This is a genomic window from Parablautia muri (assembly GCF_009917485.1).
Classification (GTDB): Bacteria; Bacillota; Clostridia; order Lachnospirales; family Lachnospiraceae; genus Suilimivivens; species Suilimivivens muri.
In genome coordinates this window covers 1-82,646 of sequence record NZ_QZDT01000020.1, presented here as the reverse complement: position 1 = coordinate 82,646, position 82,646 = coordinate 1, and the positions used below count along the sequence as shown (strand labels likewise).

The following is an 82,646-nucleotide window of genomic DNA, read 5'->3' as shown; positions in this document are numbered from 1 at the left end:
TGACAGGAAAATGAGCAGATTTGTGACAGCGGATAAGATTGAATCTGTGACAGCTCATGAAGTTATTAACAGAAATAGACGGGCAGGATGTACTGTTCAAGGCATCGGCGGCGATACCGCGCATCTACAGGCTGAAATTTCAGAGGGACATTTATAAGGATTTACGGATTCTGGAAAATAGCATAGGCGAGGGAGATGAGGAGAGTTCCAACTTGGATTTATTCTCTTTGGAGATGTTCGAGAATATCGCCTATACGATGGCGAAGCACGCCGACCCTCAGATACCAAATGATGTGGACGAATGGCTGGACGGTTTCAACACATTTTCCATCTACCAGGTATTGCCGCAGCTTATAGAACTGTGGGGGCTGAACGTGAAGACGGATGTGGAGGCTAAAAAAAACTTCGCCCAACTGAGCGGGAAATGACCACGCCGCTGTTCCTGCTTCGGTGTGTACAACTTGGGCTTTCGATGGCGGACTTGGAACTGCTGTCCATCGGGCTGATTAATGACATGTATGCTGAGAGCATGAATGATTCCTGTACCTACGCGGTGCTTGGGACGCAGGAGGATATGGACAGATTCTAAAAGGGAATCCATAAATAGGATTCCCTTTGTCTCAGTACAAATATGAATTGGGTTTGCACCTTACAATATTGACTGTGCCAGAGCGCACCAGCCATGAAATATTGCCAGCCACGACCTGTTTTGGAACGTTAAAGCGGGTGGAAAGGTTATCGATAGCGGTCCGTGTGCGGCAGCTGGTATAGGCGGATATATGTTGAATGATGAGGTTCCTGATTTGCGCATTTATTTGTATTCTTGACATTTTTCCTCCTTAAACGATTTCATAGATGGCGTGTTTTTTGGGATTGAAATTTCCGGTGAAGCGAATCTTGGAACTGTATTCCGCTGTAACTAAATTATAAAATTTTCGACCAAATTGACCCGCTGTCCCATTAGGGAGATTCCAATCATCACCAAACAATTCTGGGACTGTAAACTGCTCGCCGGGAGAGTAGTTAGTGATGGCACGATTGATGGCATCAAGGGGTGTAAAACTAATCTGGCCTGGGAAAAGTTGGATCCGAATGAAATCTTGAAGCGACAGCTTCGCATTCATTGCAGCGTTACTGATGGATTCATAGTTCTCATCAGAAACGGTAAATTTGATAGTTCTTGACATTTGCAATCCTCCTTATCAGCAAAAAGTTGCGAACCACGCAAAAGGCGTGTCCATGCCTATATAATAAGGCATGGACACGCCTTTGTCAATAGGAAAATAAAAAATTTTGCTTAAGGAGGTGGGGAGCCTTGGGAGTAAGTAGAATACAAGGAATCACAGTTGAAATCGGTGGCGATACAACAAAGCTGACAGCCGCATTAAAAGGGGTAAACGGGGAGATTCGCACCACGCAGTCACAGCTTCGGGATGTGGAGAGATTATTAAAGCTGGACCCCGGCAACACGGAACTGCTGGCACAGAAACATCGGCTCCTTGCGGAAGCGGTGCGGGAGACGAAGGAGAAGATGGAAACCCTGAAAACCGCTGCAGAACAGGCAAACGAGGCGCTGGCAAAAGGGGAGATCACCCAGGAGCAGTACGATGGCTTACAAAGGGAGATCATAGAGACCGAGGAGCGGCTGCGGGGGCTTGAAGAACAGGCGAACCAGTCGGCAGTGGCGGTGCAGAAGATTGCCGCCGTGGGCGAAGATTTAAAGAACCTTGGGGATAAGATTTCCGGTGTTGGCACCACCCTCACCAAGACCGTGACCACGCCCATCGTGGGGCTTGGCACGATGGCGGTAAAGACTGCCGCCGATTTCGATACCGCCATGAGCCAGGTCGGGGCGGTGTCCGGGGCAACGGGAAAAGACCTTGATGCCCTGCGGGATAAAGCCCGTGAGATGGGGAGCAAGACCAAGTTCTCCGCATCGGAGGCAGCCGAGGCAATGAATTACATGGCGATGGCCGGCTGGAAAACTTCTGATATGCTCTCCGGCATAGAGGGCATCATGAACCTTGCCGCCGCTTCCGGGGAGGATCTGGCAACTACCTCTGATATCGTGACGGACGCATTGACGGCTTTCGGTTTGACGGCGGCAGACTCCGGGCATTTCGCGGATATCCTTGCGGCGGCAAGCAGTAATGCCAATACCAACGTCTCCATGATGGGCGAGACCTTTAAATACTGTGCGCCCATTGCCGGGGCGCTTGGTTTCTCCGCAGAGGATACCGCAGAGGCAATCGGGCTGATGGGAAATGCGGGCATCAAGTCCACCCAGGCCGGAACTGCGCTCCGCACCATCATGAGCAACCTTTCCGGGGAAGTGAAGATTTGCGGAAACAGCATCGGGGAAGTGACCATTGCTACCACCAATGCGGACGGGAGCATGAGGGATTTGAGTGCTATCCTCGCAGACTGCCGGACGGCTTTCGGCGGATTGTCCGAGTCCGAAAAGGCAGCGGCGGCAGAGGCGCTTGTGGGGAAGAATGCCATGTCGGGATTCCTCGCATTGATGAACGCCGCCCCTGCGGACATTGAGAAGGTGAGCAGCGCCATAGCGAACTGTGACGGGAAGTCTGCGGAGATGGCGGCCACCATGCAGGATAACCTTGCCGGGCAGCTTACCATCCTAAAGAGCCAGTTGCAGGAGCTTGCCATTTCCTTTGGTGAAATCCTCATGCCCGCCATCCGCCAGATCGTCACATGGGTGCAGGGCTTTGTTGATAAGCTGAACGGCATGGATGAAGGCACCAAGAATACCATTGTCACTATCGGGTTACTCGCTGCAGCAATCGGCCCCGTGCTTATTGTTATCGGGAAAGTTGTGTCAGCAGTGGGCAGTATTATGACCTTCATCCCCACGCTGGTCGGCGGCATTTCCAGTATCGGCGGAGGGCTTAGTGCGTTGTGGGGAATACTTGCCGCAAACCCGGTCACGTTGGTCATTGCGGCAATCGCGGCACTGATAGCCATCTTCGTGGCACTGTGGAATAACTGCGAGGGCTTCCGTGAGTTCTGGATCAACTTATGGAATGTCATCAAGGAAGCGGCTATTGCGGTGTGGAATGGATTAAAAGACTTCTTCTCCAATATCTGGAACGCCATCACCGGGGCGGCGCAGGCCATATGGAACGGTCTGAAAGATTTCTTTAGCGGATTGTGGGAAGGGATAAAAAATATCTTCCAAACCGTCCTTGATGTGATAAAGACGCTCATCGTGGCGCGGTTCGAGTTCTATAAGACCATCATCACCACGGTCTTAAATGTGATACAGACTGTGGTATCCACGGTATGGAATGCGATAAAAAATGTGATCGAGATCGTGACAAATGCCATCGGCTCTTTCCTTTCCTCCGCATGGGAGGCAATCAGGAATACCGTCACCACGGTAATGGAGGCAATCAGAAACGTCATTACCACGGTATGGGAAGCCATCAAGTCAGCGGTGACGGCGGTGCTTTCCGCCATTAAGGACGTGGTGGTTTCTGCGTGGGAGACGATAAAGAGCGCCATTTCCACAGCGATGGAGGCGATACGCTCTGCGGTCATTGCCGCATGGGAAGCGATAAAGAGCGCGGTTTCCTCTGCGATTGAAGCGATAAAAAATGTGGCTGTGGCGGCATGGGAGGCCATCAAGTCAGCGGTCATTTCCATTATGGAGGCGATAAAATCTGCCATTACCGCAGCGTGGGAAGCCATCAAGTCCGCAGTCAGTTCCGTGGTCAATGCGATAAAGGAGGTCATTACTTCCGTCTGGAACGCCATCAAGTCTACGGTGACCAGTATCGTGGGAGGCATCAAGGACGCGGTGGTGAATGTATTTAACAGCCTGCTCTCCGGCATCAGGAACGCCATGAGCGGCATTGCCGGGGCAGTGAAGAGCGGATTCGATGCGGCAATCAACTTCATCAAGAGCCTGCCCTCACAGGCATTGCAGTGGGGCAAAGACATCATTGGCGGGCTGATAGACGGCATCAAGTCAAAGATCAGCCATCTGGTAGACAGCGTGAAGGACATCGCGGGGACGATTGCGTCCTTCCTGCATTTCTCCGAGCCGGACGAGGGGCCGCTTTCCAACTTCCACACCTTTATGCCGGACATGATCGATTTACTCGGAAAAGGCATCAAAGGCAACCTCGGAAAGCTGACCGGCCCCATGAAGGAACTGGCAGGCACACTTATCCCTGCCACGGATTCCATGACGGCAGGGGCGCAGGCGGCGGGCGGTTCCGGCGGAAGTTCCTCACTGGCGGCAAGGCTGGATGCCATGTATGAGGTGGTGACAAAGTATCTGCCCAGGCTGGCAAACAGCCAGGTGGTATTGGATTCCGGGGTGCTGGTCGGGGAATTATCTGACGGGCTGAACCGGGAGCTGGGAAAGGCGTATTCATGATAAGGAAATTCAGGCTTATAAACGGGGAAGGGATGTCTTGGGATTTGAACGCCCGGACATCCTTTTTCCATTCCATTGGCGGCTTCGGCTATAAGGACGGGACGCAGTATGAACAGATCGGCACGGACTTCATCCCCCTGGAGGAATTATTCTCACAGGGCGTGATGACCGGGCGCATCTTCTTTGGCGGGATAAGCGCATACAAAAACTACCGGGCATTTTCAAGATTTGTCCGGGCGGTGCCGCTGACCCTTGTGTATGAGATGGAGGAGGCATTCCGCATCCCGGTGCGGATGACGGAGGTTACAAAAAGCGAACTGATGACGGGTGGAGCAGGGCTGGATTGTGAGGTGGCTTTCACGGCGACCGGGCAGTTTTACAGGAATGTTTCCGGCTACAGCGGGACGCTTTCCATCGGCGGGAAGATATACCCCTACGAATACACCTATGCTTATGCGGATGTGACGCAGAACACGCTGATGATTGACAGTGACAGCCGCGGGGACAGCCCGTGTAAAGTGACGGTGTACGGCCCCTGCACGAACCCGGTGTGGAAGCACTATGTGAATAATGTTTTGTATGAAACCGGGCGGTATGAAGGGAATATCCCGGACGGGCATAAGCTGGTCATCGACACCACGCAGATTCCCTACAGCATCACGGAGCGGGGCGTCAGTGACGAGGTGGTGGCGGACAGGTACCAGATGTGCGATTTTACCACGGAGCGGTTCTTCCACCTGCAGTACGGCAGCAACCGTATTTCTGTGGTGCATGAGGGACTGAACATCTTAAACGTGATGGTGGAAGGGAGGATCAGCTATGAGACCGTATAACGTGGAGATATTCACGCAGGACTTTGAGATGGTGGGGAACACCAATGTAAATGAGGTCACCTGCAAAGAGGATTATTTATCATCGGACGGCAATACCGTGACGGTGCTTGCCCTGCCCGGCGTGAAGAAGCAGGACTATATCCGCATCAGCAGAGGTAATGAAGAATATGCAGGGATTGTGACGGAGATCGGCTATGGCACGGATAAGTCAAAGAAGTTACAGACCATTTCCTATAAGCCGCTCATGGAACTGCTCAATACGGATGTTCTGTTTGATGTGGATTTGCAGGGGCAGGGGAGCATGGAGCAGTTCATCTGTGACAGGATAACGGAAATGTTCATCACCAATGAGGATGAAATGCAGAATATCAAGGGGCTTTCGGTCAGTGCGGCCACTGCCACAAAGGACTGGAACCTTCACATCACGCCCTCCGACAAAGGCGGGCATTACAATATCGTGAACCTGATCGATTCCGTGGTCATCCCGGCACTGGAGAAGTACAGCATCCTTGTAAAGGCAAGGCTGGATATCCAGAAACGGGAAGTACAGATCACGGTGGGAAAAGCGGCGGCAGGCATCATCACCATAGAGAGCGACCTTCCCAACATCATCAAAAAGAGCGTCACAATAAAACAGGTCAGTGCGGATGTGAATAAACTGGTGATTTATGATTCTTCCGATTATGAAAAGAAAAGGGTGTACTACCTTCATTCCGATTTGGGATATGACACCAAAGACCGTGACCGCATTACCCCGGTGGTCTGTGAGATGCAGGCAGTTTCCCATGAGGAGGGGAGCAGCTTTGAGAGTGCGGCCATCAGCGCCGCCCATAACAAGTTTGCTAACCTTTCCTATTCCAACCTCATAGAACTTACCATGCTGAACGGTGACGCTCTTGTGAAGCCGGAGGAACTGGAATTCGGGCAGGTGGCGGATATCATTTCAGACGGGGAGAGCTACCGTAGCATTTTGACCGGGAGGGAGCGTGGGAAGAATACCAAGCTGGTGTTCGGCACGGTGCGGCTGGACTTGACAAAGATTTTAAGGAGGCAGGAGAATGGCTGACAACATCACACTGAAAACCTACAAGGGCGGCAATGTCACGCCGCAGGATGACGCCATCATCTATGAGACGGCAATCCCCGGCAGCGGCATCTTCAAAGGATGTGAAGTGACCTATGCCAGAGGGAATGTGCTTCATATCTCGCAGGGCTTTGGCATGATACGGGGGCGCTTTTTTGAAGTGTATGAAACAGAGATAGACGTGCGCCTTGCGGACGTGGGGGAGACGCTGGACGGACGGGTGTATATCCACCTTGACCTGTCAAATACGGATGAGCCGATCAAGATACTGGCGCAGGCGGCAGCGGAGCTTCCGCCGCTGGATGCGGACGTAAATATCAATTACAACAATTCCTCCTATGACCTGGAACTTGCCATTTTCACCGTATCTTCCGCTGGCTTGGACGGCCTTACAAAAGTGTTCCCCACGCTGAAAGCCGGGAGCGGCGGTGGAGGCGGAGGGGAGACCCTTACCCGCGCCACTTCCTATTCCGTAGGGGATGCGGTGACGGCAGTGGGCGCTCCGGGATGGGCGACACTGGTCTGCACACAGGCAGGCACCACCGCCGCATCGGAGCCTTCCGGTTATTCGAGGATCACGAAAGTGGGGGATAAGGTGCTGGACGGCACCGCAGTGTTTACGGCAAGGAACATCATCGGGGAGCTGGACGGCGTCATTTCTTCCACGGCATCCCTCGGAGAATCCATGCAGACATTAGATTCTAAAGTGACGGAGATGATGAGCAGCACCGGCCTTGTGATGAAACTGGTGAGCATAGATGAATACCAGGCGTTGGAAAGCTACAGTGCAAGCACCATTTATCTCTGTTATGAGGATGAAACCACAAAACGTGTGACGCGGATTTTCGTTGGCGAGGACAGGGTGTATGCGGCGGGCGTCAAAGTGACATACCAGATCGACACGGGATATTCATTAGAAAGGACTGTGCCGGACAGGGAGGACGCCATTGCCGCCGCCCCGGATGCCGCACTGGATGGATACACTTTTGTGGGATGGCGGCAGGATGATTCTGCGGAAAAGAAGGCACTGGCGGAATATATCATTACTTCGGAAGAGCCGGTCACGCTCTATGCGGTGTTCAGAAAGCAGATGACCATCGGGCTGATGCCCAATGGCGGCACCCTTACAGAAACCGGGGCAAAGGAAAGTTTCACCGCATTCTGTTACTACAACAACGGGAATTCCCAGAGCGAGCCTACCACAGTCCCGGCAAGCCCCTACACAAGAAAAAATATGTCCTTCTGCGGGTGGAGCATTGACTCCCTCTCCACGCCATCCTATAGGCCGGGGGAAATGGGCGTATTCCCTGCGGATGCCACCCTTTATGCCATGTGGGTGACCACGGAATATGATTTCCCTTATACCGGGAATTATGTGCAGTTCACCATCCCGCAGGACGGAATCTATGAGTTTGAGGTGTGGGGTGCTTCCGGCGCTGATGCGAAAATTGACAGCCTTGTGGCGGAAGGCGGGCTTGGCGGGCATTCCAGAGGCTATAAGAAGATGAAGAAGGATGAGGTGGTTTATATTTTTAACGGTGGATCACCGAATGGCACGTCATCGGGGGCAAACGGAGGTGCGGGCGGCTACAGTTACTCAAGCAGTAAGCAGTATGGGGCGGGAGGCGGCGGTTCCACCCATGTGGGTACAAAATCGGGGTATCTCGGCTCTACCAGTTCCAGCGGCTTAAGCTATGCCAACCGCTCCTGTGTCCTGATTGTGGCAGGCGGTGGAGGCGGTGGGGGAATTGACAATGGGACAATCCATAAAGGCGGTGATGGGGGCGGTGAGAGGGGCGGCGATGGCTCCGGCGGTGCCCTGGGCGGACGCCAGATATCCACAAGCAACAGCCCTTCTGAAAATTTTGGCATGGGGGATTATTATTCAGGAAGCGGCACCTGCTATTCCGGCGGCGGAGGCGGGTGGTTCGGCGGGAATTACGGCCTACGCGGGGAATCCGGCGCGGGAGGCTCCGGCTATGTGGACGGTGTTGCGCCATTCACCCACAATGGGAAATATTACCCTGCGGAAACCGAGGCAGGGGTGAACGAAGGAAACGGGAAAGCATTCATCCGGTATGTGGAATGTGCATAAGGACAGTTAAATACTTCTATGGGAACAGGCGGTTGTCCGGGATTGGGCGGCCGCTTTTTCTATACAACAAAATTTTTTTAAGGAGGGTTTCACTATGAAGGAATTCTGGAACACGATCCAACTTATTTTCGCCGGCATCGGGGGATGGCTCGGCTGGTTCCTCGGCGGCTGCGACGGCCTGCTGTATGCGCTCATCGCATTTGTGGTGGTGGATTACATCACGGGGGTAATGTGTGCCGCTGCGGATAAGAAGCTGTCCAGCGAGGTGGGATTTAAGGGCATTGCAAAGAAGGTGCTGATCTTCCTGCTGGTGGGGATTGCCAACATCCTCGACGTGCAGGTCATCGGGAGCGGCTCCGTGCTGCGGACGGCCATCATCTTTTTCTATATCTCCAACGAGGGTGTGAGCCTTTTGGAGAATGCCGGACACCTGGGGCTGCCCATTCCGGAAAAGCTGAAGGAGATTTTAGAGCAGCTCCATGACAGGGCAGAGGACGGGAAGGGGGACGAATGACTATGAAACTGGTGGAGAGCATCCTGACAAGGAACCCCTGCTATACGGCGGGGCGGAAGATCACGGTCAAGGGGCTGATGCTCCATTCCGTGGGCTGCCCGCAGCCGAAAGCGTCCGTGTTCATCAGTTCGTGGAACAGCCCGTCACATGACACCTCCTGCGTCCACGGATTTATTGACGGGAATGATGGGACGGTGTACCAGACGCTCCCCTGGAACCACCGGGGATGGCACTGCGGAAGCGGCAGCAAAGGGAGCGGGAACAATACCCATATCGGAGTAGAGATGTGCGAGCCTACGTGTATCAGATACACAGCAGGCTCAAACTTTACCTGCTCCAACCTGGCAGAAGCACGGTCGGTGGCTGAAAGGACCTATGGGGCTGCGGTGGAACTGTTTGCCATGCTCTGCAGGAAATACAGTCTGGACCCGCTGGCGGACGGTGTTATCATCAGCCACCGGGAGGGCCACGGCCGGGGTATTGCCAGCAACCATGGCGACCCGGAACATCTCTGGACGCAGCTTGGTATGGGGTACACCATGGATTCCTTCCGCAAAGCGGTCAGGGCGGCAATGGATAAGGACGGCACGGACGGATACACGGAGATCATGGGGAAGGCCGTGGCAACGGCAGACCAGATGAAGTCATATATCAGGGGAAAGAATCCGTCCGTGGAGCCGTCCGTACTGGATATGATCCCACTGTATCTTTCGGAAGGGGAGGCAGAAGGCGTAAGGGGCGATATCGCCTTTGCACAGTCCTGCCTTGAGACGGGGAATTTTGCTTATTCCGGCTCTGCGGTCACGCTTTCGCAGAACAATTTCTGCGGCCTTGGGGTGACGCAGAGGGCGAAAAAGGGGCTTTCCTTTGAGACCCCGCAGTTCGGCATCCGGGCGCAGGTGCAGCACCTGAAAGCCTATGCTTCCGAAGATGCGCTGAAGAACGGCTGCATTGACCCGCGTTTCAGGTACGTCACGAGGGGCTGTGCGCCCTATGTAGAGTGGCTTGGGCAGAAGGAGAACCCGCAGGGGAAAGGCTGGGCGGCAGGGGAAAGGTATGGGGAGAAAATCCTCTCCATCCTGAAAGCTGTCATGGATGAGGGGAAGGTACAGTTCATGGAGAGCCTCACCCTTTCCGCGCCCTATATGGTCAGGGTGGCGATCCCCGACCTGAACATCCGCAGGGGGCCGGGGACAGGGTATGCAAAAACAGGGAAATATACTGGGATCGGAAATTTTACGATTGTGGAGGAGGCTGACGGGAAGGGGGCGTCAAAATGGGGGCTGCTGAAAGCCTATCAGGATAAACGGGACGGATGGATTTCCCTTGACCATGCGGTAAGGGTATGATGGAGCATCGGTGATAATGAAAATGCCTGCGGACGGCCTATAGCTGTTCGCAGGCGTTATTTTTTTGTGTGGCTGACAACAGGAAGTGTCTCCCGTGCTTTAGATGGAATGTTTTGCGGCGTCCATTGATACAAGCAGGTCTTCCATATGTACTTCCAAAATTTGGCTGAGCATATAGAGATTGTCTATTGATGGCATGGACTGCCCTTTGAGCCATCGGTATATGGACTGCGGGCATTCCAGCCCAAGCATTTCCTGTATTTCACTTATGCTGTGACCGCTCTGCCTGATTCTGCTATGTATTTTTTGACCTGACAGAATGGCATCAAGTGATGTGGGTGTGTTCCCGGCTGCCATAGTAATCCCTCCTTTCCTTAGTGATGCATGTTAACTCTAAAACACATAATAATCAACTAAAAAATGAGCGTATAAGAAAAAACGAAGCAGGAAAAACAAGTTGCAATGCGGGGAAACTTATGCTTATATATGAGACGCCAAGAGATACAAGGAGGTGGAGGAAGATGCAGGAAGCTTTTATTTCGGATGAGGAACGGGAGAAATGCAGGAAGGTAGCAGAGGCATTCCGGGAGGCTCTTGAAGGGGAGGACCTGGTGGTGCTTGACGCAGGGCGGTTCGGGTTTGTGAAGCTGCAATATTACAAACCGCCATGGGGGTTTGATAGTGTGTCTACATTTCTGGATGCTGGGACACTGTTTGATGATCTGTGGGAAGAATGGATGGATTCGCAGCTTCTGGATTATGCAAAAGATACGCCGATGGTGGAAATGGAATACGACCAGATATTCAGGTGTATGCCGAAGGAAATGCAGGATTCCTATGTGCTGAAAAAGCAGGAATTCATGGAAGCCGCAGGGTGCGGGTTCCTGTCGGGGTTTGGCAGGCCCTGAAAACATACAGTTACGGCAATGCCCGTAGAAGCCCATCCAAGGCTCCTGCGGGCATTATTTTTTTGCCATCCTGAAAACGCGGCTTATGTTTTTAGGATGGATTCTGCGTATGCATGGACGTCAAGCCGGTTGCGGAACAGTTCAATGCAGTCTGAAAAGCCGAGCAGGTATGCGAGTGCGCCGTAACGGGCGCCAAGTGCGTTCTGTTCGCTGACATACCGGTCTATGAGCATCCGTGTTTCTTCCGGCAGCTCCATGGCATCCAGTTGGCCGGAGTATACATCTGACTTCCGCAGGATTTCTTGGTAGTCCTCATCTGTCCCTACGATGCTGTTCATGATGGTGTTCACCCGCAGGTCCATCAGCTGGTACATTACGGAATCTTTATCCATGGCGGTATCCCTCCTTTCCTTAGTGTTGCATGTTAACTCTGAACCAGCAAATTATCAACATGAAAATGCTTTTTTCTGCGGATATCGGCATGCTGATGGGATGCGTTGTCTAAGCCATATTTTGCCTGAAATCCATGGGGCGTAGAGGGGTTTACTTTTTTTCCAGTAAGTAGGAGGTAACGCCTATGACGGAAGGACAGAAAACCAGCATCACGGACATGAGGGGGCAAGGGTACGGGTATGTCAGGATTGCACGGACACTTGGCTTGTCTGAGAATACGGTGAAATCATTCTGTAGGAGAAAGGGGCTGGCTGGAAGGGCGGATCCCGAACCATATGCGGCTGTCCCGATTATGGGGGGCAAGCGTCCCTGCCTTTGCTGCGGAACGGAAGTCGTACAAACCCCTGGCAGAAAGGAGAAGAAGTTCTGCTCAGATAAATGCCGCAACAAGTGGTGGAACAGCCATCTTGACAGGGTAAACCATAAGGCGGTCTATGAATTTATCTGCCAACACTGCAAAAAGCCGTTCACTGCCTACGGCAATGCGGGCAGGAAATACTGCTCCCATGCATGTTATGTGGCTGACAGGTTCGGGGGTGGCGCGGATGAGTGAGGAGCAGTTCCGGAACGAGAAAATGTACCACGCCACCATGAACATAGCGAAATCCCTCATGGAGCAGGGGGCGATGACGGCAGAGGAATACGGTCAGATTGATACAATTTTCCGGGAAAAATACCGCCCAATTTTGGTTAGTTTACAAATAGAAATGAGTGGATATAAAGCTGATTCTATGGCATCATGTGACACTGACAAGGAGGGATGATATGCCGAGAATCAGCGTAATTGGGGCAGCCATGCCGCAGTTGAAGAAAAAGAAAAGGGTGGCCGCTTATGCCAGGGTGTCGATGGAGACCGAAATGCTCCTGCATTCCCTTTCCGCGCAGGTCAGCTACTATAACGCTCTGATACAAAAGAACCCGGATTGGGAGTTTGCGGGGATATACGCAGACGAAGGCATCAGCGGCACCGGAACCGCACACCGTGACGACTTCAACAGGCTGGTTGCGGACTGCGATGCCGGGAAGATTGACATGGTGCTGGTAAAGTCCATCAGCCGTTTTGCGAGGGATACGGTGGACACCCTGACGGTAACGAGGCGCCTGAAGGAGCTTGGGATTGACGTCTATTTTGAAAGGGAACGCATCCATTCCATTTCTGACGAAGGGGAGCTGCTGCTTACCCTGCTTGCGTCCTTCGCACAGGAGGAATCGCGCAGCATTTCCGAGAATGTGAAGTGGGGCATCCGGAAACGGTTTGAACAGGGCATCCCGAGCGGGCATAAAGCGCCATACGGATATGAATGGGACGGGGAAATGTACCGGGCCATACCAGAGCAGGGCGAGGTCGTAAAGGAGATTTTTGCAAGGTACCTTTCCGGCGCATCTGCCTACGGGATTGCGAAGGAACTTTCAAAGCGGGGTATCACGGGGCAGAAAGGCGTCCCGATGGACGACTCCACCATCAAGTTCATCCTCACAAACCCGTCCTACACGGGCTCCATGCTCCTGCAGAAGAATTTTATTTCCGAGGGGCATACGAGGAAAAGGAATAAGGGCGAGCTGCCCATGTACATGGTGGAGGGTATGTTCGAGTCGCTCATCCCGCAGGGGGATTTTGAAAAAGCGCAGCTCATACGGGAACAGAGGGCGGATGCCGCCGCCAATAAAAACCCGGTACTCACGGCTTTTTCCGGACTGGTAAGGTGCGGGGAATGCGGCTGTTCGGTGAGCAGGCGCACCACAAAGTACGGCAAGAAATGGAACTGCAATACCAGGGAGCGCAAGGGGAAAACGGAATGCGGGCTCCGGCCGGTATATGAAACCGAGCTGGAGCAGGCGGCAGCCAGGGCGCTGCGGCTTGAGGCTTTTGACGGGGATGCCGTTAAAAGGGAAGTAGGGCAGATTGTCATAAACAAGGACAGCATTGAATTCCGCATGAAAAACGGCCAGAACAGGGAGGTCATGCGGGCATACCGGAAAGGCCACGGCGCATTTTCGCAGAAGATCACCTGCGGGTGCTGCGGAAGGAAGCTGGAATGTGATTACTGGAAGATGGGCCCGAAAGGGCAGAAGAAAAGGTACAGAGTGTGGGTGTGCCGTGGATGCTCTTTCCACAGGCTGCTGGATGACGAGTTCCGGGAGGCAGTGGCGGAAGTCCTGGGGCGGGAGGATTATGAACCACGCTTTGTGAAGGAGGTTTCAGGCGTGACAGCATATGAGGACAGGTTTGAATTTCATTTTGTGGAAGGAAAGGTGGTCGAATGGCAAAGAAAGTAACAACCATACCCGCCACGCTGAACCGGTTTGACTCCAGGCCGATTGCGGCGGCGAAAAAGCGGAAGACGGCGGGATATGCGAGGGTATCCACGGATTCCGAGGAACAGGCGACAAGCTATGAGGCGCAGGTCGATTATTACACCCGGTACATAAACGGCCGCGAGGATTGGGAATTTGCCGGAGTGTATACGGACGAAGGCATCTCCGCAACGAACACAAAAAAGCGCGACGGTTTTAACCAGATGATTGAGGATGCCCTGGACGGGAAGATTGACCTTATCATCACGAAATCGGTCAGCAGGTTCGCAAGGAATACGGTGGATTCCTTAACGACAGTAAGGAAGCTGAAGGAGAAGGGCATTGAGGTTTATTTTGAAAAAGAGAACATCTACACGCTGGATTCCAAGGGGGAGCTACTCATCACCATCATGAGTTCCCTTGCGCAGGAGGAGTCAAGGAGCATTTCGGAGAACACCACATGGGGCAAGCGGAAGCAGTTCGCGGACGGCAAAGGCAGCCTTGCCTACAGTACCTTCCTCGGATATGAGAAAGGCGAGGACGGCAGCCTGCAGGTGAACCCGGAGCAGGCGGAAACGGTAAAGCTGATATACCAGCTTTTCCTGCAGGGATTAAGCCCATATGCCATCGGCAAGAAGCTGACGGGGCTTGGCATCAAGAGCCCTGCGGGGAAAGACACCTGGCACCAGAGTTCCGTCAAGAGCATCCTCACCAACGAGAAGTACAAAGGGGATGCGCTCCTGCAGAAGCAGTACACGGCGGATTTCCTTACGAAAAAGCGGAAAAAGAACCAGGGGGAGATACCGCAGTATTATGTGGAAGGGAACCACGAGGCGATCATCCCGCCCGAAACATGGGAGCTGGTGCAGGAAGAGTTGGAAGGGCGGAAACGGATGGACACGAGGTACAGCAGCGCCAGCATATTTTCCTCAAAAATAAAGTGTTCCGAGTGCGGGAACTGGTACGGCTCCAAAGTGTGGCATTCCAAGGATAAATACCGCAGGGTTATCTTCCAGTGCAACCGTAAGTTCAAGAACGATAAGAAGTGCCAGACACCGCACCTTACCGAGGATGAGATAAAGGAAGCCTTTGTGAAGGCGGTCAATGCGGTCATTCCGGAGAAGGATGAGCTGATAGCGAACACCAAGGTAATGATGCGGACATTATGCGACACCACGGAGCTGGAGGTGGAGCAGAGCCGCCTTCTGGCCGAGATGGACGCTGCGGTGGCCATGACAGAGAGGATCATAGCAGAGAACAAGGCCGCCGCCACAGACCAGGGCGAATACCAGAGACGCCGCAATGAACTGGTCGCCCGGTATGAGGCGGCCAGGGATGGGTACGAAAAAGCATCCGGGGAGATTTCCGACAGGCAGGGGAAGAGGAAAACCTATATGCGGTTTATCAGCGGGCTGCAAAAGCTGGACGGCTTCTGCGGAAAGTTTGATGAGGAACTTTGGACGGCGCTCCTTGACTACGCCACGGTTTATGCCAGGGATGACATCCGCTTCACTTTCAAGGCGGGGAACGAAGTGAAAGTTACTGGATAGGTAAAAATGTGCAAATTTTGCCATATAATAATAGAAAAAAATTTTTGTTAAGCCGGAGACTTTGGTGTTTTCCGGCTTGTTTTCTTGTGGGAATTTGACGATAAATATGGTATAATAAATTTTAAGAATAGAAAGATTACTAAAAGCGAAAATTTGTGATAAAAAGTCCAGCTATAAATCGTAAAGTAAAGAAGAATGATGGTGAAGCGGTAAAAAAGGAACAAAATCAGATCATCATACAGGAGAGGGATGTTATATGAAGAATAAAGGGTATGCGAAAATTATAATATGGATAATAGTTTTGTATATAGTTGTGAGTACATTTATTCCAATAATATTTAAGTATGCCATATTTGAGAATCCGACATTATCCAATCTGTCGAATAATGAATGGGCAGGATTTTTAGGCAGTTATGTTGGTGGAATTCTTGGAGGATTAGGAACACTGATTGCATTGTACATTACGGTTAAAAACAGCATGACTGTTCAAGAGGAAAACAAAAGGGAAACAGACCAGAGAATAGAAGAGGAATACAAAAGACATCAAGCGGAAATTGCTGCGGAAAAAGAAAAAAATGATAAACGTGATAGGCAGCAGTTTGTAAATAGTATCGCAAAAGAATTGGGGGTATATATAACTCATATTTCAAAGTATCATTATGCAGGTTTAGATGCGGAGAACTTACGAGATAGAGTTAGTAATGCAAAAACAGAGTTAAATCAAATTGAGCAAAAATTGAAAATTGTTGATGATAAGCTTTCTGCGGTTAACGTAGATGATTCGGATGAGATAATAAGAGTTAGTGCAGAACGAGATACGATCGTAGATGAAAAAGATCGATTGAACAGGATATACAATGAAGCATTAGCAGCACAACGTTCAAATTCTGAATTTGGAAATAGACTTGCTGCTAATGAAGCATTTTTTACATTGAAAGCTGTTTTAAGCAATATTAAGTTAGCAGATAATTTTCAGCAGAAACTTAATGAAGTACATTGCGGAGCTGGATTCAAACACTCTCAAGAAGAAGTCTATGGACAGTGGATTGGGGCAGAAACAGAAGAATTGATTCAAGAGTTTACTGTATTTATGAATAAGTATGTAGAGAATGTGGAGAAGTAAATTTCTTCTAGTTGTGTGCTAGGCAAAGGGAAATTAGATTCATTTATCTACCATATGTAAAAGTTCCTATGAAAAGCTGCACACGGGCTTAATCTATAAAGATGCTGAAAGATTTTTTAAGGGGCGAAGGTCATAGACGCAATGAACGGAGGGAATACATATGTCATCGGGTATGGGAAGAGAACTATTGGATGGAATACAGAGCGGTGCCCAGGAGATGGTGAAGGAGAGAATAGATGGTGAAGTCTCCCGAATCCAAATAATGGATATAACGAGGGCGGCAGCAGCCTTGCTTGATGCAAATGTTGAGGAAGAAACCATTGAAAGGCTTCTGTGCAAATATTGGGATTTGCGACCAAGCGAGGCTCATAGGTTTATCCATGAGGGTGAGGAGGAACGAAAGATATAATTAGGAAATCCGGACTTCGGTCTGGATTTTTTATTGCCCGGAAAGGGTGTGCATTTATTATGAAGAAATGCCGATTCAAGCCGTTTGTGAGAGGGTGCATCGTTATAAGGTTGGGGGTGCATCGTTGAATTGTATCAATTTCACTGTAACAATGAACCCCTGCCCTTGCGGTTATTATCCGGACAAAAGCAGGTGCCGGTGTACCCCATTTGAGATCCATAACTATTTAAGCCATATATCCGGGCCTATTTTGGACAGGATTGACCTTTGTGTGGATGCTCCCCGAGTTGAAATAGGGCAGATCCGGGATGGAAAAAAGGGAGAAAGCAGCGAGCGTATGAGGAAAAAGGTTATGACAGCCAGAAGCCGGCAAAGGGAGCGGTATCAGGGGACATCTATTCGGTTTAATTCCCAGCTTTCGGCAGGAGAAATTGAACAGTATTGCCAGTTGGGGAAAGGGGAAAAGGAAATGTTGGAAAAGCTGTTTGCCTCCTTTCATTTAAGTGTCAGGGCTTACCATAAGCTTTTAAAGGTGGCCAGAAGTATAGCTGACTTGGAGGAAAGCGGGCAGGTTTTAAGAAAGCATTTGCAGGAGGCGGCCTGCTATCAGGTCAGAGATTAGGGTGAAGATTTGAGTTGCCGCGAAGCGGTGATGTGGGGGTATTATGACAGAAAATAAGATTTATCAGTATTGGATGCATAACCTGCCCGGAATCGGGGACAGGACGATTGAAAAGCTGTTAAAGGCCTACGGAAGTGCCAAAGCAGTTTATTTTGCGGAGGAGGATTCCCTAAAAAAGGTGTTTCGGGAGGATAAAATAAGGAAAATAAAAGAGTTTTCCAGAGGATGGAACCCGCAAAAAAGGTACCAGGAGCTTTTAAGGAAAGGAATTGCCTTCTATTGTCTTGAAGATGCTGCATATCCTGAAAGGCTAAGACGTTTATCGCATCCGCCCTATGCCCTTTATTGTATGGGAAGCCTGCCAGAGGAGGACAGTCCCTGTGTAGCAGTGATTGGGGCCAGAGAATGCTCGGAATATGGCAGGTATGTGGCGCAGGCCTTTGCAGGGGAGATGGCCAGCGCAGGAATATCCATAGTAAGCGGAATGGCCCGTGGGATTGATGGAATAGGCCAGAAGGCCGCATTAGAAAGCGGGGGAGCGACCTATGCAGTTTTAGGCAGCGGTGTGGATATCATTTATCCTTTATCCAATCAAAGACTTTACTATGAAATTTTGGATAAGGGAGGCGGCATTATATCTGTTTTTCCGCCGGGAACTGAGCCTAAAAAACAACATTTTCCTGAAAGAAATCGGATTGTGGCAGGCCTGTCAGATGCGCTTTTGGTGGTGGAAGCAAGGATAAAGAGTGGTACATGGATTACAGTAGATATGGCCTTAGAGCAGGGAAAAAATGTATATGCAGTGCCCGGACGGCTTACAGACCGGCTCAGTGACGGCTGTAACCTTTTAATCAGACAAGGCGCAGGCATTGCATTATCTCCCAAGGATATGATGGCTGAATTTACCATACTGGCCAATAGAAAAGGAGAGAAAGGAAAGGGAGCCAAAGGCAAAGAAAAGAAATCGGAAACTTCATATTATAATGGTTTACTGTCCTTTTTGGATTTTTATCCCGTGTCCATAGATGAAATCCTGGAAAAAATGAAAAAAGCCGGAGAGGATATAGAAATAACAGAGCTTTTATCTAAACTTGTGGACCTATGTATGGAGGGAGGAGCAAAGCAGGTGGGAGGCACTTATTTTGTAAAAATAGCAGACAACTGCGGAGGATGACTTTCAATCGGAAATATGGTACAATCGGGCTGTTGGAAACAGGACAGGAGGATCAGAGAATGAACGTATTTTATTATGAAGTAGTAAGCATTGAGGGGGATTATGCAAACTTAAGAAGAACAGATGTGGAAAGCGATGATTTAAAGCTGGTGGCAAGGGCGCTCCTTCCGCCGGAAACAACAGAAGGAACCCGGCTTAAGTATGAGTGGATGCAGTATGAAATTATTTCCGAATAGGCGCTTTGTCAGCTTGCCTGCTTCTGGCTTTTGGGGGAATTATTTTGCCGGTGTTTTAGGGCATGTATAATTTTTTGACGAATTTTTTACTTGCATGCGCGGAACAATTGGTGTATAGTTGTGCACGGCGATTCCCGTGTGCAAGTAAGATAAGCAGATGCCTTGTGCAGGGAAAACATTTTAAAGCTAAAAAAGGGGAAACATTATGGCAAAATATCTGGTAATTGTGGAATCACCGGCAAAGGTGAAAACGATCCGAAAATTTTTGGGTTCTAATTATGAGGTGGCTGCCAGCAACGGACATGTCCGAGATCTGCCTAAAAGTCAATTGGGATTTGACGTAGAGCATGATTTTGAACCAAAATACATTACCATAAGGGGAAAAGGTGATGTACTGGCAAATTTGAGAAAGGAAGTAAAAAAAGCCCAGAGAATTTATCTGGCAACTGACCCTGACCGTGAGGGTGAAGCAATTTCCTGGCATCTTTCCAAGGCGCTTAAGCTGGAGGATAAGCGTGTGAGCCGCATTACATTTAATGAAATTACGAAAAATGCGGTGAAGGAATCTTTGAAAAATCCAAGAGAAATTGATATGGATCTTGTGAACGCGCAGCAGGCAAGGCGTATCCTTGACCGTATGGTGGGATATCGTATCTCGCCGCTTCTATGGACCAAGGTAAAACGCGGCTTAAGCGCAGGACGTGTGCAGTCTGTTGCCATGCGTATTATCTGCGACAGGGAAGAGGAAATTAACAGTTTTATCCCGGAGGAATATTGGACCTTAGATGCATCCCTTTCCATACCGGGAACCAAGAAACCTCTGGTTGCAAAGTATTACGGAAAAAGGAGCGGTAAGGCGCCTCTTTCCTCTAAGGAGGATGTGGAAAAAGTTTTAGAAGAAATAGGTAAAAATCCCTTTAGGGTCAGCGAGGTAAAAAAGGGCGAGCGAATCAGGAAAGCGCCCCTTCCTTTTACTACGTCCACACTGCAGCAGGAGGCCAGCAAGGTCTTAAATTTTACCACCCAAAAGACTATGAGATTAGCGCAGCAGCTGTATGAAGGCGTGGAAATTGAAGGCAACGGAACGGTGGGTATTATTACGTATCTTCGAACCGACTCCATAAGGATTTCCGAGGAGGCTATGGCATCCGCAGAAAGCTATATTAAGAAAAATTATGGAGCGGAGTATGCCAAGGAGAAGGAAGCAGCAGTAAAAAGCAATAAAAAGATACAGGATGCCCATGAGGCAATTCGGCCTACGGATATCACCCGGACTCCGCTGGAAATGAAAGAATCCTTAAGCAGAGACCAGTTTCGCTTGTACCAGCTTATTTGGAAACGTTTTGCAGCCAGCAGAATGCAGCCTGCAAAATACGAGACAACCTCCATTAAAATTGATGCCGGGGAACACCGTTTTACCGTAGCGGCCTCCAGAGTGATTTTCGATGGTTTTACCAGCGTTTACGCTCAGGAGGATGAGAAGGAGGAAGGTAGTAATACCCTGACAAAGGAGGTGGATACCTCCACCCCTTTAAAGCTGATTGGGTTTGAAGACAAGCAGCATTTTACGCAGCCGGCGCCCCATTATACGGAGGCCTCCCTGGTACGGGAATTAGAGGAACTGGGCATTGGACGGCCAAGTACCTATGCGCCTACGATAACCACTATCCTGGCGAGGCGTTATGTAGTAAAGGAGAATAAGAACCTTTACGTGACAGAGCTTGGGGAAGTGGTTAATCATATTATGAAAGAAGCGTTCCCGAGCATTGTAGATGTGAATTTTACTGCCAATATGGAGGCACTTTTAGATGGAGTGGAGGAGGGAAATGTCAACTGGAAAAGCGTGGTGTCCAATTTTTACCCGGATTTGGAAGAAGCAGTCCAGGTGGCTTTAAGGGAGCTTGAGAAAGTAGATTTACAGGATGAGGTTTCAGATGAGGTCTGTGAGGCCTGCGGAAAACAGATGGTGGTTAAGTATGGCGCCTATGGAAGATTCCTGGCCTGTCCCGGCTTTCCGGAATGCCGCTTTACCAAAGCTTATTATGAAAAGACCGGCGTAATGTGTCCTAAGTGTGGAGGAGACATTGTCCTTAAAAAGACAAAAAAGGGAAGAAAATATTATGGCTGCATCAATAACCCGGAGTGTGATTTTATGGTCTGGCAGGAGCCTTCCAAGGAAAAATGTCCTATGTGCGGTTCTATGATGCTTTACAAAGGAAGTAAGCTGGTATGTATGGATCTGGCTTGCGGACATGTGATGCCGAATCCAGAAGCTGGCAGATAAGTCAGAATATTCTATTTAATTTGCCGTAATTATATAAAATTATCAGATTGATCGTTGAAATTGCCTAATTTATATGGTAGTATAGCCTTAACGAGCTTTGAAAAAGATTACAGAGCGGAGGTATGGCATGGGCAGCGTACAATTATTGGATAAGACCAGAAAGATTGGTAAACTTCTTCACAACAATAATTCCAGCAAGGTTGTCTTTAATGACATTTGTTCGGTATTGTGTGAAATACTATCCTCCAATGTGTTAGTGATCAGCAGGAAAGGAAAGGTGCTCGGCGTAGGAGATGCCTATGGAGTTGATTCTATCACGGAGCTTATTGTGGATCAGGTGGGAGGCTTTATTGACTCCATGCTGAATGAAAGATTGCTGGCGGTGCTCTCTACCAAGGAAAATGTGAATCTTGAAACCCTTGGCTTTGAGGCGGAGGATGTGAAACGGTTTCGGGCGATTATAACCCCTATTGAGATTGCAGGCGAGAGGCTTGGGACACTGTTTATTTATAAGTGTGCCGACCAGTATGAGATTGACGACATTATTCTTTGTGAGTATGGAACCACTGTTGTGGGCCTTGAAATGCTTCGGGCAGTCAATGAGGAAAATGCGGAAGAAAGCCGGAAATTGGCGGTTATCAAGTCAGCAATCAACACATTGTCTTATTCTGAAATGGAAGCGGTGGTTCATATATTTGAGGAACTAAACGGCATGGAAGGAATTCTGGTGGCAAGTAAAATAGCGGACAGGGTGGGGATTACCCGTTCCGTTATAGTAAATGCACTTCGGAAATTTGAAAGCGCAGGTGTTATTGAGTCCAGATCTTCAGGGATGAAGGGGACTTACATTAAAGTTTTAAATGACATGGTATTTGACGAGGTGGAAAAACTTCGTAAGGAAAACATGAAGTAAATTGAATGAGGCATAACGGATTATGAGGGAAATAAAAGGATTTATGAGCATATTTGCAGGCGTAAATCCTTTTTATTTTACCGGTGGCAGAAAATCCCTTGATAAAAAATGGTTTTTGGGGAATAAAATAGAAATGATTCCGTAGAAGATTTCTACAAAAAACTCTTGTGTTTTTTACCAAATAAATTATAATGGAATAGAGTGGGTTGAATATACTGGAATGATGTTACATGATTCTGGCTTTATTTAAATCTATTGTGGAAGGGAGTTTTTCAAATGATTAACAGCAGTGTGTTTGACTACGTAAATGTGCTTGGAAAGACCGCAGATGCAGCCTGGAAGAGAAATGAGGTTATTGGAAACAATCTATCTAGTGTGGATACGCCGGGATATAAGAGGCAGGACGTTGATTTTGAATCTCAATTACGTCAGGCTCTTGGAAATTCCAGATATGAGACGGTGGACGCTAAGGTTTCACGCCTGAATGGCGCGGATCTTGAGGCGAAAGTCTATACGGATTCCGCTAATTTTTCTTATCGTCTGGATGGTAATAACGTGGATGTTGATACGGAGGGCGTTACTCTGGCGGCTAATCAGATCAAGTACAACGGGCTGATCGACAGCATTAAACAGGAATTTGCTAATTTAAAAATGGTTATTAAGTAAGGAGGTAGGAAAATATGAGTATGTTTAGTTCTTTTGATATCAATGCCTCCGGTATGACAGCAGAACGTTTCCGGATGGACACAATATCTGAGAATGTGGCAAATGCTGATACTACGAGGACCCAGGATGGTACCCCATATAGGCGTAAGGTGGTTACTTTTGAACAAAGAGGAGAGCGGGCAGATTCATTCAGCAGCTTTTTAGGCAGTGCCAGCAGTAAGTTTAAGGGCCAGGGCGTCAGAGTAGGCAAGGTTATGGAAGACGAATGGACCCAGATGAAAATGGTTTACGACCCATCTCATCCTGATGCGGATGAAAATGGTTATGTTACATATCCCAATGTAAATATCGTTACCGAAATGACGAACCTGATTGACGCAAGCCGTGCTTTTGAGGCGAACGCCACTGCTTTTGGCGCAAGTAAGAGTATAGCGATGAAGGGGCTTGAAATTGTAAGCCAGTAAAAGAAGGAGGAAAGGTTAAATGGACATAGCATCACTTTATAATATATCCTCCGGCGCCATCAGGGAAGCGGCAGAGAGCGCTCAAGCGGCAAGACAGACAGAATCCACCGGAGAATTTGGAAATTTTTTTGAAAAAGCAATTGAAAATTTGAACACTACCAACGCTTATCTTTCGGATGCGGAAAATGAAAAGCTACGCTGGGCTCTGGGAGAAACCGACAACACCAACGAGCTTGGCATTGCGCTCCAGAAGGCATCAACAGCATTGCAGTATACGGTGGCGGTGCGCGACAAGTTTTTGGAAGCATATAGAGAAATTATGCAGATGCAGATTTGATGTAACAGTTAGCTTGTTTCAGTTGTTGCGATTGAATGGGTAAAGGAGTCGAAAAATATCTTTGGCCTTAGAAAGCAGAGCTTATTTTGAGATGACCTGCAGGGGAAATAAACGGAAGAAGGTTTAAGTGATGGCAGAGCGTGTTAAGGAACTTTTAGGAAAGATCCTTGAGTGGTGGAACAGGTTTTCCACCAAGCAGAAAACATTTATTATATCGGCAGGGGCGGCAATTATTTTGGCCTTTGCAATTTTAATTACAGTACTGACCAGACCACAGTATGTGGTGCTGCTCAACTGTGAAACTACGAAACAGGCAGCAGAGGTGGCGGAACTTTTAGAGGGAGCCGGCTTGGATTATGAAGTTTCAGATGATGCCTACCAGATTAAGATTAATAAAGAACAAGAATCCCAAGCTAATTTGTTACTTGCATCAAACGATATCCAATCCTTCAGTTATTCCATAGAGCAGGTGACGGAGGGCGGCTTTAGCACAACAGAGGCAGATAAGCAAAAGAAATACGAGTTATATCTGGAAAGCCGTCTGGCCAATGACATCATTGGGAAGTTCACCTCAGTGAAAAGTGCTGTAGTAGATTTGTACATACCGGAAAAAACCGGAACCCTCATTGATTCGGAAGAAGAATCCGGAATATGGATTGTACTGGAGCTTGATGGGGAATTTACTGCGGACAATGCATCAGCGCTGGCCAAAGCAGTTGCGGTTGCAATTGGAAATAAAACCACTGAAAAGGTGGTAATTACAGATACGGCCAGTAACATTCTCTTTACAGGAGATAATGATTACAGTGTTTCAAGCACAGCCAGTTCCCAGATGAGTGTGAAGGCCCAGTGGGAAACCAAGGTAAAGAATGATGTCAGACAGGTTATGCTGGGAACCGGCAGCTTTGAAAAGGTGGAAGTAGCAGTTAACCTGGATATGGATTTTTCTTCTACCGAAATTACGGACCATGAATATTATGTGGGAGACGGAAACGCCCAAGGGTATCTGGCATCTCAAAGAACTTACAGTTCGGAGTCCTCCAATGCCAATGGAGATGTGCCGGGAACAGATTCCAACGGAGAACAGCCAGAATATGTTTATCAGGATAATGCGGAAAGTAATACCAGTACCACGGAACAGGAAGACAAATACCTGCCTTCGGAGCGGATTACGAACCAGAACATTTTGCCGGGAACCATTAATTATGAGCAGTCCACCGTCTCCTTATCCTGTACGAACATGAATGTGGTCAGGGAGGAAGACGTAAGAGCACAGGGACTTTTAGATGGGGTTACATGGGATGAATATAAGCTTCAAAATGCAGGCCAGGAAATGGTGACAGTGCCAGAGGAATGGTATGATTTGGTTGCGAAAGCAACCGGTTTCCCGGTTGCGAATGTTGCAATTGTTGCTTATTCGGAAAATATATTTTTTGATAGAGAAGGGCTTAATATTTCCGCATCAGATGTTATGCAGATTGTCCTCATTGTTGTGATTCTGGCGCTTCTTGGTTTTGTTGTGTTCAGAAGCATGCGTTCGGAAAAACAGCCGGAGCAGCCGGAGGAATTGTCAGTGGAAAATCTGCTTCAGTCTCAGCCGGAGGTTGATATCGTAGATATCGGAGTGGAACAAATCTCGGAAAACAGAAAATTAATTGAAAAATTTGTAGACGAAAATCCGGAGGCTGCAGCAAATCTTCTTCGCAACTGGTTAAACGAGGAATGGGGCTGAGCAGTTGTGGGGCCTTAAAGGGAGGTTAGACAGGTATGCCAAAGAATACCGAGGATAAAATACCAGGGATTCAAAAAGCGGCAATTTTATTGATTGCCTTAGGACCCGAAAGGTCAGCACTCATTTTTAAACATCTGAAGGATGAAGAAATTGAGGAACTGACCCTTGAAATTGCAAATACAAGAAGTGTTACTCCTCAGGTAAAGGAAGAAATTATAGACGAATTTTATGGGATATGTCTTGCACAGCAGTATATTGCGGAAGGCGGTATTGGTTACGCCAAGGAACTTTTGGAAAAGGCTCTTGGAAACGACAAGGCAATGGACGTGATTGGGAAGCTGACAGCATCCCTGCAGGTTAAGCCTTTCGAATTCGTGCGCAAGACAGATGCGTCTCAGCTTCTTAACTTTATACAGGATGAACATCCTCAGACAATTGCACTTATTTTGTCTTATCTGGCGCCACAGCAGGCTGCGCTTATTGTTTCGGCACTTCCGCCAGAACAGCAGTCAGATGTGGCAAAGCGTATTGCTGTGATGGATAGAACAAGTCCAGATGTTGTGAAAGAGGTTGAGAAAGTGCTTGAATCAAAACTTGCATCTTTAGTGAACCAGGATTACACCATTATCGGCGGTGTGGATGCTGTGGTAGAAATTTTAAATACGGTAGACAGATCTACGGAGAAGCATATTATGGAGACTTTGGAAGTGGAAGATCCGGAGCTTGCGGACGAAATCAGGAAGAAAATGTTCGTATTCGAAGATATTCTTCTTTTGGACGATCGTGCAATCCAAAGAGTGCTGCGTGATGTTGATAACAATGATTTAGCGCTTGCGCTTAAGGGAGGCAACGAACAGGTACAGGCTACAATCTTTAATAACCTTTCCAAGCGTCTTGCCGTTATGATTAAGGAAGATATGGAATTCATGGGTCCTGTTCGTATGAAAGATGTAGAGGAAGCGCAGCAGAAGATCGTTGGTGTCATAAGGAGACTGGAAGAAGCCGGAGAAATCGTAATTTCCAGAGGTGGAGGTGACGAGATCGTTGTATAGCAATCTTTACAAAGCGGGCTGGGTCATGATGGACAGTGATGCCCGTGTGATAGACAGCAATGAATTGGTGGAATCTAAACTGAAAGAGGCAGCGGCCATACAGCTTGCGAAAGAGGAAGCTCTCCAGGGAGGAGAGGAAGGATTCAACCCGGGACTCGATTCGGAAGTGGTGGATGCTCTGCTTGCAAAGGATGGAGGAGAGAGCGTAATGAAAAGCGTCTCTCTGAAAGAAGAAAAGGCGGAGCTAGAACAGGAAATCGAGGAAGCTAATGAAAAGCTGGAAGAACTTAAGGCCCAGGCTGACCAGATGATTAAGGAGGCCGAGGAGCAGATTGAAAAAATGCGGGTTGATGCTTTATCTGAAGCAAAAGAGCAGGGATATCAAAGCGGCTATGAAGAAGGAATGGCGCAGGTACAGGCTTTGAAGGATGAATATATTCAGGAAAAGGAAAACCTTGAGAAAGAATATGAAAGCATTCTGGAGGAATTGGAACCACAGTTCATTGAAAATTTAGCGGGAATTTACGAGCATATTTTTAAAGTAGATTTAAGCGGATATGACCAGATTGTTACAAATTTGCTTATTGATACTATGCAGAAAATGAATTATGCTAAGAGCTTTATCGTACATGTCTCTAAGAAGGATTATCCTAAGGTGAGCGCGCAAAAGGGAAGAATCCAGGAAGAAACAGGCACATTGGCGGATAATCTGGAAATTATAACAGATGTTACGCTCTCAGATGCCCAGTGTATGATTGAGACAGAGGGTGGCATTTATGATTGCTCCCTTGGAACGGAGCTCGAGGAGCTTAAGCGGAAATTGCGGCTCCTTTCTTATAGAAAAATGTGAAAAAGACGAAAAGATCCATTTTTCGCATGATGTTTATGCCAAGAGGCGACATGTCAGGAAGTAAGAGAGGGCGGAGTATAAATTGATAACACCGAAAATTAATTTTGACAAATATATAAGTGTGATAGATGATTCTCTTTTTAAGGTAAGCGGCAAGGTAGTAAATGTAGTGGGACTTACCATTGAGTCAGCAGGTCCGGCGGCTAAACTTGGGGATATTTGTATGATTTATCCTGTGGAGGGCGGCCGCAATGAAAAACCGTCTCCTGGGGAGGTGGTTGGCTTTAAAGAGGGGAAGAATCTTTTGATGCCCTACCAGAATGTGGTAGGTATTGGCCCCGGGAGTATCGTAGAGAATACCGGGGCTCCTTTAAAGGTACGGGTAGACGGAGGGCTTCTTGGCCATGTCTTAGACGGCTTGGGCAGACCTGATACAGGGGAGGAACTTGTGGGCGAAGAATATTCGGTGGAGGCTAAACCGCCGGATCCCATGAGCAGGAAGATTATTGATGAAGTATTACCTCTTGGCGTAAAAGCGGTAGATGGCCTTATTACGGTTGGCAAGGGACAAAGAATTGGTATTTTTGCGGGTTCCGGTGTAGGCAAGTCAACACTGATGGGTATGTTTGCCAGAAATACGAAGGCGGATATCAATGTGATTGCCCTGATAGGAGAGCGCGGCAGGGAAGTGAGAGAATTTATTGAAAGAGACTTAGGCCCTGAAGGCATGAAACGTTCGGTAGTAGTGGTGGCAACCTCTGATAAGCCTGCTCTGGAGCGAAAAAAAGCAGCCCAGACAGCTACGGCTGTTGCGGAATATTTCAGAGATCAGGGGAAGGATGTTCTGCTTATGATGGATTCCCTTACTCGTTTTTCCATGGCCCAGAGAGAGATAGGTCTTGCCAGTGGGGAACCGCCGGTTTCAAGAGGATATCCGCCCAGCGTTTATTCTGAAATGCCCAAGCTTTTAGAGCGTGCGGGCAGATCTGATAAGGGTTCCATTACCGGACTATATACTGTTTTAGTGGATGGCGATGACTTTAATGAGCCGATCACGGATACTGCAAGAAGTATTTTAGATGGGCATATCATGTTAGACAGAAAGTTAGCCCATAAAAATCATTATCCGGCTATTGACGTTCTGCAAAGTATTTCAAGATGTATGAGCCAGATTGCGGAAAGAGACCACAAAAGCTATGCCGGCAAGCTTAAAAATGTGCTTGCCACCTATAGTGAAGCGGAGGATTTGATTAATATCGGCGCTTATAAATCCGGCAGCAATCCAGAAATTGATTATGCAATCCAGAAAATTGGAGAGGTGAATCAGTTCCTGATGCAGGACGTAGAGGATAAAATAACTTTTGAGGAATCTGTAGAGCTTTTGAAAAAAATTTTTGTTAGCGGAGCGGAAGCATAAATGGCCAGATTTAGATATCGGATGCAGAGTATCCTGAACATTAAGATAAAAATGGAAGATCAGGCTAAGATGGAGTTCGCCGCCGCCAGGATGCATCTGGATGAAGAAGAAGAAAAATTGCAGGTACTTTTTGACAGAAAAGAAGCTTATGAAAATAAAGGCAGGGAGCTTCGGAAAAATAGCTTAAAGGTTTTGGATATCTTAGAAAACCGGGATGCGATTGCCGTGATGGATGAATTTATCCTGTTCCAAAAGCAGCAGGTGAAGCTGGCTGAGGACCAATTGGAAGCGGCACGAAAGAAATTGCAGCTTGCAAGGCAGGAAAGCAAGACGCAGGAGAGACTGCGGGAGAAAGCCTTTGAGGTATTTATCCATGAGGAGAATGCCAAGGAAGCGAAAGAAGTAGATGAGCTTACCAGTTATACCCATGGACGAAAATAAGGATTTATGCCCGCTGCTTGCAGCGAAGCAGAGCTGGGAGGTATGGAAGTATGCCAATAGATGAAGAAATGAGCTTTGATGACGCAAAGCTGGAAAAGAAGCGTCTTAAGGAAGAAAAGAAAAAATTAAAACAGGAACAAAAGGAGCAGCGTAAGGCGGCAAAAGCAAGAGCGAGGGAAATAGCAGACCAGGAAGAAGAATTGGTGGATGGAGAAGCCGCCGGCAGTGGTTCGGTATTTTTGGTCACATTTATTATAGTGCTGATTTGGGTGGCTATCCTGTGTCTGATTATTAAGCTGGATTTTGGTGGGTTTGGAAGTAATGTACTAACACCTATCCTGAAAGACGTACCGGTACTTAGCATGATTTTGCCAAGCACTGCCGATTCGGGAGTTTTGGGAGAAGATGAAGAAGAAGGCTACGGCGGATATACAAGTATCGAGGAGGCCGTGGATTATATCAAAGAGCTTGAACTTGAGCTTGAGCGCGCCCAGTCCGCCCAGTCGGATAAAACGGACGAGGTGGACGAACTGAAGGCTGAGGTGGAACGTCTTAAGACTTTTGAGGACAGTCAGGTAGAATTTCAGAGGATTAAGACGGAATTTTATGAGGAAGTGGTTTACGCAGATAAAGGACCTGGCATTGAGGAGTACAAGAAGTACTACGAGGAGATGGATCCTGCAACAGCGGAATATCTCTATAGGCAGGTAGTGACGCAGAGCGCTGAAAGCAGTGAAATTGAGGAATATGCCAAAACCTATTCGTCTATGAAGCCAAAAGCGGTGGCGGCGATTTTGGAGGAAATGACAGATAATTTGGAACTGGCAATTCGGATACTGGGTGCGATGGATGCAGACAGCAGGGCTAAAATTTTAGAGGCAATGGACCCTGAAATTGCAGCAAGGATCACAAAAATGATGGATCCTGAGCCTTAAAGAATCTGCTCCTTGAACCGATATAAATTATGTACCTTGAAAAAGAGTCTTAACAGGCTTATAAAGACAGGAGGGATGTGAATGACAAGCGCACCTGTAAAGGAAGTGAACCCCTTTATGAATTTGCCAGGGGGGAAAAATTCCGTAAAAACAGGTAATACGGACAATAAGTCAGAGAGTTTTGGCGATGTTATGAACAAAACAAAAGGCGGCAGTTCGTACAACCAATTTCAGGCGATTGCCAATGGAAACAGTGTTAAGACGCCTGCGCCGCAGACGGCAAACAGCCGCAGAGACAGCCTAAAGCCACAGGAGACCGTGAAGGAAACGGCAAAACCGGAAAATCTGACCAAAGACCAGGAACAGGCATTGGAGGAAGCCGGAGAAAAAGTCATGGATGAAATCGCGGAAGAATTAGGTGTTTCAAGAGAAGATGTGGAGAAAGCTATGGAAGAATTAGGGCTTTCGATATATGCACTTTTCGACCCGTCTAATTTGACACAGCTGGTATTGATGCTAAACGGCGCTGAGGATGCAACCGCGCTTCTTACGGATGGCAATCTTTTTGACAGCCTGCAAAATCTGCTTGGAACCATGCAAGAGCTGAAAGCAGAGCTTTCTCAGGAAATGGGAATTAGCCCTGAGGATATGCAGACAGTGCTGGAGGAAATGCAAAACCGTATGGGTGGACAGGGAGAAGATGTATCAGCTAAGGGGGAGGCAAATGAGCCCCAGATTACGGTTGAGGTGAAGTACGGAGAGGATACGGTTAAGCTTTCGACCGATGAAAACGGCAATGCGACCAAAGTGGTGGATGTGGCATCGGCGAAGCCGGAAACAGAGGTGGAAGCCGTACACCAGCAGACGGATAACCATGAACAAAAGGAAGATGAAAGCAGCAAGGGACAGTCACAGGATGCCGGCACAGGCAATTTGCTCCTTAACACACTCTCCCAGGAAAAGCTGCAGGCGGCAGAGGTTCCTTTTGAACAGACTACGGAAATCTTCAGTCAGCAGTCCAGGGATATTATGGATCAGATTATGGATTATATGAAGATTCAGCTAAAGCCCGGCATGGAACAATTGGAAATGCAGCTGCATCCGGAAAGCCTTGGAACCGTACATATCCAGCTTTCTTCTAAAGGCGGCGAGATAACGGCCCAATTCCATGTACAAAACGAAACCGTTAAAGCAGCCATAGAAAGCCAGATTACAACGCTCCAGGAAAGCTTAAAGGAACAGGGAGTGAAAGTGGAAGCGGTACAGGTCACTGTGGAAAGCCATGGATTTGAGAGTAATCTTTGGCAGGGACAGGGAAAAGAAGAAAATGCGGATGCTTCATCCGAAAATAACAGAAGACCCCTTAGAAGAATCAATTTAAATGAGGTGGATGGGATTTTAGATGAGGAAGCAAGCGAAGAAGAAGTCCTTGCAGCAAAGATGATGGAAATGAATGGAAATACAGTGGACTATACTGTTTAGAAGGTGCTTTAAATACAAGCGGTTTAAAGCACAGGCAGGAGTAAACGGATTGGAGAAGCAGAAATAAATTTCTGGAATTTTTCAATCGGCAAATTTGTGCTGGTACCTCAATTTGAGCGTGCTGGCAGGAATAGGGGATTAATATGGTAGATGCAGTAGTAAAAAATGGAGTAGTTGAAGAAACCGCATCAGAAAGTTCCATTAAGAAAGCCGCTACGAAAAATAGCTTGGATAAGGATGCGTTTTTACAGCTTTTAGTAGCCCAGATGAAGTATCAGGATCCTTTGGAGCCTACTTCTAATACAGAGTATATTTCTCAATATGCAACCTTCTCACAGGTGGAACAGATGCAGAATATGGCGGCAACCATGGAGCTTACAAGAGCTTCTTCCATGGTAGGCAAGTTAGTGGAAGTAAATACTGTGGACAGCGCAGGAAATGCCAAGTCAATTCAGGGCACAGTGGAATATGTGACCTATGAGAACAATCAGGCTTTTGTTTCCATAGACGGCGCTCTTTATTCCATAGATGATGTGGTTGCAGTTATAGATGAAACTTATCAGTCAGCGATTGATCTGGCGGTATCATTTACAGCAGCTATGGATCAACTGCCCAGACTTGAGTTTGTTACACTTAAGGATAAGGACAACATTGAAACCTTACAAAAAATCTTTAACGGCATGACAGCTTACCAGCAGTCCTTCATTGATAAGAAAAATATTGAGAAGCTGCAGAAATATGTAGAGAGAATTGCCGAACTGCAAGATGCAGCCGATGCCAATAAGCCTCCGGAAGATGACGATAAAGTAGAGGATGGCGATGACAAAGTAGAAGAAGGCGGCGATGCAGGAGAAGATGGTGGAGAAGAAGCCGGAGGAGAAGGCGGCGAATAGAAAATAAGCGCCAATTGGTCGGAACCCACACCACAATTAGAAAGCTGTCGGAACAGAAATTGCAGGATGCAGGATTAACCGCTTAAGGAGGAAAAGAATATGCAGGTTCAAAACAAAGGCTATCTTTCTATTGAACAATTGCAGGATCAATACCTGAAACAAAATAAAAGCGGGACATCGCAGGTGGCCACGGATGGTCAGTCTTTTCAGGAAATTTTAGAAAACAGCCGTGCCAGGGCCCAGGGACAGGTGAGATTTTCCAAGCATGCCGCAGGAAGATTAGCGGATCGGAATATTGAACTTACCAGCGGCCAGATGGAACGTTTGCAGGAGGGCGCACAGAAAGCGCAGATGAAAGGAATCAAAGAATCGCTTGTGATTGTTGATCAGCTTGCTTTTATTGTAAATATACCGAATAATACGGTAGTGACGGCGATGAATCAGCAGGATGCAGCGGAAAATGTATTTACGAATATTGACGGTGCCGTAATCATATAGCCGGACCTTAGGGAGGCTAAAAGTTTCCGAATGACGGAGGAAACAATGCGGCATGAAATTTAAGGAGGTCATTTCATTATGATGAGATCATTATTTTCTGGTGTTGCCGGTTTAAGGACACACCAGGCAAGAATGGACGTTATCGGTAATAATATTGCCAACGTCAACACAACAGCGTACAAATCACAGTCTATGACATTTGCGGATTTGATGTATCAGACCACTCAGGCTGCTTCCGGGGCAAACCCCACAACAGGTGTGGCAGGTACCAACGCAAGGCAGATTGGTCTTGGATCTAAGACCAGCGCAATCAAGACCAACATTTCCGGTCAGGGCTCGGCCCAAAATACCAACGACCCATTTGATATTATGATCAGCGGAGATGCATTCTTTGTGGTAAGCAACGGCTCGGAAAACTTTTTTACAAGAGACGGCTCCTTCTACATTGATGGGAAAGGAAACCTTGCTATGACCAGCACCGGTTACAATGTAATGGGCTGGGGAGTAGATCCGGAAAATCCTAATAATATCCAAAAGGCGCGGGTACAGGCTCTTAAAATTATGACGGAGGAAAATATGACCTATCCGCCGGAGGCGACCTCTCTGGCAACAGTTGGCGGTCTGGTTGATAAAAATGACCCTGATATTAACAATGATGACGGTAGAATACTTGACCTGGAGTTTTTCGATAACCAGGGTTATAAGTACACGGCCAGAATGAGCGTGCATGCCATTGACGGCGATACAGGACAGTTTTATGTGAAGCTGGATGATGTTATCAGCGAAAGCACCGGAAGGTCTATTATGTATGAATTAGATAATGACGGAAACTATACAACGGATCCTCCTACACTTACAGCGAATGGCAATGCGATTACATTTGGCGATGGCGCTACGGGTCCTACCGGTGTGGATAATGCCGTATTATTAAATTACAGAAACGGTAAAGGTACCTTCCAGAGCATTGGCGAGGCGCACAATCCGGATAAGGATTACACTACGGTAGGAAACCGCACCGTTACATTAGGGTTGTCCGGTATACCTAATTTCGGAGATATCGAAATAGATTTCTCCGCAACCAGTAATTATGACAACAATGGTGTTGCAACCATCAGCGCATACGCCGGAGATCAGAGCGGTTTAGGCGAGGGACGCAGGGAAGGCGAGCTTAGCGGTGTTTCCATCCAGAGAGACGGTAAGATTTATGCTTCCTATGACAATGGTCAAAGAAAGCTCTTAGGGCAGATTGCTTCGGCAACTTTTGCAAACCCTTCAGGCCTCTCCAAAGAGGGTGACAACCTTTATTCAGCCACCTTAAACTCGGGTGATTTCGATGGAATCGGCGAGGACATCACGGCAGGCGGCGGTAAGATGGAGTCCGGCGTACTGGAAATGAGTAATGTTGATTTGGCCTCTGAGTTTACCGAAATGATAACAACCCAGAGAGGTTTCCAGGCTAACAGCCGTATCATCACGGTTTCAGATACCCTGCTTGAAGAACTAACCAACTTAAAGAGATAATCTTCGTGCTTGTTTGACGGATAGATTGGCATATAAAAGGATTATCGGCAATATAAATATAAATGTATTATGTATAGCCAAAGGAAAGGGAACCGGGCCAAAAACCGGTTCCCTTTGGCGTAATAAACAATTACCAATATAGTAAAGAAATTGTTAATTAACCCTACTGAAAAAAATTTACAGTAGCGCAGGAGGGAACAAAGTGATATGATAGAGGTGACCAAAATAAATGGGATCAAAGTGTTAATCAATCCCGATTTAATAGAGCTTGTGGAGGAAACACCGGACACGGTAATCGCATTTACCACAGGCAGAAAAATAATTGTAAAAGAAAGTAGACAAGACGTAAAAAATCTTGTAAAATCGTATAGAAAGGATTTTTTTGCAAATTAATGCAAAAGGGGTGAGGAATTGTGGATATAGCGTCAATTTTAGGATTAGGTCTTTGTTTTGGTATGTGTGCGTTCGGTATCATCAATGCGGCGGGTATTGCGAACATAGGCAGGTATGTGGATGTGGCATCGGCCATTATTACTTTTGGCGGTGCGTTTTTTGCTGTATTGGCGTCCAAGTCGCTTTCTGACTATCTGGCAGGGCTTAAGAGCTTTCTCCTGGTATTTAAATCTCCTGAGATAGATACCAAGGAGATGATACAGAAGATCATTGACCTTTCCAATGTTGCAAGAAAAGAAGGTCTCCTGTCACTGGAGGAGGCCGCATCTAATCTGGATGATGATTTCATGAAAAAGGGAGTGCTGCTTATCGTAGACGGAACAGACCCTGAACTGGTACGTGGAATCATGGAGACAGAGTTAGTTAGTACGGAAGACAGACACAAGAACAAGATTACGTTTTGGGAGGATCTGGGAGCTATGGGCCCTGCCTGGGGTATGATTGGTACCTTGGTTGGTCTGGTCAACATGCTTTACGAGATGGATAACCCTTCTACAATCGGACCTTCTATGGCGGTAGCACTTATTACAACATTGTATGGTTCCCTGTTGGCTAACTGGATATGCTCGCCGGTTGCGGGTAAGTTAAAATCGAATAATGCCAGTGAGATAATGCTCAAAGAAATTATGATTGAAGGTCTTCTTTCTATTCAGGCTGGTGAGAATCCCAGAGTAATAGAAGAAAAACTGAAGTCATTCATGGCACCAAGCGACCGGATGCTGGGTGACGGAGGTGATGAGAATGGCTAAGAGAAAACCGGATGAACCACCGAAAGGCGCTCCGGCCTGGCAGTCGACCTTTGCCGACCTCATGAATTTGCTTCTTTGTTTTTTTGTCATGCTCTTTTCTATGTCAACCATGGATGCACAGAAGTTTGAACAGCTGGCAGCCTCTTTTAACCAGACGTTCAGTATTTTTACTGCGGGAGCTTCCGCGATTGGCGATGGAATTTTAATCAGCAATGGGGTCAGCCAATTAAATGAGCTGGACAATTACATAAACAGCACGGGCAGGGATGCGGAAGGAGATGCGATACCAGAAGATCTGAAAACTGCCGTGGAAGTTATGGAGGAAGCGAAGATTAAAGAATCGGAACAGCTGGCGGAGAAGGTAGAGGAAGCTCTAGAAGAAAAAAATTTGGATAAAGAAGTGGATATTGAGTTTACTTCCCAATATGTGCAGCTTACATTAAACGGAGCCCTTTTGTTTGATTCGGGCAGCGTAGAGATTAAGCAGGAGGCACTGCCGCTCATGGAACAGCTTGGCATTATTCTACAGAGGTTCAGTGAAGGAATCATAGAAATAGAAGGACATACGGATAATGTACCGATGTCAGGTGCAAAATATGCAAATAATGATGAATTGAGCAGCGGCAGGGCTTTGTCGGTTTTCTATTATCTGGAAGAAAATACTACCTTGGATATGAGTAAGATTAAGCATTCAGGCAGAGGGGAGTATATTCCAATTGCTGATAATTCTTCAGATGAAGGCAGATCAAAAAACAGACGGGTTGAAATAAAAATATATAATGCATTAAGTTCATATTGATGGAGAAAGGCTGTATTTATTATGAAAAGAAATTTGATTTCGATTTTGATATTAGTGTTGTTGATTGTAAACATAATTCTTACTGCAATTATGATGTTCAGTGTAACCGGTACCAACAGAAAGACGGCAGAGCTGGTAAGTGATGTTGCTTCGGCAATCAATATTGATATCAGCAGCGGTTATGCAGGTGGGGGAGCCGGGCCTGCGGTACCATTGGAAGATACTGTGACTTACACGATTTCAGATTTGCAGATTCCCATGAAAAGGGCGGAAGGGGATGACAAAGATCATTATGGTGTGATCACTGTTACCTTGTCTATGAATAGCAAACATGAGGACTATAAAACTTATGGGGAAGGCGATCTTTCAGGCAGAGAAGATTTGATTCGGGGACAGATTTTCGAATTAGTTGAGCAGTACACAATGGATGAAGCAAAGGCAAACTCCGAACTGTTAAAAACGGATATATTAGCAAGGGTTCAGGAACTTTTTGGATCAGATTTTATTTTTGATGTAACGCTGGTCGCACTTTATCAGTAAATGCCGCGTGAACAGAATCTTTCGGCAGAGATAAAGGAGGTGTGGAGCCGGTGGGTGATATATTATCTCAAAGCGAGATAGACAGTCTTCTGGCCGCTATGAATAATGGTGAGCTGGATGTTGGGCAGATGCCGGATAAGTCAGATGTACAAGTAAAAAGCTATGATTTTAAGAGGCCTGCAAAATTTTCCAAGGAGCATCTACGGACACTTGAAATTATTTATGAACATTATGGCAGGCTACTTTCTACGAATCTTCCGGTTTATCTAAGGAAAAGTATTCAGGTATCGGTATCAAGTTCTGAAACTTTTACTTTTTCGGAATTTTCAAATGCGCTTTCTAATCCTGTGATACTTTGTATAGTGGATTTTCAGCCTTTAAATGGTAATATTATGATTGAGCTGTCTACTAATTTAGGATTCGCTATGATTGACCGGATGCTGGGAGGTCAGGGACTGCCTCTTGAGAAAAGCAGAGAATATTCAGAGATTGAACTTTCTATTTTGGATAGACTGATGTCAATCTGTATACAGCATATGCGGGAACCATGGAAAAATGTGGTTGAGGTCAATCCGGTGTTAGAGAGGATTGAGACCAATGCTCAGTTTGCGCAGGTGATTGCTCCAAGTGATATGGTTGCTATTGTTTCCTTTAACATTAAGATAGGGGATGTGGAAGGATATATGAATGTCTGTCTTCCTTACTTTACTTTGGAAGATGTGATGGATAAACTGAATACGAAATATTGGTATTCAACTATGCAGAAGGATGATAAAACGAATTACGAACAGCAGCTTGAATCACTTATTAAGAGAATTGATGTACCTGTGAGAGCAGTGCTGGGTAAAAGTCAGGTATCTGTAAGTGATTTTCTGAGTTTGCAGATTGGGGATATCATAAGATTGGATACGAAAGTGGACTCAGAGATGAAGGTTTATGTGGGGAATATCAAAAAATTTACCGCACTTCCGGGCTCCAGCAAGGATAGCTATGCAGTTCAGGTGACAACGGTGATCAGAGAGGAGGAATAATGTATGGACGGAGGAGCATTGTCACAAGATGAGATACAGGCGCTTCTTTCAGGTATGGATTTATCCGAAAATGCAGAAGGAGATAAACCGAAAGAGGATGCGGTGCCGGTGGCAGATGCGGATATGGAAGGTCTGCTAACCGATGTGGAGAAAGATGCCATTGGGGAAATTGCCAATATTAGTTTAGGATCTTCGGCAACGACTTTGTTTTCCCTGGTAAATACGAAGGTGGACATCACAACGCCTCGGGTTATGGTAGCGGATTGGGCTTCAGTGGTGGCGGATTATGAACGCCCCTGCGTTTTTATTCAAATTCGCTACACGACAGGTCTGAATGGCTCTAACATCATGATTATGAAAGAGCATGATGTGAAAATAATTGCAGATTTGATGATGGGCGGAGATGGAAGCAATACGGATGGAGAGTTAGGAGAGCTTCACCTTAGCGCTATTTCAGAGGCTATGAACCAGATGATGGGTGCAGCGGCAACTTCTATGTCTACCATGCTTGGGAAAATGATAGATATCAGCCCCCCAGAGGCTTCTTTGATAGATTTAAATGATGTTGCAGCGGGGGAAGATATTGATCCGTTTTTGAAAGGGAAATTTGTTAAGATTTCTTTTAGAATGCAGGTAGGGGATTTGGTGGACAGTTCCATTATGCAATTATATCCTATTGACTTTGCGAAGAGTTTGTATGATACTTTTGCTGTGTCAAACACACCGGATCAGCCAGGAGCTTCTACTGCATCACAGCCGGCGTCTCAAATGCTGTCTGCTGCAAATGAATCAAGCCCCCAGTTAAACGCAGGCCAAGCTAATCTGGGAAATACTCAGATGGGAACAGGAATGCCGATGGGAGGAGCACCAATGATGGGAATGAATATGGGATATCCCCAAATGAATATGCAGGGAGCGAATGTGCAGACTGCACAATTTCAGAATTTTAATAACAATATGGGTGTCATGCCGGCGCAGGAAAACATAGGATTAATCAAGGATGTGCCGCTTGATGTAACAGTGGAGCTTGGCAGGGCTAAAAAATCCATATCGGAAATATTGGACTTCGCACCGGGAACAATCATTGAACTTGACAGAATAGCCGGTGAACCGATAGACGTACTTGTAAATGGTAAGTTTGTAGCTAAAGGCGAGGTTGTGGTGATTGAAGAAAGTTTTGGCATCCGTGTAACCGAAATAATTAATTAAAAGGTAGGAGAAAAGAAATGGCAAAAAATATTTTGATTGTTGATGATGCTGCGTTTATGCGAATGATGATCAAGGACATTCTCACAAAGAATGGCTATAACGTGGTAGGAGAAGCAGAAAATGGCGCAAAGGCTTTTGAAAAGTTTAACGAGTTAAAGCCTGACTTGGTGCTTATGGATATCACTATGCCGGAAGTTGACGGTATTGCCGCCCTTAAGATGATTATGGGTGCGGATCCGACTGCAAAGGTTATTATGTGTTCGGCAATGGGTCAGCAGGCCATGGTTATTGATGCAATTCATTCAGGCGCGAAGGATTTTATCGTAAAGCCGTTCCAGCCTGCTCGCGTTTTGGAAGCGGTACAGAAGGTAGTTGGCTAATATGTTGCTGACGGCTGTTTCAAGAGCGGACAGTTATGTCCAGTTTATGACAGTGCTTATTCTTTTTGTATTCGTACTTGCCATTACCTATCTGGTTACCAGGTGGATAGCTGGTTACCAGAAAGGAAAGGCAGGATGCGGAAATCTGGAAATAATTGAAACCTGCCGAATTACCCCCAACAAGTATATTCAAATTGTAAGGGCAGGAACCAAATATCTTGTAATTGCTGTTGGGAAGGATGAGGTACACATGCTTTCGGAACTTTCAGAATCTCAACTTGATCTTCAAAAGAATACGGAAGGACAAATAGCAGATTTTGCCAGTATTTTAGATAAGGTCAAGATGTTGAAAGAAAAGGATAAAGGATAAGCAAATAATTGGCAGCACGGGAGATTGGTATGAAAAGTAGTTTCGCTGCAAAAATAGTAATGAAGATAGTATGCCTGCTGATGACGGTAGGCATATTGTGTATTATTCCCACTCTGTCTGTTAAGGCCACGGCTGCTGATTCTGATCTTATAGGCTCACAGGAGGAAAGGACTAATATAGATGAGCCCGGGAGTGCTGATTCAAGGGAAGATTTATCGGAATTAAACATTGCGAACAATTTGACGGTTACGGTAAACAACGGCAATGGCGAGGTCAATGCAAATCTCCGGATTTTACTCACGCTTACGATGATAGCTTTAGCACCGTTGTTATTGATCACGCTTACCTCTTTTACCAGGACCATCATTGTCCTGCATTTTACCAGAGCAGCCCTTAATACGCAGACAGCACCGCCTAATCAGGTGTTGCTTGGAATTGCTTTGTTTTTGACGTACTTTATTATGCAGCCCACGTTAACTAGGATTTATGAAGAAGCAGTGGTTCCCTTTGAAGCCGGAGAGATTACCCAAGAGGAATTTTTTACGGCAGGAGCGCAGCCACTTCGGGATTTTATGTACACCCAGACCCAGACACAGGATGTAAGGGTTTTTTTGGAAATTTCCGGTCAGGAGTGGGATGGAGAGTTAGATAGTATTCCATTTTCTGTGCTTGTTCCAAGTTTTATCATTGGAGAACTCAGAGAGGCATTTATTTTAGGATTTATTATTTACATTCCATTTATTGTAATTGATATGGTTGTGGCATCCACTCTTATGAGTATGGGTATGATGATGCTGCCGCCAACGACAATTTCTATGCCGTTTAAAATTTTGTTGTTTGTGCTTGCGGACGGATGGAATTTGATTATCGTAAATCTTGTTGAAACTTTTTATTGACGGAGATGATGGTAAATGACAGTTGATGAGGTTACGGCGATTGCCAGTTCGGCATTGTTTTTGGTTATAAAGGTAGCGGCGCCGGTTCTTTTGGTGTCACTGGCTGTAGGTTTGGTTATCAGTATTTTTCAGACGGTTACCTCCATTCAGGAGCAGACACTGACCTTCGTGCCTAAGGTGATTTCCATTTTCCTCGCCCTTATTTTACTGGGGAACTGGATGCTGACGGAGTTGTCTGGCTTTATGGTGGATTTGTGGTCCGATTTTAGTCGGTATATAAGGTAAGGAATCATGTTGGAATATGCATTTACTTATGCAGATTTAGAGTATTTCTTTTTAATCCTTATGCGGGTTGGCAGCTTTATGTTTGAGGCCCCTTTTTTCAGTATGAATAATACGCCCAGACGTGTGAGAGCCGCCCTTGCCATTTGTATTGCATTTTTGCTTTATCAGAGCTTACCCCGTCAGACGATTGCTTATGATACATTGCTTGGCTATACAATCATTGTCATGAAGGAAGTCATAACCGGACTGATGCTTGGGTTTGCGGCCAATTTATGTGCTACAATTGTCACTTTTGCAGGCCAGATTGCAGATATGGAAATGGGGCTTTCCATGGCAAGTCTGATGGATCCGGCCACAAGACAGAATGCGACCATCACAGGTGTTTATTATAATTATATGATTCTGCTGATGTTGATGTTATCTGGCATGCATCGGTATTTGTTAAAAGCCCTGGCAGAGACTTATACGTTAATTCCTGTCAATGAAGTTATATTCAGGCGGGATAAGATAATGATGGCAGTGATAGAGTTTTTGTCAGATTACATTGTGATAGGATTTCGAATATGCTTGCCGATTTTTGCAGTTATGATTATTTTAAATGCCGTGCTGGGTGTGCTTGCTAAGGTATCGCCGCAGATGAATATGTTTGCGGTAGGAATTCAGATGAAGGTGCTGACAGGTCTTTGTATTCTGTTCTTTTCTACAGCCATGCTGCCGGGAGCGGCTAGTTTTATATATGATCAGATGAAACATATGGTATCGGTTTTTGTAGAGGTTATGATGCAATAAGTGAAAAAGGAGGCGGATTCGTGGAGAAAAGTAAATTATTGTTGTCGTATAATCTACAGTTCTTTGCGAAGGACGGTCCGGGTGGAGAAAAGACAGAAGAACCGACCGCCAAAAAATTAAGTGATGCCAGAGGCGAAGGACAGGTTGCTAAGAGTAAGGAAATTGCAAATGCTTTTGGTATGCTTGCTTTGTTTATCATATTGAAGCTATATCTGGGAACGATAGGAACCAGGTTTATTGAGTATTTTAATGTGGTTTACGGGCAGATGCCTGACGCAATTAAAAGATATGAAGGGCAGACCCCGATAGCAGCACTTCAGGTGATAATCCGAAGCATGATGGTTCAGCTGCTGCTTTTAATACTGCCAATACTATTGATAGGATTTGTGGTAGCTTTCATATGCGATCTGATGCAGGTTAAGTGGAGGCCGACTACAAAGCCTATGCGGCCTAAGCTCAGCAAATTAAGCCCCTTAAAAGGGTTTAAAAGAATATTTTCAGCGAACTCTCTGATGGAATTGTTTAAGTCAATTCTTAAGCTGCTGGTAATCGGGTATATGGCCTATTCCTATTTAAAAGGCAGACTGGGACAAATTTTCATTTTGTATGACATCACCTTAAACCGGGCAATCGGACTGATTGGTGAGATTGTGATTGATCTTGGAATCAGGATTGCGGCAGTTTATATGGTAATTGCCTTTTTGGATTATGCATACCAGAAATGGAAATTTCATGAAGATATGAAGATGACCAAACAGGAAGTAAAGGATGAGTTTAAGAATGCGGAAGGTGATCCGCAGATAAAAGGAAAGCAGAAGCAGCGTATGAGGGAGGCCTCTATGCGGAGAATGATGCAGCAGCTTCCTGAGGCGGATGTGGTAATCACCAACCCCACTCATTATGCGGTGGCGATTAAATATGATCCGGATAAATATGATGCTCCTTATGTGCTTGCAAAAGGAGAAGATTATCTGGCCCTGAAAATTAAAGAGGCTGCCAAAGAAAACAACGTGGAAATTGTAGAGAACAAACCACTTGCAAGAATGCTTTATGCCAATGTAGATGTAGGAGGGCTAGTTCCACCGGAGTTATACCAGGCGGTGGCAGAGGTACTTGCCTTTGTATATCACTTAAAGGGTAAAATATAAAGTAAATATATCATAGCAGTTAAAGTAATCTAAAAAGTAATACAAAAGTAATCTAAAAATGAAAGAAAGGGGAATGGACATGAAAAAGGCGGATATTGGCGTTGCGGCATATGTGCTTTCGGCATTTATTATGTTTATTGTGCCTATTCCAAATTGGCTTTTGGATATACTGCTGGCCTGCAATATTTCAATTGCGTTTACCATTCTCTTTGGTACTATGTTCACTAAGGAAGTTCTGGATATGTCTTTTTATCCTACCATGCTTTTATTTACCACCATATTCAGAATTGCCCTTAATGTTTCTTCTACCAGACTGATTCTTACCACCGGCGATCCGGGGCAGGTGGTTGCTACCTTTGGTAATTATGTAGGCGCCGGGAATCTGGTGGTCGGCAGTATTGTTTTTATTATCTTAATTCTAATTCAGTTCATGGTAATCAATAAAGGTTCTGAAAGAGTAGCCGAGGTTACAGCCAGATTTACATTGGACGCTATGCCTGGTAAGCAGATGGCCATTGACGCAGATTTAAATACCGGTGCCATTTCAGATGCGGAGGCAAAAGTACGAAGAGATAAGATTCAGGCGGAATCAAGTTTCTTTGGTTCCATGGATGGTGCCGTTAAGTATGTAAAGGGAGATGCTACGGCTGGTCTTGTTATAACCTTTGTAAACGTCATTGGCGGAATTGCAATGGGTATGATTTACCAGAATATGGAGGTTGCGGAGGCAGTCGAAAAATATGTTATCCTCACCATAGGTGATGGACTTGTGAGCCAGATTCCTTCTCTTCTTATTTCTTTATCCACTGGTATTTTGGTAACGAAAGGTTCAAAGGATGCGGATTTCGGTACGGTGCTGGTAAGTCAGCTTTTTGGAATCCCCAAGGCTCTTTATTTGGTGGGAGCCGTAATTGCCGGGCTGGGAATCGTAACGCCTTTGCCGGATCTTGTCTTCCTGACCCTTGGCCTTATTTTCATTGTAACGGGAAGGATGGTGGCAAACACTCTTGAGACTGCCGAGATTGAAGGGGAGATAAATGCGGATGAAATTGCAGCCGAGGAGATCAGACAGCCAGAGAATGTCAATAGCCTGCTGCAGGTGGATCCCATCGAGCTTGAATTTGGTTATGGAATTATTCCCCTTGCGGATGTAAACCAGGGCGGCGACCTTTTAGACCGTGTGGTAATGATCAGAAGACAGATTGCTCTTGAACTTGGTACGGTGGTTCCCATTATCAGGCTTCGTGATAATATTCAATTAAATCCGAATCAATATATTATTAAAATAAAAGGAATACAGGTCAGCGAGGGAGAAATCCTTTTCGACCACTACATGGCCATGAATCCAGGATATGTGGAGGAGGAGATTACAGGTATTCCCACTTTTGAACCGTCCTTCCATTTACCGGCTATCTGGATAACGGAAGGCCAGAGGGAGCGTGCGGAGAGCATGGGCTATACGGTAGTAGATCCGCCTTCCATTATCGCTACTCATTTGACGGAGATTATCAGGCAACATATTTCCGAGTTACTTACAAGGCAGGATGTACAGAACCTGACCGACAACCTGAAGGAAACCAATCCGTCTTTGGTGGAAGAACTTATACCCAAGCTCTTAGGACTTGGCGAGATACAAAAGGTGCTGCAGAATCTTTTGAAGGAAGGTATTTCCATAAGAGATTTGCTTACCATATTTGAAACATTAGCAGACTATGCCGCCACCTCAAGGGATACGGATATTTTGACAGAATATGTAAGACAGAGCCTTAAGCGAGCCATATCAACGAAGTTTTTCCCGGCGGGGGAAACAACCAGTGTGGTAACCTTAGACCCTAAGCTGGAACAGGAGGTTATGGCAAGTGTGAAACAGACGGAGACAGGTGCGTATCTTACACTTGATCCGGAAAAAACCAGGGCAATTATGAAATCCGTAGGGGATGAAATTGCAAAGCTGGAAAATTTGGGAAAGAGTCCTATTGTTATAACTTCCCCAATCGTGCGTATGTATTTTAAGAGATTGACAGAAGATTATTATAAAGATTTAATCGTGGTTTCATATAATGAGATAGATAGTAATATTGAATTACAATCTGTAGGAATGGTGACGGCATGATAATAAAAAAATTTCAGGGAAAAACAGAAGCACAAGCAGTAGAAAGTGCAAAAAAAGAACTGGGCAACGGCGTGGTAATCATGAATGTCCGGAATGTAAAAAATAGTGGGATTTTAAGTTTCCTAAAGCCCCAGGTGGTGGAGGTTACCGTGGCGCTTGAGGATGAACCAATGAACATGATTGCTCCTAAAAAGGTGGAAGTAAAGCCACAGCCGTTGGTTCAGGATATTGCTGCTAAGGTAGAAAAGGCGCCGGTTGCGCCTAAAGAGGAAGACAAGGCACAGGAAGAAGCGCAAAATAAGGAGACGGATCCTCAGGCAGAGAATAAGAAGCTGGAGGAAAAAATAAATACGCTGCATACTTTATTAGAGCAGCAGCTTCAAAAACCGGAGGATACAAAGGATGAGTCTGAGGAGCGTGAGGAGACGGAAGTAGACCGCTTTATGAAACTGCTGTATTACACAATGCTTGAAAATGAAGTGAATGAGCAGTATGCGAATCAGATTGTGGATGAAATCAAGAAGATAAATAAGCCGAATATGCCTTTTAATTATGCGCTTGCTAATACTTATCAGAAAATGATACTTAAGTTTGGCAAACCTATGGAGATAACACCTGCGGAAAAGGGACCTAAGGTTATTTTCTTTGTAGGACCTACGGGTGTTGGAAAGACCACTACAATTGCAAAAATTGCCTCTAAATTCAGCGTGGAAGGGGATAAGAAGGTGGCGCTTCTGACAGCGGACACGTATCGAATTGCAGCAGCGGAACAGCTTCGCACTTATGCAAATATTATGGAGGTTCCTTTCAGGGTAATTTATTCTACGGAGGAAATAGAGCAGGCTCTGCGTGATTTCAGAGATTATGATTTTATTATGGTGGATACTGCGGGACATTCTCCCCAGAATGAAGGACAGAAGGAGACTATGATCGGTTTTATCCATTCGGTGGACGGACTGGCGCAAAAGGATGTTTTTCTTGTGCTAAGCGCAACTACAAAATATAAGGATTTGATCAGCATTGCAGACAGCTATAGCGCGATGACGGATTATAATCTTATTTTTACGAAGTTAGATGAAACAAGTACTTTGGGAAGTTTACTCAATATAAGGCTCCATACTGGAGCACCGTTATCCTATGTGACTTATGGGCAGAATGTGCCTGAGGACATAGAGGTATTTAATCCACAAAAAACAGTAAAGCAGCTATTAGGCGGCAAGAAGAACTGATAGTGATAAACCACGGATAAGTGAGGAAGAGAATGGATCAGGCCGAACAATTAAGAAATATTATAAAAGCAGGCGCCATTGGCCATAACAAACCTCTTGCAAGAGTTATTACGGTTACAAGTGGCAAAGGGGGCGTGGGGAAGTCCAGCGTGGCGATTAATCTGGCGATACAATTCAGGAAATTAGGACAGAGGGTTGTTATACTGGATGCAGATTTTGGCCTTGCTAACATTGAAATTATGTTTGGGGCAGTGCCAAAATATAACCTGAGTGATTTGATATACAAAGGAAAAACGATCAGAGATATTATTACATGGGGGCCTATGGAGGTTGGGTTTATATCAGGAGGATCGGGAATTACGGGGCTTTCTAATTTAAATAAAGATTATTTGACATATATCATCAATAATCTTTCCGAACTGGATGCAATTGCGGATATTATTATAGTAGATACGGCAGCGGGAATTTCAGATACGGTTTTGGAATTTTTGGTGGCCAGCGAGGAGATTGTATTGATTACAACAACGGAGCCCACCTCCATTGCCGATTCCTATTCCCTTTTAAAGGCTCTTAACAGGCATCCAAAGTTTTCCAAGGAGAAAACCTTGGTCAAGATAATCGCCAACAAGGTAAATGCAGTGAAAGAAGGAGATGCGCTTTTTGAGAAGTTAAATGCCGTGGTGGGAAGCTATTTGAAAATTCCCATTACATATCTTGGGGGGATTCCCAGAGACAGCCAGCTGCCTAAGGCGGTGATGTACCAGATGCCGGTATCTTTAAAGTCGCCGGCAGCGAAATCAGTAGCGGCCTTTGAGAGAATTACTGTAAGTATAATGGAGCCGGAAACAGACCAGATTGTTCCTAAAAGGGGAGTGGCAGCTTTCTTTTCACGTATATTATCAGGTAAAATTGTTTAGCAGGAGGTAGGGATATGCTATTAAAGTATGTGGAACCGGGAAACAAAATCGAAATGCAGGCAGTGGAGCGGGCCCAGGATTTGGATGAATTTGAGAATGTAAAGACATACCAGACCCTGGTTTTAGACGTTCTTTCAGAAGACAGGCTGGAGATTGCAATGCCTATGGAGAAGATGAAGCTTATTTTGCTGCCGGTGAATACGGAATATGATTTGTGCTTTTATACATCATCAGGGCTGTATCAGTGTCTGGCAAATGTAATAGACAGATATAAATCAGGCGGACAGTATATTCTGCTGATGGAGCTTACTACCAATTTGAGAAGGCACCAAAGAAGGGAATATTACAGGTTAAGCTGCGCTTTAGATATGGATGTACGATTCATGGAAAAATCAGAAATTGTGGCGATTGAAGGAAATCGTGATTATGTGGCGATGGGACTTCCCGTAAAGCATGGTATGATTGTAGATATCAGCGGTGGTGGCGTACGTTTTGTGTCGGATAACATTTATGAACAGGATAGTCTTATTTATTGTAAGTATATGTTGTCCGTGGATGGAGAGGAGAAGGAATTTATGCTGGCAGCGAAGGTGCTCAGAGTCAAAGAGCTTGAGGATAAACCTGGCATGTATGAGCATCGGGCCCAGTATATTAACATTAATATGGAAGAACGTGAAGAAATTATTCGTTACATCTTTGAAGAAGAAAGAAAGATCAGAAAGCGGAAAAAAGTTTAAAGGATGATTACTTTACACCCATGTGAAGATAAAAATGTGCTATAATTTACGTGTTGGAAGTATAGTAACAGTCCAGGTGGGTTTTTGTACCTGAATTGCTGCTGGATGTTTAAGTTAGAAAAGGATTTATTATGATAACAAAGGCAGATGAAATCAGAGCCGGTAGAAAAATTGTTGCAATTGCCAGTTCAACCGGAGGACCTAAGGCATTGCAGGGTTTGATTCCGCTGCTGCCAGCCAATTTGAATGCGCCTGTTTTGATTGTACAGCATATGCCGGCAGGCTTTACCGAAGCTCTTGCGGCCAGACTTAATACCTTAAGCCCGATAGCGGTAAAAGAAGCGGCGGAGGGGGATGTGATTAAGCAGGGACAGGTCTATTTAGCCCGTGGCGGAAGGCATATGAAAGCGGTAAGAAGCGGGACGAGGCATGTAATACGCTATTCGGATGAACCGCCCAGAGAAGGGGTACGTCCCTGTGCGAATTACATGTATGAGTCTTTAGCTACATGCAGCTATGATGAGATTGTATGTGCGGTTCTTACCGGTATGGGAGCAGATGGCACAGTTGGGATCAGAAATTTAAAGGAAAAGAAAAAAGTAACGGTATTTGCCCAAAGTGAGGAAAGTTCCACCGTATATGGTATGCCAAAGAGCATTGTAGTGTCCGGGCTTTCCGGTAAGGGAATATCACTTGAGAGAATTGCACAGGAAATTATAAGGAACGTGGGGGTAATTTAGATGGATGTAAATCAATATCTGGAAATTTTTCTTGATGAAACAAAGGAACACCTTGAAAGCCTGAATACCCAGATACTTAATCTGGAGCAGGAACCGGAGGATTCGGATACAATTAATGAAATTTTCCGTGCAGCCCATTCCTTAAAGGGTATGGCGGGCACTATGGGTTATAAGAGAATGCAGAATTTAACTCATGACATGGAAAATGTATTTTCAGAAATCAGAAACGGAACCATGAAGGTTAATTCTAATCTGATTGACACCTTGTTCCAATGTCTGGACGCTCTTGAAGAATATACCAACAATATTCAGGAAACTGCTGACGAAGGAACCAACGAGAATCAGCAGCTTATTAACCAGCTGAATGAGTATCTAAAAGCCAGCAAGGAGGGCGGAGAAGTATCGGCGCCTTCAGAAGAAGTAAAAGAAAATGGCAAAGAAACCTCTGAGGAAAATAAGGCGGAAGAAGCATGGAAGGATATCAAATTAGGAGAATCCGAACGGGTGGTTTTGGAGGCCGCTAAGTCTCAGGGCAAAGGGATCTTTGGCATCAGCGTGTTCGTGGAGGAAAGTTGTCTTCTGAAAGCAGCCAGAGCTTTCCAGGTGTATAAGGAAATTGAGGAGAAAGCTGAGATCATTGTCTGCAATCCTCCTGTACAGGATATTGAGGATGAAAAGTTTGATTTAAGCTTCAGTCTCATTGTGGTTTCTGATTATGAGCTGGAGGGAGTAATAAAAGAAGCAAAAAATGTTTCTGAAATAGAAAAGATAGTTATTGTACCTTATGAGGTTGCTGAGACTGCCGAGGCACCGGAGACGAAAGAGGGAACGGCTGCCGTGGCTGTCAAGGAAGAAACCAAACCGGCCGCGCCTGCGAAACCCCAGCAGGGAGCGTCTGCTAAGGCAAACGATAAAAAGCCAGCAGGTAAGCCTGTGGCAAACAGAACGGTTCGTGTGGATATTGAAAAGCTTGATGTACTTATGAATCTGGTCAGCGAGCTGATTATTGCCAAGAATTCTATGGTGGCTGACTCCAGGGCGGAGGGCGGAACAGGCTTTAGAGAACATATTGAGTATCTGGAGAGTGTAACCACAAACCTTCATGAATCTGTTATGAAGGTCAGGATGGTTCCTATTGAGAGTGTTGTAAGTAAGTTCCCCAGGATGATTCGTGACCTGTCCAAGAAATTAAATAAGAAGATGGAGCTGTATATGTCCGGTGAGGAAACAGAGCTTGACAGAACAGTGGTAGATGAAATTGGCGATCCCTTAATGCACCTTCTGCGTAATGCCGCTGACCATGGGCTTGAGTCCAATGAGCTGCGTATTAAGAGAGGTAAGCCGGAAGTGGGTTCCATTTTCCTGAATGCTTATCAGGACGGTAATAATGTTGTGATAGAGGTTAAGGACGATGGGAACGGAATTGATGTAGAAAGCGTTAAGAATAAGGCGATTGAACGTGGCGTTATTACGCCTGACCAGGCAGCGACCATGAGTGAGAAGGATATTATCAACCTTCTTTTCCATGCAGGTTTTTCAACTGCCAAGACCATATCGGACGTATCAGGCAGGGGTGTAGGACTTGACGTAGTTAAGTCTAAGATCGAATCCTTAAGCGGTGAGGTAGAGGTAAAATCCAGCCTGGAGGAAGGAAGTACCTGGACAATCAGGCTTCCGTTGACGCTTGCAATTATTCAGGCTTTAATGGTTACGGTTGGAGGGGAAAAATATGCGGTCTCCCTTGGCAGCATTCAGACCATTGAGGATATCAGCCCAGATGATGTAAAGCTTGTAGAGAACAGAGAAGTGATTAATTTAAGAGGCAGTGTAATCCCTATTATCAGATTAAGTGATGAGTTGGATATAGAAAGCAGTAAGGCGCCGGATGAAAATATTATGGTAGTTATTGTCAAGAAGGGCGAGAGACTGGCAGGCCTGGTAGTGGATGAGCTGATAGGACAACAGGAGATCGTCATTAAATCGCTTGGCAAGTACATCAGTAAGTGCAGGATCATCAGCGGTGCAACTATATTAGGAGATGGTGAAGTGGCACTTATTTTGGATGCTAACGCATTGATATAAGACAGGGGGAAGAAGAATGGATGAACTGAAAGTTTCTGGTCTGGACGGAGCTGATGTAAAGGCAGGGTATGATACGCAGCAATATATCGTGATAAAGCTTGGACATGAGCAGTATGGTATTGATATTAAATTTATTGATAATATTGTGCGTATGCAGCATATTACCAGAGTACCCAAGGTAGCCGATTATCTGAAGGGAGTCATAAACTTGCGCGGTGAGGTTATACCGGTTATGAGTCTTCGGCTTAAGATGAATCTGGCGGCAGATGAGTTTACCAAGGCTACCAGAATCATTATATTGAAACTGGAGCAGCATGGTACCATTGGCGTTATTGTGGATGAAGTGAGAGAGGTTGTTACCTTGAGTCCCAGCCAGATTGAAAGAGCTTCCTATGATGGGAAAGAGGACAAAACAAGTTTTATTATGGGTATTGGTAAGCATGAGAATGAGCTGATATCCCTTCTGGATCTGAATGCCGTAGCTCTGGAAAAATGAATGGATGAACAGCAAGGGAAGAAGTTATAGTTAGTGTATAGGAGGGACCATGAAGGACCTTAATATGGAACAATTATCCAATCAATATTTTGATGTTTTGAAGGAATTAGGCAATATTGGAGCCGGAAATGCCACTACGGCGCTGGCACAATTAATCAACTGTAAAGTGGATATGTCCGTACCACAGGTTAAGCTGCTGGATTTTCAGGACTTGGGCGATGCTGTAGGTGGTGATGAACAGATTATGGTTGGCATATATCTTCAGGTTACGGGAGATATAGAGGGCAGCATGATGTTTATTCTCCCCCAGAGTGCTGCAGCTCATTTGGTAAATAAACTAATGTGCGGAATGCTTGGTATTGATGAGGAAGTGCAGGAGGAATATCAGTTTGGAGAGATGGAGTGCTCTGCAATCAAGGAAGTAGGGAATATTATAACCGGCGCATATTTAAATGCATTATCCAGTCTTACAAGCTTGAAGATAACCCCATCCATACCGCAGCTTGGTATTGATATGGCAGGAGCGCTGCTCAGCGTTCCTGCGGTTGAATTTGGTATTTTAGGGGATAAAATTTTGTTTATTGAGACGAAATTTTCAGATGATATTGAATTAGATGGTTACTTTATTATGATTCCGGATATGGAGTCCTACGGAAAGATTTTAAAATCACTTGGTGTAATGTAGGCTCAGCGGAAAAGGCGGGAGACGGTAAGAACATGGGTGTTATTATAAAAGTGGGAATGGCGGATTTAAAGACATGTAAAGGAGAGGATGGAGTAACTACATTGGGGTTAGGTTCCTGCGTGGGAATTGCAATCAGAGATCCTATGACCGGCGTTGGCGGCCTGGCTCATATTATGTTACCCGATAGCACAGAAATTAGAAATAATACAAACAGACCTAAATTTGCAGATACCGGAATAGAAGATTTGGTAAATGAGATTGTACGTTTAGGAGGAAGTCGAAACAGACTTGTAGCCAAAATAGCTGGCGGTGCACAAATGTTTGCCTTTGGCGGAAAAAATGATAATATACGTGTAGGGCAGCGCAACGTTCTTGCCAGCAAAAAAAAACTTAGCGCAATGAAAATTCCAATTCTTGCGGAGGATACAGGAAAAACATACGGTAGAACAGTGGTTTTTTATCCTAAAACAGGAGACTTCCATATACGTTCCGTGGGTATGCCGGAGAAGATAATTTGATAAATAAATTTTTCAAAGGCAGATTTCTGCTTGACGTAAAGCGTGCTTTTGGGTATACATTACATATTGCACATATATTATATATATAATGCATACACAAGGCATCTTTTGCGTATATACGATGGATGGAATATTAGGAGCATGGAAGATTTTTATGAAAAAAGACAAATTATTTGCACCATTTTTAATGCTTCTTGCAGGGGCGGTTGTCAGCTTAATGATGTATTTTTTTCATTACAGCAGTAAGGAAATGCTGCCAGTTCTTTTGATTGTTCTTGTAGTTTTTTATATAGCCGGAAGTTTTATACAAATGAAAGTAAATTCTTTTGTCCGGCAAATCAATGAGGAAATAGCCGCTAAGGAAGCAGAGGAAGCCGAAAAGGCAGAAGAAGTGCCGGAAATGGGAGAGGCAGGGGAAGAAACAGAAAGTGCCGGGGCTCAAGAGGACGGAGAGACATAATTGACTTTAGGTGATGGAGGTAGCAATGGACGAAGCGGGAAGAAATAAGCTTTGGGAGAGTTATGAAAAAACGAAATCGCCTGAAATCAGGGAGAAGCTTATATTAGAATATGCACCGCTTGTAAAGCTGGTGGCAGGGCGCCTTAGTATGTATTTAGGATATAATGTGGAATACGATGACCTTGTAAGCTATGGTATTTTTGGGCTGATTGATGCAATTGATAAGTTTGACAGTATGAAGGCCGTAAAATTTGAAACCTATGCCAGCTTGCGTATCCGTGGAGCAATTCTTGACCAGATCAGGAAGATGGACTGGATTCCAAGAACCATCAGGCAAAAGCAAAAGAAAATAGATGCGGCGGTAAAGGAGATTGAAGCTGCTACAGGGCGGACAGCCACAGATGAGGAAATTGCCCAAAATCTTGGTATCTCGGAGAATGATTATACGTCCTGGCAGTCTCAGATGAAGATTACCGGAGTAGTTTCCTTAAATGAGTTTATGGAATCCGGTGCGGAGATACCGGCGGAGCAGACTCAGCAGCGCCGTTTTGACAGTCCGGAAGAAGTTATAGAAAAAGAGGAATTAAAGAAAGTACTGAATAAGGCGTTAGAGCTTTTGACGGAAAAGGAAAAAAAGGTTATTTTACTTTATTATTATGAGGATCTTACGCTGAAAGAAATCAGTAATGTGTTAGAGGTATCCGAATCAAGGATATCTCAGCTTCATACCAGGGCGCTTCAGAAAATGAAAACGAAAATGGGCAACTATATGGGAATATTCTCAGCATAAGTTACCTTTTGGGTGCAGAAGGAATAAAAATCTGCCGGAAAGGGTATGGTATTTTATGACAATTAGTCGCGTGGAGCTTCAGGGACAGGTAACGAGAGCACAGGATTTTACTACGATCAAACATAATGAAGATAATAAAGTAACGGTGGATCAGAACAACTTTCAACAGCAGTTTGGTCGTACCGTGGAAAACAGAGTACGTCAGGTACGCCAAGGCGACCATGCGGAAAGACAGGAAAAACGCTTTGACGCAAAGGATGAAGGCAATGGGAAATATGCTGGGGATGGCGGACGAAAGCGTAAGCGGGAAGAAAAAGAAATAGATGGAAAAGTGCTTTTGAAAAGTCAAAGAGGCATTGATATCAAAATCTGAAAAGCATTTGCGGGCTTTTGGGAGCATGGGAGATTAGTATGGGAGTAATGGAAATAGTTCTTATTTTGCTTGGGGTTGTTATTTTTATAGTCAGTTTTTTGATTCCGGCAGGAAAAAAAGAGGATGTGCAGTATGATGCAGGCTTAAGCGAGGATGCCGTTAGAGAGATGGTGGAAAAGGAAGCCGGAAATGTAAAGTCCACGGTAAGCGATATGGTGGATGAGACGATTACCTATGCTATTGAAAAGTCAGAGCGTGCCATGGAGCGTCTTACCAATGAAAAAATAATGGCGGTCAATGAGTATTCTGATACGGTACTTGAGGAAATCAATAAAAATCATAAAGAAGTAGTATTTCTGTATGATATGTTAAATGATAAGCATGATACTTTGATGGCAACAGTCAGTGAAGCAATGAAAAAAGAAAGTGAAGTCAGACAGACATTGACGGATGCTGAGGTGACAGCTAAGGAGGCAGAGGCTAAAGCGAAAGAGATACAGGGCGCTTTGGATAAGGCAGTTGATAATACAAAGAAGGCGATAGAAGCGGCGGCATCTCTGGATAAAGTCACTTTCGAGTCAGCACCTAAGATGGCAGCGGAACCTGTGCAGGTGGAGAAAGAACAGGATACGGATGAATTTAAGCCAATCAGCGCAGAGAAATTGGAAGTAATTCATCAGCCACCGGAGGAAAAAGCAGAGGAAAAAGAGGTGGCTAAGACATCCGGAAGAGGCAGAAGAAAGTCTAAGGTTTCAAAAGCGGCACTTAAGGATATCTTGCCGGAAGGCGTACTTGCAAAGGAGGAAACAGCCCCGGCCTTAGAGACTGAAGCGACCGCGGCGCCCGAGGTGGCCTCAAAGGAAAGTGAAAACCCGGACGCAAGGAATAGCAATGAGAAAATATTAGAGCTACACAAAGCGGGCAAGTCTAATATGACAATAGCAAAGGAGCTTGGTCTTGGTGTAGGAGAAGTCAAGCTTGTAATTGATTTATATGAAGGAAATTAAGGAACGCTGGTAAATATGATGAATTTAAAATATTATCTGAGAGGCCTTGGGATAGGCATTGTTGTGACGGCGTTAATTATGGAGATCGCGGTCGGAGGCAGGAAACAGGTTCTCAGCGATGAGGAAATTATGGAGAGGGCAAGAGAGCTGGGCATGGTTGAGGAGAGTACTGTGCTGGCAGATACGGTTGCAGGACAGTCCGCGAATGCGGCCAGCGGACCAGATGCGGAGGCAAAGGCGAAGGAGCCGGAAAAATCTGAAATACCTACGCCGCTTGAAAAGACACCGCAGCCGGAAGATGGTGCAAAGAAAACACCTTCAGGGGAAGATGAGGCAGCATCCCCGGCAGCCATTACAGAAAAAACAGCAGTACCTTCAGCGGAAAAAACACCTGTGCCTTCAGCAGAAAAGATAACCGAGCCAGAGGCTACTTTGGCACCAAGAGAAGAAGATGAGCCTGACAACCTGCCTGTATCAACGATGACTCCTGATATTGACAGGGAGGATATACAGACAGAATCGCCGGCTACAACGCCGGAGGAAACGCCCATACCTGCAGAGACATCCCCGATGGCTGAAGCGGCGGCTTCACAGACCGGCAGTATTCAAATCAATAGCGGTGAGGGTTCTTATACTGTGAGCGTTAAGCTGCAGGAAGCAGGTTTGATAAGTTCGGCATCGGAGTTTGACAGATATTTGTTTCAGAATGGATATGATAGGAAAATTCGCACAGGAGTTTTTGAGATACCGTCAGGAGCGGATTTAGAAAGCATAGCGAAAATTATTACAAGAGCGGAGTAAAGAGAGCTGTTATCCCTTGGGGTAGCAGCTTTTATACCATAAGCTGACTTGCGAAGCATAGCAGCATGAATTGCTCATAAACGTGGTTTTTGACAGTGAATCTTGTGGAAACAGGCTTGACCATCGGTCGGGGAAATGTTATAGTTAATGTATCATAAATTCGACTGTTGGTCGATAGAATAGGAGGCGGCTTATGAACTTTGAAGAACTTTTTACAATGGTAAAAGAAAAATTTACGCAGTTAGATATGAGCGGCATGAAAGAGCACCTGGCGTATCAATTTAATATTGAGGGAGATGCGGAAGGTACCTTTTATGTGGAAGCAAAGGACGGTAAGCTGTATGTGGAGCCTTATGAGTACCATGACAGAGATGCGTTATTTACCTGTAAAGCAGAAACACTGCAGAGAATAGCAGAAGGGCATTTGGATCCCATAAAGGCAGTAAGCCTGAAAATGCTTAAAGTAGAGGGAGATATCGGGAAGGCATTAAAATTTAAGGATTTGTTAAAGTAACACCAGAGCGTTTTTTCAACCTAAGATAAATGTAACAAATGCTGTCACGCTCTGCGAGTCAGCTTATTGTAAAAAGAATGGAAATTGCAGGCAGCTTGATAGATGCCTGTCAATTTCCTTTTTTTGGATTGATGGACAGTCTGCTGCCCTGGTACCATGGCAGCTTGCTGCCTATTATAAAATGGAGACTCCTTTTTTGGTGAGTTCTTCCATTGCGGATGCAGGCCAGAGGGAAGATTGAACTTCACCAATGTGGGCTTTGCGCAGGAAAAACATGCAAATTCTGGATTGGCCAATACCACCCCCGATTGTGAAAGGCAGTTCGTTATTCAGGATAGCTTTCTGGAAGGGCAGATGAGCCCGCTCTACGCAGCCTGCTTTTTGCAACTGGCTCTGTAAGGAAACAGCGTCCACACGGATTCCCATAGAGGAAAGCTCTAAGGCAATATCCAGTACGGGATAATAAACCAAAATGTCGGCATTTAATGCCCAATCGTCATAGTCTGGGGCACGGCCGTCATGAGGGATGCCGGATGCAAGCAAATCGCCAATCTGCATAAGGCAGACGGCGCCTTTTTCTTTGGTGATGTGATATTCCCGTTCTTTGGGAGAACAATCAGGGTAGAGGTCTTCCAGCGCCTGGGTGGTGATGAAAAATATTTCTTCCGGTAATAGTTCTTTTATGTAGTCGTAGCGGATGGACATATACTTTTCTGTTTTCCGCAGAACCTTATATACATTCCGCACCGTATCCTTAAGGGTATCCATACAGCGCTGCTCTCCGGATATGATTTTTTCCCAGTCCCACTGGTCTACGTAGATAGAATGTATATTGTCGGTTTCTTCGTCCCGGCGGATGGCGCTCATGTCAGTGTACAGACCCTCGCCCATCTGAAAACCATATTTTTTCAGCGCGTAGCGTTTCCATTTTGCAAGGGAATGAACAATCTCCGCTTGTGCATCGCCCTGCTCTTTAATACCAAAGGAAACGGGGCGTTCCACACCGTTTAGATTGTCATTTAATCCGGAAGAAGGGTCCACGAACAAAGGCGCTGATACCCGCAAAAGATTTAATCGTTCCGACAGAAGATTCTGGAAAAAATCTTTTACCGTTTTGATTGCAATCTGGGTTTCGTGAAGATTTAATGCTGATTGATAGTCATCGGGAATGATACATTGCTTCATAGATCTCAATCCTTTCATTTTTACGTTTCTTTACAGTTTTTTATTCCCGCGGGCAACGAGCCAAGCAGACGTGCCTGCACGGATATTTGGCGGCTGCCGCGGCCAATACTTATTATAATAAATATGCATTTTTTCGCAAGTTTAAATATAAAAATAATGGGAGATTTACATGAAAAATTTCTTGCAGGCCGATAATCTTTATGTTATAATTTCTTGACATGACAATAAAACACGCATATTGATTGAATGTTGGTGCTTTTTTGAACGCTGTGTGAACGGCATAGCGAAAGGGTCTGCAGGAGAGAAGAAAATATGCGGAAGAAAAACCAAATGGAGGTAGAACAATGAGTGTTATTTCAATGAAGCAGTTGTTAGAGGCAGGTGTTCATTTTGGACATCAGACAAGAAGATGGAACCCTAAGATGGCTCCTTACATCTTCACAGAGAGAAATGGTATCCACATTATCGATTTGCAGAAATCTGTGGGGAAGGTTGATGAGGCTTACAGGGCAGTGTTCGAAATCGCTTCACAGGGCGGAACAATCCTGTTTGTTGGAACAAAGAAGCAGGCGCAGGATGCTGTTAAGGCGGAGGCAGAGCGCTGTGGTATGTATTATGTGAATGAGAGATGGTTAGGTGGTATGATGACCAACTTTAAGACCATCCAGAGTAGAATTGAGCGTTTAAGGGCAATTGAGACTATGGCAGAAGACGGTACTTTTGATGTTCTTCCGAAGAAAGAGGTTATCGCCCTTAAGAAGGAATGGGAAAAGCTTGAGAAGAACTTAGGCGGTATCAAGAATATGAGCAGGATTCCAGATGCTGTTTTTGTGGTAGACCCTAAGAAGGAAAGAATCTGCGTGCAGGAAGCACATGCACTGGGCATTACTTTGATTGGTATTGGTGATACCAACTGTGATCCGGAGGAACTGGATTATATTATTCCTGGTAATGATGATGCAATCCGTGCCGTTAAGCTGATTGCGTCTAAGATGGCGGATGCTGTAATTGAGGCAAATCAGGGTGAGGAGAATGTAGAGGATCAGATGGAAGAAGCGGCAGCGGCTGAAGAAGCATCGGAACCTAAGGATATTGAGGAAATTGTAGCAGCAGATGCGGAATAAATAGTTTGGCGCTTATGCAGAGATATGGTTACTTAAAATTGATGTGGCATTGATAGTTAAGAGAGCGCCTGGAAATGGAGGAAAAAATGGCTAATATTACAGCGGCTATGGTGAAAGAATTAAGAGAGATGACCGGGGCAGGCATGATGGACTGCAAGAAAGCCCTTGGAGAAACAGACGGAGATATGGATGCTGCGGTTGAGTTCCTTAGAAAGAACGGACAGGCAAAGGCGGAAAAGAAGGCTGGCAGAATTGCTGCGGAAGGACTTTGCAAGGTAGCCCTTAAGGACGATAAGACAGCGGCAGTGGTAGAGGTTAACTCTGAAACAGACTTTGTAGCGAAGAATGAAGAATTCCAGACTTTTGTAGATGCGGTTGCAAAGCAGGCAGTTGAATCTGATGCGGCTGACATGGATGCATTCATGGCGGAGAGCTGGAATCTTGACGCATCCAAAACGGTAAAAGATGCACTTGTTGAGAAGATTGCAAAGATCGGCGAGAATTTAAATATCAGAAGATTTGAGAAGGTAACTGCTGAAAATGGCTGTGTTGTGTCTTATGTACATGGTGGCGGAAGAATTGGCGTTATCGTTGAGGCGGATACGGATGTAGTAAACGATGCGGTTAAAGAAGCTTTGACAAACCTTGCTATGCAGGTTGCTGCATTGTCTCCTAAATATGTGTCCACAGCAGAGGTTTCGGAAGAATATAAGGCTCATGAAAAAGAAATTCTGTTAGCGCAGATTGCCAATGACCCTAAGATGGCAGGCAAGCCGGAGAAGGTGATTGAGGGTGCTGTGACAGGACGTCTTAATAAGGAGCTGAAAGAGGTTTGTCTGTTAGAGCAGGTATATGTAAAGGCTGAGGACGGCAAACAAACTGTTGCACAGTATGTGGCGCAGGTTGCAAAAGAAAACAGTGCGAACCTTTCTATCAAGAAATTTGTTCGCTTTGAAACCGGTGAAGGCTTGGAGAAAAAGGTGGATGATTTCGCAGCAGAGGTTGCAGCTCAGGCAGGTATGTAGTGAGAGAATCATGTATCTGACAGCTGGTGGTGAGAAGCTGGCAGGTTTTAAAATCGGGATTCCTTATGTGGAACCCCGATTTTTATGTAGGTAAAAAAAGTGATAGAAAAAGTAAAAAAATCCACAAAAAATGTAGATTGTAAATCCATAATTTAGTATAATGGGTTAAAGTAGGATAAACGTAGCGGTATTTTGTCTTTTTTCAGGACTCCTTAATGGGAAAAGGATGAGTTTCTGCAACAGCTCAGCTTGTTTGAACTGTTATGGATTGCTGCTTACGAGGTGAACAGTAATTAATTTAACTCTTTCACATAAAAGTATATTGTGTTACAATATGTGCAAGTGTTTTACAAGGAGTTAAGGGCTTATGACGGGAGGATATGATCGGCGTAAAAGGATTCGGCGGCTCAAAAAGATCATATTAGGGACGATTGCGGCGGCAATTATAATTCCGGTTATAGTGAGTATTTTACTTGGGGTGCGTGTTGTTTCTCTTGAAAGCAGGGTGAAAGAATTAGAGGCTATGCTTCTGACAGAAAAGGAGAAAAGCGCCGGGGCAGATGTATTTACTTCATCTGGCATTGAGGAATCAGCCCGCAATAAGGAAGAAGATGTGCAGCAGGATACGGAAGACTTACAGGCGGATACTGACGGTATTGTAAAAGAAGTGTACCTGACTTTTGATGATGGGCCAAGTGCAAATACGGATAAAATTTTGGATGTTTTAAAGGAATATGATGTGCACGCCACTTTTTTTGTGGTAGGGAAGACGGATGAACATTCTACTCGCATGTATCAGAGAATTGTGGACGAGGGCCATACCTTGGCGATGCATTCTTACAGTCACAAATATGATGAAATTTATGAGAGCAAGGAAAGCTTTGTGGAGGATTTGACGAAGCTGCAGGAATATCTATATCAGATTACAGGCATCTGGCCCAGATACTATCGTTTCCCGGGGGGCAGTTCTAATACGGTAAGTAACGTAGAAATGCAGGAGCTGATTGCATATTTGAATGAAAATGGAATAACCTATTTTGATTGGAATATTTCCTCAGGAGATGCGGTCAGAGAGGACTTAAGCGTAGATGCCTTTGTAGATAATTGTGTTAATAAGTTAGATAGCGTGAATATAGGTATGATTTTAATGCATGATGCCAAAGATAAGGTAACAACGGTGGAAGCGCTCCCGGAGGTAATAAAGGTAATTCAGGAGCGGGGAGATACTGTCATTTTACCAATTACGGATGAAACGAAGCCAGTTCAGCATGTTTTATCAACTAACATAAATTAAGCAAGATAAGAATGGAGGATTTTAAAGATGGGTTTTTTCTCAGATTTAAAGGATGATTTATCTCAGGCAGTAAACGAACTCTTGCCGGAAGAAGGCGCTGAAGAAGTAGTGGAAGAAACTGTCAAGGAGGAAACAACAACGGAGGAAAAGGTTGCGGATGAAGCGGAAGATGTATCGGATGCATCACCGAGCGTGCTGGAAAATACAAATACAATATCTTATATGTCCAGAAATGAACCAAAATACACACCAGAGAGCGTTGCATCGGTTACGGTGAATGATTTTGCCGCAGATTTAAGTCAGATGCTTGAAAATGTAGAGGATGTAAAAGTGCCCGAAGATCCGGAACCGGTTTACGAGCCGCCCGTAGTAGAAAAGAAGGAGCCAGTTACAATGATAGATAATTCTTCCAAAAAGCCTACTGATGAAACTTCCATACTTACGGAGTCCATGATTATCAACGGAAATATAGCAACGGAAGGCGCCCTTGAAGTGAGAGGAAGCATTGTAGGAAATGTAGAAGCTTTAGGCAAGTTAAACATTACCGGTATTATACAGGGAAATTCTCAGGCAGCGGAAATTTTTGCAGACGGTGCAAGAGTAACCGGAGAGCTTAGAAGCCAGGGAAGCATTAAGGTGGGACAGAGCACAGTTATTCTTGGCAATATTTATGCAAACAGCGCTGTGATTGCAGGGGCTGTAAAGGGTGACATTGATGTAAGAGGGCCGGTTATTTTAGATGCATCAGCAATCGTTATGGGGGATATTAAGTCTAAATCAGTACAGATTAACAATGGTGCTGTAATTGAAGGTATGTGTTCACAGTGCTATGCTGAAGTTAATCCTTCATCCTTCTTTGAAGAATTGAAAAAAATAAAATAGATTTGCAGATGATTGGAGGCCTGAGGGATTCTTATGCAGAGAATTTTACTGAAATTAAGTGGTGAGGCGTTGGCAGGAGATAAGAAAACCGGATTTGATGAGGATACGGTGCGCGGTGTTGCTTTGCAGGTGAAGCAGCTTTTGGATGATGATATCCAGGTAGGAGTAGTCACAGGTGGAGGAAATTTCTGGCGGGGGAGAACGAGTGAAGCCATTGACAGAGTGAAGGCTGACCAGATTGGTATGCTTGCAACGGTCATGAACTGTATTTATGTGTCTGAAATTTTTCGCAGTGTGGGTATGAAGACTGCAATTCTTACACCTTTTGCGTGCGGATCTTTTACAAAGCTTTTTTCAAAGGATAGAGCCAATCAATATTTTGAAAAAGGTATGGTGGTTTTCTTTGCAGGAGGAACAGGGCATCCTTATTTCTCTACTGATACGGGAGTAGTGCTTCGGGCGGTAGAAGTAGAGGCTGATGTGATTTTGCTTGCGAAGTCAATTGACGGTGTCTATGACAGTGATCCGAAGATGAATCCGGCAGCGCAGAAGTATGACGAGCTCAGTATAGATGATGTGATTGCGGCTAACCTTCAGGTGGTAGATATGACAGCGTCCATATTGGCTAGGGAAAATAAGATGCCCATGTGGGTATTTGGCCTAAATGAAGCGGACAGCATTGTGAACACTGTCAGGGGGAAATTCAGCGGAACGAAAATAACCGTGTGATAAAAACTTAACGTATCTAAGCGGATAAATGTTTCTGGGTGGAAACGGCTATATAATGAAAGGGCTTATAAAATGGATGAGAGATTAGAAATTTATAATAATAAAATGAAAAAAACGTATGAGCATCTGGATGGAGATTATCAGGGAATCAGAGCAGGGCGTGCCAATCCCCATGTACTTGACAAGCTTCGGGTGGATTATTATGGAACGCCTACACCGATTCAGCAGGTGGGAAATGTCACGGTTCCTGACGCTAGAATGATTCAGATTGCCCCATGGGAAAAATCTTTGATTAAGGCAATCGAGAAAGCGATTATGGCATCTGATATTGGCATAACACCTTCCAATGACGGATCGGTTATAAGACTTACATTTCCTGAGCTTACTGAGGAGCGCAGAAAAGATTTGGTAAAGGATGTTAAAAAGAAGGCAGAGGAAAGCAAGGTTGCCATCCGCAATATCAGAAGAGATGGAAATGATGCGTTCAAAAAGTTAGCGAAGGCAGAGGTATCGGAAGATGAAATTAAGGAGCTTACGGATGAACTGCAAAAGCTGACAGATAAATATATTAAGGATGTTGATAAGCTAATGGAGGAAAAATCAAAGGAAATCCTTACGGTATAGGATAGGGAGCTTTGAACAGTGAATAAGCTGGATTGCGAAGTGTGACAGCGCTTGATATTTCTTCGTATCAGAACATAAATTCATAAAGAAGGAGGGGCAGGCGATTATGTTTTAGTCGTGTTGCCCTTTATTTCCGCAAGAGAGGTTTTGTCTTATGGCAGAAAAAAAGGATCTGGTAATGCCAAAGCATGTGGCGATAATATTAGATGGCAATGGAAGATGGGCAAAGAGTAAGGGAATGCCAAGAAATTATGGACATATTCAGGGGGCAAAGACCGTAGAGGTTATTTGTGAGGAGGCCTATCGGATGGGAATTCAGTATCTTACCGTATACGCCTTCAGCACAGAGAATTGGAGCCGTCCCAAGGAGGAAGTGGATGCGCTCATGAAACTTTTACGCAATTATATGAAAACCTGTCTGACCACAGCCAAAAAGAATCGAATGTGTGTGCGTGTACTTGGGGATAAGACAGGTTTGGATGAGGATATTAGAAACAGAATCGCACAGCTGGAGGAATCTACGAAGGATAATGACGGCCTGCATTTTCAGATTGCCCTAAATTATGGAGGCAGAGATGAGATTGTGCGCGCTGTGAAGGAGATTGCTAATCGGGTGGAAAAAGGAGAGATTTCGGCAGAGGATGTGACGGAGGATTATTTGTCAGGGCTTCTTGACACAGGCAGCTTGCCAGAGCCGGACCTGCTTATTCGTACCTGTAATGAACAGAGGATATCCAATTTCCTTCTCTGGCAGTTGGCCTATACGGAATTTTATTTTACACCTGTGGCATGGCCTGATTTTTCAAAGGAGGAATTGGTAAAAGCTGTGGAAGCATATAATCATAGGGATAGAAGATACGGCCGGATAGAGGAGGAATAGGTCATGTTTATGACGAGGTTACTTAGCAGTATTGTTCTTGTGGCGCTGGCGCTTACCACCGTGCTTGCCGGAGGATATGTGCTGGCGGCGGTGCTTCTTATGCTGGCTCTCATTGCGTTTGGCGAGCTTATGAAGGCCTGTAAGCTTGTGGAGCCTAAGGGAATAAGGGGGCTGGAAATAATAGGCTATGTGGGAATCACTGCTTATTATCTGTTGATGGTATTTGTGGAGGATTCACGGTACCTGTTTCTTGCAGTGATAACTATTTTAGTGGCCTTTATGTTTCTCTATGTGTTTACATTTCCCAAATACCGGGCTGAACAGATTATGTGCGCTTTTTTCTGCGTTGCCTATGCGCCGATTATGCTGTCTTTCATTTATCTGGTAAGAGAACTTTCCTATGGAATTTATTCCGTATGGATGATTTTTATCAGTTCATGGATTTGTGATACTTGCGCTTATGGGGTGGGTATTTTGTTTGGAAAACATAAGCTGGTACCGGTTTTAAGTCCCAAGAAATCCATCGAAGGAGCATTAGGAGGAATTGTGGGTTCCGCGCTGGTGGGGGCGGCTTATGCTTATTTTATTGTGGAGCATGTGATTCTTGAACAAAAGATTACGTGGATTTTTGTGTTGATTAGCGCAGTGGGAGCAGTGATTTCCCAGGTGGGGGATTTAGCGGCATCTGCTATCAAAAGAAATCATGAAATCAAGGATTATGGAAAGCTGATACCGGGGCATGGAGGCGTCATGGATCGATTTGACAGTGTGATTTTTACAGCGCCTATGATATATTTTTTGACCTTTTTATTAATACACAGCTGACATATGAGGGATTAGGATGAAAAAAATAGGTATTTTGGGATCTACCGGTTCGATTGGTACACAGACCCTTGCTATTGTGAGAAATAATGAAGATTTACAGGTGGCTGCGCTTGCGGCAGGGAGCAATGTGGCAAAGCTGGAGGAGCAGATTCGTGAATTTTCTCCGGCGGTGGCAGCACTCTGGGAAGAAAAAGCAGCGGATGAACTTCGCATCCGGGTAGCAGATACGAATACAAAGGTCCTTTGCGGTATGGAAGGGCTTTTGGAAATTGCTGTCATGGAGGAAATAGAGGTTTTTGTAACTGCCGTTGTGGGCATGATAGGTATAAAGCCGACCATAGCAGCGATTGAGGCGGGAAAGACCATTGCCCTTGCAAATAAGGAAACACTGGTCACTGCAGGGCATCTGATTATGCCCCTTGCAGCCCAAAGGAAGGTTCCGATTTTCCCCGTGGACAGTGAGCACAGTGCTATTTTTCAGTCCATGCATGGGGAAAACAAGGAGAGAATCAGCAAGATTCTTCTGACTGCTTCGGGTGGACCTTTTCGGGGAAGAAGCAGCGCGGATTTAAAGGGAGTGACGGTTGAAGATGCGCTGAACCATCCGAACTGGGCTATGGGAAGAAAGATTACGGTGGATTCCGCTACCTTAGTCAATAAAGGCCTTGAGGTGATTGAGGCAAAATGGCTTTTCGGAGTGGAACCGGAAAAGATTCAGGTAGTGGTGCATCCCCAAAGCATCATTCATTCCATGGTGGAATATGTGGATGGGGGCATTATGGCGCAGCTTGGTATGCCGGATATGAAGCTTCCCATTCAGTATGCGCTGTTTTATCCAGATAGAAGGCCTATGGAAGGAAAAAAGGTGGATTTCTATACGCTTTCTTCTCTTACCTTTGAAAAACCAGATACGGAAACCTTTAAGGGGCTTGCAATGGCTTATAAAGCGATAGAGCTGGGAGGCAGTATGCCAACAGTTTACAATGCGGCAAATGAAAGAGCCGTGGCGCTGTTTCTTGACAGAAGGCTTCGGTTCCTTGAGATATATGATTTGATTGAGGGTGCTATGGAACAGCATAAAACGGTTTGCAATCCGTCTGTGGAAGAAATACTTGAAGCGGAGGCGGAAACCTATGAATATATAAATGCCTATGGCAATGCCCACAGGAGGGATTAAAGTGGCAGTTTCTATTATTTTATTTTTGGTTATTTTTTTTGTAGTGGTAATTTCTCATGAGTTTGGTCATTTTATTTTGGCGAAAAAGAATGGAATCCGTGTGGTTGAGTTTTTTGTTGGAATGGGACCTTCCCTGTTTTCCTTCCAAAAAGGAGATACCAAGTACTCCTTAAAACTGTTCCCCATTGGCGGGGCATGTATGTTTGAGGGGGAAGATGGGCTGGCTGCGGAAAAGGGGGAAATGTCCGAGAAAGCGTTTCCAAATGCGCCGGTTTGGGCGCGCTTTGCCACAATCTTTGCAGGACCTTTGTTTAATTTTTTACTTGCATATTTGATGGCGCTGATTCTTGTATCGGTTTGCGGGATTACAACCTCTGAGGTTCAGGCAGTGAATGAGGGAAGCAAGGCTGAGGAGGCAGGCCTTAGGGCTGGTGATGTGCTCACAAAAATGAATGGAAAACGTATTCATTTAGGAGGAGAGGTTACTTTAATTTCCCAGCTCAATACGAAAGGGGAGAGCCTGACTGTTACCTATAGACGGGATGGACAGGAAAATACGGTGGTAATAGACCCTGCCTATGATGAGACGACCGGGCGTTATTATATGGGGATTGTGGCGGGCGGTTATTTGAAGTGCAATGTGCCACAGACCTTCCAATATGCATTTTATACCATGAAATTTTATGCAGAGGCTACCATCCAGAGTCTAAAGATGCTTGTCACAGGACAGCTTTCCAGAGATGACGTGTCAGGGCCTGTAGGACTTGTAAAGGTGGTAGATGAAGTTTATGATTCAGCCAAAGCTTATGGGGCAATAGAGGTTTTGCTTAATATGATTAATATAGCCCTGCTTTTATCTGTTAATTTGGGAATCATGAATTTGCTGCCTCTGCCAGCACTTGACGGAGGGCGTTTGGTATTTTTACTGGTAGAAGCGATCCGTGGAAAGCCAATACCTCCAGAAAAAGAAGGAATGGTGCATTTAGCTGGAATGGTGGCTTTGATGCTACTTATGGTGTTAGTATTTTTTAACGATATTACAAAGTTTTTTTGATATTTATAAGCAAAAGAAGAAGAATCCTTGTGCAAAATTGCCGAAGTTTGCTTTTTGGCAACTTTGCATAATGGATTCTTTTTTGATAGGAGTATATAATAAATTCATATAATCTATTTCATTTCTATCGTTCCTATGGTCTAAGAAATCTGTTGTAACGGTTTAGCTTATCCGAACTGCTACGCTCTATTTAGTGTCTTTAGAATATTCCATTGACAGTAATGAAAAAATGAAGGGTAACAAAGTGAAAAGAAAATCTAAGGGGATGAAAATAATTTCAGGGGTATATTGGGATCCGGGCCGGAGAGAACAAAATCAGGATTCCATTGCATTACAGCAGGCAGCAGCGGGCAAAAGACGGGTGCTGCTGGCCGCAGTAAGCGATGGAATTGGAGGGCTTAAGGAAGGAGAAACCGCAAGCGGATATATTACAGAGAGGTTAATTGAAAATTTTTATGGTCAGATGCTTTCTCTGGCAGGGAGGAAAAAGGGGAAACATGTAATGGAAAGAAGCCTGCTACGCTGCTTGTATGATATAAACGATGCGCTTAAGAATTATGGGAATGGGAAGGAGCTAAGGCTTGGGGCTACCCTGTCTCTTTTGTTTGTATGGAAAAGGCGTTATATCATTGTGCATTTGGGAGACAGCAGAATCTATCTATGCCGCAAAAAGGAGATGAAGCTTCTGACGAAAGATCATTCCGATGGTGGCAGAGGGCTCACGAAATGCATTGGCAGCTTTCCCTTTCAGGCGCCGGATATTTTGACCGGCAGAATTCGGGGGGAATGTGGGTTTTTATTATGTACAGATGGATTTTACAGAAAATTAAGCAGAGCAGCTTTTGAGGTGTTAAATCCGGCGGATATTGACAGCGAAGAACAGACGGGAAGGCGGCTTCGAGAGATGGCTGCCATAGCATATAAAAGAGGTGAGCAGGATAACATGTCGGCGATTTATGCTATTTTCAGGTAACAGTTTGGTTATGTTTGAACGGTTATGCTTTCAGACGATGATTTTTCAGCGAATCATTTCCACATGAATGGAGAAGCCGGATGGGAGAAATTTTATTTTACAAATATGAGCGGTTGCAGCTGATTGGCAGCGGAGGAATGAGCAAGGTATATCTTGCCAGAGATCTGCATTTAAATCGACTTGTGGCGGTGAAAGAAAGCAAAGAGGAATTTCCTTCGGAGGAGATAGAGCTGTTGAAGGAATTGGAGCACCAGGGACTTCCAAGGATATATGATTACTTTAAACAGGAAGAAAAGATTTATATGGTAATGGAATATATTGATGGGGTGAGCCTTAGGCGTTATCTGAACAAGTACGGTGTGGTGAAGGAGGAACAGGCGGTAAGATGGGCCATAGAGCTGTGCAGAATACTTGGCTATTTGCATGCAAGGCATCCTGCAATTATTTATAGGGATTTAAAACCTGAAAATATTATGATTCAACGGGATGGAACGCTGAAGCTGATTGATTTGGGAGGCGCTTTGCAATATTCCTGCGGCAGTAAAAGAGAAATGCATTGTGTGGGAACCTTTGGATACTGCCCTCCTGAACAGTGGAAGGAAACCCGTGGAGATGTAACCTGGGATGTGTATGGGGTGGGGAAAGTGCTTGGCGAAATGCTCACAGGCATAAATCCTTCCAGGCCGCCCTATGAGAGGCTGCCTTTGGAAGTTTATAACAAGTGGTATCGAAACACACTTAAAAAAATAATACGGACTTGTACAAAAGAGAAAGCCGGTGACAGATATCAGTCCATGGAACAGCTGGAAAATGCGCTGCTGCAATACCATAAGACGGGGATTTGGACAGGAATTAAGAGGAAGATCAAGAGACTTGCGGTATTCCTTACGGGAGCATATGGGATAATTTGCTTACTTTTACCGTTGTCAGAGGGTGTGCCTGTAGATCATATTCCATTACCGTATTTAACCAAGCCTTTGGTTTTTCTGCTGCTTTCATGGGGATTACATCTTATATTTTACAGATTGAAAGAAAAAAGACCTCCCTATAGACAGGAAAAAAATATATGGCTGACGGAAAAGAAGTTTTCCGGGTTGTTTGGCTTTTGGCTGTTTTTGCTTGGAGGTGTGCTGATGAGTGGTTTTTTTGCTATGCCATTACAACCGGTACATGCGGAGGGGGAAGAAGAAAGACTCTGGGTGGAAATGCGTGATGAACAGGGAAGGAAAATGCTCTTAAGGGATGGAGCCGTTTATGTGGCAAGTGATTGTGTACGGTTTGAATTGCCTGCAGGGAGACTTCCGGGACAGGAGCTTGCCGTGCAGGTGGTAGCGAAAGGGGAGGATGGGAGTAAATATTGCAGCCGGATTTTCCTTATTAAGGCGGAGTGAAAGAACGCTTGGCTGTATTTTCATAGAGCGATAACCACTAAATATGAGGGTTGGGCCGTTGACTTGCTATCTTGGTTTTAGTAGAATAGAATGTACGAAAATGTTCATGGATAAAAGAATTGTAAAGGAAATTGCGATGCGAGGGTGGAGGAAATGATGGCGAGAGAAAGTACGAGAGTGATTAGAATTGGTGATAAGGTAATTGGTGGAGGAACCCCTATTTTGATACAGTCAATGACAAACACAAGAACGGAGGATGTTGCGGCGACAGTGGAACAGATTCACAGGCTGGAAAAGGCTGGCTGTGAGATTATCAGATGTACTGTCCCAACGCAGGAGGCGGCTGTGGCAATCGGAGAGATTAAGAAGCAAATTACCATTCCTCTTGTTGCGGATATTCATTTTGATTATAAGATGGCGATTGCGGCTATGGAAAATGGCGCTGATAAAATTAGAATTAATCCCGGAAATATTGGCGGGAAGGATAAGGTAGCCCAGGTGGTAGCCGTGGCCAAGGAGAGGAATATACCCATTCGGGTAGGGGTAAATAGCGGCTCTCTGGAAAGGGAACTGGTGGATAAATATCACGGTGTTACCGCCCAGGGAATTGTGGAGAGTGCCTTGGATAAAGTACATATGATTGAAGAATTGGGATATGAAAATATGGTCATCAGCATTAAATCCTCGGATGTGCTGATGTGTGTAAAGGCCCATGAACTTCTTGCTGCAAAGACAGATTATCCACTGCATGTAGGGATTACGGAATCCGGCACGATTATCAGCGGCAACATTAAATCTTCTATTGGTCTGGGACTGATTCTTCATCAGGGAATTGGAGATACCATCCGGGTATCCCTTACAGGCGATCCGGTGGAGGAGATTAAGTCTGCCAAATTGATTTTAAGGACTTTAGGGCTTCGCAGGGGTGGAATCGAGGTAGTTTCTTGTCCTACCTGCGGAAGGACAAAGATTGATTTGATTGGGCTTGCCAACCAGGTAGAGAATATGGTGGCAGAGTTTCCATTGGATATTAAGGTGGCCGTGATGGGATGTGCGGTCAATGGCCCTGGGGAAGCAAAGGAGGCGGATATCGGTATTGCAGGCGGAATTGGTGAAGGCCTCTTGATTAAAAAGGGTGAGATTGTTAAAAAAGTGCCTGAAAATCAGCTGCTTGCGGTACTTAGAGAGGAATTAGAGCATTGGGATGTGTAAAGGTATAATCGCTTGGCTTTGGTAAGGCGATTTGGAGTGGAGGAAAAATGGCAAAGCAGTTTTTTGAGGTGTTTCCCAAGTTAAATTTGGAAAAGAAAATACAGGATTTATTTGAACAGGTTACGGTGGAGAAGGTTTCTGCTACAAAAAGCAGAGATTTCATTCGTGTTACCATAGCCTGCGATTATCTGATTCCAAAGGAAACGATTTTCAGGGTAGAGTCTGAAATTAAAAAGCAGTTTTTTGCAATTCATGATGTGGCGGTAAAGCTTTATGAGAGGTTTCATTTGTCAGAACAGTATACACCGGAAAAATTGCTGGATGCTTACAAAGAAAGTATCTTGGTTGAATTTAAAGCTTACAGTCCCATTGAATATAACCTGTTAAAAGGGGCGGATATTCATTTTACAGAGGATAAAGAGCTTAGACTGGTAATAGAAGATACCATACCTGCCAGAAGTAAGGCGGAGGAGCTTTCCAGAATTCTTGAAAAAATTTTTAATGAGCGGTGCGGCTTTAGTGTTGTATGCAAGGTGGAGTATAAGGAAAAGAAGTCCGGGAAATATCGACAGGAGGATGATTTGAAAATCGCCCGTCAGGTGGCGGAAATCGCGGCACGGGCCATCCATGCAAAGGACCATGGCATAGATGGTGGGAATATGGCATCGGATGGGCAGGCAGGCGGTGGCTTGCAGGATCATTCTAAAGCCATTTCCCAAACAGTGTTACAAACGGAAGATAAGCCTGCAAGGAACTGGAGCGATGGCAGAGTGCAGGATGGAAACACAGTTCTCTTAGGCGGGGGCAAAAAAGGCGGTGCAGCAGGCAGCGGCAGTGTGTCATCCTTTGGCAGCAGAGAAAAGGGCGGCCTGCGCAAAGGGGACTTTAAGGGAAACCGGGGAGATTTCAGGCGTGCCGTTAAGAGATCAGATAATCCGGATGTGATTTATGGAAGGGATTTTGAGGAGGAAGCCATACCCATAGAAGATATCGTAGGAGAGATGGGTGAGGTGACTATCCGTGGAAAAATTATCAACTTTGATACCAGAGAAATCAGAAATGAAAGAACCATATTCATGTTTGATGTGACGGATTTTACGGACACTATGACCATTAAGCTGTTTGTGCACAATGATCAGGTGGACGAGATGAAGCAGGGGATTAAGAACGGGGTTTTTGTAAAGCTAAAGGGAGTTACCTCCATTGACAAATTTGACAGTGAACTGACAATTGGTTCTGTGACTGGCATAAAGAAAATACCTGATTTCACAGTCTCACGCAGCGACCATAGTGTGCGCAAACGGGTGGAGCTTCACTGCCACACGAAAATGAGTGATATGGACGGAGTGTCTGAGGCAAAGGATATTGTGAAGCGCGCTTACAAATGGGGCCATCCTGCAATTGCAATTACAGACCATGGTGTGGTACAATCCTTTCCGGATGCAAATCATGTGTGGGAGGATCTTTGGAAGGCGGAGAAGGCAAAGCGGAAGGAAGCCGGAGAGGCTGAGCCTGATAAGCAGGACTTTTTTAAGATTATATACGGAATGGAGGCCTATCTGGTAGATGACCTTCAGGAGATTGTGACGGGAGAACAGGGGCAGGATTTTAATGTGGATTTTGTGGTATTTGATATAGAGACCACGGGTTTTTCGCCGGTCAATAACAGGATTATTGAGATTGGAGCCGTGAAAGTACAGAAAGGGGAAATCACAGAGAGATTTTCAACCTTTGTAAATCCGGATGTTCCCATTCCCTTTGAAATTGAAAAGTTAACAGGTATCAACGATGGTATGGTATTGGAGGCGCCGACCATTGAGCAGGTGTTTCCGGAATTTTTAGCCTTCTGTGAGGGAGCTGTATTGGTTGCCCACAATGCGGGCTTTGACATGAGCTTTATAAAAGAAAATGCCCTGCGACAGAAAATAAACCGGGAATTTTCTTATGTGGATACGGTGGGGATTGCCAGAATTCTTTTGCCCCATCAGGGAAAGCATACTTTAGATGCGGTGGCAAAAACCATGGGAGTATCATTGGAAAACCACCATCGGGCCGTAGATGATGCGGAGGCAACCGCCGAAATCTTTGTAAAGTTTATTCCCATGTTGAAGGAAACCGGTGCGGACACGCTTGCTAAAGTAAACGCCCTTGGAGATGCCAGCCCCGAGATCATAAAAAGGCTTCCCTCCTATCATGCGATTATTTTAGCAGAAAATAACATTGGCAGGGAAAATCTTTATGCTTTGGTATCGGAATCTCATCTTACTTATTACAGTAAGCGTCCCAGAGTACCCAAAAGTCTTCTTATGAAACACAGAGAAGGATTGATTTTGGGAAGCGCTTGTGAGGCAGGAGAGCTGTACCGTGCTCTTTTGGAGGGAAAACCGGAGACGGAGATTGCGCGGTTGGTTGGCTTTTATGATTATTTGGAGATACAGCCTCTTGGAAATAACAAGTTTATGATTGAATCCGAGAGAATTTCTGCGATAAATAGTATGGAGGATATTAAGAATATTAACAGGAGGATAGTTGCTTTAGGGGAGGAGTTTCATAAGCCTGTGGTGGCTACCTGTGATGTACATTTTTTAGATCCGGAGGATGAGGTTTACCGCAGAATTATCATGGCAGGTAAAGGATTTGCCGATGCAGATGAGCAGGCCCCCTTATATCTGCGTACCACAGAGGAGATGTTGGAGGAATTTTCTTATCTGGGCAGCGATAAGGCGGAGGAAGTGGTCATTACCAATACCAATAAGATCGCGGACAGAATTGATGTGATGGCTCCGGTGCGGCCTGACAAGTGTCCGCCGGTTATCCCGGACAGTGATAAGACACTGACGGATATCTGTTATAAAAGGGCACATGAGCTGTATGGGGAGGAATTGCCGGTGGTGGTAAAGGAGCGGCTGGAAAAGGAACTGCATTCCATCATAACCAATGGGTTTGCGGTTATGTATATTATTGCCCAAAAGCTGGTGTGGAAATCGGTGGAGGATGGATATCTGGTAGGTTCCCGTGGGTCGGTGGGCTCATCCCTTGTTGCATTTATGGCTGGAATTACCGAGGTTAATTCGCTCAGTGCCCATTACAGATGCCCGAACTGCTTCTATTATGATTTCGATTCGCCGGAGGTGAAAGCTTATGCCGGGAATGCCGGCTGTGACATGCCGGATAAGGCATGCCCTATATGTGGAAAACCTCTGGTGAAGGATGGATTTGACATTCCCTTTGAGACCTTCCTTGGGTTTAAGGGGGATAAGGAACCGGATATTGACTTGAATTTTTCAGGAGAATACCAAAGTAAGGCCCACAAATATACGGAGGTTATTTTTGGAGCAGGGCAGACTTACAGGGCAGGCACCATTGCTACGCTGGCGGATAAAACCGCTTATGGATATGTGAAAAACTATTATGAGGAACGTGGAAAACGGAAACGAGTCTGTGAGATTAACCGCATTGTAGGAGGATGTACCGGTATCAGGAGAAGTACAGGACAGCATCCGGGAGGAATTATTGTTCTTCCCATGGGAGAAGATATCAATTCCTTTACACCGGTTCAGCATCCCGCAAATGATATGAGTACGGACATTGTAACCACTCATTTTGATTACCATTCCATTGACCATAATCTGTTAAAGCTTGATATACTGGGGCATGATGATCCTACTATGATTCGTATGCTTCAGGATTTGACGGGAATAGATCCAACGCAAATACCGCTGGATGATCCGCAGGTTATGTCTTTGTTTCAAAATACATCGGCTCTGGGCATTACGCCGCAGCAGATTGACGGCTGTCCGGTAGGCTCTCTTGGAATACCGGAATTTGGAACGGAGTTTGTTATCCAAATGCTTTTGGATACCAAGCCGAAGCAGTTCTCAGATTTGATTCGGATTTCCGGATTAGGGCATGGAACGGATGTGTGGCTTGGCAACGCACAGACCTTAATTATGGATGGAAAAGCAACGATTTCTACTGCCATATGCTGTCGTGATGATATTATGATATATTTGATTAACCAGGGGATGGACAGCGCCTTATCTTTTACCATTATGGAAAGTGTGCGTAAGGGAAAAGGTTTAAAACCCGAGTGGGAGACAGCTATGATAGAGCAGGGGATACCGGATTGGTACATATGGTCCTGCAAAAAGATTAAATACATGTTCCCCAAAGCCCATGCTGCGGCCTATGTTATGATGGCCTGGCGTATTGCTTACTGCAAGATTAATTATCCGCTGGCTTATTACGCAGCTTATTTTTCGATTCGCGCATCTGCTTTTTCTTATGAGCTGATGTGCTTAGGACAACAGCATCTTGAAAATGCTATGGCGGACTACAAAAGGAGGAGCGATACCCTGTCCAAAAAAGAACAGGATACCCTGAAAGATATGAAAATTGTACAGGAAATGTACGTTCGAGGGTTTGACTTTGTACCGATTGATATCTTTTTGGCACATTCACGGAATTTTCAGATTGTAGATGGAAAGCTGATGCCTTCTTTAAGCAGCATTGACGGACTGGGAGAAAAGGCGGCGGATTCCATCGTGGAGGCGGCAAAGGATGGTCCCTTTTTGTCTAAGGATGATTTTAGGGACAGGGCAAAGGTGTCAAAATCAATTGTGGATTTGATGTATAGCCTGCATCTTTTAGGAGAACTGCCGGAATCCAATCAGATTAGTCTGTTTGATTTTGTCCTGTAGAAGTTTATATGTAAAATGAGAGAAGGATAAAGGTTTGGAAAAGTATTTATATGTTCAGGGATTTTGTAAAGAAATTCACTACACAGGTTTGTATCCGGTGGCCTATAGAAAAGGGGAGCAGGATAATCTTTATAAAAAAACGCATATGTCTTGTGCCTGTTTAGATGGAGCATGTGGGAGTAAGGAGACCTGCGATTTGCTTAAGGACGCTCCGGAGGTGATAGATCCGGAAAAGGAATGGAGGCTCAGAGAAAGGATGAAGGGTACAAAAGAATAAAACAGGCTGGCGAAAAGCCAGCCTGTAAACTAAGATAATATTTTATCCAAAGTTTGGAATAAAACTTTTATGTCGATAGGTTTGGCAATATGCCCGTTCATACCGGCGCTTAAAGCTTCCTGCTTATCTTCTAAAAAGGCATTGGCAGTCATGGCAATGATTGGAATGGATGATTGTTCACAATCCTTCAGCGCGCGGATAGCCCTGGTTGCCTCATAGCCGTTCATAACAGGCATTTGGACGTCCATCAGAATAAGCTGATAGTAGTCCGGTTCAGAATTCTTCAGCATATCTACGGCTATTTCTCCGTTGCTTGCTATCTCAACGGAAAATCCTGCCTCGTTTAAAATTGCAGTGGCAATTTCCTGATTTAGTTCATTATCCTCGGCCAATAAAATACGGCCTGTGTAATGGGCAGTGAGCTCGGAAGCGGCTTTGTTTCGCTCGATTTCGTCTGCATTTACGATGGAATTCAGGCATCTTCTTAAGTCCGACATAAACAAGGGCTTGCTGCAAAAAGCTGTGACGCCGGCTTCGGTTGCCTCATCCTCTATGTCCGCCCAGTCATATGCGGTTAAAACAATAATGGGTACATTTTCACCGGTTTCTCTTCGGATACTTCGCGCAACTTCAACCCCATTCATATCAGGCAGGCGCCAATCAATGATATAAACACAATAATTGTCATTGCGCATAAGGGACTGACGGGTGCGCAGTACGGCTTCCTTGCCTGATAAGGTCCATTCCGCACGCATACCTATTTGCTGGAGCATGTAGGTTACACTGTCGCAGGTGTTGAAATCATCATCCACCACAAGAGCCCTGCAATCCTTCAATTCCGGTATGATAAGAGGCTCCTTTGTTCCGGAATATAAGCGGAAGGTAAGACAGAGAATAAATTCTGTCCCTATACCCTGTTCGCTTTTCACGTTGATGGTTCCATTCATCATATCTACAATGTTTTTGGTGATTGCCATTCCAAGACCGGTTCCCTGGATGCCGCTGATTGTGGAGTTCCTTTCTCTTTCAAATGGTTCAAAAATATGCTCCACAAATTCTTTGCTCATTCCAATGCCCGTGTCTTTGATATGAAATTCGTAGGTTCCATAGCCTGCCTGGGCATTGGTTTTTTCTATCACCCGGATGCTGACTGTGCCGCCCGCACTGGTATATTTGATTGAATTACCAAGTAGATTCAAAAGAACCTGATTCAGCCGAAGCCTGTCGCAATAGATTTCTTCATCCAGAATATCCACCGCATCCATGTACAGATCAAGCTGTTTGGCATAAACGTCCGCCTGTACAATATTGCGTAGTCCATGCAAAATGTCAGGCAGGCTGCATAGTTGTTCATCCAGATGCAGCTTGCCGCTTTCGATACGACTCATATCCAGAATATCATTAATCAGGCTGATTAAATGGTTCCCAGAAGTCATAATCTTCTTAAGATATTCTTCCACCAGTTCCTTTTGTTCAATATGAGTGATGGCAAGTGCCGTAAAACCGACAATGGCGTTCATAGGCGTACGGATATCATGGGACATATTGGAAAGGAAGGTGCTTTTGGCTTTGCTAGCCCGGTTCGCCTGCATAAGAGCATCTTCAAGCAGACTTTTCTTTTCCAGTTCCCGCCGTGTTTCTTCATCCACACTCCTAAAGCCTAAAACAGCGCCATAGTTTTTGGTATCCTTGCCTACAAGAACTAATTTTATCTGGAAATATTTTAATGTGTTTTCGCAGAATGTACGGTAATTGATGTAGTACGTTTTCTTTTCAAGTAAATCTGTTCTGAGCTGATCGAGGGATAATGCATTTCGGATCATATTGCGGTCATCGGGATGAACACAGGTTTGTATGTAGCGCTCTATGCTTTCATTCAGGGTGATTTCGCCGGAAAAAATGGAACTTAATACATGTTGTTCGCAATCTTCAAGCCGAAGGATGTTTCCCATACCGTTTTCAAGATTGAAAAAGCAGACAAGATTATAATCAATGCTGAGCGCCCGAACCAATTCCGCCTGCCGCTGTTCCTGTTCAAGACGGTCCCTTCGCTCCTGAAGCTTTTGAGCGGTACAATCTAAAAGAAATCGCTGATAAAACAGTTCGCCGTGTTCTTCTATCAGTTTAACATTGCCCATGATATGCAGTATTTCACCATCGGTATGCTGTACGCGGTATTCTACACTGACATTGTCATCTGCTTTTTTCAAGGATAGGATAGAAGCGCGCAATGCGTCTCTGTCTTCGTCCAGCACAGAGGCTGCAACCAGGTCAAACCCGGCTTCCTGCAGAGCCTCCTGGGATTCAAAACCTAAGATCTTGAGGGCGGCCCTGTTGATGCTTATGATGTGGGAACCGTCCACAGAATGACACATGATGCCACAGTCCAGTGTTGTGAAAAGAGTTTCCAGGGTATGGTTCTTTTTGATAATTTCCTGCTCGTAAGCGCGTTCCTGTGTTATGTCAATGGCCACGCCAACGGTGCCCATAACGGTGCCGTCAAGATCGTACAATGGTGATTTGTAGGTGGTAAGCAATCGTTTACCTTCCCCGGTTTGAATAATCTCCTCAGATACACAGGTCTTTCTAAGGCTCATGACCATGTTTTCGGATTCAATGCAGGCAGGGTCGTCCTGTTCAACGTTCCATATGTAAGCATGGCCGCGTCCCTGTACCTGTTCCTTGGTTTTGCTGACGGTTTTACAAAAGCTGTCGTTTACTTTCTCGTGTATACCTGTTTTGGTTTTGTACCAGACAAGGTTTGGAACACTGTTGATAGTGGATTCTAAAAATTGGCTGGTCTGCCAGAAATCTTTACTTAGTTTATAAGACTGCTGCCATCTTAAAAACCGAAAACTGACCTCAGATTCCGACATGGGCAGCGTCCATATATCGTCAATTTCGGTCAGATAGTCTGAAAAAAGCGGAAACTGCTCCCTGTCTGCAAGTAAAATTAGTTTAGCCTCTTTGCGCTTGCTGCTGATAAGCGTTTGCAGCGCATGCTTTACATCCAACCCTTGTAAATGAACCAAAATAACATCTGCCCTGGCGGCACATTCTTTGTCGGGTTCGTCACTTTCTGAAAAATAGTGGATAAAATTCTCAAGAGAAGGTATTCCCTTGATAAGGTCAAACAGATTACGCTGGCGGCCTGTTAAATAGAAATGAACGTGGCAACGGTACATTTCTGTTTCCTCCCTTTATGGCAAGATTGATACCCCGTTGCATATGGCGGGATATTTGTTTTGAGCGGGCAGCGAGATAAGCCAGACGTGCCCGCACGGACAGTTGTAAAACTTTTTATCCGTTGTTTCTATAGAAAGTAAAAGAAAATAAAAACCTTAATATACCTATATATTTTACAATGTAAATCCTTAATCTGTCAATTGGATGGAGGGTGATTTTCCTTTAGAATATGCCGGTAATAAAGATTTCCAATCCGATTACAATTAATATGGCGCCGCCTAAAAGCGTTGCCTTGCCTGAGAGCTTTGTGCCAAATTTTTTCCCGATTACAAGGCCTGTCATACAAACCAGAAATGTTACGGCCGCAATGATGAGCGCGCTGGCGCCTGCCATATAAAAGTTATAATCCGCGATGGTAAAGCCAACGGACAGTGCGTCTATGGAGGTGGCGATACCCTGCACAATAAGGGAGAAAAATCCGACTCCGGGCTTTGGAAGTTCCGAATCACTATTTTGAATACCTTCTAATAACATTTTGATGCCAATAAAAAGGAGCAATATAAAAGCAATCCAAGGGATAAATTGCTCGAATGTTTTCAAATATTGGACAATTGTGTGAACACACATCCAGCCGAACATTGGCATGAACGCCTGGAAAAGGGCAAATGTGCCGGCGATTGCGCACATCTTCTCAGGTTTCATTTCCGTCTCATGTAAACCGTTTGCAAGTGATACCGAAAAGGCGTCCATAGCAAGTCCAATGCCCAGCAGAATGCTGTTAAAGAAAAATAATAAATTTGGTTCCATTTTATACCTCCTGTATCTTACAATGCAAAAACCCAAGTACAACAATAACGCTATACTTGGGCATCGTTTCTCAATATACGGACAACATGTATAGCATTATCGTTATACATGAGTCTCGCAATTTAAAGCAAGCCAGGCTAAATAGCCAGTATGTTGACTTGCTGCGCAATACGCTTGCTACTCCCTCATGGGTTTAATGAGTCTCATAATATCATTATCAGCCGGATTTGTCAAATGAAAATGCGTCATAATGGTATGAAAATGCATAATGGTATGGCAAGGTAGCAGTGAAGCCGAAGGCTGAACTTGCCGCGCATATGTAAATCTGATTGCCGGATTGCATCAGGAAAGAGTGAAAAATGCAACCGCAATACCGCCAGGTCCTACATGGGTTCCGATGGTGCCGCCCACAGTGGACACAGGAAGGCTCTCCACGTGCTCTTTCCATAAAGCTTCGCTGTCGATAATATATTTTTGCATCAGGGTATCGCTTAAACCGGTATAGCCCAGGAAATAAGGCTTTTGAAAATCAATGCCGCCGGAGGTTTTGATATGCTGGGCAAGCAGGTTGTTGCCCTGCTTAGAGCCTCTTGCTTTGCCAAGCATGACAACTTCGCCGTCCACAACCCCTACAACCGGTTTGATGGACAGGACATTACCGGCAAAAGCTACGGTTTTAGAGATGCGGCCGCCCTTTTTCAAATATTCTAAAGTATCCAGAAGGGCAATGAGCCTGATTTTCTTTTTATCCGCCTCAAGCTTTTCCACGATAGCCCGGGGCGCCATACCGGCGTCTTTCAGCTGCAGGGCATACTCAACCAACGCTCTTTCCCCTACGGTTGCATTTTCACTGTCCACCACAAATGCCCTGCCTTCAAATTCCTTAGCGGCAATACATGCGCTCTGGTAGGTGCCGGACAACTTGCCGGACAAAGTGATGATGATAGCCACATCACCTGAGGCCGTCACTTTTCTTATGGCTTCTTCGAACTCGTAAGGCGGGATTTGGCTTGTGGTGGGCAGAGTATCGCATTCAACTAATTTTTCATAAAATTCTTTGTGGGATAAGTTTACTCCGTCAAGGTATTCTTCCTCATCAAAAGTGATTTTCATGGGGAGGACGGTAAGGTCGCTGCGGGTTACTTTTGTAATATCTGATGATGAATCGGTGATGATTTGGATATGCATCGTTTTCTCCTTTTCTTTTATTTGTATTTTACTGCATGGCTGGCATTCATCTTATCATATGCGGCTTCCTCTTTATAATTACGCAGAATCAGGAGGATTCCAACCAAAACCATAATAAATGCGATGGCAAGCATAATATACATGATGGACATATTCGCCGGGCCGTAGAGAACAAGACATTCTCCGCCGGAGGAGGCAAGGATTTTTTCTATATCGCTTTTGGTGTATCCGATGGATTCCAGTTCTTCCCGAAAGGCATTTTCCAAGCCTTTCAGGTTTTTTTCCATTTTTACCGCCACCCCTTCAAAATGCACTTTTGTCTGTGGGAGGCTGCCTCCTTCCAAATAGGCATAGGTTTCCTCGGTCAGTTTCTCCATAACATCCAAATCATCTTTATGGATATAAACCGCCGCCATTCCTCCATCGCCTACAGGAATCAGATAGTAATAACCGTTGGTTTTAGCTGCCGTTCTGGAATTTTCATATTGGGTATAGCTTTCTTTAGAGGCAAAGCTCCCAAGGCTGTAAAACAAGTCTCCTTTTATGTGCTGGCCGCATTTTAAGCCCTGTTCCAGCACATCGTCATAATCATGAGAGGGCATGAAAAGATACGGAAAGTCCCCTTCTTTGATCAACACGCCAAAAAGGATACAACCAAAAAATAAAATGGATATGGAAAATCCGGATACACTTCGGCATAATCGTCCTATCATACTCTTTTCCACTTCTCCTGTTTATGTCCTTCTTTTTCCAGCCGGGCGCGCAGTTCCTCTAAAAAGTCTAAGAATTTCTCGCGTTCTTCGTTTTGGACCATATTTGCAATACCGGCTACTGTTTTGCTGCCCGTATCATTGATATTAAACTGCTCGCCGTAAGAATCATAACCTTTACGGTAAAGGAGCCACGCCTGCTGTAGTTTAGCGTAATAGCTCACGCCAACTACGGCGCTTATATCCACAAAAAATGGTTCGGTATGCTGGGTCAAGTCCCGGTCTACCTGCACCATGCCGACTTTGCCATCGCTTTTGCGGTATCCCACGATATAGTGATAGTAGGTGGTTGTGTTGCTGTCAAAGATAAAGCCTCTCTCGAATTTGGAGGTGGTTTGGGTGGCATGGAGAATTTCGTAGCTGTCTCCATCCTCAACCGCCTCATTCCACATTTGGCGCATTATATCTTTTTTTCTTTGACATTCTGCGGCGTCATAGGCTAACTCCGTTGTTTTTTTTGAAAATAATCCCATTTCTTTTTCCTCCTTAATACACATTAGGCGCCGGAATCTCTTTGCGCCTTTGCAGGTTTATTCAATAAGCCGGCCCAAGAAATCATGGAGGCTTATGATATATGGAAGTATAGCATAGGTTATAGCGCAGAACAAACTATAATTTTATATTTATTAACTCAAACTTCGCACTTGAATAAGTGCCTATGCACCTTGAAAATTCAATAAAAACTGGCAATAAAATAGCA

The 82,646-nt window shown here is 45.3% G+C and carries 85 protein-coding genes; 76 read left to right on the top strand and 9 right to left on the bottom strand.

Going from position 1 to position 82,646, the window contains the following annotated elements; translation table 11 throughout:
* The first annotated feature begins 56 nt into the window (after positions 1-56).
* Together D5281_RS13180 and D5281_RS25725 are read left to right on the top strand one after the other, a co-directional pair.
* Positions 57-428, top strand: a complete 372-nt coding sequence (locus tag D5281_RS13180; RefSeq protein WP_160560611.1) for a hypothetical protein — start codon at positions 57-59, stop codon at positions 426-428.
* Positions 425-589 (top strand): hypothetical protein, encoded by a 165-nt coding sequence (locus D5281_RS25725; RefSeq protein ID WP_277935353.1) that lies wholly within the window; start codon positions 425-427, stop codon positions 587-589. Before D5281_RS13180 ends, D5281_RS25725 begins: the two co-directional genes overlap by 4 nt.
* Positions 590-839: 250 nt before the next feature.
* Here the strand turns inward: D5281_RS25725 and D5281_RS13175 are convergent, their stop codons facing one another.
* Entirely contained in the window at positions 840-1,187 is a 348-nt protein-coding gene (locus D5281_RS13175; protein ID WP_160560610.1) for a DUF1413 domain-containing protein, read from the bottom strand.
* 128 nt (positions 1,188-1,315) lie between these two features.
* Between D5281_RS13175 and D5281_RS13170 the strand changes: the two genes are divergently transcribed.
* From D5281_RS13170 to D5281_RS13145, 6 genes are all read left to right on the top strand, one after another.
* Positions 1,316-4,402, top strand: a complete 3,087-nt coding sequence (locus D5281_RS13170) for a phage tail tape measure protein (protein ID WP_160560609.1) — start codon at positions 1,316-1,318, stop codon at positions 4,400-4,402.
* Entirely contained in the window at positions 4,399-5,235 is an 837-nt protein-coding gene (locus D5281_RS13165) for a phage distal tail protein domain-containing protein (RefSeq protein WP_160560608.1), read from the top strand. The genes D5281_RS13170 and D5281_RS13165 overlap by 4 nt, the downstream gene beginning before the upstream one ends.
* Positions 5,222-6,301: a hypothetical protein gene (locus tag D5281_RS13160; RefSeq protein WP_160560607.1), complete on the top strand. Its 1,080-nt coding sequence runs from the start codon at positions 5,222-5,224 to the stop codon at positions 6,299-6,301. The genes D5281_RS13165 and D5281_RS13160 overlap by 14 nt, the downstream gene beginning before the upstream one ends.
* Positions 6,294-8,414, top strand: a complete 2,121-nt coding sequence (locus D5281_RS13155; protein ID WP_160560606.1) for a glycine-rich protein — start codon at positions 6,294-6,296, stop codon at positions 8,412-8,414. Before D5281_RS13160 ends, D5281_RS13155 begins: the two co-directional genes overlap by 8 nt.
* Positions 8,415-8,508: 94 nt before the next feature.
* Positions 8,509-8,928, top strand: coding sequence for a phage holin family protein (locus D5281_RS13150; RefSeq protein WP_160560605.1), 420 nt, complete (start codon positions 8,509-8,511; stop codon positions 8,926-8,928).
* A gap of 2 nt (positions 8,929-8,930) precedes the next feature.
* Entirely contained in the window at positions 8,931-10,277 is a 1,347-nt protein-coding gene (locus D5281_RS13145; RefSeq protein WP_160560619.1) for an N-acetylmuramoyl-L-alanine amidase, read from the top strand.
* 99 nt (positions 10,278-10,376) lie between these two features.
* Here the strand turns inward: D5281_RS13145 and D5281_RS13140 are convergent, their stop codons facing one another.
* Positions 10,377-10,634 carry a helix-turn-helix domain-containing protein gene (locus D5281_RS13140; protein ID WP_160560604.1) on the bottom strand — a complete coding sequence of 86 codons (258 nt, stop codon included), beginning with the start codon at positions 10,632-10,634 and terminating at the stop codon, positions 10,377-10,379.
* Positions 10,635-10,798: 164 nt separating this feature from the next.
* On the opposite strand from D5281_RS13140, the gene D5281_RS13135 reads away from it, so the two are divergent.
* Positions 10,799-11,185, top strand: coding sequence for a hypothetical protein (locus tag D5281_RS13135; protein WP_160560603.1), 387 nt, complete (start codon positions 10,799-10,801; stop codon positions 11,183-11,185).
* A gap of 83 nt (positions 11,186-11,268) precedes the next feature.
* On the opposite strand, the gene D5281_RS13130 is transcribed toward D5281_RS13135, so the two are convergent.
* Entirely contained in the window at positions 11,269-11,577 is a 309-nt protein-coding gene (locus D5281_RS13130) for a hypothetical protein (protein ID WP_277935352.1), read from the bottom strand.
* 185 nt (positions 11,578-11,762) lie between these two features.
* Between D5281_RS13130 and D5281_RS13125 the strand changes: the two genes are divergently transcribed.
* The 52 genes from D5281_RS13125 (at position 11,763) to D5281_RS12875 (ending at position 56,643) form a co-directional block, all read left to right on the top strand.
* Positions 11,763-12,191 (top strand): RNA polymerase subunit sigma-70, encoded by a 429-nt coding sequence (locus tag D5281_RS13125; RefSeq protein WP_160560602.1) that lies wholly within the window; start codon positions 11,763-11,765, stop codon positions 12,189-12,191.
* Positions 12,184-12,402: an SHOCT domain-containing protein gene (locus tag D5281_RS13120; protein WP_160560601.1), complete on the top strand. Its 219-nt coding sequence runs from the start codon at positions 12,184-12,186 to the stop codon at positions 12,400-12,402. The genes D5281_RS13125 and D5281_RS13120 overlap by 8 nt, the downstream gene beginning before the upstream one ends.
* Before the next feature lies 1 nt (position 12,403).
* A complete protein-coding gene (locus D5281_RS13115; RefSeq protein WP_160560600.1) occupies positions 12,404-13,915 on the top strand; it encodes a recombinase family protein in 1,512 nt (503 codons plus the stop codon).
* A complete protein-coding gene (locus tag D5281_RS13110) occupies positions 13,900-15,483 on the top strand; it encodes a recombinase family protein (RefSeq protein ID WP_160560599.1) in 1,584 nt (527 codons plus the stop codon). The genes D5281_RS13115 and D5281_RS13110 overlap by 16 nt, the downstream gene beginning before the upstream one ends.
* Before the next feature lie 256 nt (positions 15,484-15,739).
* On the top strand, positions 15,740-16,606 hold the full coding sequence (locus D5281_RS13105; RefSeq protein ID WP_160560598.1) for a hypothetical protein: 867 nt from the start codon (positions 15,740-15,742) through the stop codon (positions 16,604-16,606).
* A gap of 160 nt (positions 16,607-16,766) precedes the next feature.
* Positions 16,767-17,015 carry a hypothetical protein gene (locus D5281_RS13100; protein ID WP_160560597.1) on the top strand — a complete coding sequence of 83 codons (249 nt, stop codon included), beginning with the start codon at positions 16,767-16,769 and terminating at the stop codon, positions 17,013-17,015.
* Positions 17,016-17,139: 124 nt separating this feature from the next.
* Positions 17,140-17,637, top strand: coding sequence for a magnesium chelatase subunit ChlI family protein (locus D5281_RS13095; protein WP_160560596.1), 498 nt, complete (start codon positions 17,140-17,142; stop codon positions 17,635-17,637).
* Positions 17,638-17,680: 43 nt separating this feature from the next.
* On the top strand, positions 17,681-18,811 hold the full coding sequence (dprA, locus tag D5281_RS13090) for a DNA-processing protein DprA (protein ID WP_160560595.1): 1,131 nt from the start codon (positions 17,681-17,683) through the stop codon (positions 18,809-18,811).
* A gap of 59 nt (positions 18,812-18,870) precedes the next feature.
* On the top strand, positions 18,871-19,047 hold the full coding sequence (locus D5281_RS13085; protein WP_160560594.1) for a chorismate--pyruvate lyase: 177 nt from the start codon (positions 18,871-18,873) through the stop codon (positions 19,045-19,047).
* A 205-nt stretch (positions 19,048-19,252) separates the two neighbouring features.
* Positions 19,253-21,331 (top strand): type I DNA topoisomerase, encoded by a 2,079-nt coding sequence (gene topA / locus D5281_RS13080; RefSeq protein WP_160560593.1) that lies wholly within the window; start codon positions 19,253-19,255, stop codon positions 21,329-21,331.
* Positions 21,332-21,458: 127 nt separating this feature from the next.
* Positions 21,459-22,244, top strand: a complete 786-nt coding sequence (codY, locus tag D5281_RS13075) for a GTP-sensing pleiotropic transcriptional regulator CodY (RefSeq protein WP_160560592.1) — start codon at positions 21,459-21,461, stop codon at positions 22,242-22,244.
* Between the two features lie 22 nt (positions 22,245-22,266).
* On the top strand, positions 22,267-22,389 hold the full coding sequence (locus D5281_RS25720; RefSeq protein WP_277935351.1) for a hypothetical protein: 123 nt from the start codon (positions 22,267-22,269) through the stop codon (positions 22,387-22,389).
* Between the two features lie 131 nt (positions 22,390-22,520).
* Entirely contained in the window at positions 22,521-22,910 is a 390-nt protein-coding gene (gene flgB, locus D5281_RS13070) for a flagellar basal body rod protein FlgB (protein ID WP_160560591.1), read from the top strand.
* Positions 22,911-22,924: 14 nt separating this feature from the next.
* Positions 22,925-23,374, top strand: a complete 450-nt coding sequence (flgC, locus tag D5281_RS13065) for a flagellar basal body rod protein FlgC (protein WP_160560590.1) — start codon at positions 22,925-22,927, stop codon at positions 23,372-23,374.
* Positions 23,375-23,393: 19 nt separating this feature from the next.
* Positions 23,394-23,711 carry a flagellar hook-basal body complex protein FliE gene (gene fliE, locus D5281_RS13060; protein ID WP_160560589.1) on the top strand — a complete coding sequence of 106 codons (318 nt, stop codon included), beginning with the start codon at positions 23,394-23,396 and terminating at the stop codon, positions 23,709-23,711.
* Between the two features lie 130 nt (positions 23,712-23,841).
* On the top strand, positions 23,842-25,443 hold the full coding sequence (locus D5281_RS13055) for a flagellar M-ring protein FliF C-terminal domain-containing protein (RefSeq protein WP_160560588.1): 1,602 nt from the start codon (positions 23,842-23,844) through the stop codon (positions 25,441-25,443).
* 35 nt (positions 25,444-25,478) lie between these two features.
* Positions 25,479-26,495, top strand: a complete 1,017-nt coding sequence (gene fliG, locus D5281_RS13050) for a flagellar motor switch protein FliG (protein WP_160560587.1) — start codon at positions 25,479-25,481, stop codon at positions 26,493-26,495.
* 25 nt (positions 26,496-26,520) lie between these two features.
* Entirely contained in the window at positions 26,521-27,345 is an 825-nt protein-coding gene (locus D5281_RS13045; RefSeq protein ID WP_160560586.1) for a FliH/SctL family protein, read from the top strand.
* An 85-nt stretch (positions 27,346-27,430) separates the two neighbouring features.
* On the top strand, positions 27,431-28,762 hold the full coding sequence (fliI, locus tag D5281_RS13040; protein WP_334296614.1) for a flagellar protein export ATPase FliI: 1,332 nt from the start codon (positions 27,431-27,433) through the stop codon (positions 28,760-28,762).
* Positions 28,763-29,203, top strand: coding sequence for a flagellar export protein FliJ (fliJ, locus tag D5281_RS13035; protein WP_160560584.1), 441 nt, complete (start codon positions 28,763-28,765; stop codon positions 29,201-29,203).
* A gap of 50 nt (positions 29,204-29,253) precedes the next feature.
* Positions 29,254-30,138 (top strand): MotE family protein, encoded by an 885-nt coding sequence (locus D5281_RS13030; protein WP_160560583.1) that lies wholly within the window; start codon positions 29,254-29,256, stop codon positions 30,136-30,138.
* 81 nt (positions 30,139-30,219) lie between these two features.
* Entirely contained in the window at positions 30,220-31,620 is a 1,401-nt protein-coding gene (locus tag D5281_RS13025; RefSeq protein ID WP_160560582.1) for a flagellar hook-length control protein FliK, read from the top strand.
* Positions 31,621-31,763: 143 nt separating this feature from the next.
* Positions 31,764-32,513, top strand: coding sequence for a flagellar hook capping FlgD N-terminal domain-containing protein (locus D5281_RS13020; RefSeq protein ID WP_160560581.1), 750 nt, complete (start codon positions 31,764-31,766; stop codon positions 32,511-32,513).
* 99 nt (positions 32,514-32,612) lie between these two features.
* Positions 32,613-33,011 carry a TIGR02530 family flagellar biosynthesis protein gene (locus D5281_RS13015; RefSeq protein ID WP_160560580.1) on the top strand — a complete coding sequence of 133 codons (399 nt, stop codon included), beginning with the start codon at positions 32,613-32,615 and terminating at the stop codon, positions 33,009-33,011.
* A gap of 78 nt (positions 33,012-33,089) precedes the next feature.
* On the top strand, positions 33,090-34,532 hold the full coding sequence (locus tag D5281_RS13010) for a flagellar hook protein FlgE (protein WP_160560579.1): 1,443 nt from the start codon (positions 33,090-33,092) through the stop codon (positions 34,530-34,532).
* A 207-nt stretch (positions 34,533-34,739) separates the two neighbouring features.
* Positions 34,740-34,925, top strand: coding sequence for a flagellar FlbD family protein (locus tag D5281_RS13005; protein ID WP_160560578.1), 186 nt, complete (start codon positions 34,740-34,742; stop codon positions 34,923-34,925).
* A 20-nt stretch (positions 34,926-34,945) separates the two neighbouring features.
* Positions 34,946-35,734: a motility protein A gene (locus D5281_RS13000; RefSeq protein WP_330585019.1), complete on the top strand. Its 789-nt coding sequence runs from the start codon at positions 34,946-34,948 to the stop codon at positions 35,732-35,734.
* On the top strand, positions 35,727-36,533 hold the full coding sequence (locus D5281_RS12995) for a flagellar motor protein MotB (protein WP_160560577.1): 807 nt from the start codon (positions 35,727-35,729) through the stop codon (positions 36,531-36,533). The genes D5281_RS13000 and D5281_RS12995 overlap by 8 nt, the downstream gene beginning before the upstream one ends.
* Before the next feature lie 21 nt (positions 36,534-36,554).
* The gene (locus D5281_RS12990) at positions 36,555-37,073 is read left to right on the top strand and encodes a flagellar basal body-associated FliL family protein (protein WP_160560576.1); all 519 of its coding nucleotides are present in this window, start codon (positions 36,555-36,557) and stop codon (positions 37,071-37,073) included.
* A gap of 50 nt (positions 37,074-37,123) precedes the next feature.
* Positions 37,124-38,104: a flagellar motor switch protein FliM gene (gene fliM, locus D5281_RS12985; protein ID WP_330585018.1), complete on the top strand. Its 981-nt coding sequence runs from the start codon at positions 37,124-37,126 to the stop codon at positions 38,102-38,104.
* A gap of 3 nt (positions 38,105-38,107) precedes the next feature.
* Complete coding sequence (fliY, locus tag D5281_RS12980; RefSeq protein ID WP_160560575.1) at positions 38,108-39,313, top strand: flagellar motor switch phosphatase FliY; 1,206 nt, start codon at positions 38,108-38,110, stop codon at positions 39,311-39,313.
* A gap of 17 nt (positions 39,314-39,330) precedes the next feature.
* Positions 39,331-39,693, top strand: coding sequence for a response regulator (locus D5281_RS12975; protein ID WP_160560574.1), 363 nt, complete (start codon positions 39,331-39,333; stop codon positions 39,691-39,693).
* 1 nt (position 39,694) lies between these two features.
* The gene (locus tag D5281_RS12970) at positions 39,695-40,063 is read left to right on the top strand and encodes a flagellar biosynthetic protein FliO (protein ID WP_160560573.1); all 369 of its coding nucleotides are present in this window, start codon (positions 39,695-39,697) and stop codon (positions 40,061-40,063) included.
* Between the two features lie 29 nt (positions 40,064-40,092).
* Positions 40,093-40,959: a flagellar type III secretion system pore protein FliP gene (fliP, locus tag D5281_RS12965; RefSeq protein ID WP_160560572.1), complete on the top strand. Its 867-nt coding sequence runs from the start codon at positions 40,093-40,095 to the stop codon at positions 40,957-40,959.
* 15 nt (positions 40,960-40,974) lie between these two features.
* Positions 40,975-41,244 carry a flagellar biosynthesis protein FliQ gene (fliQ, locus tag D5281_RS12960; protein WP_160560571.1) on the top strand — a complete coding sequence of 90 codons (270 nt, stop codon included), beginning with the start codon at positions 40,975-40,977 and terminating at the stop codon, positions 41,242-41,244.
* 6 nt (positions 41,245-41,250) lie between these two features.
* A complete protein-coding gene (gene fliR / locus D5281_RS12955) occupies positions 41,251-42,033 on the top strand; it encodes a flagellar biosynthetic protein FliR (protein ID WP_160560570.1) in 783 nt (260 codons plus the stop codon).
* Between the two features lie 20 nt (positions 42,034-42,053).
* The gene (flhB, locus tag D5281_RS12950) at positions 42,054-43,181 is read left to right on the top strand and encodes a flagellar biosynthesis protein FlhB (protein ID WP_330585016.1); all 1,128 of its coding nucleotides are present in this window, start codon (positions 42,054-42,056) and stop codon (positions 43,179-43,181) included.
* 79 nt (positions 43,182-43,260) lie between these two features.
* Positions 43,261-45,294: a flagellar biosynthesis protein FlhA gene (flhA, locus tag D5281_RS12945; RefSeq protein ID WP_277935350.1), complete on the top strand. Its 2,034-nt coding sequence runs from the start codon at positions 43,261-43,263 to the stop codon at positions 45,292-45,294.
* On the top strand, positions 45,291-46,523 hold the full coding sequence (flhF, locus tag D5281_RS12940) for a flagellar biosynthesis protein FlhF (protein WP_160560568.1): 1,233 nt from the start codon (positions 45,291-45,293) through the stop codon (positions 46,521-46,523). The genes flhA and flhF overlap by 4 nt, the downstream gene beginning before the upstream one ends.
* A gap of 32 nt (positions 46,524-46,555) precedes the next feature.
* Positions 46,556-47,440 carry a MinD/ParA family protein gene (locus D5281_RS12935; protein WP_160560567.1) on the top strand — a complete coding sequence of 295 codons (885 nt, stop codon included), beginning with the start codon at positions 46,556-46,558 and terminating at the stop codon, positions 47,438-47,440.
* Between the two features lie 14 nt (positions 47,441-47,454).
* Positions 47,455-48,177 carry a flagellar brake protein gene (locus D5281_RS12930; protein WP_160560566.1) on the top strand — a complete coding sequence of 241 codons (723 nt, stop codon included), beginning with the start codon at positions 47,455-47,457 and terminating at the stop codon, positions 48,175-48,177.
* A 131-nt stretch (positions 48,178-48,308) separates the two neighbouring features.
* Positions 48,309-48,917 carry a CheB methylesterase domain-containing protein gene (locus D5281_RS12925; RefSeq protein WP_160560565.1) on the top strand — a complete coding sequence of 203 codons (609 nt, stop codon included), beginning with the start codon at positions 48,309-48,311 and terminating at the stop codon, positions 48,915-48,917.
* Positions 48,918-50,999 carry a chemotaxis protein CheA gene (locus D5281_RS12920; protein ID WP_160560564.1) on the top strand — a complete coding sequence of 694 codons (2,082 nt, stop codon included), beginning with the start codon at positions 48,918-48,920 and terminating at the stop codon, positions 50,997-50,999.
* 16 nt (positions 51,000-51,015) lie between these two features.
* Positions 51,016-51,495: a chemotaxis protein CheW gene (locus D5281_RS12915; protein ID WP_160560563.1), complete on the top strand. Its 480-nt coding sequence runs from the start codon at positions 51,016-51,018 to the stop codon at positions 51,493-51,495.
* Between the two features lie 49 nt (positions 51,496-51,544).
* Positions 51,545-52,180: a chemotaxis protein CheC gene (locus tag D5281_RS12910; protein WP_160560562.1), complete on the top strand. Its 636-nt coding sequence runs from the start codon at positions 51,545-51,547 to the stop codon at positions 52,178-52,180.
* Between the two features lie 32 nt (positions 52,181-52,212).
* Positions 52,213-52,698, top strand: a complete 486-nt coding sequence (locus D5281_RS12905) for a chemotaxis protein CheD (protein ID WP_160560561.1) — start codon at positions 52,213-52,215, stop codon at positions 52,696-52,698.
* A gap of 154 nt (positions 52,699-52,852) precedes the next feature.
* The gene (locus D5281_RS12900) at positions 52,853-53,158 is read left to right on the top strand and encodes a hypothetical protein (protein WP_160560560.1); all 306 of its coding nucleotides are present in this window, start codon (positions 52,853-52,855) and stop codon (positions 53,156-53,158) included.
* A 25-nt stretch (positions 53,159-53,183) separates the two neighbouring features.
* Positions 53,184-53,948, top strand: a complete 765-nt coding sequence (locus D5281_RS12895; protein WP_160560559.1) for a FliA/WhiG family RNA polymerase sigma factor — start codon at positions 53,184-53,186, stop codon at positions 53,946-53,948.
* Between the two features lie 55 nt (positions 53,949-54,003).
* On the top strand, positions 54,004-54,321 hold the full coding sequence (locus D5281_RS12890; protein ID WP_160560558.1) for a hypothetical protein: 318 nt from the start codon (positions 54,004-54,006) through the stop codon (positions 54,319-54,321).
* A 38-nt stretch (positions 54,322-54,359) separates the two neighbouring features.
* Positions 54,360-55,328: a DUF6115 domain-containing protein gene (locus D5281_RS12885; protein ID WP_160560557.1), complete on the top strand. Its 969-nt coding sequence runs from the start codon at positions 54,360-54,362 to the stop codon at positions 55,326-55,328.
* Positions 55,329-55,343: 15 nt separating this feature from the next.
* A complete protein-coding gene (locus tag D5281_RS12880) occupies positions 55,344-56,129 on the top strand; it encodes a hypothetical protein (RefSeq protein WP_160560556.1) in 786 nt (261 codons plus the stop codon).
* A 193-nt stretch (positions 56,130-56,322) separates the two neighbouring features.
* Positions 56,323-56,643 (top strand): SCP2 sterol-binding domain-containing protein, encoded by a 321-nt coding sequence (locus D5281_RS12875; RefSeq protein ID WP_160560555.1) that lies wholly within the window; start codon positions 56,323-56,325, stop codon positions 56,641-56,643.
* Positions 56,644-56,817: 174 nt separating this feature from the next.
* Here the strand turns inward: D5281_RS12875 and asnA are convergent, their stop codons facing one another.
* Positions 56,818-57,828: an aspartate--ammonia ligase gene (gene asnA, locus D5281_RS12870; protein ID WP_160560615.1), complete on the bottom strand. Its 1,011-nt coding sequence runs from the start codon at positions 57,826-57,828 to the stop codon at positions 56,818-56,820.
* 344 nt (positions 57,829-58,172) lie between these two features.
* Here asnA and rpsB point away from each other — a divergent pair, with 344 nt between their 5' ends.
* The 15 genes from rpsB (at position 58,173) to D5281_RS12795 (ending at position 75,995) form a co-directional block, all read left to right on the top strand.
* On the top strand, positions 58,173-58,952 hold the full coding sequence (rpsB, locus tag D5281_RS12865; RefSeq protein WP_160560554.1) for a 30S ribosomal protein S2: 780 nt from the start codon (positions 58,173-58,175) through the stop codon (positions 58,950-58,952).
* Between the two features lie 74 nt (positions 58,953-59,026).
* Positions 59,027-59,977 (top strand): translation elongation factor Ts, encoded by a 951-nt coding sequence (tsf, locus tag D5281_RS12860; protein ID WP_408637277.1) that lies wholly within the window; start codon positions 59,027-59,029, stop codon positions 59,975-59,977.
* Between the two features lie 367 nt (positions 59,978-60,344).
* Complete coding sequence (locus D5281_RS12855) at positions 60,345-61,271, top strand: polysaccharide deacetylase family protein (RefSeq protein ID WP_160560552.1); 927 nt, start codon at positions 60,345-60,347, stop codon at positions 61,269-61,271.
* A gap of 27 nt (positions 61,272-61,298) precedes the next feature.
* On the top strand, positions 61,299-62,153 hold the full coding sequence (locus tag D5281_RS12850; protein WP_160560551.1) for a polymer-forming cytoskeletal protein: 855 nt from the start codon (positions 61,299-61,301) through the stop codon (positions 62,151-62,153).
* 33 nt (positions 62,154-62,186) lie between these two features.
* On the top strand, positions 62,187-62,882 hold the full coding sequence (gene pyrH, locus D5281_RS12845) for a UMP kinase (RefSeq protein WP_160560550.1): 696 nt from the start codon (positions 62,187-62,189) through the stop codon (positions 62,880-62,882).
* A gap of 72 nt (positions 62,883-62,954) precedes the next feature.
* Positions 62,955-63,506 (top strand): ribosome recycling factor, encoded by a 552-nt coding sequence (gene frr / locus D5281_RS12840; protein ID WP_160560549.1) that lies wholly within the window; start codon positions 62,955-62,957, stop codon positions 63,504-63,506.
* Positions 63,507-63,660: 154 nt separating this feature from the next.
* A complete protein-coding gene (locus tag D5281_RS12835) occupies positions 63,661-64,386 on the top strand; it encodes an isoprenyl transferase (protein ID WP_330585014.1) in 726 nt (241 codons plus the stop codon).
* Between the two features lie 3 nt (positions 64,387-64,389).
* Positions 64,390-65,211, top strand: a complete 822-nt coding sequence (locus D5281_RS12830) for a phosphatidate cytidylyltransferase (protein WP_160560548.1) — start codon at positions 64,390-64,392, stop codon at positions 65,209-65,211.
* Positions 65,212-65,227: 16 nt separating this feature from the next.
* Positions 65,228-66,388 (top strand): 1-deoxy-D-xylulose-5-phosphate reductoisomerase, encoded by a 1,161-nt coding sequence (locus D5281_RS12825; RefSeq protein WP_160560547.1) that lies wholly within the window; start codon positions 65,228-65,230, stop codon positions 66,386-66,388.
* Position 66,389: 1 nt separating this feature from the next.
* On the top strand, positions 66,390-67,442 hold the full coding sequence (rseP, locus tag D5281_RS12820; protein WP_330585012.1) for an RIP metalloprotease RseP: 1,053 nt from the start codon (positions 66,390-66,392) through the stop codon (positions 67,440-67,442).
* A 244-nt stretch (positions 67,443-67,686) separates the two neighbouring features.
* Positions 67,687-68,415, top strand: a complete 729-nt coding sequence (locus D5281_RS12815; RefSeq protein ID WP_160560546.1) for a PP2C family protein-serine/threonine phosphatase — start codon at positions 67,687-67,689, stop codon at positions 68,413-68,415.
* 80 nt (positions 68,416-68,495) lie between these two features.
* Complete coding sequence (locus D5281_RS12810) at positions 68,496-69,806, top strand: serine/threonine protein kinase (protein ID WP_160560545.1); 1,311 nt, start codon at positions 68,496-68,498, stop codon at positions 69,804-69,806.
* A gap of 153 nt (positions 69,807-69,959) precedes the next feature.
* The gene (ispG, locus tag D5281_RS12805) at positions 69,960-71,018 is read left to right on the top strand and encodes a flavodoxin-dependent (E)-4-hydroxy-3-methylbut-2-enyl-diphosphate synthase (protein WP_277935349.1); all 1,059 of its coding nucleotides are present in this window, start codon (positions 69,960-69,962) and stop codon (positions 71,016-71,018) included.
* 47 nt (positions 71,019-71,065) lie between these two features.
* On the top strand, positions 71,066-75,718 hold the full coding sequence (locus D5281_RS12800) for a PolC-type DNA polymerase III (protein WP_160560544.1): 4,653 nt from the start codon (positions 71,066-71,068) through the stop codon (positions 75,716-75,718).
* A gap of 34 nt (positions 75,719-75,752) precedes the next feature.
* Positions 75,753-75,995, top strand: coding sequence for a hypothetical protein (locus D5281_RS12795; protein WP_160560543.1), 243 nt, complete (start codon positions 75,753-75,755; stop codon positions 75,993-75,995).
* 29 nt (positions 75,996-76,024) lie between these two features.
* Here the strand turns inward: D5281_RS12795 and D5281_RS12790 are convergent, their stop codons facing one another.
* The 5 genes from D5281_RS12790 to D5281_RS12770 all read right to left on the bottom strand — a co-directional run bounded on the left by D5281_RS12790 (position 76,025) and on the right by D5281_RS12770 (position 82,419).
* Positions 76,025-79,180, bottom strand: a complete 3,156-nt coding sequence (locus D5281_RS12790) for a hybrid sensor histidine kinase/response regulator (RefSeq protein WP_160560542.1) — start codon at positions 79,178-79,180, stop codon at positions 76,025-76,027.
* A gap of 223 nt (positions 79,181-79,403) precedes the next feature.
* The gene (locus tag D5281_RS12785; RefSeq protein ID WP_160560541.1) at positions 79,404-79,988 is read right to left on the bottom strand and encodes a manganese efflux pump MntP; all 585 of its coding nucleotides are present in this window, start codon (positions 79,986-79,988) and stop codon (positions 79,404-79,406) included.
* Positions 79,989-80,330: 342 nt separating this feature from the next.
* Complete coding sequence (locus tag D5281_RS12780) at positions 80,331-81,176, bottom strand: DegV family protein (RefSeq protein ID WP_160560540.1); 846 nt, start codon at positions 81,174-81,176, stop codon at positions 80,331-80,333.
* A gap of 17 nt (positions 81,177-81,193) precedes the next feature.
* Entirely contained in the window at positions 81,194-81,889 is a 696-nt protein-coding gene (locus D5281_RS12775; protein ID WP_160560539.1) for a DUF6709 family protein, read from the bottom strand.
* Entirely contained in the window at positions 81,886-82,419 is a 534-nt protein-coding gene (locus D5281_RS12770; RefSeq protein ID WP_160560538.1) for a hypothetical protein, read from the bottom strand. Before D5281_RS12770 ends, D5281_RS12775 begins: the two co-directional genes overlap by 4 nt.
* Between the last annotated feature and the right edge of the window lie 227 nt (positions 82,420-82,646).

Excerpts from the sequence above, each read along its gene's own strand:
- fliJ (WP_160560584.1), top strand. The coding sequence starts at position 28,763 with ATGGCCAGATTTAGATATCGGATGCAGAGTATCCTGAACATTAAGATA.
- D5281_RS12915 (WP_160560563.1), top strand. The coding sequence starts at position 51,016 with ATGGATGAACTGAAAGTTTCTGGTCTGGACGGAGCTGATGTAAAGGCA.
- fliE (WP_160560589.1), top strand. The coding sequence starts at position 23,394 with ATGGACATAGCATCACTTTATAATATATCCTCCGGCGCCATCAGGGAA.
- D5281_RS12855 (WP_160560552.1), top strand. The coding sequence starts at position 60,345 with ATGACGGGAGGATATGATCGGCGTAAAAGGATTCGGCGGCTCAAAAAG.
- D5281_RS13085 (WP_160560594.1), top strand. The coding sequence starts at position 18,871 with ATGAACGTATTTTATTATGAAGTAGTAAGCATTGAGGGGGATTATGCA.
- D5281_RS13155 (WP_160560606.1), top strand. The coding sequence starts at position 6,294 with ATGGCTGACAACATCACACTGAAAACCTACAAGGGCGGCAATGTCACG.
- D5281_RS13175 (WP_160560610.1), bottom strand. The coding sequence starts at position 1,187 with ATGTCAAGAACTATCAAATTTACCGTTTCTGATGAGAACTATGAATCC.
- D5281_RS12885 (WP_160560557.1), top strand. The coding sequence starts at position 54,360 with ATGGGAGTAATGGAAATAGTTCTTATTTTGCTTGGGGTTGTTATTTTT.
- D5281_RS13110 (WP_160560599.1), top strand. The coding sequence starts at position 13,900 with ATGGCAAAGAAAGTAACAACCATACCCGCCACGCTGAACCGGTTTGAC.
- D5281_RS13180 (WP_160560611.1), top strand. The coding sequence starts at position 57 with ATGAAGTTATTAACAGAAATAGACGGGCAGGATGTACTGTTCAAGGCA.
- D5281_RS12930 (WP_160560566.1), top strand. The coding sequence starts at position 47,455 with ATGCTATTAAAGTATGTGGAACCGGGAAACAAAATCGAAATGCAGGCA.
- D5281_RS13020 (WP_160560581.1), top strand. The coding sequence starts at position 31,764 with ATGGTAGATGCAGTAGTAAAAAATGGAGTAGTTGAAGAAACCGCATCA.
- D5281_RS12900 (WP_160560560.1), top strand. The coding sequence starts at position 52,853 with ATGAAAAAAGACAAATTATTTGCACCATTTTTAATGCTTCTTGCAGGG.
- ispG (WP_277935349.1), top strand. The coding sequence starts at position 69,960 with ATGATGGCGAGAGAAAGTACGAGAGTGATTAGAATTGGTGATAAGGTA.
- D5281_RS12995 (WP_160560577.1), top strand. The coding sequence starts at position 35,727 with ATGGCTAAGAGAAAACCGGATGAACCACCGAAAGGCGCTCCGGCCTGG.
- D5281_RS12790 (WP_160560542.1), bottom strand. The coding sequence starts at position 79,180 with ATGTACCGTTGCCACGTTCATTTCTATTTAACAGGCCGCCAGCGTAAT.
- D5281_RS12935 (WP_160560567.1), top strand. The coding sequence starts at position 46,556 with ATGGATCAGGCCGAACAATTAAGAAATATTATAAAAGCAGGCGCCATT.
- D5281_RS12970 (WP_160560573.1), top strand. The coding sequence starts at position 39,695 with ATGTTGCTGACGGCTGTTTCAAGAGCGGACAGTTATGTCCAGTTTATG.
- D5281_RS12830 (WP_160560548.1), top strand. The coding sequence starts at position 64,390 with ATGTTTATGACGAGGTTACTTAGCAGTATTGTTCTTGTGGCGCTGGCG.
- D5281_RS13150 (WP_160560605.1), top strand. The coding sequence starts at position 8,509 with ATGAAGGAATTCTGGAACACGATCCAACTTATTTTCGCCGGCATCGGG.
- tsf (WP_408637277.1), top strand. The coding sequence starts at position 59,027 with ATGGAGGAAAAAATGGCTAATATTACAGCGGCTATGGTGAAAGAATTA.
- D5281_RS13005 (WP_160560578.1), top strand. The coding sequence starts at position 34,740 with ATGATAGAGGTGACCAAAATAAATGGGATCAAAGTGTTAATCAATCCC.
- D5281_RS12835 (WP_330585014.1), top strand. The coding sequence starts at position 63,661 with ATGGCAGAAAAAAAGGATCTGGTAATGCCAAAGCATGTGGCGATAATA.
- D5281_RS13105 (WP_160560598.1), top strand. The coding sequence starts at position 15,740 with ATGAAGAATAAAGGGTATGCGAAAATTATAATATGGATAATAGTTTTG.
- D5281_RS12920 (WP_160560564.1), top strand. The coding sequence starts at position 48,918 with ATGGATGTAAATCAATATCTGGAAATTTTTCTTGATGAAACAAAGGAA.
- codY (WP_160560592.1), top strand. The coding sequence starts at position 21,459 with ATGGGCAGCGTACAATTATTGGATAAGACCAGAAAGATTGGTAAACTT.
- D5281_RS25720 (WP_277935351.1), top strand. The coding sequence starts at position 22,267 with ATGAGGGAAATAAAAGGATTTATGAGCATATTTGCAGGCGTAAATCCT.
- D5281_RS13130 (WP_277935352.1), bottom strand. The coding sequence starts at position 11,577 with ATGGATAAAGATTCCGTAATGTACCAGCTGATGGACCTGCGGGTGAAC.
- pyrH (WP_160560550.1), top strand. The coding sequence starts at position 62,187 with ATGCAGAGAATTTTACTGAAATTAAGTGGTGAGGCGTTGGCAGGAGAT.
- rpsB (WP_160560554.1), top strand. The coding sequence starts at position 58,173 with ATGAGTGTTATTTCAATGAAGCAGTTGTTAGAGGCAGGTGTTCATTTT.
- D5281_RS13140 (WP_160560604.1), bottom strand. The coding sequence starts at position 10,634 with ATGGCAGCCGGGAACACACCCACATCACTTGATGCCATTCTGTCAGGT.
- D5281_RS13015 (WP_160560580.1), top strand. The coding sequence starts at position 32,613 with ATGCAGGTTCAAAACAAAGGCTATCTTTCTATTGAACAATTGCAGGAT.
- D5281_RS12910 (WP_160560562.1), top strand. The coding sequence starts at position 51,545 with ATGAAGGACCTTAATATGGAACAATTATCCAATCAATATTTTGATGTT.
- topA (WP_160560593.1), top strand. The coding sequence starts at position 19,253 with ATGGCAAAATATCTGGTAATTGTGGAATCACCGGCAAAGGTGAAAACG.
- D5281_RS13030 (WP_160560583.1), top strand. The coding sequence starts at position 29,254 with ATGCCAATAGATGAAGAAATGAGCTTTGATGACGCAAAGCTGGAAAAG.
- flhF (WP_160560568.1), top strand. The coding sequence starts at position 45,291 with ATGATAATAAAAAAATTTCAGGGAAAAACAGAAGCACAAGCAGTAGAA.
- D5281_RS13100 (WP_160560597.1), top strand. The coding sequence starts at position 16,767 with ATGTCATCGGGTATGGGAAGAGAACTATTGGATGGAATACAGAGCGGT.
- D5281_RS13120 (WP_160560601.1), top strand. The coding sequence starts at position 12,184 with ATGAGTGAGGAGCAGTTCCGGAACGAGAAAATGTACCACGCCACCATG.
- D5281_RS13045 (WP_160560586.1), top strand. The coding sequence starts at position 26,521 with ATGATGGACAGTGATGCCCGTGTGATAGACAGCAATGAATTGGTGGAA.
- dprA (WP_160560595.1), top strand. The coding sequence starts at position 17,681 with ATGACAGAAAATAAGATTTATCAGTATTGGATGCATAACCTGCCCGGA.
- D5281_RS12925 (WP_160560565.1), top strand. The coding sequence starts at position 48,309 with ATGATAACAAAGGCAGATGAAATCAGAGCCGGTAGAAAAATTGTTGCA.
- D5281_RS12780 (WP_160560540.1), bottom strand. The coding sequence starts at position 81,176 with ATGCATATCCAAATCATCACCGATTCATCATCAGATATTACAAAAGTA.
- D5281_RS12850 (WP_160560551.1), top strand. The coding sequence starts at position 61,299 with ATGGGTTTTTTCTCAGATTTAAAGGATGATTTATCTCAGGCAGTAAAC.
- D5281_RS12825 (WP_160560547.1), top strand. The coding sequence starts at position 65,228 with ATGAAAAAAATAGGTATTTTGGGATCTACCGGTTCGATTGGTACACAG.
- D5281_RS12895 (WP_160560559.1), top strand. The coding sequence starts at position 53,184 with ATGGACGAAGCGGGAAGAAATAAGCTTTGGGAGAGTTATGAAAAAACG.
- D5281_RS13010 (WP_160560579.1), top strand. The coding sequence starts at position 33,090 with ATGATGAGATCATTATTTTCTGGTGTTGCCGGTTTAAGGACACACCAG.
- D5281_RS12890 (WP_160560558.1), top strand. The coding sequence starts at position 54,004 with ATGACAATTAGTCGCGTGGAGCTTCAGGGACAGGTAACGAGAGCACAG.
- flhA (WP_277935350.1), top strand. The coding sequence starts at position 43,261 with ATGAAAAAGGCGGATATTGGCGTTGCGGCATATGTGCTTTCGGCATTT.
- D5281_RS12775 (WP_160560539.1), bottom strand. The coding sequence starts at position 81,889 with ATGATAGGACGATTATGCCGAAGTGTATCCGGATTTTCCATATCCATT.
- D5281_RS13165 (WP_160560608.1), top strand. The coding sequence starts at position 4,399 with ATGATAAGGAAATTCAGGCTTATAAACGGGGAAGGGATGTCTTGGGAT.
- flgB (WP_160560591.1), top strand. The coding sequence starts at position 22,521 with ATGATTAACAGCAGTGTGTTTGACTACGTAAATGTGCTTGGAAAGACC.
- D5281_RS12770 (WP_160560538.1), bottom strand. The coding sequence starts at position 82,419 with ATGGGATTATTTTCAAAAAAAACAACGGAGTTAGCCTATGACGCCGCA.
- D5281_RS13125 (WP_160560602.1), top strand. The coding sequence starts at position 11,763 with ATGACGGAAGGACAGAAAACCAGCATCACGGACATGAGGGGGCAAGGG.
- fliR (WP_160560570.1), top strand. The coding sequence starts at position 41,251 with ATGTTGGAATATGCATTTACTTATGCAGATTTAGAGTATTTCTTTTTA.
- flgC (WP_160560590.1), top strand. The coding sequence starts at position 22,925 with ATGAGTATGTTTAGTTCTTTTGATATCAATGCCTCCGGTATGACAGCA.
- D5281_RS13135 (WP_160560603.1), top strand. The coding sequence starts at position 10,799 with ATGCAGGAAGCTTTTATTTCGGATGAGGAACGGGAGAAATGCAGGAAG.
- D5281_RS12880 (WP_160560556.1), top strand. The coding sequence starts at position 55,344 with ATGATGAATTTAAAATATTATCTGAGAGGCCTTGGGATAGGCATTGTT.
- fliY (WP_160560575.1), top strand. The coding sequence starts at position 38,108 with ATGGACGGAGGAGCATTGTCACAAGATGAGATACAGGCGCTTCTTTCA.
- fliG (WP_160560587.1), top strand. The coding sequence starts at position 25,479 with ATGCCAAAGAATACCGAGGATAAAATACCAGGGATTCAAAAAGCGGCA.
- D5281_RS13160 (WP_160560607.1), top strand. The coding sequence starts at position 5,222 with ATGAGACCGTATAACGTGGAGATATTCACGCAGGACTTTGAGATGGTG.
- D5281_RS13145 (WP_160560619.1), top strand. The coding sequence starts at position 8,931 with ATGAAACTGGTGGAGAGCATCCTGACAAGGAACCCCTGCTATACGGCG.
- D5281_RS12990 (WP_160560576.1), top strand. The coding sequence starts at position 36,555 with ATGAAAAGAAATTTGATTTCGATTTTGATATTAGTGTTGTTGATTGTA.
- D5281_RS12810 (WP_160560545.1), top strand. The coding sequence starts at position 68,496 with ATGGGAGAAATTTTATTTTACAAATATGAGCGGTTGCAGCTGATTGGC.
- D5281_RS12905 (WP_160560561.1), top strand. The coding sequence starts at position 52,213 with ATGGGTGTTATTATAAAAGTGGGAATGGCGGATTTAAAGACATGTAAA.
- D5281_RS12875 (WP_160560555.1), top strand. The coding sequence starts at position 56,323 with ATGAACTTTGAAGAACTTTTTACAATGGTAAAAGAAAAATTTACGCAG.
- asnA (WP_160560615.1), bottom strand. The coding sequence starts at position 57,828 with ATGAAGCAATGTATCATTCCCGATGACTATCAATCAGCATTAAATCTT.
- D5281_RS13025 (WP_160560582.1), top strand. The coding sequence starts at position 30,220 with ATGACAAGCGCACCTGTAAAGGAAGTGAACCCCTTTATGAATTTGCCA.
- D5281_RS12800 (WP_160560544.1), top strand. The coding sequence starts at position 71,066 with ATGGCAAAGCAGTTTTTTGAGGTGTTTCCCAAGTTAAATTTGGAAAAG.
- D5281_RS13115 (WP_160560600.1), top strand. The coding sequence starts at position 12,404 with ATGCCGAGAATCAGCGTAATTGGGGCAGCCATGCCGCAGTTGAAGAAA.
- D5281_RS25725 (WP_277935353.1), top strand. The coding sequence starts at position 425 with ATGACCACGCCGCTGTTCCTGCTTCGGTGTGTACAACTTGGGCTTTCG.
- D5281_RS12785 (WP_160560541.1), bottom strand. The coding sequence starts at position 79,988 with ATGGAACCAAATTTATTATTTTTCTTTAACAGCATTCTGCTGGGCATT.
- fliP (WP_160560572.1), top strand. The coding sequence starts at position 40,093 with ATGAAAAGTAGTTTCGCTGCAAAAATAGTAATGAAGATAGTATGCCTG.
- D5281_RS12975 (WP_160560574.1), top strand. The coding sequence starts at position 39,331 with ATGGCAAAAAATATTTTGATTGTTGATGATGCTGCGTTTATGCGAATG.
- fliQ (WP_160560571.1), top strand. The coding sequence starts at position 40,975 with ATGACAGTTGATGAGGTTACGGCGATTGCCAGTTCGGCATTGTTTTTG.
- D5281_RS13055 (WP_160560588.1), top strand. The coding sequence starts at position 23,842 with ATGGCAGAGCGTGTTAAGGAACTTTTAGGAAAGATCCTTGAGTGGTGG.
- frr (WP_160560549.1), top strand. The coding sequence starts at position 62,955 with ATGGATGAGAGATTAGAAATTTATAATAATAAAATGAAAAAAACGTAT.